At 63.6% G+C, this 82,336-nt stretch carries 74 protein-coding genes; 42 read left to right on the forward strand and 32 right to left on the reverse strand.

All coding sequences use genetic code 11. The annotated features are described in order from the left end of the window. The 11 genes from Q0Y42_RS02350 to Q0Y42_RS02400 all read right to left on the reverse strand — a co-directional run. Positions 1-974: MFS transporter (locus Q0Y42_RS02350; protein WP_297799749.1), on the reverse strand; the 974-nt coding region annotated here is incomplete at its 3' end. Between the two features lie 35 nt (positions 975-1,009). Then, positions 1,010-2,560 carry a response regulator gene (locus Q0Y42_RS02355; protein WP_297799751.1) on the reverse strand — a complete coding sequence of 517 codons (1,551 nt, stop codon included), beginning with the start codon at positions 2,558-2,560 and terminating at the stop codon, positions 1,010-1,012. 67 nt (positions 2,561-2,627) lie between these two features. Continuing rightward, the gene (locus Q0Y42_RS02360; protein ID WP_297799753.1) at positions 2,628-4,178 is read right to left on the reverse strand and encodes a YifB family Mg chelatase-like AAA ATPase; all 1,551 of its coding nucleotides are present in this window, start codon (positions 4,176-4,178) and stop codon (positions 2,628-2,630) included. Between the two features lie 78 nt (positions 4,179-4,256). Next, positions 4,257-4,889: a hypothetical protein gene (locus Q0Y42_RS02365; protein WP_297799756.1), complete on the reverse strand. Its 633-nt coding sequence runs from the start codon at positions 4,887-4,889 to the stop codon at positions 4,257-4,259. A gap of 80 nt (positions 4,890-4,969) precedes the next feature. Then, positions 4,970-5,920 carry a glutathione synthase gene (gene gshB / locus Q0Y42_RS02370; RefSeq protein ID WP_297799758.1) on the reverse strand — a complete coding sequence of 317 codons (951 nt, stop codon included), beginning with the start codon at positions 5,918-5,920 and terminating at the stop codon, positions 4,970-4,972. Between the two features lie 76 nt (positions 5,921-5,996). Then, on the reverse strand, positions 5,997-6,812 hold the full coding sequence (locus Q0Y42_RS02375; RefSeq protein ID WP_297799759.1) for a transglutaminase family protein: 816 nt from the start codon (positions 6,810-6,812) through the stop codon (positions 5,997-5,999). Further along, positions 6,809-7,207, reverse strand: coding sequence for a YraN family protein (locus Q0Y42_RS02380; RefSeq protein WP_297799762.1), 399 nt, complete (start codon positions 7,205-7,207; stop codon positions 6,809-6,811). Before Q0Y42_RS02380 ends, Q0Y42_RS02375 begins: the two co-directional genes overlap by 4 nt. Before the next feature lie 25 nt (positions 7,208-7,232). Continuing rightward, positions 7,233-8,105 (reverse strand): 16S rRNA (cytidine(1402)-2'-O)-methyltransferase, encoded by an 873-nt coding sequence (rsmI, locus tag Q0Y42_RS02385; RefSeq protein WP_297799764.1) that lies wholly within the window; start codon positions 8,103-8,105, stop codon positions 7,233-7,235. Between the two features lie 102 nt (positions 8,106-8,207). Then, positions 8,208-8,384 carry a DUF1328 domain-containing protein gene (locus Q0Y42_RS02390; RefSeq protein ID WP_297799766.1) on the reverse strand — a complete coding sequence of 59 codons (177 nt, stop codon included), beginning with the start codon at positions 8,382-8,384 and terminating at the stop codon, positions 8,208-8,210. Positions 8,385-8,586: 202 nt separating this feature from the next. Continuing rightward, the gene (locus tag Q0Y42_RS02395; RefSeq protein ID WP_297799768.1) at positions 8,587-9,021 is read right to left on the reverse strand and encodes a hypothetical protein; all 435 of its coding nucleotides are present in this window, start codon (positions 9,019-9,021) and stop codon (positions 8,587-8,589) included. After that, positions 9,021-9,386, reverse strand: coding sequence for a DUF883 C-terminal domain-containing protein (locus Q0Y42_RS02400; RefSeq protein WP_297799770.1), 366 nt, complete (start codon positions 9,384-9,386; stop codon positions 9,021-9,023). Before Q0Y42_RS02400 ends, Q0Y42_RS02395 begins: the two co-directional genes overlap by 1 nt. Positions 9,387-9,566: 180 nt before the next feature. Between Q0Y42_RS02400 and Q0Y42_RS02405 the strand changes: the two genes are divergently transcribed. The 6 genes from Q0Y42_RS02405 (at position 9,567) to murJ (ending at position 18,996) form a co-directional block, all read left to right on the forward strand. Next, positions 9,567-10,223, forward strand: a complete 657-nt coding sequence (locus Q0Y42_RS02405; protein WP_297799772.1) for a fumarylacetoacetate hydrolase family protein — start codon at positions 9,567-9,569, stop codon at positions 10,221-10,223. Continuing rightward, on the forward strand, positions 10,220-10,852 hold the full coding sequence (gene maiA, locus Q0Y42_RS02410) for a maleylacetoacetate isomerase (RefSeq protein ID WP_297799774.1): 633 nt from the start codon (positions 10,220-10,222) through the stop codon (positions 10,850-10,852). Before Q0Y42_RS02405 ends, maiA begins: the two co-directional genes overlap by 4 nt. Positions 10,853-10,943: 91 nt before the next feature. Beyond that, the gene (locus Q0Y42_RS02415) at positions 10,944-11,837 is read left to right on the forward strand and encodes an aldo/keto reductase (RefSeq protein ID WP_297799776.1); all 894 of its coding nucleotides are present in this window, start codon (positions 10,944-10,946) and stop codon (positions 11,835-11,837) included. 83 nt (positions 11,838-11,920) lie between these two features. Beyond that, a complete protein-coding gene (mutS, locus tag Q0Y42_RS02420; protein WP_297799899.1) occupies positions 11,921-14,626 on the forward strand; it encodes a DNA mismatch repair protein MutS in 2,706 nt (901 codons plus the stop codon). Further along, on the forward strand, positions 14,626-17,292 hold the full coding sequence (gene glnD / locus Q0Y42_RS02425; protein ID WP_297799778.1) for a [protein-PII] uridylyltransferase: 2,667 nt from the start codon (positions 14,626-14,628) through the stop codon (positions 17,290-17,292). The genes mutS and glnD overlap by 1 nt, the downstream gene beginning before the upstream one ends. 24 nt (positions 17,293-17,316) lie before the next feature. Next, the gene (gene murJ, locus Q0Y42_RS02430) at positions 17,317-18,996 is read left to right on the forward strand and encodes a murein biosynthesis integral membrane protein MurJ (protein ID WP_297799780.1); all 1,680 of its coding nucleotides are present in this window, start codon (positions 17,317-17,319) and stop codon (positions 18,994-18,996) included. On the opposite strand, the gene Q0Y42_RS02435 is transcribed toward murJ, so the two are convergent. After that, complete coding sequence (locus Q0Y42_RS02435; RefSeq protein WP_297799782.1) at positions 18,979-19,500, reverse strand: hypothetical protein; 522 nt, start codon at positions 19,498-19,500, stop codon at positions 18,979-18,981. The genes murJ and Q0Y42_RS02435 overlap by 18 nt on opposite strands. A gap of 257 nt (positions 19,501-19,757) precedes the next feature. Between Q0Y42_RS02435 and trpS the strand changes: the two genes are divergently transcribed. Both trpS and Q0Y42_RS02445 read left to right on the forward strand, forming a co-directional pair. Next, a complete protein-coding gene (gene trpS, locus Q0Y42_RS02440; protein WP_297799785.1) occupies positions 19,758-20,795 on the forward strand; it encodes a tryptophan--tRNA ligase in 1,038 nt (345 codons plus the stop codon). Positions 20,796-20,815: 20 nt separating this feature from the next. Beyond that, a complete protein-coding gene (locus Q0Y42_RS02445) occupies positions 20,816-21,496 on the forward strand; it encodes a GNAT family N-acetyltransferase (RefSeq protein ID WP_297799786.1) in 681 nt (226 codons plus the stop codon). Here Q0Y42_RS02445 and Q0Y42_RS02450 read toward each other — a convergent pair. After that, positions 21,493-22,281 carry a dienelactone hydrolase family protein gene (locus tag Q0Y42_RS02450; RefSeq protein ID WP_297799788.1) on the reverse strand — a complete coding sequence of 263 codons (789 nt, stop codon included), beginning with the start codon at positions 22,279-22,281 and terminating at the stop codon, positions 21,493-21,495. The two genes, Q0Y42_RS02445 and Q0Y42_RS02450, sit on opposite strands and share 4 nt — an antisense overlap. A gap of 157 nt (positions 22,282-22,438) precedes the next feature. On the opposite strand from Q0Y42_RS02450, the gene Q0Y42_RS02455 reads away from it, so the two are divergent. Then, positions 22,439-22,948, forward strand: a complete 510-nt coding sequence (locus Q0Y42_RS02455; protein ID WP_297799790.1) for a PadR family transcriptional regulator — start codon at positions 22,439-22,441, stop codon at positions 22,946-22,948. A gap of 167 nt (positions 22,949-23,115) precedes the next feature. Here the strand turns inward: Q0Y42_RS02455 and purH are convergent, their stop codons facing one another. The 3 genes from purH to rpe all read right to left on the reverse strand — a co-directional run bounded on the left by purH (position 23,116) and on the right by rpe (position 27,411). Further along, positions 23,116-24,720 carry a bifunctional phosphoribosylaminoimidazolecarboxamide formyltransferase/IMP cyclohydrolase gene (gene purH, locus Q0Y42_RS02460; protein WP_297799792.1) on the reverse strand — a complete coding sequence of 535 codons (1,605 nt, stop codon included), beginning with the start codon at positions 24,718-24,720 and terminating at the stop codon, positions 23,116-23,118. 226 nt (positions 24,721-24,946) lie between these two features. Beyond that, entirely contained in the window at positions 24,947-26,746 is a 1,800-nt protein-coding gene (locus tag Q0Y42_RS02465) for a heparinase II/III family protein (RefSeq protein WP_297799794.1), read from the reverse strand. Further along, positions 26,743-27,411: a ribulose-phosphate 3-epimerase gene (rpe, locus tag Q0Y42_RS02470; protein ID WP_297799796.1), complete on the reverse strand. Its 669-nt coding sequence runs from the start codon at positions 27,409-27,411 to the stop codon at positions 26,743-26,745. Before rpe ends, Q0Y42_RS02465 begins: the two co-directional genes overlap by 4 nt. A 212-nt stretch (positions 27,412-27,623) precedes the next feature. Here rpe and Q0Y42_RS02475 point away from each other — a divergent pair, with 212 nt between their 5' ends. Together Q0Y42_RS02475 and Q0Y42_RS02480 are read left to right on the forward strand one after the other, a co-directional pair. Next, the gene (locus tag Q0Y42_RS02475; protein ID WP_297799798.1) at positions 27,624-28,046 is read left to right on the forward strand and encodes a DUF2141 domain-containing protein; all 423 of its coding nucleotides are present in this window, start codon (positions 27,624-27,626) and stop codon (positions 28,044-28,046) included. Positions 28,047-28,060: 14 nt separating this feature from the next. After that, positions 28,061-29,524, forward strand: coding sequence for a carotenoid oxygenase family protein (locus Q0Y42_RS02480; protein WP_297799800.1), 1,464 nt, complete (start codon positions 28,061-28,063; stop codon positions 29,522-29,524). Here Q0Y42_RS02480 and Q0Y42_RS02485 read toward each other — a convergent pair whose 3' ends face one another. Both Q0Y42_RS02485 and Q0Y42_RS02490 read right to left on the reverse strand, forming a co-directional pair. After that, entirely contained in the window at positions 29,525-30,277 is a 753-nt protein-coding gene (locus tag Q0Y42_RS02485; protein ID WP_297799802.1) for a LytTR family DNA-binding domain-containing protein, read from the reverse strand. A 15-nt stretch (positions 30,278-30,292) separates the two neighbouring features. Then, positions 30,293-31,024 (reverse strand): TetR/AcrR family transcriptional regulator, encoded by a 732-nt coding sequence (locus tag Q0Y42_RS02490; RefSeq protein ID WP_297799804.1) that lies wholly within the window; start codon positions 31,022-31,024, stop codon positions 30,293-30,295. Positions 31,025-31,228: 204 nt separating this feature from the next. On the opposite strand from Q0Y42_RS02490, the gene Q0Y42_RS02495 reads away from it, so the two are divergent. The 6 genes from Q0Y42_RS02495 to odhB all read left to right on the forward strand — a co-directional run bounded on the left by Q0Y42_RS02495 (position 31,229) and on the right by odhB (position 42,357). Beyond that, positions 31,229-33,496, forward strand: coding sequence for a TonB-dependent receptor (locus tag Q0Y42_RS02495; RefSeq protein ID WP_297799807.1), 2,268 nt, complete (start codon positions 31,229-31,231; stop codon positions 33,494-33,496). 125 nt (positions 33,497-33,621) lie between these two features. Next, on the forward strand, positions 33,622-35,163 hold the full coding sequence (locus Q0Y42_RS02500; RefSeq protein WP_297799809.1) for an MFS transporter: 1,542 nt from the start codon (positions 33,622-33,624) through the stop codon (positions 35,161-35,163). 177 nt (positions 35,164-35,340) lie between these two features. Next, the gene (sucC, locus tag Q0Y42_RS02505) at positions 35,341-36,531 is read left to right on the forward strand and encodes an ADP-forming succinate--CoA ligase subunit beta (RefSeq protein WP_297799810.1); all 1,191 of its coding nucleotides are present in this window, start codon (positions 35,341-35,343) and stop codon (positions 36,529-36,531) included. Between the two features lie 32 nt (positions 36,532-36,563). Beyond that, a complete protein-coding gene (gene sucD / locus Q0Y42_RS02510) occupies positions 36,564-37,466 on the forward strand; it encodes a succinate--CoA ligase subunit alpha (protein ID WP_292050511.1) in 903 nt (300 codons plus the stop codon). 333 nt (positions 37,467-37,799) lie between these two features. Next, positions 37,800-40,811 carry a 2-oxoglutarate dehydrogenase E1 component gene (locus Q0Y42_RS02515; RefSeq protein WP_297799812.1) on the forward strand — a complete coding sequence of 1,004 codons (3,012 nt, stop codon included), beginning with the start codon at positions 37,800-37,802 and terminating at the stop codon, positions 40,809-40,811. A 58-nt stretch (positions 40,812-40,869) separates the two neighbouring features. Further along, entirely contained in the window at positions 40,870-42,357 is a 1,488-nt protein-coding gene (gene odhB, locus Q0Y42_RS02520; protein ID WP_297799814.1) for a 2-oxoglutarate dehydrogenase complex dihydrolipoyllysine-residue succinyltransferase, read from the forward strand. A 68-nt stretch (positions 42,358-42,425) separates the two neighbouring features. Here odhB and Q0Y42_RS02525 read toward each other — a convergent pair whose 3' ends face one another. Further along, complete coding sequence (locus Q0Y42_RS02525; protein WP_297799816.1) at positions 42,426-43,286, reverse strand: hypothetical protein; 861 nt, start codon at positions 43,284-43,286, stop codon at positions 42,426-42,428. Between the two features lie 152 nt (positions 43,287-43,438). Further along, a complete protein-coding gene (locus Q0Y42_RS02530; RefSeq protein WP_297799817.1) occupies positions 43,439-43,705 on the reverse strand; it encodes a DUF6356 family protein in 267 nt (88 codons plus the stop codon). A gap of 148 nt (positions 43,706-43,853) precedes the next feature. Between Q0Y42_RS02530 and Q0Y42_RS02535 the strand changes: the two genes are divergently transcribed. From Q0Y42_RS02535 to Q0Y42_RS02545, 3 genes are all read left to right on the forward strand, one after another. Beyond that, entirely contained in the window at positions 43,854-45,035 is a 1,182-nt protein-coding gene (locus Q0Y42_RS02535) for an acyl-CoA dehydrogenase (protein WP_297799820.1), read from the forward strand. Between the two features lie 84 nt (positions 45,036-45,119). After that, positions 45,120-46,220, forward strand: a complete 1,101-nt coding sequence (locus tag Q0Y42_RS02540) for a serine hydrolase domain-containing protein (RefSeq protein ID WP_297799823.1) — start codon at positions 45,120-45,122, stop codon at positions 46,218-46,220. Between the two features lie 151 nt (positions 46,221-46,371). Then, entirely contained in the window at positions 46,372-47,688 is a 1,317-nt protein-coding gene (locus tag Q0Y42_RS02545; protein WP_297799826.1) for a trypsin-like peptidase domain-containing protein, read from the forward strand. Positions 47,689-47,963: 275 nt separating this feature from the next. Here Q0Y42_RS02545 and fabB read toward each other — a convergent pair whose 3' ends face one another. From fabB to Q0Y42_RS02560, 3 genes are all read right to left on the reverse strand, one after another. Next, a complete protein-coding gene (gene fabB, locus Q0Y42_RS02550) occupies positions 47,964-49,193 on the reverse strand; it encodes a beta-ketoacyl-ACP synthase I (RefSeq protein WP_297799828.1) in 1,230 nt (409 codons plus the stop codon). 23 nt (positions 49,194-49,216) lie between these two features. Beyond that, positions 49,217-49,750 (reverse strand): 3-hydroxyacyl-[acyl-carrier-protein] dehydratase FabA, encoded by a 534-nt coding sequence (gene fabA / locus Q0Y42_RS02555; RefSeq protein ID WP_297799831.1) that lies wholly within the window; start codon positions 49,748-49,750, stop codon positions 49,217-49,219. Positions 49,751-49,885: 135 nt separating this feature from the next. Then, positions 49,886-50,461 (reverse strand): SH3 domain-containing protein, encoded by a 576-nt coding sequence (locus tag Q0Y42_RS02560; RefSeq protein WP_297799833.1) that lies wholly within the window; start codon positions 50,459-50,461, stop codon positions 49,886-49,888. 55 nt (positions 50,462-50,516) lie between these two features. Here Q0Y42_RS02560 and Q0Y42_RS02565 point away from each other — a divergent pair, with 55 nt between their 5' ends. Further along, positions 50,517-51,503: a D-glycerate dehydrogenase gene (locus tag Q0Y42_RS02565; protein ID WP_297799835.1), complete on the forward strand. Its 987-nt coding sequence runs from the start codon at positions 50,517-50,519 to the stop codon at positions 51,501-51,503. Positions 51,504-51,602: 99 nt separating this feature from the next. Beyond that, a complete protein-coding gene (locus Q0Y42_RS02570; RefSeq protein ID WP_297799837.1) occupies positions 51,603-53,579 on the forward strand; it encodes an alpha/beta fold hydrolase in 1,977 nt (658 codons plus the stop codon). Here the strand turns inward: Q0Y42_RS02570 and Q0Y42_RS02575 are convergent. Next, positions 53,576-54,310 (reverse strand): HesA/MoeB/ThiF family protein, encoded by a 735-nt coding sequence (locus Q0Y42_RS02575; RefSeq protein ID WP_297799901.1) that lies wholly within the window; start codon positions 54,308-54,310, stop codon positions 53,576-53,578. The two genes, Q0Y42_RS02570 and Q0Y42_RS02575, sit on opposite strands and share 4 nt — an antisense overlap. 87 nt (positions 54,311-54,397) lie before the next feature. Between Q0Y42_RS02575 and hslV the strand changes: the two genes are divergently transcribed. Further along, on the forward strand, positions 54,398-54,958 hold the full coding sequence (gene hslV, locus Q0Y42_RS02580; RefSeq protein WP_297799839.1) for an ATP-dependent protease subunit HslV: 561 nt from the start codon (positions 54,398-54,400) through the stop codon (positions 54,956-54,958). A gap of 83 nt (positions 54,959-55,041) precedes the next feature. Next, positions 55,042-56,340: an ATP-dependent protease ATPase subunit HslU gene (hslU, locus tag Q0Y42_RS02585; RefSeq protein WP_297799840.1), complete on the forward strand. Its 1,299-nt coding sequence runs from the start codon at positions 55,042-55,044 to the stop codon at positions 56,338-56,340. A 39-nt stretch (positions 56,341-56,379) separates the two neighbouring features. Here hslU and Q0Y42_RS02590 read toward each other — a convergent pair whose 3' ends face one another. Continuing rightward, complete coding sequence (locus tag Q0Y42_RS02590; protein ID WP_297799844.1) at positions 56,380-57,132, reverse strand: alpha/beta hydrolase; 753 nt, start codon at positions 57,130-57,132, stop codon at positions 56,380-56,382. Between the two features lie 70 nt (positions 57,133-57,202). Between Q0Y42_RS02590 and Q0Y42_RS02595 the strand changes: the two genes are divergently transcribed. The 10 genes from Q0Y42_RS02595 (at position 57,203) to Q0Y42_RS02640 (ending at position 66,046) form a co-directional block, all read left to right on the forward strand. Next, on the forward strand, positions 57,203-58,177 hold the full coding sequence (locus Q0Y42_RS02595; RefSeq protein ID WP_297799847.1) for a glycosyltransferase family 9 protein: 975 nt from the start codon (positions 57,203-57,205) through the stop codon (positions 58,175-58,177). Then, positions 58,174-59,130, forward strand: coding sequence for a glycosyltransferase family 9 protein (locus Q0Y42_RS02600; RefSeq protein ID WP_297799849.1), 957 nt, complete (start codon positions 58,174-58,176; stop codon positions 59,128-59,130). Before Q0Y42_RS02595 ends, Q0Y42_RS02600 begins: the two co-directional genes overlap by 4 nt. 110 nt (positions 59,131-59,240) lie before the next feature. Then, a complete protein-coding gene (gene infC / locus Q0Y42_RS02605) occupies positions 59,241-59,762 on the forward strand; it encodes a translation initiation factor IF-3 (protein ID WP_297799851.1) in 522 nt (173 codons plus the stop codon). 241 nt (positions 59,763-60,003) lie between these two features. Beyond that, entirely contained in the window at positions 60,004-60,201 is a 198-nt protein-coding gene (gene rpmI, locus Q0Y42_RS02610) for a 50S ribosomal protein L35 (RefSeq protein WP_123286286.1), read from the forward strand. Positions 60,202-60,307: 106 nt separating this feature from the next. Next, positions 60,308-60,661, forward strand: a complete 354-nt coding sequence (gene rplT / locus Q0Y42_RS02615) for a 50S ribosomal protein L20 (RefSeq protein ID WP_292050890.1) — start codon at positions 60,308-60,310, stop codon at positions 60,659-60,661. Between the two features lie 140 nt (positions 60,662-60,801). Next, positions 60,802-61,878 carry a phenylalanine--tRNA ligase subunit alpha gene (gene pheS / locus Q0Y42_RS02620; RefSeq protein ID WP_297799859.1) on the forward strand — a complete coding sequence of 359 codons (1,077 nt, stop codon included), beginning with the start codon at positions 60,802-60,804 and terminating at the stop codon, positions 61,876-61,878. A gap of 11 nt (positions 61,879-61,889) precedes the next feature. Beyond that, on the forward strand, positions 61,890-62,279 hold the full coding sequence (locus Q0Y42_RS02625; protein WP_297799861.1) for a hypothetical protein: 390 nt from the start codon (positions 61,890-61,892) through the stop codon (positions 62,277-62,279). Next, positions 62,279-64,669 (forward strand): phenylalanine--tRNA ligase subunit beta, encoded by a 2,391-nt coding sequence (gene pheT / locus Q0Y42_RS02630; RefSeq protein ID WP_297799863.1) that lies wholly within the window; start codon positions 62,279-62,281, stop codon positions 64,667-64,669. The genes Q0Y42_RS02625 and pheT overlap by 1 nt, the downstream gene beginning before the upstream one ends. Before the next feature lie 6 nt (positions 64,670-64,675). Further along, a complete protein-coding gene (locus Q0Y42_RS02635; protein ID WP_297799865.1) occupies positions 64,676-65,227 on the forward strand; it encodes a TIGR00645 family protein in 552 nt (183 codons plus the stop codon). A 195-nt stretch (positions 65,228-65,422) separates the two neighbouring features. Continuing rightward, positions 65,423-66,046 carry an EipA family protein gene (locus Q0Y42_RS02640; RefSeq protein ID WP_297799867.1) on the forward strand — a complete coding sequence of 208 codons (624 nt, stop codon included), beginning with the start codon at positions 65,423-65,425 and terminating at the stop codon, positions 66,044-66,046. A 52-nt stretch (positions 66,047-66,098) separates the two neighbouring features. Here Q0Y42_RS02640 and Q0Y42_RS02645 read toward each other — a convergent pair whose 3' ends face one another. The 4 genes from Q0Y42_RS02645 to glmS form a co-directional block, all read right to left on the reverse strand. After that, positions 66,099-66,977, reverse strand: a complete 879-nt coding sequence (locus tag Q0Y42_RS02645; RefSeq protein WP_297799869.1) for an SDR family oxidoreductase — start codon at positions 66,975-66,977, stop codon at positions 66,099-66,101. A 36-nt stretch (positions 66,978-67,013) separates the two neighbouring features. Then, positions 67,014-68,204 carry an NAD-dependent epimerase/dehydratase family protein gene (locus Q0Y42_RS02650; protein ID WP_297799871.1) on the reverse strand — a complete coding sequence of 397 codons (1,191 nt, stop codon included), beginning with the start codon at positions 68,202-68,204 and terminating at the stop codon, positions 67,014-67,016. Positions 68,205-68,236: 32 nt separating this feature from the next. After that, positions 68,237-69,115, reverse strand: coding sequence for a UTP--glucose-1-phosphate uridylyltransferase GalU (gene galU / locus Q0Y42_RS02655; RefSeq protein ID WP_297799873.1), 879 nt, complete (start codon positions 69,113-69,115; stop codon positions 68,237-68,239). A gap of 103 nt (positions 69,116-69,218) precedes the next feature. Next, positions 69,219-71,033 (reverse strand): glutamine--fructose-6-phosphate transaminase (isomerizing), encoded by a 1,815-nt coding sequence (gene glmS / locus Q0Y42_RS02660; RefSeq protein WP_297799874.1) that lies wholly within the window; start codon positions 71,031-71,033, stop codon positions 69,219-69,221. 173 nt (positions 71,034-71,206) lie between these two features. Between glmS and glmM the strand changes: the two genes are divergently transcribed. Continuing rightward, on the forward strand, positions 71,207-72,553 hold the full coding sequence (gene glmM / locus Q0Y42_RS02665; RefSeq protein ID WP_297799876.1) for a phosphoglucosamine mutase: 1,347 nt from the start codon (positions 71,207-71,209) through the stop codon (positions 72,551-72,553). 47 nt (positions 72,554-72,600) lie between these two features. Here the strand turns inward: glmM and Q0Y42_RS02670 are convergent, their stop codons facing one another. Both Q0Y42_RS02670 and Q0Y42_RS02675 read right to left on the reverse strand, forming a co-directional pair. After that, positions 72,601-73,908 carry an FAD/NAD(P)-binding protein gene (locus Q0Y42_RS02670; protein ID WP_297799878.1) on the reverse strand — a complete coding sequence of 436 codons (1,308 nt, stop codon included), beginning with the start codon at positions 73,906-73,908 and terminating at the stop codon, positions 72,601-72,603. A gap of 12 nt (positions 73,909-73,920) precedes the next feature. Beyond that, positions 73,921-75,420, reverse strand: a complete 1,500-nt coding sequence (locus Q0Y42_RS02675) for a phosphomannomutase/phosphoglucomutase (RefSeq protein ID WP_297799881.1) — start codon at positions 75,418-75,420, stop codon at positions 73,921-73,923. 203 nt (positions 75,421-75,623) lie between these two features. On the opposite strand from Q0Y42_RS02675, the gene gpmA reads away from it, so the two are divergent. The 3 genes from gpmA to Q0Y42_RS02690 are packed head-to-tail and all read left to right on the forward strand — an operon-like array spanning position 75,624 to position 78,300. Next, entirely contained in the window at positions 75,624-76,337 is a 714-nt protein-coding gene (gene gpmA, locus Q0Y42_RS02680; RefSeq protein WP_297799883.1) for a 2,3-diphosphoglycerate-dependent phosphoglycerate mutase, read from the forward strand. 1 nt (position 76,338) lies between these two features. Next, the gene (gene ribD, locus Q0Y42_RS02685; protein ID WP_297799885.1) at positions 76,339-76,974 is read left to right on the forward strand and encodes a bifunctional diaminohydroxyphosphoribosylaminopyrimidine deaminase/5-amino-6-(5-phosphoribosylamino)uracil reductase RibD; all 636 of its coding nucleotides are present in this window, start codon (positions 76,339-76,341) and stop codon (positions 76,972-76,974) included. Positions 76,975-77,019: 45 nt separating this feature from the next. After that, on the forward strand, positions 77,020-78,300 hold the full coding sequence (locus Q0Y42_RS02690) for a pentapeptide repeat-containing protein (protein ID WP_297799888.1): 1,281 nt from the start codon (positions 77,020-77,022) through the stop codon (positions 78,298-78,300). A gap of 66 nt (positions 78,301-78,366) precedes the next feature. On the opposite strand, the gene Q0Y42_RS02695 is transcribed toward Q0Y42_RS02690, so the two are convergent. Further along, a complete protein-coding gene (locus Q0Y42_RS02695) occupies positions 78,367-78,837 on the reverse strand; it encodes an Hsp20 family protein (protein WP_297799890.1) in 471 nt (156 codons plus the stop codon). 252 nt (positions 78,838-79,089) lie between these two features. Between Q0Y42_RS02695 and Q0Y42_RS02700 the strand changes: the two genes are divergently transcribed. From Q0Y42_RS02700 to Q0Y42_RS02715, 4 genes are all read left to right on the forward strand, one after another. Continuing rightward, positions 79,090-79,896, forward strand: a complete 807-nt coding sequence (locus tag Q0Y42_RS02700) for a methyltransferase (RefSeq protein ID WP_297799892.1) — start codon at positions 79,090-79,092, stop codon at positions 79,894-79,896. An 85-nt stretch (positions 79,897-79,981) separates the two neighbouring features. Next, on the forward strand, positions 79,982-80,887 hold the full coding sequence (locus Q0Y42_RS02705; protein ID WP_297799893.1) for a methyltransferase: 906 nt from the start codon (positions 79,982-79,984) through the stop codon (positions 80,885-80,887). Further along, positions 80,884-81,873 carry an alpha/beta hydrolase gene (locus tag Q0Y42_RS02710; RefSeq protein WP_297799895.1) on the forward strand — a complete coding sequence of 330 codons (990 nt, stop codon included), beginning with the start codon at positions 80,884-80,886 and terminating at the stop codon, positions 81,871-81,873. Before Q0Y42_RS02705 ends, Q0Y42_RS02710 begins: the two co-directional genes overlap by 4 nt. A 214-nt stretch (positions 81,874-82,087) precedes the next feature. Next, a complete protein-coding gene (locus Q0Y42_RS02715; protein WP_297799897.1) occupies positions 82,088-82,297 on the forward strand; it encodes a cold-shock protein in 210 nt (69 codons plus the stop codon). Positions 82,298-82,336: the final 39 nt, after the last annotated feature.

Raw genomic sequence — 82,336 nt, forward strand, 5'->3', positions numbered from 1 at the left:
GCCCCTGGACGGGTGCGGTAGCCGGGGATGGGCGAGCAGGAGGCGAACAACAGGCCAAAACCGACGATGATCCACACGAACTGGATCAGGACGCCGATGCCGCCACCGACTTCCAAGCCTGCGCCAAGGGCCTGCATCCCCCCTTCGGGCAGCAGCCAGCCCAGAGCCCATTCAAACGCCGAGAGTTTGTCGGTCAGGCCCGTGCCGATCAGGATGGCCGACAGGAAGATCAGCAGGACCCGCACCACCCACTCGGCCTTTTCGGCCAGCGGATGCGAGGGGATATCGGCCACCGGAATGGGGCGGATGACGTGAGCCTTTTCGCGCGGGGCCAGCAGGACACCCGTGACGCCGATGGCCATCAGGGCGGCCATGACGGCATAGGACAGGTTCCAGTTATAGAACTCGGCCAGGGCCAGCGGCACGAAGCCGGCCACGATCTGGGCTACGCGGTAGCCGAGTTGGTAGGCGGCGGCCATGGCGCCTTGGCGGCTGTCATCGACGGCCTCGATCCGCCATGCGTCGATGGCGATATCCTGGGTGGCCCCGAAGAAGCCGACCATGACGGCAAAGGCCGCGACAAGGCCGAGGTTCTCATTGGGGTTCTGGCCCGAAATCATCCAGAGGCCAAAGATGATGACGCCCTGTGTCGCCAGCATCCACGAGCGGCGGTGGCCCAGCCATTTGGACAAAAACGGAATATTGGTCCGGTCCAGAAGCGGGGCCCAGACGAATTTCAGCGCATAGGTCAGGGTGGCCAGCGCAAAGAAGCCGATCATTTCCAGCGAGACACCCGAATGGCGAAGCCACGCCGAAAGGGTGTCGTAGATCAGCAGGAACGGCAGGCCCGCCGAAAAGCCCAGCAACAGCATCGCAAAGGGGCGACGCTCCAGATAGACGGCCAAGCCCGCGAAACGCTTTGCCTTCTGGGGCGCGGCTTCGCTTGCGGCGGGCGTCTGATCGGTCTGGGCCATGCTCTACTCCGGCGATGGGCCGGACAGGACCGACCTCAGTTTGTTGCCGCCAACTTGGCGCGGTTGGTCCCGTTCGTCCAGCGGGCGAGCGCCATCCGCAGAGCATCATTTTCCAATGGCTTGGTCAGATGGTCGTCCATACCGGCCTCAAGACAGGCGGCGCGGTCCTCGGCATAGGCATTGGCCGTCAGGGCGACGACGGGCGTGGTGTCGCCGCGCGCCCGCAGCTCGCGCACCGCGCTGACCCCGTCCAGACGGGGCATGCGCATGTCCATGAAGATGATGTCAAACAGGTTCCGGCGGGCCGCTTCGAGGGCCTCGTGGCCATCCGATGCGGTCTGCACAAGACAGCCTTCGCGACGCAACAGGGTCTTGGCCAGCAGTTGCCCGACAGGGTTGTCTTCCACCAGCAGGACCCGCACGCCCTTGAAATTACCGACGGCGAGGCGGTCATCTTCCAGATGGCGGATGCTGATCGGGGTGGCATCGGCGAGGTGGCTGGCCATGCGGATTCGCTCGGCCAGGGATTCTCGGCGCAAGGGCTTGATCAGGTAGCCGTGATAGCCCGCCCGCTTATAGTCATTGATCAGTTCGCGCTCTGACGGCTTGAGCAGGATGATGGCACGGCGGCCCTCTGGAGACGGTACCCGTTCGCCTGCCTCGGCCAAGGCGTGATCGATCAGGGCGACTTCCCCGCCATTGGCGACCTTGCCGCCGCTGGCCACGATCTGGCGGGTGATGGATTCCAGCAGCATAGGGTCGGGCGTGGCGACCTCTACCGAACAGCCGTCCAGCGTGCGCAGGCGAGGGGCTGTTTCGGCGCGTTTGAAGGTGGCTTCGAAACGGAAGCGCGCGCCTTGGCCAGCGGGGCGATCCTCGACCGTGATGGTGCCGTTCATGGCCTGGGCCAGTTTGCGCACGACGGCCAGTCCAAGGCCTGCCCCGTCGTGACGGGCGGCGTCGGATTGGTCGACGTGGCCGAATTCCTCGAAAATACGGGTGCGGGCATCGGCAGGAACGCCGGGGCCGGTATCGTCGATGATGAAGGCGATGCAGGAGGCCTTGTCACTGCCACCACAGCGCTCGACCATGATGTGGACGCCGCCGTGGTCGGTGAATTTCACGGCATTGCCCGCCAGATTGAACAGGATCTGACGCAGCCGCCCTTCGTCGGCGATGATGTCGGGAGCATCTTCTGTGACCGACCACATGATCTCCAGACCCCGCTCATGGGCGCGGGGGCTCAGGAGCTCGGCGACACTGCGGGTCAACCCCTCCAGATCGACAGGGGCTTCATCGAACTCCAGCGCACCGGCTTCGAGGCGGGCGTAGTCCAGTAGATCGTTGACCAAACCCAGCAGATGCTCGGCCGACTTCTGTGCGGCCTCGGCATAGGCACGCTGCGCCCCGTCCAGACGGGTGCGCGACAGTAGGCTGAGCATGCCGATCACGCCGTTTAGCGGGGTGCGCATTTCATGGCTCATCAGGCGCAGGAACTGTTGTTCCGGTGCCGACTGAGACAGGTCCGCCAGAGCGCCTTTCTGGCGTTTGGAACGGGTCGCTTTCGACGGGTCTTTGCTGGTCATGAAGCGAGCTTGGCCGCTGAATGTAAAAATCTGGCGAATGGCGATATCTGAATTCCTGTGCCCTCGGTCACGCCGTCATCGCGGAAAAGGTCTGTTCGGCCCGATGGGTCGTGCGCCGGTACATCAGCGCCTCGGCGATATGGCGTCGCAGGATTTTCGGACTGTGTTCCAGATCGGCGATGGTGCGGGCCAACCGGAGGGTGCGGGTCCAACCGCGCGCGCTCATGGCTGTGGCCTCGGCGGCCTTGGTCAAAAGGGCCTTGCCGTCCGCATCGGGGGCCGCAAAGCTTTCGAGCGCCTCACCGGACAAGCGGGCGTTCAGCGCGTCCTGCGCGGCAAGCCCCAAGGCCGCACCACGCTCGGTCTGTAGGGCACGGGCGCGGTGGACGCGGGCCGCGACCTCGGCAGTGCCTTCGGCGGGCGGAGGCAGGGCCATGTCGGCTGCCGTGACGGGCGGGGTGTCGATGGTCAGGTCGATCCGGTCAAACAGGGGGCCGGACACGCGGTTCTGGTAATCGCGCTGGCAACGCGGAGCCTTTCCGCACGCCCCCTTGCCCGCACCGCCCATACCGCAGCGGCACGGGTTCATGGCCGCGACCAGCTGGAAACGCGCCGGATAGCGGATGTGGGCATTGGCGCGGGCCACCATGATCTCGCCCGTCTCCAGCGGTTGGCGCAGGGAGTCCAAAGCCTGCGGCGAATATTCGGGCAGTTCGTCAAGGAACAGCACGCCATTGTGGGCTAGCGAGGCCTCGCCCGGCTTGGCGCGGTGCCCGCCGCCCGTGAGAGCCGCCATGGAGGCAGAATGGTGTGGGGCGCGGAAGGGCCGCTCGCGCGTCAATGCCCCGCGCTCGATCAGGCCCGCGACGGACCAGACCATGGAGGTCTCCAGCAGTTCCTGCGGGGTCAGTGGTGGCAAAAGGCCCGGCAACCGCTGGGCCAGCATGGACTTGCCTGATCCGGGCTGGCCGATGAACAAGAGGTTGTGCCCGCCAGCCGCGGCGATCTCCAGCGCCCGCTTGGCGCCTTCCTGCCCTTTGACATCGCGAAGGTCAGGTGATCCCTTACCCTCGCTCATGTCGCCGGGCTTGGGGGCGGTCAGGATTTGCTGACCCTTGAAGTGGTTGATCAGCGAGATCAGTGAGCGCGGGGCCAGAAGGCGGACATCTCCCGCCCATGCTGCTTCGGGTCCATTGGTTTCGGGACAGATCAAGCCCAGTCCCATCGACGCGGCCGAGACCGCCGCCGGAAGAGCTCCGCCGACACCGGCAATCTGTCCATCCAGTCCCAGTTCTCCAATGGCGGCCCAGCCATCCAGGGCATCGGGCCCGATCACGCCCATCGACGCTAAAAGCGCCAGCGCAATGGGTAGATCAAAATGGCTGCCTTCCTTGGGAAGATCCGCAGGTGCCAGATTGGCGATGATCTTTTTAGGAGGCAGAGACAGGCCGATACCGGCAAAGGCACCGCGCACACGTTCGCGGCTCTCTGCGACAGCCTTGTCTGGTAGGCCGACAATGGAAAACGCCCCTTGCGGTGTGGCGACCAGCTGGACCTCGACATCGACACGGCGTGCATCGACGCCATCAAAAGCCAGTGTGACTACACGCGCGACCATGACCGTTCCCCACCCCGTAGAATAAGGAACAAATCACGAACCAACCAACTTCGCAATAACGTTGGTACTTGTGAGGTGTTAGTCAGCTTCAGGCGTGATGCTGTGAATGACTTCGCCTTCCGCATTGAGGAACTGGATCGAGCCAAAGCCCTCTTCGGTCACCGTCATACGAATGCGTGGCTTGTCATTCTTGTCGGACAAAGAGACGGCAGGGGTGCCGTCAGCAGCGACCGTAAGCTGCAACCGCGTTGCGGTAGAGACGCCCGGTACCAGTGCATTGTCGAGGGCGGGTTCACGCAGCAGGGGTGGAGCCTGATTAATGGAAAAGGCGACCGAGCCGTCCGGAGACACGCGCCAGCCAATGGCATCCATTGCGGGGTGATCAAGGGCGAGGACGGCCATGCCGCCTTCAACGTCGGCGGTGCCAAATCCGCCGCGTTCGCTGCCTTTGTCATCATAGAGGATAAGGCCCGCCACGTTGAAGGCGCGCTTGTATTGAATGCCATCAATGATCGGAGCCGGCGTTTCCCCTGAAAGCGTCATACGGATGGTGCCGTCGGCATCGACAATGTCGATGCGGCGGGCGCTGATCCGCTCATGGTCAGGGTCTTCGATGCGGGTTTGGGGGGCGCGGTCCTGAATGATGCGGTTCAGAACTTCCAGAGACGGGCGCTTGGGTTCGGCATCCTGCGCAAATGCAGGCGCAGTCAAGATTGTAGCGAGCGCCGAAAGCGCCGCCATTCTAAAGGTCGTCATCATGGATTGGTCCCCCCTTGAAGACCGCGGCAGGATTACTGTTGCGCTTGCCGCTTCTGTTCGATGACTTCCCACATCTTTGCCGTAGCGTCGATACCGGAGAAGTTGAGCAGTTGCTGGGCACCGGTCGGCGAGGTGACGTTGATTTCGGTGAGATAGTCGCCGATCACGTCGATGCCGACGAAGATGAGGCCGCGCTCTTTCAGGAAGCCGCCGATGGTGGCGCAGATTTCCTTGTCGCGCTCGGTCAGTTCGACCGGAGCGGCGGTGCCGCCGACGCGCAGGTTGGAGCGGACTTGATCCTTGGCGGGGATGCGGTTGATGGCGCCGACAGGCTCGCCGTCCACAAGGATGATGCGCTTGTCGCCCGCCGACACGGCCGGAATGAATTTCTGGATCACCAGCGGATCGCGCGAGGCGGCGGCATGGATCTCGATCAGGGCTTCCAGATTGGGATCGTCGGCCTTCAGGCGCACCACGCCCGAACCGGCGGCACCATGCAGGGGCTTGAGCACCACATCGCCGTGGCGCTTGTGGAAGTCGATCAGGGCGACCGGATCGGAGGTCACCAGCGTCGGCGGCTGAAGCTGCGGGAACAGGGTGGCGATCAGCTTTTCGGGGGCCGAGCGGACCTCTGCCGGATCATTGACCACCAGCGTCTTGGGATGGATGCGCTCCAGCAGATAGGTGGCGGTGACATAGGCCATGTCGAACGGCGGGTCCTGACGCATCAGGACGACGTCGATGTCGTTTTCCATGTCCAGCTTCACCTCGGGGCCGAACTCGACGTGCTGGCCCTGAACCTTTTTCACGCTGACCGGACGGGCGCGGCAGTAGAGGCGGCCTTCGTCCAGGGCGAGGGTGCGGAAGTCATAGACCCACAGCTTGTGCCCGCGCGCCTGTGCGGAAAGAGCCATCAGGAAGGTCGTGTCGGACTCGACGTTGACGTTCTCGATCGGGTCCATCTGGATGGCGACCTTGAGCATGGCATTTCCTTTAAGCTGACGCGTGCGGTTCTTGTTTGGCGACGCACAGGGGCGTTCGCAAGGACCGGCGGGCGTTTTAGTTCAGTTGAAGCCGCAGTTTCTGCAGGCTGTACTCTGATGAAGCGGCGACCGCGTCCCCAAGGGCGCGGGCATGGTCGATGGCGTCCATGGCCCCTTGAAGCGCGCCTTGACGCTCGCGGGCGGCGGCGACATCCAGCCAGGGGCGGTGGTCGCCGGGGTCCAGCATGGCGCGGCGCAGGGCCGAACGCTCGGCCAGATCAAAGGCGCCGTTCTGCATGGCTCCGGCAAAGATGATGTTCTGCAGACGCAGCACGGCCTGACGGTCGCTGATCGGGGCCATCAGCAGATCCAGACGGTCGGCGACGTGCAGGGTCAGACCGGCGTGGAGCGCACGGCGCGTCAGCTCGCTCGGCAGGATCAGGCGCCCCTGACTAAAGGGATCAAGCGCCACAGGACCGTCCGGCGTCTCTACGCGCAAAAGGACGTGGCCGGGGAAGTCGACGGCAGCGGCTTCCAGTCCCGCACGGCGGGCTGCCTCGATATAGAAGATCACCAACAGGGCCGAGTTTCCGCGACGGGTGCGGGTCACCTCGATGATATCGGCCCCGTTTGTGGCATCGGGATCGAGCAGGTCGCCGTTCAGGCGGAAATCGCCCGCAAGGGTTTCGGCCAGTGCATCATCGGGCGACTCCTTCTCGACACGCTCGCGCAGACGGCGCGCGGCATCGTCCGCCAGACGGCGCACATTCGAGGCATCGCGGAACGGGATGTCGTGCAGGGCGCAGGCGATGGTCGCCTCCAGCGTCGGGAAGGCACTGTCATCAGCCAGTCCGGCTTCTTCAAGTGTGGCTAAGGCTTCTTCCCGGGTCACGAGTGGTCGCGTCCATAAATGACAAGGCCCTTAATATGCTTCGGCAAGCGTCCCGGCGAAAGGGTCAGAAGGTCGAGCCGAGGCTCCAGCTTTCGGAAAGATGGGCGGGTGCGACACAGTCGGGTGACGGCATCGGACAGTCGGATCTGTTGGTCCGGCAAGAGGGAATAGTCCGCGATTTCAGTCGATTGCCGCGACTTCACCTCGACAGCCACCAGATGTTTTCCCTGTCGGGCGAGGATATCGATCTCCGCACGTGGCGTTTTCAAGCGAAAGCCCAAGATCTGATAGCCCTTGGCCATCAGATACAGCGCTGCCCACCACTCATTGCGGTGGCCACGCTGCCACGAACGCTGACCGCGCCGACGTCGGTCGATGGTGGGAAAGCTGTCCATAATGCCCGTACAGCTTGCCTTTGCTCTATTGGCCCTTGAGTTCCAGAGCTCTCTTATACAGCGGTTTGCGAGGCAGGTTTAGAGAATGTGACACTTCGGACGCCGCTTCGCCCAGTGGCAGGCGCTGCATCGCCTCGCGCAGGGCCGCGTCGATATCGTCCTGACTGGAGGCTTCGGCCTTTCCGGGGCCAACCACGATGACGATTTCGCCCTTGGGCGCATCGCAGCGTGGATCAACGGCCAGTTCGGCCAGTGTGCCGCGCACACATTCCTCATAGAGCTTGGTCAGCTCGCGGGCGACGGCAGCGTCGCGTTGGCCCAGAACCTCGGCCATGTCGGTCAGGCAGTCCTTCAGACGCGGACCGCTCTCGAAGAAGATCAGGGTCTGGTTCTCGGTGCGCAGCCCTTCCAGCGCGGTTTTGCGCGCCGCCGACTTGGGCGGCAGGAAGCCTGCAAAGGTGAACCGGTCCGACGGCAGCCCTGCAATGCAAAGGGCCGCTAGCGCGCTCGAGGCACCGGGGACGGGGTGGACCGGAAGGCCCTCGGCAATGGCCGCGCGCGCGACGACAAAGCCGGGGTCCGACACCATGGGGCTGCCCGCATCGGACACGAGGGCGACGACGGCACCGTCTTTCAGATGTTCGATAGCCACCTGTGCGGCGCGGGCCGAGGCGTGATCGTCGCAGCGTTCCAGCTTGGCCTTCAGCCCATAGGCGGTCATCAGCTTGGCCGTAACCCGTGTATCCTCGGCCAGCACCAGATCGGCCGCCGCCAGCACATCGAGCGCCCGCAGGGTGATGTCGCGCAGGTTCCCGATCGGCGTCGCCACCAGATAGAGCCCGCCGGAGACGGGGCGGGATGGCGGAGCGGTCGGGGGGAAAAGCACGGGATCGGACATGGCGCGGACCCTGCCAGCCCAAAGGCCCTCGCTCAATGCCCTACAAAAGAAAACAGGCCGCCCGAAGGGGCGACCTGTCGACTTTCATCCGATTAAGCTCGGTCAGACCCGAGGACCGCGCCCACGCAGTCCGCCGAAGATCAGCGACACGACAAACAGGATGATGGCGATGATGGCGATAAATTTGGCGATTTCCATCGACGTGCCAGCAACACCGCCAAAGCCGAGGAAACCGGCAATCAGGGCGATGACGAAGAAGATAATGGCCCAACGTAGCATTATGCGCCTCCTGAGGTGGGGGAATGGCAGACGTGACATCTGCCGTTAAAGATGATCGGCAAATCAACGTTCTGCTAAGCATGTCCGTTCCATTGGGTGGGCGCTTTGTCGATTTTTGCACCTTAAATAGCAAAACAGCACAGCCGCCGGGCGACTGTGCTGTTTCATAAAGACTATCGGCAAAGACTTTGGCGAATAAGCCTTAGCGGCGACGGCGGCTCTTGTGGCTGCGTCCGCGGCTGCGGGAGCTCTTGCTGTCGTGGTCGTTGAAGGCCGACAGGGCCAGTGCGGCCAGACCGGGCTTCTTGAACAGGATAGCGCCGGCAGCAAGTGCGGCCACTACGCCGACAACCGGACGCTGCTGCACCATGTGCAGGAGGCGCCCCGGAATGCCTTCGGGCTCTTCGTCGTCATCGTGATCGTCCTCGCGCTCGCCCGCCGCCTTATTGGCAAAGACGAGGTAGGCGACGACCGCGATGAGGGCGAACACGCCTGCGGTAATGGCCGATGCGCCCAAGGGCGTGACGACCAGACACAGCGCATAGAAGAGGGTCGCACCCAGAGCCACCACCGCCACGAGGGCTGCGCCAGCGGCTACCGATCCTGCAACGAGGCGATTGACGAGCTTTTTAATCATCAGTTGCGGCGACCTGCCAGAAGAAGGCCGATCACGACACCGACGCCCAGAGCAATGGCGGTGGATTGAAGCGGACGCTCTTGAACACGTTCGGAGACATAGCGCTGGGCATCGTCGATGCGGTCTTGCGCTTCACCATAATACTCGCGGCCGCGCTCGCGGGCGGTGCCGTAATATTCGCGGGCCTTGGCACCCAGCTCTTCAGCCTTGGCGCTGGCATAGGCCTTGGCTTCCTCGGCCTTGGCTTTCAGCTTGGCGGCTTCCTCGCGCGCACCCGATTTCACGTCGTCCTTGAGGGTCACTGCATCTTCCTTCAGCGTTTTAAGGTCGTCTTTGATGGTCTCACGAGCCTTGGATGTCGCCATAGTACATCGTCTCCGCAATAGCTTAGCTATACATTTAAGGTGCTGTGAAGGGAACGCCATTGGCAAGGCCGCAGTTCCGCCACCTGGCTTTAACCGACAGAGCAGAAAGAAAACTCGCCATTCGGGATCATGCAGGTATCCGGCTGGCGCGGGCTTGCGGCCTCACATATTGTCAGGCGCATGACTGATTGGCTGATCCCACCCGCTTCGACCCCGTCCCTGCCCGTTCAGGGCGATGAGCGCCGCTTTGCGGTGCGCCGCATTCTCTGCGTTGGCCAGAATTACGCGGCCCATGCGCGCGAAATGGGGGCCAAGTCGGACAAGCCCGATCCCTTCTTCTTCTCCAAGCCTGCCGATGCGGTGGTGGTCGATGGTGCCGATCCGGCCTATCCGTACAAGACCGAGAACCTGATCTATGAGGTCGAGCTGGTCGTCGCGCTGGGCGAAGGGGCCAAGCCGGTCGGCTATGCGGTGGGCGTCGACCTGACCCGCCGCGACATTCAGGCCGCCGCCAAGGCCGCGGGCCGTCCGTGGGATGCGGCCAAGGGTTTTGACCAATCGGCCCCGTGCGGCGCACTCAGCCTCACCGCGCCCAAGCCCGACGCCGCCATTACCCTGAAGGTGAACGGCGAGGTCCGCCAGAACGGCACCTTGGCCGACATGCTGTGGGATGTGGACGGCATCATCGGCAAGGCTTCAGAGCTGTGGTCGCTGCAACCGGGCGACATGATCTTTACCGGCACCCCCGAAGGCGTCGGCCCGCTCAAGGTTGGCGACAAGGTCGAGGCCGCGATCGAGGGTCTGCCGCCGCTCAGCTTCACCATGGTTGCGGCATGAAACTGATCGGTTACTGGCGCTCTGGCACCAGCTATCGCACCCGTATTGCCTTGAATCTCAAGGGGCTGACCTATGAGCAGGACACATTGGACCTGCGTACAGGCCAGCAGAAGGGGGCGGACTATCTGGCGCTGAACCCGCAAGGGCTGGTTCCGGCGCTGGTGACCGATGACGGCGATGTGCTGACGCAATCGCCGGCCATTATTGAGTGGCTAGAAGAAACGTATCCTGAGCCGTTTCTTCTGCCTTCCGATGCCCTTGGTCGTGCGCGGGTGCGGGCCATGGCGGCGGTGATCGGCTGTGACATCCACCCGCTGAACAATCTCCGCGTCCTCAAGGCCATCAAGGGTCTGGGCGCGGACGGGGCGGTGACGAATGAATGGGCCGCTCAATGGATCGCACAGGGCTTTGCCGCGCTGGAGGCCATGGTCGCGCAGTGGGGCGGCGACTGGAGCTATGGCGACACGCCGGGATTGGTCGACTGCTATCTGATCCCGCAAATCTATTCGGCCGTGCGGTTTAACTACGACATGTCGGCCCACCCGAGGCTGGCGGCGATTGGCGAGCGGGCGCAAACCCATCCCGCCTTTGTGGCGGCCCACCCTGACAATCAGCCGGACGCGGACTGAAGCCACTGAAAAGATGTGGTGAACGGCGGTTCACCCTCTTTGTCGACCGGCGGTCAATCTCGCGTAAACCTTCATGCCGTAAACCGGCGTTGTGAAATTCGCTGACCCACATAATCCGGTCGAACGCCTCGCGCTGGCTCTGTCTACAGAGGCGGATCGACATCGCTCGCTGTCTCTGCGCCAACGCGAAGAGGCGACCCGACTGATCCTGCAAACGGCGGCGGACGCCGGTGTGGGCATGGTGGTGACAAAGCCGGATGGTGATGGCGAGCGTCTGCTGGGACAGTCGTGGCCCTTCCCGTCGCCCTTTGGTGTGTCGGTGCGCACGGTCGCCCTGTCGGAAGGTCTGGACCGTGCCGAGGCCCGCGCCCGCCGTTCGCTCGAACACATGGGGCTGCCACGCGGCGAGGCCGTGATGGTGCAAAGCGCCGCCGACCTCGCGGGTGCAGAGGGCCGGATGCTGTGGGCCCGCCTTCAGGGGCTGAAGGATCGCGGCCTGTTCCGTAAGATCGGCTTTATTGCCGGTATCGAGGATAGCCCCGCCGCACTGGCGCGCCGCTTCCAGCCCGACATCGTTCAACTGCCCTGCAATCTTTTGGACCAGCGCGCGGTGCGCAACGGCACGATTGAATCCCTCGCCGAAATGGGCACCGAGGTTCACCTGTCGTCGGTGTTCGCCAAGGGCCTTCTGTTCACCACCTCGGACCGCCTTCCGGAAAGCTATGGGGCCTTTGGTCCTGCCCTGTCGCGGGTGCGCCGCCGCATGGCCGAGGCCCGCGTCGATCCGATGCAGGCGGCCTTGAATTTCGCGGTCAATCTTCAGGGCGTCAGCCGTGCGATTGTGACGGTGAACTCACCGGCCCAGCTGCGTGCCATTCTGGCGGCGACCTATGCGCCCTGCGGCGATATGGACTGGTCCAGCATGGCTCTGGAAGACAGTTCGGCAGCCATGACCACCCGTCTGGGCGTGGGCCGCGCCGCATAAGTCGGCATTAGCCCATCGTTTTGGGGATCAAGTTCACGCCTGCCCTTGAGGCGGAGGGCGTGATCCGCCACCTTGTGCCCCATATGAACGCGCCGATTTCCCACCCGCCCAAGGTCGACCTGACGCCAGATGCCGGTACCACCCCGGTCATGGCGCAATTTCTCGCGGCCAAGGCCAACCATCCGGATTCTCTCCTGTTCTTCCGAATGGGCGATTTCTACGAACTGTTCTTCAGTGATGCAGAACAGGCGGCGGCGGCGCTGGGCATCACTCTGACCAAGCGCGGCAAGCACAAGGGCGAGGACATTCCCATGGCGGGCGTGCCGGTCCACGCCATGGACGGCTATCTGGCCCGTCTGATCCGTCAGGGGTTCAAGGTCGCGGTCTGCGAACAGCTGGAAGACCCTTCGGAAGCCAAGAAGCGCGGCTCCAAGGCCGTGGTTCACCGCGATGTGGTGCGCGTTGTGACGCCCGGCACCCTGACTGAGGACAATCTGCTGGACGCACGCGGCGCCAACCGTCTGGCGGCGGTGGCTGTGCGCAAGGGGCGCGCGGCGGTGGCCGTGGTTGAACTGTCGGCGGGGGCTGTGGATTCGGTGGCGTGCGACACCCACGATCTTGGCGCGGTGCTGGCGGCCTTCCGCCCTTCGGAAGTTCTGGTGCCGGACCGTTTGTTCGGCGATGAGGATCTGAAACCCGCGCTCGACGGCTCGGGCGGCGTGGTTCAGGCTATCCCGTCCGCGCTGGGGGAAGTGGCGGGCGCGCGTGATCGCGTGCAGCGGCTTTATGGCGTCGCGGCGCTGGACGGTTTTGGCAGTTTCGAGGATGCCGAGATTTCGGCTCTGGGCCTGATCGCGGCCTATCTGGAAACCACACAGGCGGGCCGTATTCCGGCGCTGGCCCCGCCCAAGCGCAGCGGCGATGTGGGCCATCTGGCCATCGATCCATCCACCCGCCACAGTCTCGAGATCGACCGTACCCAGCGCGGCGAGCGCGAAGGCTCGCTGCTGCACGCCATCGACCGCACTGTCACTGCAGGCGGTGCACGGGCCTTGGCCGAACGTATCGCCCGCCCGCTGTGCGACCCCGCTATCATCAATGCCAATCTGGATGCCGTGGCGTGGATGGTCGAACAGCGCCCGCTGCGCCGTGACCTGCGCGATGTCCTGCGAGCCTCGGCGGATGTAGCCCGTGCCACCTCGCGTCTGGCGCTGGGCCGCGGCGGCCCGCGCGACCTTGCGGCCATCCGTTCGGGTGTGATGTCGGCCCAGACCGTGGGCGGGCTGTTTGCCGCCATCTGTGCGGACCCTATCGCCCGTCCGGCGGACAAGATTCTGTCGGCGCTGGATGATCTGACACCGGATACGGACCTGTCCCAACTTCTGGCCGAACTTCAGGACGGGCTGGTGGACGAGCCGGGGCATCTGGCGCGCGATGGCGGTTTTGTCTCGCCCGGATACCGCGCCGAACTGGATGCGGCCCGCGCCCTGCGCGACGACAGCCGCCGCGTCATTGCCGAACTGGAAGCCCGCGCTATCGAGGAAAGCGGCGTGGCCTTCAAGGTCCGCCACAATGCCGTGCTGGGCTATTTCCTAGAGGCGACGGCCAAGGCCGCCGAACCTCTGATGCGTGCAGGGCCGGACAGCCCCTTCATCCACCGCCAGACCCTCGCCAATCAGGTGCGTTTCACCACGGTCGAGCTGTCCGAACTGGATGCCAAGATCAGTCAGGCCGGACACCGCGCACTGGCCATCGAGACCGAAACCTTCGAGGCATGGCGTCGTGAAGTTGCCCGGCTGGCCCCGCGCCTTCAGCAACTGGCGGCGGCGCTGGCGGAACTGGATGCCCATGCGGGTCTGGCCGAATGGGCCGAGGAGGTCGGTGCCGTTCGCCCCACGGTCGATGACAGCCTGACCTATGTGGTGAAGAGCGGTCGCCACCCTGTCGTAGAGGCTGCGGTCAAGGCGCAGGGCCTGCCCTATACGCCCAATGACTGCACGCTGTCGGGCGACGGCGGTGTCGGTGCGCGTCTGTCGATTGTCACCGGTCCCAACATGGCCGGTAAGTCGACCTTCCTGCGCCAGAACGCCTTGCTGGTTATCCTGGCTCAGGCCGGTGCCTTTGTTCCGGCGCAGGCCATGCATCTGGGCGTGGTGGATCGTCTCTTCAGCCGTGTGGGCGCGGGCGATGATCTGGCACGCGGGCGTTCGACCTTCATGATGGAAATGGTCGAGACTGCCGCCATCCTGACACAGGCTACGCCGCGCAGCTTCGTGGTGCTGGACGAGATCGGTCGCGGGACCGCGACCTATGACGGTCTGGCCATTGCATGGGCGACCGCCGAAGCTCTGCACGAGACCAACCGCACGCGGACCCTGTTCGCCACCCACTATCACGAGCTGGCCCGTCTGGAGGACAGGCTGGACCATGTGTCCAACCTGTCGATGGCGGCCAAGGAATGGAATGGCGATCTGGTCTTCCTGCACGAGGCGGTGGTCGGTGCGGCTGACCGCTCCTATGGTGTTCAGGTCGCCCGTCTGGCCGGTGTTCCGGCCAAGGTGGTCGCCCGCGCCAAGTCTGTTCTGGAGAAGCTGGAAAAGGACAAGTCGTCGGGCGCGGGGCTTGAGGAATTGCCGCTGTTCGCCGCCGTCCAGCCCGAGCCGGAACCGGCGGGGCCGTCGCCGGTCGATCTGGCGCTTCAGGACATCGATCCCGACAACCTCAGCCCGCGCGAGGCGCTGGAGGCCCTCTATCGCCTGAAGGGTCTGAGCAAGAGCTCCGGCGGCTGATGACGCTTGATCCCCGCTTGCTGGAGGCGGCATCCGGCGCGGACGTCCGCGCAGGCGTGACGGCCGTTCTGCGAGAGGGGTTCGACGCCGGACGTGACAGGGCACGGCGCCGTCTGGAAGGCGGGGGCGATGGGGCCGAGGTGGCGCGTCTCTATGCCGAGGCGGCAGACAGGCTGCTGACCGACCTCTGGGCCGTGGCGACCGAAGTCCTCTATCCGGCCAAGGATGATCGGCTGAGCCTGATCGCCGTCGGCGGTTATGGGCGTGGCGTGCTGGCCCCCTATTCCGATCTGGATTTCCTGATCCTGCGCCGCTCGCGCGAGCCGTCCGATCGCGCGGTACAGGTTAGCGAGTTCGTCCATTATGTGCTGTGGGATCTGGGGCTGAAGGTCGGCTCATCCTTCCGCTCGCTTCATGAGTGCCTCGACCTCGCAGGGCGGGACATGACCGTCCGCACCACCCTGTTGGAAGCGCGCCCCATTGCGGGGGACCGTGCATTGGGCGAGACCCTGTTGCGGATTTTCCGCCGTATCGTGCGCGAGGCTGACCCCAAGCCCTTCATCGCCGCCAAGATGGCCGAGCGCGATGTGCGTATCCAGAAGGCGGGCGGAGTCCGCAACCGCGTCGAGCCGAACGTCAAGGATGGCAAGGGCGGTTTGCGGGACCTGAACACCCTGTTCTGGATCGCGCTTTCGGTTGACCCCGACGGGGCGCGTGGCAAGGCGGCCCTGCAGGGACTTCTTCGCCCCGGCGAAATGCGCAGCTTCCGCGAGGCGATTGGCTTCCTGTGGAAGGTGCGTATCCATCTGCACCTTGTGGCGGGGCGCGCCGAGGAAAAACTGACTTTTGACTTCCAGCCGGAAATCGCCCGCCGCATGGGATGGCGCGGGCGCGGTGACGAACTGGCGGTCGAGCGTTTCATGCGCCGCTATTTTCTGGTGTCGCGTCAGGTCGGGGCCCTGACACGGGCGGTGTCCGCCCAGTTGGAAGCGCGCCAGCAGAAAAAGGCCGAGGGCCTGTCGCGCGGCCTGTCGCGGTTGCTGCGACGCGGGCGCGGCGAGTTGGCGTTCGATGGTCTGATCATCGAACAGGGGCGGCTTTCCGTCACCCACGCCAATGTTTTTGCCCGTGACCCTGTGCGGCTCTTGACCCTGTTCGTCGAAGCCGACCGTCTGGATATCGACCTGCACCCCGATGCCATTACGGCGGTGATCCGCTCGCTGTCGCTGGTGACCCCTGCCACGCGCCGTGATCCGCGCGCGTCGGAGGCGATCCTGCATCTGCTGGCGGGCAGCCGCCGCCCCTATCGTGTGCTGTCACTGGTGAACGAGACGGGCCTGCTGGGACGGTTCCTGCCGGAATGGAGCCGGATCGTCGGCCAGACCCAGTTCAACATGTACCATGCCTATACGGTCGACGAGCACACGCTTCAGGCCATCGGCATCATCGACGACATCAAAAAGGGCAAGCTGGAAGAAGACCATCCGGCGGCCTCGCGCATCATCCACCGGATTGTGGACCACGAGGCCCTGATGCTGGCCATGCTGCTGCATGATGTGGGCAAGGGGGGTGACCGCGGGCAGTTGGAGGACGGTGCCATTGCCGCCCGCCGCGCCTGCGAGCGTCTGCGGATCGACCCGCGCCGCATTGAACAGGTGGTCTGGCTGGTACGGAACCACCTGCTGATGAGCGACTATGCCCAGAAGCGCGATGTGTCCGACCCCGCCACCGTGCGGGCCTTTGCCGAGGCGGTCAGCGATCTGGAGCGGCTGCGGATGCTGATGGTGCTGACCGTGGCCGATATCCGCGCCGTGGGGCCGGGGGTGTGGAACGGCTGGAAGGGCCAGCTGATGCGGACCCTCTTCGATCGCACCGAGGCCCTGTTCCGAGGCGATACGGTCGAGGGCGAACCGACCGTTGAGGAATATCAGGACCTGATCGAGCGGGCGCGGTTTGGCGGCGTGGCTGTAGAGACGGCCTTGCCGCAGGCGGCGCTGGAATCCACATCGCGCATTGCGGTGGCGACGGCGGACCGCAGCGGTCTGTTTGCCGATCTGACAGCGACACTGGCCTTGGCGGGGGCCGATGTCGTGGGGGCGCGCCTGACCACCCTGTCCGATGGCACGGCGCTGGAAATCTTCGAGATTCAGGACGGTGTGGGCGAACCCTATGGCCAACGGGAGCCGCGCCGCCTCAGCCTGCTGGCGCGGGCGATGGAGCGGGCGGCCCTGAAAGGGGCGCGGACCTCCGCCATCGGACACCACAGGGTCAGCGCCCGCCGCGCCATTTTCGATGTCCGTCCCGTGGTGCGTATGGACCGGGAATTTGTGCCCCATGCGGTAGTGGTCGAGGTGTCGGGGGCCGACAGGCCCGGCCTCCTGTCCGATCTGGCACGTATCATCTCGGACCGCGGCTTTTCGGTGCAGTCGGCCCACGTTGCCTGTTTCGGCGAGCGGGCGGTCGATGCCTTCTACGTCACCGGCCACGACGGACAGAAGCCTACGGATACGGCCCAGCTCGATCTGCTGCAGGCCGCCTTGCTCGAAGCCCTCGATATGCGGTTGGAGGGACCGGAGGGGCGCCGCATCACCCCTGTTCGCGCCAGTACCCGCGATGTGTCGGTAATCGGCACCGACCCCGTATCCAAGACGCCCGTGTCGCGCTAAGCGGTCGGGGACGAGGAGCCGTTCGTGAACGACAAAAGCAAAATCCCCCAAGACCAATTGTCTTCCGAAGCCGTAGTCGCCGCTGCGGGCGAGGTCGCGAGCGACACGCCGCCGGCATCGACAGGCGTTGCCAAATCATCGGCCATTTTCGGCGGCATGACCCTGCTCAGCCGTCTGGCGGGCTTTGCGCGCGATGTGGTGGTGACGGCGGCGCTGGGCGCGTCGGCCGGTCCGGCGGCGGACGCCTATTATACGGCGCTGAACTTCCCCAATCTTTTCCGTCGCATCTTTGCCGAGGGGGCCTTTGCCGCCGCCTTCGTGCCCGCCTATTCGCGCCGCCTGAAGGCCGAAGGGCCGGACGCTGCCGATCAGGTGGCGACCGATGCGCTGGCTGTGCTGGCCACGATTACCGTGGCTCTGACCATTGTCGCCCAGTTGGCGATGCCGTGGCTGATGGCCGCCATCAACATCGGCTTTCTGGATGATCCGCAGCGCTACAAGCTGGCGGTCATGCTGACCCAGATCACCATGCCCTATCTGCCCTGTATGGCGATTGCGGCATTGCTGTCGGGTGTTCTGAATGCGCGGGGCCGTTTTCTGGTGTCGGGTGCCTATCCGATCCTGCTGAACGTCATCATGCTGGCCGCGATCTGGCCGGTGAAGGGTGATCCGATCGCGACCTCGACCTTTGCCAGCTGGTCGGTCGTGGTGGCCGGTATCGCGCAGGCAGGCCTGTGCTGGTGGGCTGTACGCAAGGCGGGGGCCAATGTCCGCATCCGCCTGCCGCGCCTGACGCCAGCGGTGAAGGCCATCATCATCACCGCCATTCCAGCCGCCATCGGCAACAGCGCGACCCAGATCAACGTCTTTATCTCGGGCAACCTGTCCAGTCTGGTGAACGGGGGCCGGACGTGGCTGGCTACGGCGGATCGCCTGTATCAACTGCCCTTGGGTCTGGTGGGTGTGGCCATCGGTATCGCCCTGTTGCCCCGCCTGTCATCGGCGGTCGCCACGGCCAACAAGGGCGAGCAGCAGTCCTCGATGGACGAGGCCATGATCCTTTCCATGGCGCTGACCCTTCCGGCGGCCACGGCCCTGATGAGCATGCCGCTGTTGTTGGTCGAGGGGTTGTTCCTGCGGGACGCCTTCCTCGCCTATGACGCGCAAAATACGGCTGCGGCCCTGCTGCAGTTCGGCTGGGGTGTTCCGGCCTTTGTGCTGATCCGTGTTCTGGCACCCGCCTTTTATGCCCGTTCGGACAGCAAGACGCCGATGCGCTATGCGCTGGTGTCGGTTGTGGTCAATGCGGTGCTGGCTGTGGCGCTGTTCTTTGGCGGTATGGGCGTTTCGGGCATTGCTGCAGCCGTCAGTGCGGCGGCATGGGCCAATGCGCTTCTGCTGGCGGCCAAGCTGTGGCGTCACGACTATTACCGCCCCAGCAAGCACGCGATCGACCGCCTGGTCCGTATCTTGGTTTCCAGCATCGGCATGGGCGTGATTGTCGCTGGGTGCAGCCTGTTCCGTCCGTCGATCGAGGCCCCTATTGCCGATGTTCTGGCCATGGTGGGGACCGATCATGGCGTGAAGGAACTGGCCATGCTGCTGGTCGTGGCGCTGGGCGGCCTGTCCTATGTGGTTCTGGCCTTTGCGACCCGTGCGATCACGCCTCGCGATATCCGTCGCCTGCTACGCCGAGGTGCCTGAGTTCAGCAGGATCAGGGCTTCAATGCCCTGTTTGAATTCCAGTGGATTTGACGGACCGTTGGTGGCGGCGATAGCCGCCGCCAGCGGTCCATCCATAACCTTGAACAGGCTGAGCAGGGCGCGGCGATAGAGGGGCCAGCCGCGACGGATGGCACGCCCGCGATAGGGATGGACGCTGTTGGCCGAATAGAGCGCCGTCTTGATCGCCATCATCTTGAAGCGCAGCACCGCCGGATCGATCACCTTGGCCGCGCTGCTGGACAGCGAGAAGTCCACCAGTTGCAACTGGCGGATCAGTTCCTTGGTGTCGTCGCGGGCCACGCGCAGGCCTGCCACAAAGGCTTCGTCCAGATGGTAGTCCAATACATCGGGACCATCGCTCAATATCAGGTCGCGCCGATATTCCTGAACCTCGTCGAACAGGACCAGCAGCAGACGCAGCATGCGCTCGAATGCGACGGTTGCGCTGAAACCTTCTGCGGGGGTGACGTCGAATTCGTCCAAGGCAGTCTCCGATCGCGGCTAAGCTATATTCGTATAACGTAGATATCCTAACCTGAAGCTTTGTTCCCTTCATCTGGTGACCAAGCAGCGGTTGCTCTTGGCGGCACGAAGGGATAAGCCACAGCCCATGCTCCGTGGATTGCCCCGTATGACAGGACGATGGCGCGGCTGATTGATTTCAGCTGGCCCTGTGCCTGTTGCTGCCTGATGGGCAGCGCCCACGCCTTTCCGATCGCCTTTCGTCCAGAGCTTTCCCTATGACTGACCAAACTCCGGCCCCTTACACTGGCCCGCGCCGCGTCCTGTCCGGCATTCAGGCTTCCGGTGCGCTGCACCTCGGTAACTACCTCGGCGCGCTGAAGCGTTTCGTCGAGATGCAGGACGCCGGTGCGCCCTGCTACCTGTTCGTGGCCGACATGCACGCCATCACCGTGTGGCAGGATCCGGACAAGCTGACCGCCCAGACGCGCGAGATCGCCGCGGCCTATCTGGCGGCGGGCCTCGATCCGGACAAGTCGGTCATCTTCCCGCAATCGGCTGTGCCCGAGCACGCCGAACTGGCCTGGATTTTCAACTGCGTCGCCCGCCTCGGCTGGCTGGACCGCATGACCCAGTTCAAGGAAAAGTCGGGCAAGCACAAGGAACGCTCCTCGGTCGGCCTCTACACCTATCCGGTGCTGCAGGCCGCCGACATCCTCCTGTACAAGGCGACCGAGGTTCCGGTCGGCGAGGACCAGAAGCAGCACCTCGAGCTGACCCGCGACATCGCCCAGAAGTTCAACAACGACTTCGGCGTGCCGAACTTCTTCCCGCAGCCGGAGCCGATGATCCAGGGTCCGGCCACGCGCGTCATGTCCCTGCGTGACGGCTCGGCCAAGATGTCCAAGTCCGACCCGTCGGACCTGTCGCGCATCAACCTGACCGACGACGCCGACACCATCGCCAACAAGATCAAGAAGGCCAAGTCGGACATGGACGTGCTTCCGTCCGAGGTCGAAGGTCTGGACGGTCGCCCCGAGGCCAAGAACCTTGTGGCCATCTACGCCGCGCTGTCGGGCACCAGCCGCGAGGCTGTTCTGGCCGAGTTCGGCGGTCAGGGCTTTGGTGCCTTTAAGCCCAAGCTGTCGGAACTGGCTGTGACCTCGCTGTCGCCGGTGACGTCGGAAATGCGCCGTCTGCTGAACGAGACGGCCGAGATCGACCGCGTTCTGGCCAAAGGCGCTGCCCAAGCCCGCGAAGTCGCCGCTCCGGTGGTGGCCGAGGTCAAGAAGATCGTCGGCTTCTGGCAGGGCTGATCCCCGGGGCACATTCCGGAATGAACGGTCATCCTCTTGATCGTGTGGTGCACAGCGCCCTGACGTCTTCGCGCCAGTCGCATCTGGCTGTGCGCGAGGGCGGGGCGCTGCGCATGGCTGCGGGCTATGGCGTGTTCGTGGCGGTCGATGATCCGGCCCGTACCGATGACGTGCGCCGCCTGCCGGTGCCGGAAGGCAAGCTGGTGTCGGTCGAGGCACTGGCCCAGCCCCTGCCGGAAGGCTTCCGTCTGGAGAAGGAAGCCGTGCTTTTGCAGATGACGCTGACGGCGCTGAAGTCCGGCAAGGTGCGCGATATCCGCATTGAAAAGCTGGGCGATGCCGATGCGGAACAGATGTTGGCCTTGGCCATACTGACCGAGCCTGGCCCCTTCTTTGCCAACACCCACCGTCTCGGCGACTTCTACGGCGTGAAGGAAGAGGGCCGCCTGCTGGCCATGGCGGGCGAGCGGATGAAGCCCGACGGCTTTACCGAGGTGTCCGGCGTCTGTGTCCATCCCGATGCCCAAGGGCGGGGTCTGGCGGCGGCTGTGATGCGGCAGGTGATCGAGGCCATCGTCGCGCGGGGCGAGACGGTCTTCCTGCATTCCTATGACCACAACGATCGCGCCATCGCCCTTTATGAAGGGCTGGGTTTCAGCGTGCGCGCGCCGATGAAGATGCGGACGCTGGTGCCGCTCTAGGCGATCCGGTTCAGGAAGCCCTCGAAACGCGCCAGCATTTCCAAAGTGCTTTCGGGATTGTGCTTCATCGGGCCGTTGCTGGTCGGCTCGTCAAAGGCATGGGTGCCTTCGCCGATCCAGCTTTCGACCGTACTGCCATTGGCGCGGATGGCGTCGTTGACCCTTTCCGCATTGCGCACGGTGGTCAGGTGGTCGCGGCTACAGGTCACCGCATAGACATCCGTCTTCATCCGCCACGGCTTCATCCGGTTGCGGGCCAGAAAGCCGACATAGGCATAGGCCAGCCAGACACCGGCGGGGGCGGGCAAGCGGTGCTGACCCGCATCCTTCAGCCCAAGGGTGCCATCCTCAAGCTCGCTGGCCATCAGCTCCATGATCGACCAGCCGCCGTGGGACCAGCCGCCAAGAACGATCTTGCAGGCATCGACATCGGGCCGTGCCGCTACGCCATGCCACGCGGCCAAAAGGTCGCCCGCACGGTCCAGACCATTGAACATCACATTGGTGCAGACCGTGAGCAGGGTGCGAAGCCGCGTCCACCCGCGCGGGCCATAGCTGTCGACGATAAAGGCGCGCCAGCCCGCCGCTTTTGCCACCTCGGCATAGCGCGGCAGGTGGCTGCGCAAACCACCACAGCCATGGAACAGAAGCACAGCCGGACGCGGCAGATCGTCGTCAGGTCCGACAACGATCACATGCGGTTCAAGGGCGGCCCAACGGCTGGCAAGCGTATCCATGAGGATCACATAGGCGGAACGCACCCCGATAAAAAGGGACTTGCGCAATGTTAGTTTCGATATATCTATATGCACGATGAGATATATCGAAATGGAAATGAAAAGAATGAGACACCAACATCGCGGTTGGAAGAATGAAGACGCAATGGGCTGCGAAGGTCGCGGCCATCACGGGCACGGCCCTCGCGGCCATGGCGACCGGAGCATGCGCGGCAAACCCCATGGACCGGACGATGGCCGTATGCGCCGCGGACCGGGGGGCGGCGGTCGCCTGTTCGAACACGGTGCCATGCGCTGGCTCCTGCTGTCGCTGATCGCGCAAAAGCCGTCGCACGGCTATGAACTGATCAAGGCGATCGAGACCCGTATGGCAGGCGTCTATGCGCCGAGCCCGGGTGTGATCTATCCCAGCCTGTCGCTGCTGGAAGATATGGGTGCGGTCAGCATCTCCATCGAAGGCGGCAAGAAGCTTTACGCCATCACCGAAGAGGGCCAGCGCCTGCTGGAAGAAAACGCCGAGGTGCTGGGCCGTATCGATGCACGGATGGAGGCCATGAAGGGCCACGGCGGCCGACCGCCCGAAATCCGCGAGGCGGTGGACGGTTTCAAACACGCCCTTCGTCAAAGGCTGGGCACCGAACCGCTGGAAACGGAAGAGATGGAGCGGCTCGTCGCCATCATCCGCGAAGCCACGGACAAGATTTCCGGAGCCTAAGCAAGGCAAAAGGAAAGGCGCTGTGATCCCTCACAGCGCCTTTTTAGTTTTGTTGCTAACGCTCGCCCCGCGGGGGCTCGCTGCTTGAGCAACGGTTTGCACCGCCACCCATCAACAGGCCGCGCGGGTCGAAAAGGCGGAGCCTTTTGACCGCGGCCCACTAAAAATTAGTGTCGGAAGACACGCGTGCCTGTGAAGACCATGGCGATGCCCTTTTCGTCGGCAGCCTTGATGACTTCGTCGTCGCGGATGGAGCCACCCGGCTGGATGACGCAGGTCGCGCCCGCGGCGATGGCTTCCAAGAGGCCGTCGGCGAACGGGAAGAAGGCTTCCGAAGCACAGGCCGAACCTTCGGCCAGCGAAACGTTGAGGCCCTTGGCCTCACCGGCTTCCTTGGCGCGGATGGCGGCGATGCGGGCGCTGTCGCGGCGGTTCATCTGGCCTGCGCCGATGCCGGCGGTCTGGCCGTCCTTGGCATAGACGATGGCGTTGGACTTTACGTGCTTGGCGACGGTGAAGGCGAACAGCATGTCCTCGATTTCCTTCTCGGTCGGCTGACGCTTGGTCACGACCTTCAGGTCCGAAGGCTTGAGGTTCGACTGGTCGCGCGACTGCACGAGGAAGCCACCGGCAACCGAGCGGAAGACGTTGCCTTCGGCGTGCGGGTCCGGCAGGCCGTCCGTGATCAGCAGGCGCAGGTTCTTCTTGGCGGCAAACACGGCCTTGGCCGCATCGTCGGCACCCGGGGCGATGACCACTTCGGTGAAGATTTCGGTGATGGCCTTGGCGGCCTCTTCGGTCAGCGGACGGTTGACGGCGATCACGCCACCGAAGGCCGAGACGGCATCGCACTCCAGAGCGCGGGCATAGGCTTCGGCAAGGTCCTTGCCGACGGCCACGCCGCACGGGTTGGCGTGCTTGACGATGACGCAGGCGGGTTCCTTGAACTCGGCCACCAGCTCATAGGCGGCATCGGCGTCGGCGATGTTGTTGTAGCCCAGTTCCTTGCCCTGGATTTGCTCGGCATAGGCCACGCCCGGGCGCTTCTCGCCGGTGCGGTAGAAGCTGCCGGTCTGGTGCGGGTTTTCACCGTAACGCAGGGTCTGGGCCAGTTCGCCGGCGATCGACTTGCGCGCAGGGGCGGCGTCTTCCAGCTGACCTGCGAACCACGATGACACAGCGGCGTCATAGGCGGCGGTGCGGGCAAAGGCGCGGGCGGCGAGCTTCTTGCGCAGGTCCAGCGAGGTCGAGCCGTCGGCTTTGAGGGCCTCGACGATCATGTTGATGCTCTCGGCATCGACAGCGACCGCGACGTGGCCGTGGTTCTTGGAGCCCGAACGGATCATGGCCGGACCGCCGATGTCGATGTTCTCGATGGCGGCTTCAAATCCACCGCCGGATTCAACGGTCTTCTCAAACGGATAGAGGTCGATCCAGACGATATCGATGGCACCGATGTTGTGCTCGGCCATGGCTACGGCGTGGGTCGGGGCGTTGCGCACGCCCAGCAGGCCACCGTGCACGATCGGGTGCAGGGTCTTGACGCGGCCGTCCATCATTTCCGGGAAACCGGTCAGGTCCGCCACATCCTTCACCGGCAGGCCAAAGCTCGCGATGGCGGCCTTGGTGCCGCCGGTCGAAACCAGTTCGACGCCGAGATCGTGCAGGGTGCGGGCCACCTCTTCCAGTCCGGTCTTGTCGGACAGGGAGATCAGGGCGCGCGCAGGGGCGACCGCGTTAGGGGCGGGTGGAAAATCGGGAGCGGCGGGCATGGCGACGTCCGTAACAGCTAGGAGCAGAGGAGATGGCGCGGCCTCTAGCACCGGTATGTGATGCCGTCACCCCTTGGGCGGCCAGGAAGGCGGCGGGGGCCATGCCTGTCGATGCAAGCCGCGCAGAAGAAAGGCCGCAAACCCTTGTGTGGCGGGCATTGCGGCCTTTTCAGTCTCGGCGGCTGTCATGGAAAATTCATCCGGAGACGGATGGCCCGACGCCCGATCACTCCTCGGCGGCGGGGGCCAGTTTCCAGCGGATCTTGGTTTCCGCATCGGTACGGGCCGAGCCACGCACCACGATTTGCAGCGAGCGGCGGGTCAGGCCGTCATCGATATGGACGGCGGTTTCGATGGCGATATCGGGACCGTCGCTACGGAACCACCAGCCCTTGCCCGAAGGGCCGCGCAACAGGATGGAGCGGCGGTCGCGGGCGAGGCTTGCCTGAACCTCGGGGTCCAGCTGGAAGCGCAGGGCATAGGGGGCCGCGATCCGTCCGACTTCCTGATCCCCTTCGCCGGGGCGCAGGCATTCCTCGGCGCGGATTTCGTCGCAGGTCTGGTCGATATAGATGCGGCGCATGTGCTTGAGCCCATACAGCGGCATCCACCCGTCATGCTCGACTTCCAGCCAGATGGCGGTGTCCGTCTGCTGATGGTCGCGCGTGATGGTCATCGGCTCGGAGATCAGCCGCGGGCCCAGAAGCTCGGCCTTCCAGCCGGACAGCGGCTCGCCGATCGGGCGTTCGCCCAGCGTCAGGGTCGAGGCCCCAGCCGAGAGGCGAAGGGCGTGGCGATCCGACGAGCGCGGCGTCCAGCCTGCCGAGGTGAACAGGCGATCCTTGCCGCCCACGACCTCGATAGCAGCCGGTTGACCGCAGGCAGTGGTGGCCCACGGGCCCGCCGCCGGACCTTCGACGTCCAGCATCAGTGTCAGTTGGGGCGATGACACACGCACAATGCCGCCGACCACGCTGGCGGGCGGGGGCGCAGGCTCGTCATCATGGGCGCGCGCCGCCTGAACCCGCTCGCGGGTCGAGGGGCCGCCGCCTTGGAAGATGGCCAGACGCTTGTCGGGCAGGACCTGACTGCGAAGCGCGATGGTCAGGCGCGAAATGGCCTCGGCCACGGCGGGCGGCGTGGGCACGGAAATCTGCGCCAGCGCATCGTCCAGCGTCAGCAGGTCGAGCAGCAGTTCCATACCCAGTTCCGGTGCGCGCGAGGCATGGGCTCCGTCCTCGCGGATGGACTGGTCCAGAGCCTGAGGCAGCTTTTTGAGCGCCTTGTTCCTGAGCTTTTCACCGATAGGGCCGGTGAGGGTGCAGCCCGCGATCGCGGCAGCGACCAGACGCTCGGCCCTTCCTCGCGCCCCGAAAGGTGGGCGCAGCAGCTGGCGGGTCTGGCGGGCCAGGGTATCGGCCAGCTTCTGGGCGTCGGGTGCGTCTGCTGCCGCGGCCAGCCGCTTGGCGGCACAGGCCAGATTATAGACGCGGCGGGACAGGACTTCGGGCGACCACGAAAAGGGCGACCACTGTGAAAACGTGTTCAGCCAGCCCATGACCATGGCCAGAGCGTCGCGGGTGCCGCGCTCGCCCTGTTCGAGCATGATCGGGAGCCAGTTGAAGCTGTGCAGTTCAACGGCAAAGGCGCGGGTCGGCGTGGGCTGTTCCCACATCTGGCGCGGGTCGTCGGACTCGAGCGTCAGCCCCAGAAGCGTCAGCTTGCCGCCCAGCAGCGGGCGCGCCGTTTCTTTGGGAACGGGGCGGAAATCCTTGGGCGTGATGGCAAAGGTCTGGCCATTGGCACCGCCCAGCGTCAGGCCGTAACCCGGCAGGCCATAGAGTTCGACCCACAGCTGACGCGACAGCAGCGCCTTGGCGATGGCCCCCATCAGGGCCGGAGAGGTGCGCTGGCTACCGTGTGTGGGCAGGGGCGTGCGGACGGGCGCACCCTTCAGACCGGGGATGTGGCCTTCGGAGAGGGGGGTCTCGCTATCGCGCGGGGCGAAGGGGCCGATAGGCTTCATGCCGTTTTCAGTGCCTGAATGTTGGTGGCGTAGGCGTCAGGCCCACCCTTGAATACAAACGAACCCGCGACAAGGGCATCGGCACCGGCGGCAACGCAGGCACCGGCATTGGCCGCGACCACACCGCCATCGACCTGCAGGTGGGCGTGTGAGCCCGCCGCATCCAGAATGGCGCGGGCGCGCTCGATCTTGCGCAGTGAGCTGTCGATGAATTTCTGACCGCCAAAGCCCGGATTGACCGACATGATCAGCACCAGATCGACCATCTCCACGCACTCTTCCAGTACGCTCAGCGGCGTGGCGGGGTTGAAGACCAGTCCGGCCTTGGCCCCCAGCTGGCGGATCTGGCCCAGGGTGCGGTGGACGTGCGGGCCGCTTTCGGGGTGCACGCTCATGATGTCCGCGCCCGCCGCGCGATAGGCTTCCAGCCAGTTATCGACGGGTGCCACCATCAGGTGCACGTCGAACGGCAGCGTCGTGTGCGGGCGCAGCGCCTTTACCACATCCGGGCCGATGGTGATGTTCGGCACGAAATGGCCGTCCATGACATCGACGTGGATCCAGTCCGCCCCCGCAGCTTCCAGCGAGCGGATTTCCTCGCCCAGTTTGGAGAAGTCACTGGCGAGGATGGACGGGCAGATCAGGGGAGCGGTGCGCTGGGTCATGACAGCAGGACTTACGGCCCCAGCCCGTGATCGGCAAGGCTCTGCGGTTGCGACAGGTTTTCGGGCGCGTTCACTCGCGCTTCGTGAACGAGCAGGGGTGTTCACTGGCGAAACCCGCAAGGGCAAGGGCGCAACAGCGATGGCGGGCATCGGCGGGGCCGAGCAGGAAGGGGACATCAACACGTCGCCGCCCGAACCGAAGAGGCCCCGCTATGAAATCTGTTTTCACCATCCTGAGCCTGGCACTTGCCCTGACTGCCGCTGCAAACGCCCATGCTGAAGAAGCACGTCTGACCTTGAAGGTGGATGTCGGCACGCCGTCCGGCACGGTACAGGTCGCGGTCTATGACAGCGAGGATGCCTATGAGCACGGCAACCCCGTGCGCGTGGCCAATATCGATGTCGCCCATGGCCAGTCCGAGGTCGTGTTCGAAGGGCTGACGTCGGGTGACTATGGCATCAAGGCCTTTCACGATGTGAACGGTAATGGCCGGATGGACACCAACCCCTTCGGCCTGCCGGTCGAACCCTATGCCTTTTCCAATAATGCGGTTGGCAATATGGGACCAGCCAAATGGGACCGCGCCCAGTTTGCGGTGTCGGGCCAAACCGACCACCAGCTGACTCTGCGTTGAGAAGGATAAGGACGATGGATTTCTCGCGACGCTCATTCCTTGGCGCATCGGCAGCGATGGCGGCGGCTTCGGTCTTGACGCCGGACCGCAGCTTTGCGCGGGCCGCTCTGGATCAGGCTCACAACTGGGAGCTGGCAACAGCGGATGTGGCGGGCGATGTCGCGCCGCGCATGCTGGAACTGGTGCATGGCCGTGTGCCTGCCGGACTGAAGGGCACGCTTTACCGAAATGGTCCCGCACAGTTCCGCCGCCCCGGGGGCTCGGCCCAGCACTGGTTCGATGGCGACGGCATGGTCCGGCGCTGGCACATCGAAGACGGTCAGGTGCAACTGACGGCCCGTTTCGCCGACACGCGCAAACGCCGTCAGGAAGAAGAAGCCGGTGCCATGTTGATGCCCGGCTTTGGCACCCTGCCTGATCCGCGTGCGCGGATTGGCTCATCCGATGACGTCAATCCGGCCAACACTTCGGTGCACAAGGTCGGTGACAAGCTCTGGGCCCTGTGGGAGGCAGGTTCTCCGGTCGTACTCGATCCCGTGACGCTGGAGACGCAGGACTATATGACCTTCCGGCCCGATCTGAAGGCCATGCCGTTTCTGGCCCACCCCCGGATCGAGCCGGATGGCACCATCTGGAATCTGGGTCTGAATGGTCGGAACGCCATTGTCTGGCATCTGTCACCGGAGGGCAGTCTGCGGGCCGCGGAGATGATCGAGCTGCCGATGGCCAGCTATGTGCACGACTTCTCGGCGACGGCGCGGCATCTGGTGATCCTGCTGCAGCCGTGGGTGCATACGCGGAACATCATGCCGCTTTCGGCCGCCTATGAGTGGAAGCCGGAGCTTGGGTCCAAGGTTCTGGTCATCGACAAGGATGACCTGAGCCAGCGCCGGATTTTCGATCTTCCGCCGATGGGCTTCTTCCATGTGGGCGATGCGTGGGAAGAGGCCGACGGTACCATCCGTTTCGATGTGGCCGCCCATCCCGACATGGCGTTTGCCGCACGCGGAGCCAGCGATATTCTGAACGGCGTGCCGCTGGATCATCAACCCGCCCATCTGGGTCTGGTGGTGTTGGGCACGGACGGGCGCGGGCGGTTGGAAAGCACGGGCGTTATCGCCGAGTTCCCGCGCAGTGACCCGCGCCGTGCCGGCTTGGCGCGCCGTTTCTGCATCCACACCACGGGATCGCGCGACGGTACGCCCTTGGCCTCGGCCATCGGTGTGACGGATTGGGCTTCGGGCCGGACCCGCAGCTTCAGCTTCGGGGCCGACCATATCGTTGACGAGATGGTCTATGTGCCCAAAACCGGCGCAACGGCAGAAGAGGACGCCTGGCTGATCGGTCCCAGCGTCAATCTGAAGGCCGGTGTCAGCGAGCTTCACCTGCTGGATTTGGCCCGTGTCGAGGATGGTCCGGTCTGCACATGGCGTGCGGATGTGGCGCTGCCCGCGGCCTTCCACGGCAACTGGGTCTAATCACCACCATCCGGCTTCGCGCAGGGTGCGGGCGTAGCGGCGGCTGACGGGGACGCGGGTGTCGTCCGGAAGTGTCAGGGTCGCACGCCCGTCACCGCGCGCCACGTCGCATACGGCCTCGCGCGCCACCCACCAGCTGCGGTGGGTCTGGCCTCCCTCAAGTCCGTCCAGTTCAGCCAGCGCATCCGACAACCGCATCAGGATCAGGTCCGAGCCCCGATCGGTGTGCAGGCGCAGATAGTGGTCCTCGGCCTGCACGGCCCACAGTGCGGCCCCTTTGAGTTTCATCGGCAGGCGCTCGAGGAAGCGTGCGGGCGGCTGGCCTGCCACCTTATGGGTTTCCACCGTCGCCGACTTGTCCACCAGCACATTGATCGCGGACAGAACCACGGTGATGAGCAGGACAGGCAGGAAGAAGTGGGGCAGGTGGTGAAGTGACGGGCCTTCATTCCAGAACAGCAGCGCTGTCGTCAGCCACACGGTCAGTGTGATCGGCACCGACATCATCAGCGACAGCAGTACTACCTCCAGCCATGGGCGGTCATCGGTATCAACCAGACGGCGCAGTAGAGGCGAGCAGAGCGTGCTCCACAGACCGCCCCCGACAATGAGCGGTACCCAGTAGATCAGCCGCTCCCATAGTGGGGCCGAAGCCGATCCAAAGGCACCGCTAAAGGCCAGAAAGCCTCCCGCCAGACAGCCAATGAGAACGCCGCGAAGCTTCGGGCGGTGTTTGAGTACGGACAGGGACATGTGTCAGTTCTGGGGTCAGTTCTGGCAAACGGCGCGGAAGCCCGCAGCGGCGAATTTGACCATGTGGTCGCAGGCGGCACCCAGATCGCCCGACTTGCAAAGGCCGCCGGACAGGCGGTCGATACGGCCCGTCTCGCCAAGGGTCAGCGTCAGGGCACCCGACAAATTGTGCCACGCCCAATAGAGCTGGGTATCGGTGGCCTCTGGCAGGATTTCGCGCACCAGCTCCAACAGACGACGAATGGCAGGGTCGAAATAGCGGGCCATGGTCTCGCCGCCAAATGCGGGGTTGGCATTGGTCTGGGCGACCAGTGCCGCATAGTGTTTCCAGCCCGGACCACCTGTCAGGGACCATTGGAACGGCGGGCGTAGAAAGGCTTCGAACAGCCCTTCCAGTGTCATCCCCTCGCCATCCTGGGCGCAGGTCTCGTGATAGCGGTTGATGGCCGCCACACGCTCGGCATTCCACACCTCGGCGCGCCGGATAAAGACCGCATCGAACAGCTCCTTCTTGGAGCCGAAATAATAGTGGACCAGCGCCGTATCGACGCCGGCCTCGCGGGCCACCTCGCGGATGGTCACACCATAAAAGCCGTGCTGCGAGAAAAGCCCCTCGGCGGCATTCAGGATGGAATCGCGGGTGTCGGACCCGCTGTCATCCTTGACCTTCTTCGGGCGGCCGCGACGGGCGGGCTTGGGCTCGACAACAGCCGTGGCCGTGGGCTTCGGCGATGTGTCGTCGGGCATGGGGGGAGCGCTGCGGCTGGAGGTCATGCGGCTAGGCTAGCAACCTTGTGTCCCCCTGTGCAACGGCGCCACAGCCACGGTGGACCTGTGTTCCACGGACGATGTTGTCGTTGACAGCCCGCCTATTAGCCGTCACACCTCAAGAAAATCATTGAACGCTGAATAAAAAGCGTCTGCAGGTAGGAAACAGAGGGGACTTTCAAAATGAACCGTATGGTGAAGTGCGCCTTGATGGCAGGCGCTGCCCTGAGCGCAATTGGCACGGCTGCCTATGCTCAGGACGGTAGCGGCATCGCCGCGACCTCGGTCGAAGACATTATCGTCACCGCCCGCCGCACCGAAGAATCCGCCCAAAAGACGCCGCTGGCGCTGACGGCCTTCTCGGGTGAATCGCTGGAGCGTACCGGCGCGCAACAGGTCACCGACCTGCAAGGCGCTGTGCCGAACCTGAACCTCGTTCAGGGCCGCGGCTCGTCGAACTCGACCAACATCTATATCCGCGGCGTCGGCCAGCCGGACAGCCTGCAAACCTTCGACCCTGCCGTCGGCGTCTATGTCGACGACGTCTATTATTCGCGTATTCGCGGCACCCAGTTCGACCTGCTCGACCTCGAGCGCGTTGAAATCCTGCGCGGTCCGCAAGGCACCCTGTATGGCAAGAACACCATCGGTGGTGCCATGAAGCTGGTGTCGCGCCGTCCGGGTCAGGAATTCCGCGCCCGTGGCTCGGTGGCCTATGGCGAATACGACCTGATGGAAGTCCAGGGCGCTGTGTCGGGTCCGGTGTCGGACAATCTGGCGCTGGGCCTGTCGGTCCTGCATTCCGAGCGTGGTGGTTATGTCACCGATCCGGTGACGGGCGCTGAATACAACGACAAACACTCCCAAGCCGTGCGCGGTAGCCTGGCATGGGATCCGACGTCGAACTTCCGCATCGACTTCAACGCCGACTATTCGAAGGATGACGCTGGTCTGACCGTGGGTCAGGCCCAGAACACCCTGACCAACCTGCTGGGTGTTCCGGCCTATCTGGTTCCGGCACAAACGCCGGAGTTCAACTTCAAGACCCGCACCACGCCGGGCCTGCCGAACGAAACCCGTCTGGAAACCTGGGGCACGGCCCTGCGTATGACGTGGGACCTGTCGGACAAGCTGAGCCTGAAGTCGATCACCAGCTATCGCGAGCTGAACACCGACGACTATATCGACTTCGATGCGACCGAACTGGAAATCGCCGACGCCCTGGTGGCCGTTGACCAGAACCAGTTCAGCCAGGAGTTCCAGCTGACCTACACCGGCGACCGCGTGAACGCCGTGGCTGGCCTGTACTACCTGAAAGAAGAGGTCTCCTCGCATCAGGAAAGCTACAACGACGACCTGACCAAGGGTCTGGTCTTCCCGCCGCTGTGGAACGGTGACTACACCTTCACCCGTTTCATCGACGACGATCTTGAAACCACGTCCAAGGCCATCTTCGGTAACATCAGCTATGACGTGACCGACGCCCTGCGTATCTCTGCCGGTGTCCGCTACACCGAAGAGGAAAAGCTGTACGACCGCTTCACCTATGTGGCCTCGGACTCGCCGTTCCTCGTGTCGCAGTACGGTTTCGCTCCGCCCAAGGGTACGTGGGACGACACCTCGCTGATGATCTCGGCTGACTATCAGCTGTCGCCGGATGCCATGGTCTATGCCCGCTATTCGCAGGGCTTCAAGTCGGGCGGCTTCAACGGCCGCGCCAACTCGGGCACCGAGGCAACCGCCTATGATCCGGAAACCGCAGACACCATCGAAGCCGGTGCCAAGACCACCTTCTTCGACCGCCGTCTGCGCCTGAACTTGGCGACCTTCTTCACCAAGTACAAAGACTTCCAGGCCCGCGTGTCGGGTGTCGAGAACGACCCGATCACTGGCGTGCCGGTCGGCGTTCTGTCGGTCATCAACGCCGGCGCACTGGAAATCTTCGGCTTTGAAGTCGAAGCCGTGGCCCGCCCGACCGCCGGCCTGACTCTGGACGCCCAGATCGGCTTCCTCGATGCCGACTACAAGGAGTTCAACGACGCCCGCTTCCTGAACTTCGACGGCTCGCGCGCCTTCCAGGATCCGGCCTTCTCGCCGAAGTGGACCCTGCGTTTCGGTGGCCAGCACGAGTGGTCGCTGGGCAATGGCTCGTCGCTGACCGTCGGCGCTGCGGCCAAGTACCGCTCGCGCATGGCTCTGGCCGTGGACAACACCCTAGCTGACTCCACCATCCCGCTGGAGAGCATGTATCAGGACAGCTACTGGCTGTACGACGCCCGCGTCGTCTGGTCGGACGCTTCGGATCGCTATTCGATCGGCCTGTACGGCCAGAACCTGACCGACGAAGTCTATAAGACCGACGCGCAGGAGTTCTCCTCGATCGGTAACATCCGCACGGCCTACTTCGGTGCGCCGCGCACCTGGATGATCAAGTTCTCGGCCAAATACTAAGCCGTGGCGGATCACCGCTGAGTGATGAAGAGGGGCGGCGGTCTACACCGTCGCCCTTTTTCTTTTGCATAAGGCCCGCGCCCCGTTACCGTCGGGCCTTGGGAGTTTACGGAAGGGGAAGTGGCATGAGCCATGAAAAGGCTGCAGGCCTAGCTGCCGGTGTCGCGGGAAGCGAGCCGCAGGCACCGTCGCCAGCTTACCGCTATTACGTGCTGGCCATTCTCGTCTTTGTGTACATGCTGAACTTTGTGGATCGCCAGATCATCGGCATCCTCGCGGCCCCGCTGAAGGCCGAGTTCAACATGAGCGACAGCCAGTTCGGCCTGCTGGGCGGCATCGCCTTTGCGTCGGTCTATTCGACGCTGGCCATCCCGCTGGCATGGCTGGCCGACCGCTCCAGCCGCGTCTGGATCATGACCGGTGCCCTGACCGTCTGGTCGGGCTTTACCGCCCTGTGCGGCGTGGCCGGATCTTTTGGCCAGCTCTTCCTGTTCCGCATGGGTGTGGGCGTGGGCGAGGCGGGCGGCGTGGCTCCGGCCTATTCGCTGATCGCCGACTATTTCCCCCCGAACCAGCGTGCGCGCGCCATGGCGGCCTTTGCCTTCGGTATTCCGTTGGGGACGGCGGGTGGCACCCTCGTCGGGGGTCTGCTGGCGGCTGAGTACGGCTGGCGCACGGCCTTTGTCGTGGTGGGCATTATCGGTGTGATCATCGCGCCCATCCTTCGTCTGACGGTCCGTGATCCCAAGCGCGGCGGTACCGATGCCGCTGCGGCTGCCGCCGTGGCGACTCCGCAGCCGGCCCCCGTCGCCGCTGCACCGAACGATACCGGTCTTGGCAAGAAGGTCGCGCTGGCCTGTTTCGGCATCGCGGGTATTTTCGCCGGTCTGGGTGTGCTCAGCCTGATGGGCGTGGGCATGGACAATCCGGTGGTGCCCTTCTTCGGCGCGGGTCTGATGTCGGTCATCGGCATTTCGCTTTGGCTGGCCAAGGCGACGGGCTCGGTCATCATGAGCAAGAAGAGTTTCTGGTTGCTGTCGCTGGGGGCCGCATCGTCTTCGGTCTGTGGCTATGGCGTCGCGGGCTGGCTGCCGTTGTTCTTTATGCGTAGCTTCAACCTGACCCTGTCACAGGTCAGCTGGTACTATGCCGGTATCGCCCTGATCGGTGGTCTGTTGGGCATCTGGATGGGTGGCGCGGTCGCCGACAAACTGGCCAAGCGGTCCAAGGCTGCCTATCCGCTGGTTCCGGCGGTGGCCTTCATCATCTCGGCACCGTGTTTCATTCTGGCGATGAACTCTCCGGCCATCATCGGCATGCTGCCCGGTGGCGGCAGCCCCGCGCTCGCCCTGACCATCGCCTTCCTGATCTTCCTGATCCCCACGGGTCTGAATCTGGCGTGGCTGGGTCCGATCACCGCCGCGGTCCAGCATCTGGCCCCCGCGCCGATGCGCTCGACCGCCTCGGCCATCTTCCTGCTCATCAACAACCTGCTCGGGTTGGCGGTCGGATTTTTCTACTTCGGGTGGATGAGCGATCTTCTTCGCCCTGCCTTCGGTGAGGAAAGTTTGCGTTGGGCAATCTATACGGGAATGGGCTTTTATCTTCTCGCCTCGGTGCTGCACTTCAGTGCATCGCGCACTTTGCCGAAAGACTGGACCGATTAAGTTTCCCTAGCGGAGCCTTATAACCTCTTGAGGGCCGTACGTTTCCAGCGTGCGGCCCTTTTGCATTGTAACTCTTCTTGTGAGGCATAATGCGACTGACTGTTGCACTGCAGAACCCGCAGTGCCTATAAGCGCGACCAAAGTTTCCCCAAACCTCTCCAATGGCGCGGATCTAATATGAACATTCACGAATATCAGGCCAAACAGGTCCTCAAGGCCTACGGCGCACCGGTCGCTGACGGCGTCGCAATCACCTCGGCAGATCAAGCCGAAGCTGCTGCCAAGCAACTGCCTGGCCCGCTCTACGTCGTGAAATCGCAAATCCACGCCGGTGGCCGTGGTAAGGGCAAGTTCAAGGAACTGCCGGCTGACGCCAAGGGCGGTGTCCGTCTGGCCTTCTCGATCGAGGAAGCCGTGGCCCACGCCAAGGAAATGCTGGGCAACACGCTCGTTACCGCCCAGACCGGCGAAGCTGGCAAGCAGGTGAACCGTTTGTACATCGAAGACGGTGCCGACATCGCCCGCGAACTCTACTGCTCGCTGCTGGTTGACCGCTCGGTCGGCCAAGTCGCTTTCGTCGTCTCGACCGAAGGCGGCATGGACATTGAAGCCGTTGCCCACGACACCCCGGAAAAGATCCACACCATCGCGATCAATCCGGAAGCCGGCGTCACCGACGAGAACGTCGCTGCCATCTCGGCCGCTCTGGAACTGACCGGCCAAGCCGCTGAAGACGCCAAGTCGCTGTTCCCGATCCTGTACAAGGCCTTCGTCGAGAAGGACATGGACCTGCTCGAGATCAACCCGCTGATCGTTATGGAAAACGGTCACCTGCGCGTTCTGGACGCCAAGGTCTCGTTCGACGGCAACGCCCTGTACCGCCACGAAGACATCCGCGCCCTGCGCGATGAGACCGAAGAAGACGCCAAGGAAATCGAGGCCTCGAAGTGGGACCTCGCTTACGTGGCCCTCGACGGCAACATCGGCTGCATGGTGAACGGCGCTGGTCTGGCCATGGCGACCATGGACATCATCAAGCTGTACGGCAAAGAGCCGGCCAACTTCTGCGACGTCGGTGGCGGCGCCGGTAAGGAAAAGGTCGCTGCGGCCTTCAAGATCATCACCGCTGACCCGAAGGTGGAGGGCATCCTCGTCAACATCTTCGGCGGCATTATGAAGTGCGACGTCATCGCTGAAGGCGTTGTCGCCGCTGTGCAGGAAGTCGGTCTGAAGGTTCCGCTGGTCGTCCGTCTGGAAGGCACCAATGTCGAACTGGGCAAGAAGATCCTGAACGAGTCGGGTCTGGCCATCACCGCTGCTGACGATCTGGACGACGCCGCCCAGAAGATCGTCGCCGCTGTCGCCTAAGCCCTGCACACCAGAATTCAGAGAACAGACACATGTCCATCCTCGTCAATAAAGACACCAAGATCATCGTGCAGGGCCTGACCGGCAAGACCGGCGGCTTCCACACCGAACAGGCTCTGGCCTACCACGGCACCCAAATGGTTGCCGGCGTGCACCCGACCAAGGGCGGCACCAACTGGACCGGTTCGCACGGCGAAACCCTGCCGATCTACGCTTCGGTTGCCGAAGCCAAGGACGCCACCGGCGCGACCGCCTCGGTCATCTACGTCCCGCCGGCAGGTGCTGCTGACGCCATCATCGAAGCCATCGAAGCCGAGATCCCGTTCATCACCTGCATCACCGAAGGCATTCCGGTGCAGGACATGGTCCGCGTCAAGGCTCGCCTCGACCGCTCGAACTCGCGCCTGCTGGGCCCGAACTGCCCGGGCATCATGACCCCGGACGAGTGCAAGATCGGCATCATGCCGGGCTCGATCTTCAAGAAGGGCAACGTGGGCATCGTCTCGCGTTCGGGCACCCTGACCTATGAAGCCGTGTTCCAAACCACCAACGAAGGCCTGGGCCAAACCACGGCTGTCGGCATCGGTGGTGACCCGGTCAAGGGCACCGAGTTCATCGACGTGCTGGAAATGTTCCTGGCCGACGAAGAAACCCAATCGATCATCATGATCGGCGAAATCGGCGGCTCGGCCGAAGAAGACGCCGCTCAATTCCTGATCGACGAAGCCAAGAAGGGCCGCAAGAAGCCGATGGCTGGCTTTATCGCCGGTCGTACCGCGCCGAAGGGCCGCACCATGGGCCACGCCGGTGCAGTCGTTTCGGGCGGCAAGGGCGATGCAGAGTCGAAGATCGCAGCCATGGAAGCCGCTGGCATCCGTGTCTCGCCGTCGCCGGCACGTCTGGGCAAGACCCTGGTCGAAGTCCTCAAGGGCTAAGACCTGTCCGATCCAAGGATCGGATAAACCGAAAAAAGAAGGGCGGCGGAGTTCATCTCCGTCGCCTTTTTTCATGCGTTAAGAGTTGGTGAAGTCACGCGGGCCTAACAGGATGATGCGAGCCTTTCCGCGGCGATAAGGAACGATTTTCGCCGTTGGCAAGGCTTTACAGTGGTCTGGAACTCGCAAAGGGGCGTTTTTTATGCCGCTTTCGACGAATTTCCTCCCGTTTGGCCATTCTAGGGCCATGACCGCGGAGGAAAGAGGGCCTATATGGGCTTCGCTCGTGGGCGCTTTTCATGCGTCCGCGGTGGAATAGGATGTGTGAGAAAAATGGCGGACGATGCAGGTCGGCTGAATCAGGTCTTTGCCGAGACCTCTTTCCTTTACGGTGCGAACGCGGCCTTCATTGAAGACCTGCACGAGAAATGGGCCAATGACCCGTCCTCGGTGTCTGGCGAATGGCGCTCTTTCTTCGATCAGCTGAAAGACAATGCCGATCTGGTCAAGCAATCGGCGGGTGCCGGTTCGTGGGGCCGCAACCGTGGCGAAGAGCCGACGGAAGAAACGGCTGTGTTCGATGGCCGCTGGCCGGCTCCGAAGGCTGACCCCAAGGCGGGCAAGCCGGGCGCACGCCCTGCCGCTCCGGCTCCGGCCGCTGACGGTTCGCTGACCGCAGACCACGTTCGTGCCGCCGCGCACGACTCCATCCGCGCCCTGATGCTGATCCGCGCCTATCGCGTGAACGGCCACCTGGCTGCGAACCTCGACCCGCTGGGTATCGAGAAGCCGGTCGTCCATCCGGAACTGACCCCCGAATTCTACGGCTTCACCGCTGCCGACATGGATCGCAAGATCTTCCTCGACGGCGTGCTGGGCCTTCAAACCGCCTCGCTCAACGAGGTGATGGAAATCCTCAAGCGCACCTACTCGGGCACCATCGGTGTCCAGTACATGCACATCTCCGAGCCGGAAGAAAAAGCCTGGCTGCAGGAGCGCATCGAAGGTGCCGACAAGTTCGAGAAGAACGCCTTCACCAAGGAAGGCAAGCTGGCCATCCTGAACAAGCTGATCGAGGCCGAAGGCTTCGAACGCTTCCTGCACAAGCGCTTCCCGGGCACCAAGCGTTTCGGCCTGGACGGCGGTGAAGCCATGGTCCCGGCCATGGAACAGATCATCAAGCGCGGTGGCTCGCTGGGCGTTGATGAAATGGTCTTCGGCATGGCCCACCGTGGCCGTCTGAACATGCTGGCTGCCGTCATGGGCAAGCCGTACAAGGCCATCTTCCACGAGTTCCAAGGCGGTTCGACCGTTCCGTCGGACATCGAGGGTTCGGGCGACGTGAAGTACCACATGGGTGCTTCGTCCGACCGCGAGTTCGACAACAACAAGGTCCACCTGTCGCTGACGGCCAACCCGTCGCACCTTGAAATCGTCAACCCGGTCGTTCTGGGCAAGTCGCGCGCCAAGCAGGCCTTCGACATCCGCGAGGCCAACGCTGGCAAGCCGGAAGCCGAATGGGCTCTGGACCGCTCCAAGGTGATGCCGGTCCTCATCCACGGTGACGCCGCCTTCGCCGGTCAGGGTGTTGTGGCTGAATGCTTCGCCCTGATGGGTCTGAAGGGCTATCGTACCGGCGGTACGATGCACTTCGTCATCAACAACCAGATCGGCTTCACGACGGCACCGCGCAACTCGCGCTCTACCCCGTATCCGTCGGACGTGGCCCTTATGGTTCAGGCTCCGATCTTCCACGTGAACGGTGACGATCCGGAAGCTGTGGTGTTCGCCGCCAAGGTCGCGACCGAATACCGTCAGAAGTTCCACAAGGACGTTGTGGTGGACATGTTCTGCTACCGTCGCTTCGGTCACAACGAAGGCGACGATCCGACGTTCACCCAGCCGCTGATGTACGCCAAGATCAAGAACCAGCCGTCGACGCGCGAAATGTACTCGCAGCGTCTGGTGGCCGAGGGCGTGATCACCCAGGCCGAAGTTGACGCACAGGTCGCTAAGTTCGAAGCCTTCCTCGACGCCGAGTTCGAAGCGGGCAAGACCTTCAAGGCCGACAAGGCCGACTGGCTGGACGGCAACTGGAAGGGTCTGGAAGCCGAGAAGGCCGAGGACGCTGCATGGCGCGGCTCGACCGCCGTTCCGGCTGAAAAGCTCAAGGACTATGGCGCTCGCCTGACCTCGATCCCGAACAGTGTTGACGTCCACAAGACCCTGAAGCGCGTTATCGACGCCCGCCGCGAAACCGTCGCTGCTGGCGAGAACATCGACTGGGCGACCGCTGAAAGCCTCGCTTTCGCTTCGCTGGTCGACGAAGGCTACAACATCCGCCTGTCCGGTCAGGACTCGGTGCGCGGTACCTTCTCGCAACGTCACTCGGGCATCACCGACCAGACCACCGAAGAGCGCTACTTCCCGCTGAACAACCTGCGTGAAGGCCAAGGCCACTTCGAAGTCATCGACTCGGCCCTGTCGGAAGAAGCCGTCCTAGGCTTCGAATACGGCTACTCGCTGGCCGATCCGAACACCCTGACCCTGTGGGAAGGCCAGTTCGGCGACTTCGTGAACGGTGCACAGGTCGTGATCGACCAGTTCATCTCATCGGGCGAGCGCAAGTGGCTGCGTATGTCCGGCCTGACCATGCTTCTGCCGCACGGCTATGAAGGCCAAGGCCCCGAGCACTCCTCGGCCCGCCTCGAGCGCTTCCTGCAGCAGTGCGCCGAGAACAACATGCAGGTCGCCAACTGCACCACCCCGGCCAACTACTTCCACATCCTGCGCCGTCAGCTGCACCGCGAGTTCCGCAAGCCGCTGATCCTGATGACGCCGAAATCGCTGCTGCGTCACAAGAAGGCCGTCTCGTCGCTGGCCGACATGGCCGAGGGTTCGTCCTTCCACCGCGTGCTGCGCGACGACGCCGAGCTGCGTCCGACCGTCGCCGGTGTCTCGCTGAAGTCCGACAAGGACATCCGCAAGGTCATCGTCTGCTCGGGCAAGGTTTACTACGACCTGCTCGACGCCCGCGAAAAGGCTGGCATCAACGACATCTACATCCTGCGTCTGGAACAGTTCTATCCGTGGCCGATCAAGTCGATCTCGGCTGAACTGGCCCGCTTCCCGAACGCCGAACTGGTGTGGTGTCAGGAAGAGCCCAAGAACATGGGTGGCTGGACCTTCGTTGATCCGTGGATCGAGCTGACCCTCGAGAAGCTGGACGTGAAGGCCAAGCGTGCACGCTATGTGGGACGTCCGGCTTCGGCCTCGACCGCTGCGGGCCTGATGAGCCGCCACCTGAAGGAACTCGAAACCTTCCTCGCCGAGGCCATGGCTTAATCGCCGTTGTCGCACTAGAACGTATTTAACGACCCGTTACGAAAAAGAGCCCCCTGAAATGGCTGATATTCTGACCCCTGCTCTCGGTGAATCCGTGACCGAAGCCACCATCGCCAAGTGGACCAAGAAGGTCGGCGAAGCGGTGAAGAAGGACGAGATCCTCGTCGAGCTGGAAACCGACAAGGTTTCGCTGGAAGTCGTCGCGCCTGCCGACGGCGTTCTGGCCGCCATCAACGCTGGCGAAGGCGACACCGTGGTTCCGGGTACGGTTCTGGGTCAAGTTTCGGAAGGCGGCGCTGCGGCTGCCTCGGCTCCGGTTGCTGAAGCGCCTGCCGCTGCGGCTGCTCCGGCTGCCGCTGCCGGTGGCGCGTCGGTCGACGTCGCCGTCCCGACCATGGGCGAGAGTGTCGCCGAGGGTTCGGTTGGCAACTGGCTGAAGAAGTCGGGCGACACCGTCGCCAAGGACGAGCTGCTGGTCGAAATCGAAACCGACAAGGTCGCCGTCGAAGTTTCGGCTCCGGAAGCTGGCGTTCTGACCATCAACGTGGAAGCCGGCGCTGCCGTCACCCCGGGTCAGGTCATTGCCACCATCTCGGCCTCGGGCGCTGCCGCTCCGGCCGCTCCGAAGGCTGCCGCTCCGGCTCCGGCTGCTGCTCCGGCTGCCGCTGGCGCGCACCTGTCGCCGTCGGTCCAGCGCGTGGTTTCGGAAAACAACCTGAACCCGGCCTCGATCGCCGCTTCGGGTCCGAAGGGCAACATCACCAAGGCTGACGCCATCGCCGCCATCGGCGCTGCTGCTGTGGCTCCGGCTGCGGCTGCTGCACCGTCGGCTCCGCGTGAACTGGCTCCGCGCGAAGAGCGTGTGAAGATGACGCGCCTGCGTCAGACCATCGCCCGTCGCCTGAAGGAGTCGCAAAACACTGCGGCCCAGCTGACCACCTTCAACGAAGTCGACATGACCAATGTCATGGCCCTTCGCGCTCAATACAAAGAGCAGTTCGAGAAGGCCCACGGCGTGAAGCTGGGCTTCATGTCCTTCTTCACTAAGGCTGTTGTCGCCGCACTGAAGGAAATCCCGGCCATCAACGCCGAGATCGACGGCACCGACATCATCTACAAGAACCACTACGACATCGGCATCGCCGTCGGCACCGACAAGGGCCTGGTCGTTCCGGTTCTGCGTAACGCCGAAGACCTGTCGCTGGCCGGTATCGAAAAGGGTATCGCCAACCTCGGTAAGGCTGCCCGTGACGGCACCCTGAAGATGGAAGACATGCAAGGTGGTACCTTCACCATCACCAACGGCGGCACCTACGGCTCGCTGATGTCGACCCCGATCCTCAACGCTCCGCAATCGGGCATCCTGGGCATGCACAACATCGTGCAGCGTCCGATGGCCGTGAACGGCGAAGTGAAGATCCGTCCGATGATGTATCTGGCCCTCAGCTACGATCACCGCATCGTCGACGGTAAGGAAGCCGTGACCTTCCTGGTCCGCATCAAGCAGCTGCTGGAAGACCCGCAGCGCGCTCTGCTGGACCTGTAAGAATAGGCATCCGATCTACGGAAAATAGAGACGGCGGCATCTTCGGGTGCCGCCGATTTTATTAGGGTCTAAATTTCTTTAATAAAATCAACGATATCGATTTTTACTAGCTCTCCAGAGCGATAACCTTTGCGTGCTAGAACAACTATTTCAGCACGACGTAATGCTGCAGCAGTATATGAGTTCTCGGATTGCTCGAACTGCGGGTCTGATACCTTGGCCATAAGGTAACCTTCACGCTCGGGATTATGGATATATAAGCCGCTGGTGTGGAAGCGAAAACCATCAGTCTTGAGCTGAAGTTCCTCAAGCTTGCTCCATGTGAGGGAGGCGAGCTCCCTTATTGTATCAGCCTCATCACTATTCACAGTTATGGCTGCGGAATGCCCTGTTGTGATTCTGGCACTTGTAGAAGATCGACCAACAGGAGCAATAAACTGTTCTAGAGATTTTTGCTGCATACTAAGAGTTTCGCGCAGTAAGCCGATATAGGCCATGCGTTCCTCATGAGCGCGTTCTTCACTGGAATTACGAGCTGTGAGGTGGTCACGATTCATGTCGGCTAAAGCTTGCAAGGATTTCTCCGCGATATCTGGGCGACCGCTAAACTTTGCTATGACGGCCTTCCACCATTCGCTCAAAAACTCGCCAATTACATGTTGAGCAATGGGCAATCCTAAAGAGAGTGTCCAGAAAGAATCTTGGAGTAATCCGGGTATATCATAAGAGCCAGCGAGTGGTTCTTTTACCTTAACTATAATGTTTGGGCGTTCTCCGCGCTTTGGCGGGCGTTGTAAGCAAAGTATTATAAGTCCATCGGACGTTATTTTGTCTGCGCCCTGAAGAGAAATACCTAGCAATCTCATATCGAGAGAGTGTGCGTCGGCATCTCCTCCTTCATATGTTATTCGAAATAATGGATCTTCCATTACAGCCCCTGTCAGTCCCCATAACGAGGTTATGGTGGCCAACAGTTAAAAGACCATTGTTATTAGTTTAAGCTAAGCAGCTGGACTGATCAGCAAGAATTCCGAGACGTGGTTTCACAAAGACCGTTGATGAGCGTGCCTCTACCCAATAATCACAGCCCGACGTCCCAGACGCCCGCGTTTCGCATACGCTCTTCGCGGGCTTCATTGGCGCGGCGGGTCATGCCCGGTTCCATCTCGCGCACAGCGTCCGAGACGGTCGACTTGTGCAGGCCCGGTATGACCGCATGGATGAAGGCACAGCCCGCCAGCTTCAGCAGTTTGCCGCAAAAGCCCAGCGACGCCCCCATGTGCTCGAAGTAGGTCTCACCCACTTCCTGAGGATGTTCTTTGAACAGGCGGTGGAAACGCGAAGACATGATAAAGCCGGAATTTGCGTCGGATCTTGCTCTACCCGACGGGACTATTTTGTCCTAAACCGCTCCGGATAACAGGGGTTCCGTTGTCACGTCGCAATGAATTCGATGTGAACTTGCGCTTGGAGCCGGAAATTTAAGAGGAAATGCCATGGCTGATGCGTCCGCTCAAACCTTCCGCTGGGATGACCCGTTCGATCTGACCGGCCGTCTGACCGACGAAGAGAAGATGGTGCAGGACGCCGCCCGCTCCTATGCCCGCGAAGCCCTGCTGCCGCGCGTGGTGGCTGCGTTCCGTGACGAGACGTTCGACCGCTCCATCATGACCGAGATGGGCGAGATGGGCTTCCTCGGTGCCATGCTGCCGGAACAGTACGGCGGCTCCGAAGCCAGCCACGTCGCCTATGGCCTGATCGCCCGCGAGATCGAAGCCGTGGACAGCGGCTACCGCTCGGCCATGTCGGTGCAGTCCTCGTTGGCCATGTATCCGATCTATGCCTTCGGCTCCGAAGAGCAGAAGATGAAATACCTGCCCAAGATGGCGGCGGGTGAACTGGTCGGCTGCTTCGGCCTGACCGAGGCCGACGGCGGCTCCGACCCCGCCTCGATGAAGACGACCGCTGTGGCCGTGGACGGTGGCTATCGTCTGAACGGCGGCAAATACTGGATCACCAACTCGCCCATCAGCGACCTCGCCGTCGTCTGGGCCAAGCTGGACGGCAAGATCCGTGGCTTCATCGTCGAGCGCGATTTCGAGGGTTTCACCACGGGGAAGATCGGCGACAAGCTCAGCCTGCGCGCCTCGGTCACCGGCGACATCGGCCTGAACGATGTGTTTGTGCCCGAAGCCAACATCCTGCCGGGCGTACAAGGCCTGCGCGGCCCGTTCTCCTGCTTGAACAAGGCCCGCTATGGCATCGCATGGGGCGCTATGGGCGCCGCCGAGTTCTGCCTGCACGCCACGCGCGACTATGTCGCCGAGCGCGTCCTGTTTGGCCGCCCGCTGTCGGCGCGCCAACTGGTGCAGAAGAAGCTGGCCGATATGCAGACCGAAATCTTCCTTGGTTTCGAGGGAGCCTATGCCCTTGGCCGTCTGCTCGACACAGGCGCATGGGTGCCGGAAGCCATCAGCCTGATGAAGCGCAACAACTGCGGCAAGGCCCTGGCCATCGCGCGTGAGGCCCGCGACATGCACGGCGGTGCCGGTATCACGGGCGAACTGCACGTCATGCGCCATGCCATGAACCTCGAGACCGTGAACACCTATGAGGGTGCGCACGACGTCCACGCCCTTATTCTGGGCCGTGCCATCACGGGTGAGGCCGCGTTCTAAGGGTTTGAAACCCTACGACGATTTAATCTGTTGAACGCTGATTTGCCGCAACGGCAGAGTTATAGACAGGGCGGAGGATTTCTCATGCCCAATCTCAAGCTCCTGTCGTTTGCGGCACTGGCCACTGCCCTTCTGCCGTCGGCGGCTCTGGCACAAACCGATATCTCGGCCCAGCTGCAGCCGCTGATCGCGAGAACGGATGTGCCGGCGGTTACGGCCCTGACCATCCGCAACGGCGTGGTCACCGCCGAGGGCAGCGCAGGGGTGCGCGACACGCGCTCTGGCGCGCCTGTGGCAAACGGCGACGCGTGGCACATCGGGTCGGACAGCAAGGCCATCACCGCCACCATGATTGCCCGTCTGGTCGAACAGGGCGTCCTGTCATGGGATGCGACACTGGCCGAGATGATGCCGACGCTGGTCGAGGGCATGAACCCCGCTTTTGCCTCGGTACGTCTGGAGGACCTGCTGCCCCACCGTGCGGGCCTCGTGGACATCATCGGTCTGGATGAAACCCTGGCCTATTTCAACGACAGCCGCCCCCTGCCGGAACAGCGTCTGGAATATGTGACGCGGGCGCTGGCCATGGATCCTGTGGCACCGGCGGGAACCACCTCCAACTACAGCAACAGCGGCTATGTTCTGGCGGCGGTGATCGCAGAGACCAAGACGGGCCGTCCCGTCGAGGACCTGATCCGCGAACTGGTGCTCCAGCCTCTGGGTATGGCCTCGGCAGACTTCGGTGCGACCGTCGAGGGCGAGCCCTTGGGCCACGAGGGCGGACAGCCACTGACGGGTGTCATGGCCGACAATCCGGCGGTGCTGGCTCCGGCGGGCGAACTTCACATGAGCCTTGGTGACTGGGCGAAATTCGTCATCGACCAGATGCGTGGCGAAAAGGGCGAGGGCCAGCTGCTGAGCGCCGAAAACTATGCCCGCCTGCACAGGCCGCAGGGCGAGACCAATACGGCGCTGGGCTGGGGCGTCATACCGGTATTTCGCGGTATCGAAGGCCCGCTTCTCTCGCATGTCGGCTCCAACGGCTATTGGCGGGCAATGGTTGTGGCGCGACCGGCCAATGACAGCGCCCTGCTGACGGTTGTGAACTGCGGCGACGGTTGCGATGCCGCCGCTGTCAATCGCGCGACCCTCGACGCGCTGGCGGTCGAGACGCTGAAAGATTGAGCCGCTGAGACATTGAACCGCGGTGATGGGAACGGCGGGCCCTGTTTGCCATTGATATGAAGCATGCAGGGTTCTGCCATTCGCCGGTGTCGGCTTGGTGCCATAGGCCTTTGCGTTATAGTGCTATGCCAAACCTATCCGGAGGAACCCCATGTCCCACATCCGCGCGGCCCTGACGGCCACCGCACTTGGCCTGACCGTAATGGTGGCCAACGGCCTGTCGCCGGATGTTGCGCGTGCGCAGAACCAGCGGATCGGCGTTGATCCGGCACGCGGCGTCTATTCGTTTGCGCCCAATCTGGAACATGCGCTTCCGGCGGTTGTGAAGGTGATGGCGCTGGGCCGTCCGTCCGCGACCTCGGATGACGGTCCCAAGCCCATTCAGGGCGGATCGGGTGTGATCATCGATGCCGCCAACGGCATCATCGTCACCAACCATCACGTGATCGACGGTGGCCGCAGCTTTACGGTCGATCTGCCCGATGGCCGTTTCTTTGATGCCGAGCTTCTGGGCGGTGACGAAGACACCGACATCGCGGTCCTCAAGGTCAAGGCCACGGGCCTCACCCAGGTGGCACTGGTCGATTCCGACAATCTGCGTACGGGCGATATGGCTTTTGCCGTCGGCTATCCGCTGGGGTTGGACCAGACCCTGACCATGGGTGTGATCTCGGGCCTGAACCGCACGGGACGCGGCGACACCATTGAAGACTATATCCAGACCGATGCGGCGGTGAACTCGGGCAACTCGGGTGGTCCGCTGCTGGACAGCCGTGGCCGTCTGATCGGCATCAACACCTCCATTCTTTCGGGCGGTCTGGGGGGCGGTAATGACGGTATCGCCTTTGCTGTCCCGACCCGCATCATGCGTTTTGTGGTCGACCAAATCCTGAGCCACGGCGAGGTCCGTCGCGGTGAGGTCGGCGTGGTGGTCGGCTCCCTGACGGCGCAGCGCGCGCGCGAACTGGGTCTGACCTTTGTCCGTGGTGCCATTGTCTATGACGTGGCTCCGGGCTCGCCTGCCGAGCAGGCTGGGCTGCGTCGCGGTGATGTCCTGACCAGTCTGGATGGCCGTCCGATGAGCAATGGCGGTTCGGTTCAGGCGGCAGTGGGGATCTCGACGGCGGGCCAGCGCCTGCCGGTCGTCTATATGCGCGATGGCGTGGAGCGTAGCGGCGTCATGACCGTCGCCGAACCTGTAAAGGATCAGGTGCTGGTCGGCCAGACCGAAGCCATCGGCCGCGGCCTGACGGTGCGTGCGGTCACCAACGGCCTTCAGGTCCGCGTGGTCGAGGCGGGCACCATCGCTGCCTCGGTCGGCGTGAAGGCGGGCGATGTGATTACCGCCATCAATGGCCGCACCGTCCGTTCGCTGGCCGATTTCAAACAGGGTCTGGAGGGCGCGGACAAGCTGAGCCTGACAGCCCGGCGCGAGGACGAGGAGTTGACCTTCGACCTGATCCGCTAGGCTCCGCGATCAGCGCAAGAAAAAAGCCCGTCGACGTGAAGTCGGCGGGCCTTTTCTTTGTCTGGAGGTGTCGGTTCACCAATACCTATTTACGCGGGTCCGCCCAGGGGGCTGGGGGGGCTGTTCAGGGTCCGGGCCAACCCGATACCGATGAACCGACATAGGGATCATTGATATCCAAGCGGGTAAGTTCTGGACCGAACCGTGTCCGTTTGAAGGTATTTGCAGCGGGACGAAGCAATGTTTGCTGTCCCGCCGCAGTCATTTTCGACCAATCAGATCTTCGACATGATCAGGGTGGCATTGGTGCCACCGAAGCCGAAGCTGTTGGACATGACGTGCTTCAGCTCGCCGTCGTGGCGCTTCTGAAGGATCGGCATGCCCTCGAACTCGGGGTCGAGGTTCTCGATGTGGGCGCTCTCGGCGGCAAAGCCGTGCTTCATCATCAAGAGGCAGTAGATGGCTTCCTGAGCGCCGGCGGCACCTAGCGAGTGGCCCGTCAGCGACTTGGTCGAGGAAATCATCGGCATGGCCTCGCCAAAGACGTTGCGGACCGCGTTCATTTCCTTGGCATCACCCACCGGCGTCGAGGTGCCGTGCGGGTTCAGGTAGTCGATCTTCGGATTGCCCGCCATTTCGAGGGCGATCTTCATGCAGCGTTCGGCACCTTCGCCCGAGGGGGCGACCATGTCGTAACCGTCGGCATTGGCACCATAGCCGGTGATTTCGGCATAGATGGTGGCCCCACGGGCGACGGCGCGCTCGTATTCTTCCAGAACGACAATGCCCGCACCGCCAGCGATGACGAAGCCGTCGCGGTCCTTGTCATAGGCGCGCGAGGCGACCGAGGGCGTGTCGTTATAGTTGGACGACATGGCACCCATGGCGTCGAACATGTTCGACATCGACCAGTCGATGTCCTCGCAGCCACCGGCGAACACCACGTCCTGCTTGCCCCATGCGATCTGCTCGGCAGCGGCACCGATGCAGTGGGCCGAGGTCGCGCAGGCCGACGAGATCGAATAGTTCACGCCGCGGGTCTGGAACCAGGTCGACAGCACAGCCGACGGGCCTGAAGCCATGGCCTTGGGCACAGCGAACGGGCCGACACGCTTGGGCGAGCCCTTTTCAGCGGTAATCTGGGCCGACTGCAGGATGACCTGGGTGGACGGGCCACCTTCGCCGACGATCACGCCGGTGCGGTCATTCTTGATGTCCTCGGCGTCGATGCCGGAATCCTTGAGGGCTTCCTCAAAGGCGATGTGCGCCCATGCGGTGCCGTTGGCGAGGAAGCGGGCCGCGCGACGGTCGACGCGCGGGGTCCAGTCTTCGGCGGTCGCGCCGAGGGCGGGCGGTGCCCACACCTGCGAGCGGAAGCCGTATTTGGCGTGGTCCGGAGCATGCTGGATGCCCGAGCGGGCTTCCTTCAGCGAGGCAACAACCTCGTCCTGACCGGTGCCGATGGAAGAGACGATACCGATACCGGTGACAACGACGCGACGCATGTGCGTATCCTTCGGCTTTGTCTTTACGCTTCGGTCGTTTCGGCGGTCGCGCCGAACAGACCCACCCGCATGTCATTGCAGGTATAGATAACTTCGCCGTCGGCCTCGAGCACGCCATCGGCGATACCCATGACCAGCTTGCGGTTGATTACGCGCTTCAGGTGGACCTTATAGACCACCTTCTTGATGTCAGGCGTGACCTGACCGGTGAACTTCACCTCGCCGACGCCCAGGGCGCGGCCGCGGCCCGGACCGCCTTGCCAGCCGAGGTAGAAGCCGACCATCTGCCACATGGCGTCCAGGCCCAGGCAGCCCGGCATCACCGGGTCATTGATGAAGTGGCACTGGAAGAACCACAGGTCAGGGCGGATATCGAGCTCGGCCTCGACATAGCCTTTGCCATAGTTGCCGCCATCGGAGTTGATCTCGACGATACGGTCGAACATCAGCATGGGCGGGGCCGGCAGTTGGGCATTGCCCGGGCCGAAAAGCTCGCCACGGCCGGAGGCCAGCAGGCCTTCAAGATCAAACGACGACGGGTATTGGGACTGGCTCAAAGTCTATGGGCTCCGAAAGGACAGGATATCGGGTTACACGACACGGCGTATCGGCTCAACTCCGCTAAGGTAGAGTCGGCGTAAATACAGCCGCGCTAGAAGGGCTGATAGCGGGCGACAGCCCTTATATAGGGATCAGTTCGGCTCGCGCCCGGGGCCTGCCGGCCGCGAGGCGTTGCACAGGGCGCGTTCTTGCGTCCCGAACACCGAGCGGGCGTTGATCCAGCCACGGATCTTGCGGGCGCGAACGCGGCACCATCCATCCTCGCACTCGTCCAGCGCCACCAGCGAACGGGGCGATAATGTCGCACGCACCGCGGCGCTGTCAGAGCGGCCCGTGCGTATGGGAAGGGGCTCGTTGGTGCGGTTGAAGACGCTGCGACGGCCCGAGGCGACGGTGCGATGGATCCAGGCCACCGAGCCGTCGGGGTCACAAATCTTGCGCCACTCGCGGGTCTCGGCGATCACCTGTACCGGCAGTCCCGCGGTGCGGTATTCCCACATGATGGGGTAATCCAGCCCCGGACCCTGACGGGCGCGGACACGATTGGACTTGAGGGACACCCAGCGCGGGACCTCCAATCCGGTCGGTGTGGGGCGACCCGAGGGCATAACCGTGCTACCGCCAGCGAGAACCGCTGTCGCAATGACTGCCGCCACTACTCCCGAGCGACGGAAACTTTTGATCCTGGCCGCAGCTTTGATAGACACATCCAAACTCTAAGATCGGCGGGTGAAATCCCCGCAGGAAACCCCAGGGCCCCTTATGTCCGTCCGCAAGCTTAAGGTCGTGTTAACCAGACGACTGCCTGACGCCATCGAAACCCGAATGCGTGAGTTGTTCGACGCCGAACTGAACCTCACCGACAAGCCGATGGATCAAGAAATGCTGGCCGCTGCCCTACAGCGCGCTGACGTTCTGGTGCCGACGATCACAGACCGCATTGATGCCGAACTTATCAATGGGGCGGGCGATCAACTGAAAATGATTGCAAATTTCGGGGCCGGTGTGGACCACATCGACGTCGAGGCCGCTGTCGCCCGCCGGATCATTGTCTCCAATACGCCGGGCGTTCTGACCGAGGATACGGCGGACATCTGTATGTCGCTAATCCTGTCGGTCAGCCGTCGCATCGTCGAAGGGGCCAATGTCGTCACCGAGGGCCAGTTCAAGGGCTGGACCCCGACGTGGATGTGCGGGCGCAAGCTGTATGGCAAGCGTCTGGGCATTGTGGGTATGGGCCGCATCGGTCAGGCGCTGGCGCGCCGGGCCAAGGCCTTTGGCATGCAGGTCCACTATCACAACCGCAAGCCGGTGCCGGACATGGTGGCCGAGGAGCTGGGCGCGACCTATTGGGATGATCTGGACCAGATGCTGGCCCGTATGGATGTGATCAGCCTGAACTGTCCGGCGACCAAGGACACCCACCACCTGTTGTCGGCCGAGCGTCTGGCCCTGCTGCAGCCGCACGCCATCCTGATCAACACCGCCCGTGGCGAGCTGATCGATGAAGAGGCACTGGCCGAGGCGGTGAAGAACCGCGCCATCTTCGGCGTCGGTCTGGACGTGTTCGAGCATGAACCGGCTGTGCATCCGGGTCTGGTGGGGCACCCGAACGTGGTGCTGCTGCCCCACCTTGGCTCGGCCACCATCGAAGCGCGTCAGGACATGGGCGAGCGCGTTATCGCCAACATCATGACCTTCCAGAACGGCCACCGCCCGCCCGATCGCGTAATTCCTGCGATGCTCTGACCAAATCCGGAATTTCATGTTACGCCTGCACTTGGGGTAACGGGGAAATTCCAAATGAAAGTGAAAAAGCGCGCGTCCGGCGTCTCGCGGCGCCAGGCTATGCTCATGGCTGCCGCGGGTAGTGCCGCCTTCTGGGCATCGCAGACAGGGCTGGCCAAGGCATTTACGGCGCAACCGCACCAGATGGCCGACTTCTTCCACCTTCGGGGCGTGAAGGGCGCAGCCATGTCACCGTCGGGCGAGCGCTTGGCCGTGCTGGAACAGTTGGGCACGGACGAAGAGCCGCGGGGCCGTATTACCGTCCGTTCGGCCTCCAATCCCGAACAGGCGGGTCGCCAGATCGATCTGGGGGCGCTGAACGTCCGCTGGGTTCACTGGGTGGACGAAAAGCGGATGCTGATCAGCATCTACACCAAGAACCCCGAGCGCCGCACGCGCACTATGGCCTCGCGTCAGGTGCAAAGGTTCAAGGATCACGCCACACACCGCGTTGTCAGCATCGACATCGAGTCCGGCAATATGGTGGTGATGTTCCAGCACGAGCGCGAGCGTCTTCGCTATTCGCCCTATCTCGGCACGGTCACCGATTTTCTGCACGATGATCCGGACCACATCCTGATGCCTGCGGGCGAGTTCGATGGCTCGCTGGCCCTGTTCAAGGTCAATATCAACACCGGCGTGGCCGTGAAATTCGAGTCCGGCTCGACCATCACCGTCGGTTGGCAGACCCATAACGGGGTGCCGGTTCTGAGACGTGACGTGAACAGCCGCCGTACGATGGAGTCGTGGTACGGCCGTGCACCGGGCGAGACCGAGTGGCGCTTCCTGCGACGCACCCGTCTGCGCGACGCGCCAGAGTTCAGCTATGTCGGACAGGGGGCCACGCCTGACACCGTGCGTATCCTGAACCGTGCCGAGGGCGAGGATCTGGCGCGGGTCAGGGACGTCAATCTGGCGGACTTCTCGGCGGGTGAGCCGATCCTGCCCAAGGAGGGCTATGAGGCTGTCGATGGCCTTTATGACAAGCGCGACAAATGGCTGGGCGTCGCCTATTACACCGACAAGCTGGAGTATCGGTTCGAGGACCCCAGCCTGACCGCCCACCATCAGGCGCTGGTGCAGTTCTTTGGCAATGAGTGTGACGTGATGATCGTCGACCTCAGCGCCGACCACAACCGCTTCATTGCTCAGGCCATTGGCCCGAATGATCCGGGCACCTTCATCTTCTATGATCGCCAGACCCGTAATGCGGTCCCGCTGGGTGCGCGTACCACCCTCGATATCGAGCGGCTGGGCAAGGGGCACCGGATCGAGGTCGATACCCGCGATGGCTCGCGTATCGAGGCCTATCTGACGGCGGCAGTGGGTGGGGCCCCCGGACCGCTGGTCGTCCTGCCGCACGGTGGTCCTGAGGTGCGTGACTATCACCGCTTTGACCGTCAGGCCCAGATTTTCGCGTCCATGGGCTGGTGGGTGCTGCAACCGAATTTCCGTGGCTCGGGCGGCTATGGGAAAGCCTTTGCCGAGGCCGGATGGCGGCGCTGGCACGACCGGATGCAGGAAGATGTCGAGGATGCGGTGGCCAAGGTCATTGCCGATTTCAACCTCGACAAGGATCGCGTGGCCATCGTCGGCACCAGCTATGGCGGCTATGCCGCTCTGATGGGAGCCGTGCGCCGTCCCGAACTCTACAAGGCGGCGATTGCCATCTGCGGCGTCAGCGACCTGATCGAAATGCTGCAGTGGGAAAAACGCACGGACGATACGCCGGACAAACTCATCTTCGAGTTCTGGACCAAGCGTATTGGCAATCTGGACACCGACAGGGCCATTCTGGAGGCGGGCTCGCCGCGCCTGCGGGTATCGGAAATCCAGTGTCCGGTGCTTCTGGTCCACGGTACCGAAGACCGCATCGTCCCTGTGCAGCAGTCACAGATTATGGAGCGCGCCCTGCGTCGTGCGGGCAAGAGGGTCGAATATATCGACGTCGAGGGCGGCCACGCTGACTGGGACGACGATCAAGAGCAGGAACTGATGATGAAATACGTCGACCTGCTGAAATCGGCCTTCGCCTAGGCGCAGACGGGGCATTCCGGATCGGCAGCCAGCTTCACCACGCGGGTGGCTGCCGACAGCCCGTCATAGATCAATAGGCGGCTTTCCAGCGGCTGGCCCGCGCCTGTGATGACCTTGATGGTCTCCAGCGCCGCCATGGTGCCGATCACCCCTGCCAGCGCCCCGATCACGCCCACGCGGGCGCAGGTCTCGGCCTCGGGCGGGGTCTCGGGTACGAGGCATTCATAGCAGGGCTGTCCTGTAAAGACGCCCACCTGTCCCGACCAGCGACCCAGTGCGCCCGATACCAAAGGCTTGCCTGTCGCAACACAGGCGGCGCTCACCGCAAAGCGCGTGTCGAAGTCATCGGTGCCGTCCAGCACCACATCGAAGCGGCTCACCAGATCTGCGGCGTTTTCCGGCGTGATGCGCTGGTTGAAAAGTTCTATTTCTGTGTGCGGGTTCAGGGCCCTCAGACGGTCGCGCGCCACCTCGATCTTGGGTTTGCCGATATCGTCGGTGGTGAAGGCCACCTGACGCTGCAGGTTCGACAGAGACACCACATCATCGTCGATCAGGCCCAGTGTCCCGACACCCGCCGCCGCCAGATAAAGCGCCGCCGGATTGCCGATGCCGCCCATGCCGACCACCAGAACGCGGGCGCGTTTCAGCGCCTGCTGCCCCGGTCCGCCCACTTCGGACAGGATCAGGTGGCGGGCGTAGCGCTCCACCTCTTCATCGGAAAATCGCACGGGTGACTGGTTCATTTGGTCGCTATTAGCACCTTCTGCATGGCTTGGCGCTTGCGGGGAAGCGCGACGCTCGCCACATCCCCGATCATGACGCAAGCATCCTCATTCCCCGACTGGCACGGCACGACCATTCTGGCGGTTCGCAAGGACGGCAAGACCATCATCGCCGGTGACGGTCAGGTCTCCATGGGTAACACCATCGTCAAGGGCTCGGCCCGCAAGGTCCGCAAACTGGCCGGTGGCAAGGTGATCGCCGGATTTGCCGGTGCGACTGCCGACGCCCTGACCCTGATCGAGCGGCTGGAAGCCAAGCTGGAACAGTATCCGGATCAGCTGGCCCGCGCCTGTGTGGATCTGGCCAAGGACTGGCGCACGGACCGCTACCTTCGCAAGCTGGAGGCCATGCTGCTGGTGGCTGACAGGAACACCATCCTGACTGTGACCGGCGTGGGTGATGTGCTGGAGCCGGAACAGGGCTGCGCCGCCGTCGGTTCGGGCGGCAACTATGCGCTGGCCGCCGCCCTGGCCCTCATCGATGAGGATACCGCGCTGGATGCCGAGGGCATTGCCCGCAAGGCGATGAAGATCGCCGCCAGCATCGATGTCTACACCAACGGCAACCTCACCATTGAGAGCCTCGACGGTTGAGCCTTGCCGCCCCCGATGGGGCGCTCAGGTAGAGAGCCGCCGCGCGGCGAACGATAGTGCCCCTGAGGGCAAATGAGACAAAAATGACTGATCTCTCTCCACGCGAAATCGTATCGGAACTGGACCGCTATATTGTGGGTCAGCAGGACGCCAAGCGTGCCGTCGCGGTGGCGCTTCGCAACCGCTGGCGCCGCAAGCGCGTGCCGGAAGACCTGCGTGATGAGGTCACGCCCAAGAACATCCTGATGATCGGCCCGACGGGCGTGGGCAAGACCGAGATCGCGCGCCGCCTCGCCAAGCTGGCCGGTTCGCCCTTCCTCAAGGTCGAGGCCACCAAATTCACCGAAGTCGGCTATGTCGGTCGCGACGTGGACCAGATCATGCGCGATCTGGTGGAAAGCGCCATCGCCATGGTGCGCGACAAACGCCGCGTCGAGGTTCAGGCCAAGGCCGAAGCTGCCGCCGAAGAACGCCTTTTGGACGCGCTCGTCGGCCCGACGTCCCAGCCCGCCACCCGCGATGCCTTCCGCAAGAAGTTGCGCGCCGGCGAGCTGGACGACAAGGAGGTCGAGATCTCGCTGGCCGATAATGCCTCGCCCCTCCAAGGCATGGATATTCCGGGCAGCAATGTCGGCATCCTCAACCTGTCTGATATGCTGGGCAAGCTGGGCGGTGGCCGCACCAAGACCGTGCGCATGACGGTGAAGGACGCGACCCAGCCCCTGATCACCGAAGAGGCCGACAAGCTGCTGGATCAGGACAGCCTGACCCGCGAGGCGGTGAAACTAGCCGAGAACGAGGGCATCGTCTTCCTCGACGAGATCGACAAGGTCGCCGCCCGTCAGGAAAAGGGCGGGGCCGATGTCTCGCGCGAGGGTGTGCAGCGCGACCTGCTGCCGCTGATCGAAGGCACGACGGTTTCGACCAAATACGGTCCTGTGAAGACCGACCATGTGCTGTTCATCGCGTCCGGTGCCTTCCATGTCGCCAAGCCGTCGGACCTGCTGCCGGAGCTTCAGGGCCGTCTGCCGATCCGTGTCGAGTTGAAGGCCCTGACGCGCGATGACTTCAAACGCATCCTGACCGAGCCGGAAGCCAATCTGATCCGCCAGAACCAGGCCCTGCTGGCGACCGAGGACGTGACCGTCACCTTCACCGACGAAGCCATCGAGGCGCTGGCCGACGCGGCGGTGACCGCCAACTCGACCATCGAGAATATCGGGGCGCGCCGCCTGCAGACCGTGCTGGAGCATGTGCTGGAAGAGACCAGCTATCGCGCTTCGGACATGGCGGGCGAGACGATCGAGTTTACCGGCACGGTGGTGCGCGAGAAACTGGGCGAACTGACCGGAAACGTGGACCTCAGCCGCTATATCCTGTGACATAGCGGCCAAGGCCGGACGTTATGGACCGTCGGGGCTTTAGGCTCCGGCGGTCTTTCTCATTTCGGAGACGGCCTGAACGAGGCGTTCCAGCTCGTGCGGCTTGGACAGGCGGTGGTCGCCGTCCTTGATGATGTCGAGGCGCACATCGCCGCCTTCATGCTTCTCCAACAGGGCCAGCTGCATGCGCCACGGCACGCTCTCGTCCAGCTTGCCCTGCAGGATGTGGATCGGGGCGGGGATCAGGATCGGGTCGTCGAGCAGCAGCCAATCGCGGGCCTCGTCGAACATGTGCTTGGTCAGCTGATAGCTGCCGAGACCCGGATCGCTGATGGTGGCAATGCCGTCGCGCAGGATTTCCTGACGGATATGATCGGGCAGGTCCGGCCACATGAGGCGCTCGGTAAAGTCCTGTGCCGGATTCACCAGAACCATCCCCACCACGGCTTGCGGACGCGCCACTGCCGCCAGCAGCGACACCCAGCCGCCCATCGAAGAGCCGACCAGGATCACCGGACGGGACAGTTCGTCGATCAGGGCGATGCAGTCCTCGCGCCAGCGACCGATGCTGGCTTTCGTCCAGTCACCCGATGAAACGCCATGGGCGAAATGGTCATAGCGGACATAGTTCCAGCCCTCGGCGCGGGCGGCCTCGTCCAGTGCCAGCGCCTTGGTGCCTTCCATATCCGAGCGGAAGCCGCCGACACAGATCACGACCGGACCCGAACCCTCGACCTGTTTATAGGCGATGGTTTCGCCATCGGGACGGGCAAAGGACTTGATCTGATCCATGGTCTTCCTCTCGCGCTTGGGACCGAAAACGGGTAGCCATCCTCCAATAGCAAAGTGAAGGCCGATCCGCGTGTCCCAATCGCCCTCCCGCGCAAATCCGCGCGTCCTGTTCATTAGTCCGAACCGTATCGGCGACAGTGTCATCGCCATGGGCATCGTGCGCGAAATCGGGCGCCAGTGGCCGGGGGCGGATATCACGGTGGTGACGTCCGGCATGGCGTCGTCCTTCTATCGGGCCGCGCCGCAGGTGGTGAAGATCATCCCGATCAACAAGGAAAAGCGCGGCGGCCACTGGATCAAGCTGTGGAAGGCTGTGCGCGGCCAAAGCTGGGATGCGGTCATCGACACGCGCGGCTCGCTGACGGCCTATCTGCTGAAAGCCAAGAAGCGCATCGTCTATACGCGCAAGCTGGAAACCGGAGAGCCGAAGGTTGCGGTCATCACCCGCCTGATGTCGGCCCCGCACAGCCTCGAGCCGGAACTGTTCATCGACGAGCGCGCCCGTGCCGAGGCTGCTGCCGTCATCGACCCGCAACTGCATTCGGGCGCGGGTGAGGGACCGATCCTGGCCCTTGCCCCCATCGCCCACCAGAAGGGCAAGAGCTGGCCCGCCGACCGCTGGGCCGCTCTGGTCGCCAAGCTGAAGGCCGAGCCGCGCTTTGACGGCTGGCGCTTCATGCCCGTCGGTGGTCCGGGGGACCATCCGCCTGCCGCGCCCGCACTGGCCGAGGCCGGAGATCGCGGCATCGACTGCGTTGGCAAGACCGACATCATCGCCTCTGCCGCCGCCATCGACCGTGCGGCGCTTTTCGTCGGTAACGACAGCGGCCTGATGCACGTCTCGGCGGCCACCGGAACGCCGACGCTGGGCCTGTTCGGCCCGACCGAGTGGTGGCTGTACGGACCGCGCGGGCCAAAGACCGCGACGGTGGCGTCCAACAATACGCGCGGCCAGTTCGCACCGATCGAAGACCTGAGCGTCGAGGCCGTATTCGACGCCACGATCAAACTCTACGACACCTATTACGCCGGAGCTGCCAAGTGACAGAGCGCCCGCAGGTCCTGTTCATCAGCGCCGACCGCATCGGTGATGCCATCATGTCCATCGGCGCGATCCGGGAGATCGGACGCCAGATACCGGGTGCCGAGATTACGGTGGCGGTCGGCCCGACGGCGGCGGCTCTGTTCCGTGCCGCGCCCGGCGTGGTCAAGGTGATCCCGTGGAAGAAGCAGAAGCTCTCGGGCCACTGGCGCACGCTATGGCGTCAGACGGTTGGCACGAAATGGGCGATGGTCGCCGATGTGCGCGGATCGGCCATGAGCCTGTTCCTGCGTGCCAAGGAGCGCCGCCTTTACAGCCGCGCGCTGGAAAAGGGTGAGATGAAGGTCGTCACCTTCTCCAACATGATGAAGGCCAAACAGGTCGCCGAGCCAGAAATCTTTCTGGATGACACGGCCCGCGCCCGCGCCGATGGGATCATCGGCAGCAATCCGGCACCGATCATCGCCTTTGCCCCCATTTCCACCGCCGAAGACCGCAGCTGGCCCAAGGACCGCTGGGCAGGCCTGATCAAAAAACTGATGGTCGAGCCGCGCTTTGACGGCTGGCGTTTCATGGTGGTCGGTGGTCCGGGCGATCACGATGCTGCCGCGCCGTCGCTGGCCGTGGCGGGTGATCGGGGCATCGACTTTGTCGGCAAGGGCGACATTCTGGCCTCGGCAGCCGCCCTTTCGCGCGCCAGCCTTTTTGTCGGCAATGACAGCGGACTGATGCACGTCTCGGCGGCGGCGGGCACGCCGACACTGGGCCTTTTCGGTCCCAGCGAGTGGTGGCACAAGGCGCCGTGGGGACCCAAGGGCCGCGTGCTGGCAGCGGCGCCGGTGCGGGGCGAGTTCGCATCCATTCTGAACCTGAGCGTCGATCAGGTGTGTGATGAAGTCCTCAAACTGCATGAAAGCTTTGCAGGAGCGGCCAAGGTCGCAACGACGGCGCCTTGAATTTCCGGCCTTACATCGCCATATTCCCGCCGCTGGATGCCGTCGGGAAAGCGTGGCGGTGTCCAATACAGTTTTGACCACATAAGGAAACGACGCCCATTCGCCGTCCAATGCAAGCGCCGCCCGTAAAGGACGGCCCGCCGATGAACCAAGATATCCGTGCACCGCGCGTTCTGCTGATTGACCAGAACGGCGAAAAGCAGGGTATCATGCCGCTGTCCGCCGCACTCGAAGCGGCTGAAGAGGCTGGCCTCGATCTCGTTCAGATCGTGAACAATCCGGATGCGCCGGTTTGCAAAATCCTGGACTACGGCAAGCATCGTTTCCAAGAGCAGAAGAAGAAGGCCGAGGCCCGCAAGCGCCAGAAGGTCGTCGAGCTCAAAGAAATCAAGCTGCGTCCGAACATCGACACCCACGACTATGAAGTGAAGGCCAAGTCCATGCGCCGCTTCTTCGAAGAGGGCGACAAGGTGAAGGTCACCCTGCGCTTCCGCGGTCGTGAAATGGCACACCCGGACCTCGGCATGAAGCTGATGCATAAGGTGCAGGCCGACTTTGACGAAATCGCCAAGGTCGAGTTCGCACCGAAGATGGAAGGCCGTCAGATGATCATGATCCTGGCCCCGCGCTAAGGATATCGATCATCCGGACTTTCCGACCGGAATACCGACGCCCCGTGACCTTGGTCGCGGGGCGTTTGTGTATCTTGGGGGCGGCCAAGCCCTTGCTTTTTGGGCGCGGGCGGCTTAGAACCCGCGCCTTCGTATCTACGGATCGCCGGGCGAATAGGCATTGCCTGGGCGGTTCTGAAACGGACGCTACTGGATTTCTTTCGGGAATGACGGGGCGGACACTCAATCAGAGAGAGTTAAAATGCCGAAGCTGAAGACGAAGTCGGGCGCCAAGAAGCGCTTCAAATTCACTGCATCGGGCAAGGTCAAGGCCGGCGTTGCTGGCAAGCGCCACCGCCTGATCAGCCACAACTCGAAGTACATCCGCCAAAACCGCGGCACTTCGGTCATGGCTGACGCCGACGCCAAGAAGATCAAGTCCTACATGCCGTACGCCTAAGGCGCGGCTGACTTAATCTCCCCAAGCACTGAATTTGAATTTGTGTCCCTCAAGCAGTTTGTCGCCGCGCGACAAACGATAGGGCCCCCCCAAAAGGGAAAACAACATGGCTCGCGTTACCCGGGGCGTTACGTCCCACGCCAAGCACAAGAAGGTCCTGAAGCAAGCCAAGGGCTTCTACGGCCGCCGCAAGAATACCATCCGCGCCGCCAAGGCTGCTGTTGACCGTGCCGGTCAGTACGCCTACCGCGACCGCCGCAACAAGAAGCGCAACTTCCGCGCCCTGTGGATCCAGCGCATCAACGCTGCTGCCCGCGCTGAAGGCTTCACCTACTCGCAGTTCATCCACGGCCTCGACAAGGCTGGCATCGTTCTGGACCGTAAGGTTCTGGCTGCCATCGCCGCTGACGAAGCTGGCTTCAAGGCAATCGCCGAGAAGGTCCGCGCTGCTCTGGCCTAAGTCTTTGGCCTAAGAGAAAGCACGATCTGCTTAAAAAGCGCCCGCTCCGGTCAACGGGGCGGGCGTTTTTGCATTCTGGCCCCTGCACCGTCTGCTAAGAGGGTGACGAACGGGCCACGGCCCGATAAAGCACAGCGCAAATGACTGATCTCGTCCAACTCGAAACCGAAATCACCCAAGCCATCGGCGCGGCAGAGACTGTCGCGGCCCTTGAAGAGGTGCGCGTTGGCGCCCTCGGCAAGTCCGGCTCGATCTCCCTCCTGCTGAAAGGCATGGGCCAGCTGAGCCCCGACGAGCGCCGCGAGCGCGGTCCGGTGCTGAACGGCCTCCGCGACCGTGTGACCACGGCGCTGAATGCCAAGAAGGCCGAACTGGAAGCGGCGGAACTGAACGCCCGCCTGCTGGCCGAGCGCGTCGATCTGACCCTGCCTTCGCGTCCGCGTCGCAAGGGCGGCGTCCACCCGACCATGCAGGTCATGGACGAGATGATCGCCATCTTCGCCGAGATGGGCTTTGCCGTCGCCGAAGGTCCCGACATTGAGGACGACTTCCACAACTTCACCGCGCTGAACTTCCCGCCGAAGCACCCCGCGCGTGAGATGCACGACACCTTCTTCCTGAAGCCGGACGCCGAGACGGGCGAGCGCAAGGTTCTGCGTACCCACACCTCGCCGGTTCAGGTGCGTACGATGATGTCGCAAAAGCCGCCGATCCGTATCATCGCGCCGGGCCGCACCTTCCGTAAGGACTCCGATGCGACCCACACCCCGATGTTCCACCAGATCGAAGGTCTGGTGATCGACCGCGACATCAACATGGGCCACCTCAAGACCACGCTTGAGACCTTCATGGCCCGCTTCTTCGAGCTGGACGACGTGCAGGCCCGCTTCCGCCCGCACCACTTCCCGTTCACCGAGCCGTCGGCTGAAATGGACATCCGCTGCGACCGTTCGGGTGGCAAGCTGGTGCTGAACACCGGCGAGGACTGGCTGGAAATTCTGGGCTGCGGCATGGTTCACCCGAACGTGCTGACCGCCTGCGGCCTCGATCCGAACGAGTATCAGGGCTTTGCCTTCGGTATGGGCGTGGACCGTCTGGCCATGCTGAAATACGGCGTGCCGGACCTGCGTCCGATGTTCGAAGCGGATACCCGCTGGCTGGCCCACTACGGCTTCTCGGCCTTCCAGGCCCCCAACCCGGCCTCGGGCCTGAGCTGAGGCACACAGTTATGACTGACAATACAGACATCACCATCCCCGCCGTCGGCGAGGGCCCCGAGTACGAAAAGATCAATATCTGGCTGCCGGCTCTGGCGCTGGAAGCGGCCCGTCGCGGCACCGCTGTGATCGAGGGCAAGACCTTCCGCAACTGCCTGATCGAAGGTCCGGCTGTGCTGCTGCCTATCGGTGCGTGCAATTTTGACGGCTGCAACATGGGTGACGCCCAGGGCGACATCCGCAACCTGCTGCTGCAACCGCTCGGCCCGCAGAAGGTGACCGGCACCGTGGCCTTCAAGGACTGCCAGTTCATCAACTGCCAATTCCTGCGCGTCGGTTTCACCGGCTCGCCCGACTTCCTCGAGCAGATCCAGCAGGTCCTGACCGGAGGGGCCCAGTAATGAAATTCACCCTTTCGTGGCTCAAGGACCACCTCGACACCACGGCGGATGTGAACGCCGTGTCCGAGGCCATGACCATGGCCGGTCTGGAAGTCGAAGAGGTCGCTGATCCGGTCTCGAAACTGGCTCCGTTTAGCGTGGCCAAGATCGTCTCGGCCGAGCGTCACCCCAACGCCGACCGCCTTCAGGTCTGTCAGGTCGACACCGTCGATGGCCGCAAGGAAATCGTCTGCGGTGCGCCGAACGCCCGTCCGGGCCTGACCACCATCTATGCGCCGATCGGGGCCTATGTGCCGGGTCTGGACGTGACGCTGGTTGAAAAGCCGGTGCGCGGCATCGTCTCCAACGGCATGCTCTGCTCGGGCGGCGAACTGGAACTGCCGGACCAGAATGACGGTATTCTGGAGCTGTCGGACGATCTGGCTGTCGGTACTTCCGCGGCCGAGGTGTTCGGCCTCGAGCCGGTCATCGACTTTGAAGTTACCCCGAACCGCCCCGACTGGTTGGGTGTCGCTGGCATCGCCCGCGATCTAGCTGCTGCCGGTGTCGGCACGCTCAAGACGCCCGCCATCGAGCCTGTGGCAGGCAAGGGTGCGCCTAGCATCAGCGTGCGTATCGATGCGCCGGAACTGTGCCCGACCTTTGCCGGTCGTGTGATCCGTGGCGTGAAGAACGGCCCGTCGCCGAAGTGGCTTCAGGATCGCCTGACCGCCATCGGCCTGCGCCCGATCAATGCGCTGGTGGATATCACCAACCTGATCTCCTACGACCGTGCGCGCCCGCTGCACGTCTACGACATCTCCAAGCTGGAAGGCGCGGAAATCGTCGTGCGCGGCGGCCAAGAGGGCGACAGCCTGCTGGCGCTGGACGGCAAGGAATACGCCCCGCAAGCCGCTGACTGCGTGATCGCCGACAACGGCGGCGCGCGCGCCATCGGCCTTGGCGGCGTGATGGGCGGCGAGAGCACCGGCTGCTCGGACGAGACGGTCGATGTCTTCGTCGAAAGCGCATGGTTCGAGCCGATCGTGATCGCCCAGACGGGCCGTTCTCTGGGCATCAGCTCCGACGCCCAATACCGTTTCGCGCGCGGCGTCGACACCCACTCGGTCGTTCCGGGTCTGGAACTGGCGACCAAGCTGATCCTCGACCTGTGCGGCGGCGAGCCGTCGGACATCGTGGTGGCGGGTGAGGCTCCGGCCGCACCGCAGGGCTTTGCCTTTGATCCGGCCTTTGTGAAGCGCCTGTCGGGCATGGATCTGAGCGAGGACCGCATTGCAGAAATCCTGACCGCTCTCGACTTCAAGGTCGAGCGTGGCAGCCCGTGGATCGTCACCCCGCCGACCGCGCGCCGTGACGCTCATGGTCCGGCCGATCTGGTGGAAGAGGTTGCCCGCATCGAAGGCTTTGCCTCGCTGCCGTCGATCCCGCTGCCGTTTGTGGCACCGCCTGCCGGTGGCATCCTCAGCGCCCGTCAGGCCCGCGTCCGCACCGCCCGTCGCGCCCTGGCGTCGATGGGCTATGCCGAGGCTGTGACCTGGTCCTTCACCAAACAGTCGATCGCCACCCTGTTCGGCGGCGGTGACGACAAGCTGGTGCTGGAAAACCCGATTGCGTCGGACCTCGACTGCATGCGCCCGTCGGCCCTGCCGAACCTCATTCAGGCCGCCGCCCGCAACGCCGCCCGTGGTCACGCGGACGCCGCCCTGTTCGAAATCGGCCCGATCTATCTCGGCGATGGTCCCAAGGACCAGCGCACGGTTATCGCCGGTCTGGTCGCCCCGCACGCCGACCGTCACTGGCAGGGTGCGGGCGATGATGCGCTGTTCACTCTCAAGGGTGACCTGATCGAGCTGCTGGAACTGATCGGTGCGCCGGTCGGCTCCCTGCAACTGGTTCAGGGTCAGAACCGTGAGTGGTGGCATCCGGGTCGTTCGGCCCGTCTGCAACTGGGTCCCAAGAACATCATCGTCGAGTTCGGTGCCCTGCACCCGTCGGTGCTGAAGACGCTGGATGCCGATGGTCCGATGCTGGCCTTCGAAATCATCCTCGACAACGTGCCGGAGCCCAAGGGCAAGGGCGGCAAGGCCCGTGGTGCGGCCAATCTGTCGAACCTGATGCCGCTGACCCGCGACTTCGCCTTTGTGGTGGACGAGGACAAGGCGGTCGGCGATCTGGTCCGCGCGGTATCGGGTGCCGACAAGGCGCTGATCACCGATGTGCGCGTGTTCGACGTCTATCGCGGCAAGGGCGTGCCGGAAGGCCAGAAGTCAATCGCACTGGAGGTCGAACTCCAGCCGCGTGAAGCCACTCTGACCGACGCGGAGATCGAGGCTGTCATGTCCAAGATCGTCGCCGCCGCCACCAAGGCCGGCGCGGTCCTGCGGAGCTGATAACGGATGGCTGAGAAGAAACCGTGGGCGGAGACGGCGTTTGAGCGGAACCTGTTCCGTGCGCGCTGGTTGATGGCCCCCTTCTATCTGGGTCTGGTTCTGGCCCTGCTGATGCTGCTGTCGGTCTTTGTGCAGGAAGTGGTCCACTTCCTGCCGCAGGCCTTTGTCTTTGGCGAAGGCCATATGACGGCGGACACGGCGATCCTCGCCATCCTCAGCCTTGTTGACCTGTCGCTGGCGGGCAATCTGCTGCTGATCGTCATCTATTCCGGCTACGAGAACTTCGTCTCCAAGCTGGATCTGGACGAGAACCACGTGGACCGCCCACCGTGGATGGGCACGGTGGACTTCTCGGGCCTGAAGATGAAGCTGATCGCCTCCATCGTGGCGATCTCGGCCATCTCCCTGCTCAAGGCTTTCATGAACCTCGGCAAGCCGGGCTATGACATCGATCAGGCCTCGCTGATGTGGGGCGTGATCATCCACCTGACGTTCGTGACGTCCGGTGTGCTGCTGGCGCTGATGGACTGGGTCGCGTCCAAGACCGACAAACACTGATCCATCAGGACAGCAAAAAAGTTCAAGGGCGCAGGGCTTCGGCTTTGCGCCCTTTTTCTTGGGTTTGAGGGGTCGAAAACTGCGATTGCAATGATTGGTTAACCCTAAAGCCCCAAGTCTGCCGCAAAAGGCCGTGACGGTAGTCGCTAGCCCGAAATGTCGGGCGACCGTTATGCCCGATGGAGTTTTGACGACATGCACCGCCGCCAATTGATCCGTACCAGCGTGGGTCTTGCTGCTGCCAGTGCCCTGCCCGTAGGCCTTGGTGCCTGCGCTACGCGTGGTGAGGCTGCCAATCCGAACTATCCGATTGCTTCGGACCAGACGGCCAAGGCCTATACCTTCGACGAACTGGTCGCGGCAGGTTCGCGTGAACTGGGCATTGCCTCCGAAGCCATCGGCGGCGCCATCGAGCGCATCTTCGCCGATCAGGGCGACGCCCCGACCGCCTATATCGCGGGCGAGGAAGCCGCCGGTGCCGTGGTGGCCGGTCTGCGCTATGGCCGTGGTGCCCTGCACATGAAGGACATGTCGGCCTCGCGCGAAGTCTTCTGGCAAGGCGCGTCGATCGGTTGGGACTGGGGTGGCAACGCCAGCCGCGTCTTCACCCTCGTCTACGGCCTCTATCACCCCGACATGCTTTACCGCCGCTATCCGGGCGTTGAAGGCTCGGCCTATGCCGTGGCCGGTCTGGGCGTGAACTACCAGCGCGCCGACGGCATTGTGCTGGCTCCGGTCCGTACCGGCGTCGGCCTGCGTCTGGGGGCCAATGTCGGCACCATGAGCTACAGCCGCCAGCGCAACATCCTGCCGTTCTAAGCAGGGCGTTCAGCCAAAGATCAAAGGCCGGAGCAGTTGCTCCGGCCTTTTTCTATTCCAGCGTGGGGATCAGGCTCTCCAGTCCCTCGCGGTAGGACGGATAGAGCGGTCGCCAGCCGAGTTCCGCCTTGGCGCGGGCGTTGGAGACGCGTTTGGAGTCCAGATAGAAACGGCGCATGCCGTCACTGACGCTGGGGTCGTCCAGATCAACTTCCGGCGGCTGCGGCAGGCCCAGTCGGCGGGCGGCCCATTCGGTCACCACATCGGCGGGCGAAGGCTCGTCGTCGGTCAGGTTGTAGATGCCGCCCGGACGCGGACGCTCCATCGAGGCGAACAGCCCCGAGACAATGTCGTCGATATGGATGCGGTTGAATACCTGACCGGGCTTGCGGACCAGCTTGGCGCGACCGTCCTTCAGCCGCTCCAGTATATTGCTGCCCGCGCCATAGAAGCCGGGGAGGCGGAAAATCTGTACCGTCAGGCCCATGCCCCGCCCGCTGTCCAGCCAGTCGCGCTCGGCGCGGACGCGGCGCGCTCCTTCTAGGGTTGCGGCATTCAGGGCGTCGTCCTCGGTCACCCACCCGCCGCGCCGGTCGCCATAGACGCTGGTCGAGGAAATATAGCCGATCCAGTCGGGCCAGGCCTCGGCGGCCCTCAGATGGGACAGGGCGGCCAGCGCAGGGCATCCCTGACTGTCCGGCGGTGCCGTGACAAGGATGTGGCTGGCCTTGCTCGCGGCGCGGGCCAAGGCCTCTTCATCGGCGGGATCGACGGCCTGAATACCATCCGCTGTCAGTGCCTGCCGATGCGCCTCGCGGCGCGAGGTGGCATGGACGTCCCAGCCACGGGCCTTGGCCTCTTTCGCTACGGCGGTGCCGAGAGAACCTGCGCCAAAGATCAGCAGCGTCGGCGTAGCAGGGGAAAGGCTCATATTGGTGGGGACCCTTGGACGGTTGAAGTCGGTAGCTTAGCGGTCTTGTTCCAGTGCTTTTGCCCGCGCTTCGTTCCATGCGGAGACGCAAGGAATCTTGCTGCGGTCGCAGCGGTCGGCATAGCGGCGGGCCACTTCGGTCACATCGTTCATGAGCCCCTGTTCCAGCGTGATCGGATCAAGGCCCAGCGCCTTGAACCCATCATTGGCCACGACCAGCTCGTTCTCGTCGGCTTCGTGTCGCGGATTGGGCAGGTTGGCGATGGTGGCTCCGGTCATGTCGGCCACCATCTGTGCCAGATCGCGCACGCGGCGGCTTTCGGTCATCTGGTTCAGGATTTTGACGCGTTCGCCGCGCGCGGGCGGATTGTTCAGTGCCAGCTCCACACAGCGCACCGTGTCCTGAATATGGATGAAGGCCCGCGTCTGGCCGCCCGATCCGTGGACCGTCAGCGGATAGCCGACCGCCGCCTGCATCAAAAAGCGGTTCAGCACGGTGCCATAGTCGCCGTCATAGTCGAAACGGTTGATCAGTCGCTCGTCTATGCGGGTCTGTTCGGTCTGCGCGCCCCAGACGATGCCCTGATGCAGGTCGGTGATCCGAAGCTGGTCGTTCTTGGCGTAGAACTGGAACAGCAGGGCGTCCTGCGTCTTGGTCATGTGATAGATGCTGCCGGGGTTAGGCGGGAACAGGATTTCCTGTTCGGTGGGCCCAAAGTCGGTATCGACCGTCACCTTGAGATAGCCCTCGGGGATTTTCAGCCCCGCGGTCGTATAGCCATAGACCCCCATGGTGCCGAGGTGCGCCAGATGGATGTCCAGCCCACTGTCCACCATGGCCGCCAGCAGATGGTTGGTGGCGTTCAGGTTGTTGTCGACGGTGTAGAGCTTGTGCCGCGCCGACTTCATCGAATAGGGGGCGGCGCGCTGCTCGGCGAAGTGGACGATGCTGTCCGGCTTCCACGATTTCAGCAGGCCCAGCAGGCGCTCAAAGTCCTTGCCGACCGTCAGGTTCTCATAGGCGACGGTCCGGCCCGACACCTCTTTCCATGCCCTGATGCGGTCGTGGATGGAGGTGATGGGCGTCAGGGACTGGACGCCCAGCTCGTTGTCGATGTTCCGGCGGCTGAGGTTGTCGACGATCAGCACGTCCCAGCCGTTGTCCGACAGGTGAAGCGCCGTGGGCCAGCCGCAGAAGCCGTCTCCGCCAAGGATCATCACGCGCATCGACAACACTCCGTCTCGGGGGAAGAGGGATTTTACAGCAGGGCCTCAATGGCTTCGCGTGCAGCCGGCCCCAGATCGGGGCGCTTCAGGGCCAGCGCCACATTGGCGCGCAGAAGGCCGATCTTGTCGCCGCAGTCGTGGGTCACGCCTTCATACTCATAGGCGGTGAATTTCTGGCTGCCCATCAGGCGGGCCATAGCGTCGGTTAGTTGGATCTCGCCGCCCGCACCGGCTTCCTGCGTCGCCAGAAGGTCGAAGATTTCCGGCTGCAGGATATATCGGCCCGAGATCGATAGGTTCGACGGGGCGGTGCCCTTGGCGGGCTTTTCCACCATGCCCTTCATGGTGATGGAGCGGCCATCACGGCCCGCCGGATCGACGATGCCGTATTTGTGGGTCTGCTCGTCCGGCACCTGCTCGACGCCGATGACATTGCCGCCGACCTTGGCATAGACGTCGGCCAGCTGTTTGAGGGCACCCGGCTGGCTGTCGACGATGACGTCGGGAAGGATGACCGCGAACGGCTCGTGCCCGATGATGTCGCGCGCACACCAGATGGCGTGGCCGAGGCCCTTGGGCTTCATCTGGCGGGTGAAGCTCATCTCGCCCGCGCGGGCGAGTTCGGCATTCATGACATCGAGGATGTCGGTCTTGCCCTTGGCCTCAAGCTGGGCTTCCAGTTCGACCTGATGGTCGAAATAGTCCTCGATGGCCTGTTTGGCGCGGCCGGTGACGAAGACGATATGCTCGATCCCTGCCTCGCGCGCCTCTTCGACGATGTAGGACAGGATGGGCCTGTCCACGACGTTCAGCAGCTCCTTCGGGGTGGTCTTGGTGCCGGGAAGGACGCGCGTCCCCAGACCGGCAACGGGCAAAACCGCCTTGCGAAGGCGGGCGTGTGAACTCGACATGGACAATCCAGATCAGCCTATGATGGTGCCAGTCATAGGGGCATTCTGGCCTCCGTCAAACGGCAGTTAGCTAAACTGCCGTTTGCACGGGAGGTTCACGGCCTTATTCGACCGTGACGGATTTCGCCAGATTGCGCGGCTGGTCGACATCCGTGCCCTTCTGCACGGCGGTGAAATAGGACAGCAGCTGCATCGGCACGGCATAGACCAGCGGCGCGGCGATCGGATGCACGGCAGGCGCAGCGATACGCTCGATGCCCTCGCCATGCAGTTCCGGTGCGTTGGCGGGCGCGATCATGATCACCGGACCACCACGGGCGGCCACTTCCTGAAGGTTGGAGGCGGTCTTTTCGTAAAGCTCGTCCAGCGGGGCCAGGGCGATGGTCGGGGTATATTCGTCGATCAGCGCGATCGGGCCGTGCTTCAACTCGCCGGCGGCATAGCCTTCGGCGTGGATGTAGCTGATTTCCTTCAGCTTCAGCGCGCCTTCCATGGCCAGCGGATACATGGCCCCGCGACCCAGGAACAGTACGTCACGCGCCTTGGCCAGTTCCTGCACCAGCACGCGGATCGGCTTGTCCATATAGAGGGCTTCGGAGATCAGGCGCGGGGCTTCGAACAGGGCGCGGACCAGTTCGGCTTCCTCAGCCTCGGTGATCTTGCCGCGGGCGACCCCGGCGGCAATCGCCAGAGACAGGAGCGCAGCGACCTGTGCGGTAAAGGCCTTGGTCGAGGCGACGCCGATTTCGGGACCGGCGTGGGTCGGCCACAGGATTTCGGCCTCGCGAGCCATGGACGAGGTGTGGACGTTGACGACAGCGGCGGTCTTGAGCCCCTGTGCCTTGCACCACGTCAGGCCGGCCAGGGTGTCCGCCGTCTCGCCCGACTGGCTCACGGCAACGGACAGCGTGCCCTTGGCGAGGGCCGGATCGCGGTAACGGAACTCGGACGCGATTTCGACATCGCACGGCAGGCCGGCGTATTTCTCGAACGCATAGCGGCCGATCTGGCCTGCGTAAAAGGCGGTACCGCAGGCGATGATCTGGATACGGTCGATATTGGCAAAGTCCACGGCGGCGGGCTTGGCCTTGGCCGTCACCAGATCGAGGTATTCCGACAGGGTGTGCTGGACGCTGTCCGGCTGTTCATGGATTTCCTTTTCCATGAAGTGGCGGAAGCTGCCCTTTTCCACGAGGGCGCTGGAGGCGGCGACCTTGACGACCGGACGGTTGGCGGGCTGGCCATCGGCACTGAAGATTTGCGCGTCGGTGCGGGTCATGGCGACATAGTCGCCTTCTTCCAGATAGGATATCTGTTGGGTGAACGGGCCAACAGCCAGCGCGTCAGAGCCGAGATACATCTCGCCCTCGCCCCAGCCGACGACCAGCGGGCTGCCACGGCGGGCGCCGAGGATCAGTTCCTTCTCGCCCTCGATCAGGACGGCGAGGGCATAGGCCCCCGTCAGGCGGTCGAGCGTAGCCTTGAAGGCATCCAGCGGGGCCATGCCCGCATCGATGTTGTGGTCGAGAAGGTGGGCGACGACCTCGGTGTCGGTCTGGCTTTCGAACACGCGGCCTTCGGCTTCCAACTCGGCCTTCAGTTCGGCGAAGTTTTCGATGATGCCGTTGTGGACCAGACAGACGCGGCCCGCCTTGTGCGGGTGGGCGTTGGCCTGGGTCGGCGCGCCGTGGGTGGCCCAGCGGGTGTGGCCGATGCCGACCGAACCCTGAATGGGGTCTTCGGCCAGAACGGCTTCGAGGTTGCGGATCTTGCCCTTGGCGCGGCGGCGGCGGATGCCGCTGTCGTCCTGCACGGCGATACCGGCGGAGTCATAGCCTCGGTACTCCAGACGTTTCAGGCTGTCGATCAGACGGGGAACAACAGGACCCGTTCCGGTCACGCCAATAATGCCGCACATGGTTGTACTCCGACAAAAGTGGGTCCGGTTTTGCGTCGGGGGCCCAGTTTGAGGTAAGCGAGAAGGTTCAGCTTTCGCCTTTGAGCTTGGCACATAAGCATTGTGCGCTCATCCGGCATCAAAAAATGGGTTTCGGAAGGTTTCCGTAATCCCGCCAGTGAAGGAATGCGCCTTTGGGCGAGAGAAAATATTTCGGTACCGACGGCATCCGTGGCCGCGCCAATACCTATCCGATGACCGCCGAGGTCGCCCTGCGCGTGGGTCTGGCGGCTGGCCGCCTGTTCAGCACCGGCGATGACCGCCGCCATCTGGTGGTGATCGGCAAGGACACCCGCCTGTCCGGCTATATGCTGGAGCCTGCGCTGGTGGCGGGTCTGGCGTCTGTGGGGATGGACGTGCGCACCTTTGGGCCGCTGCCGACGCCGGGCGTGGCGATGATGACCCGCTCCATGCGCGCCGATCTTGGCATCATGATCTCGGCCTCGCACAACGACTATGCCGACAACGGCATTAAGCTGTTCGGGCCGGACGGCTACAAGCTGTCGGACGAGATCGAGCTGAGGATCGAGGCCATGATGGACGAGGCGCTGAGCGAGAACCTCGCGCCGTCGAACAAGCTGGGCCGCGTCAAGCGGATCGATGACGCTCCGCCGCGCTATATCGAAATCGCCAAACAGGCCTTCCCGAAACGCCTCAGCCTCAAGGGTCTGCGCGTCGCCATCGACTGCGCCAACGGCGCGGGTTACCGCGTGGCTCCGACAACCCTCTATGAGCTGGGCGCCGAGGTATTCCCCGTCGGTGTCGAGCCGAACGGCCTGAACATCAACGCCGAGTGCGGCTCCACCCATCCCGAAACCGTGTCCGAGGCGGTCAAACGCTATCGCTGCGACATCGGCATCGCACTGGACGGTGATGCCGACCGCGTCATCATCTGTGATGAAAAGGGCCATGTGGTCGACGGTGATCAGATCATGGCCCTGATCGGTCTGGACTGGGCCAAGCGCGGCCGCCTGAACGGCAATGGCGTGGTGGCGACGGTTATGTCCAACCTTGGACTGGAGCGCCGCCTGAAGGCCGAGGGTCTGACGCTGGAGCGCACCAAGGTGGGCGACCGCTATGTGATGGAGCGCATGCGTCAGGGCGGCTTCAACATCGGCGGCGAGCAGTCGGGACACATCATCCTGCGCGACCACGCCACGACGGGTGATGGCTTGATGGCCGCGCTTCAGGTTCTGGCCGTGCTGGTGGAAGCCGGTGTGCCGATGAGCGAGCTGGCCCGCCAGTTCGAGCCGGTGCCCCAACTGCTCAAGAATGTCCGCTATACCTCGGAGGCTCCGCTGGAGACCGATCTGGTCAAACAGGCCATGGCCGAGGCCGAGGCGTCGCTGAACGGTTCGGGCCGCCTTCTGGTCCGCAAATCGGGCACGGAAAAGCTGATCCGCGTCATGGCCGAGGGCGACGACGAGGCCCTCGTCAAACGGGTAGTCAACGACGTGGCTGAGGCCGTCGAAAAGGCCTGATAACAGGACGGAAAAGGGCGGCCTTGGCGGACCGCCCTTTTTTGTTTTCAGTGTCCGAGGCGATCCGACTGATCCTCGATCCTCTGCCTCAGATCGGGGACGGCGATCGTCTCCCAGAAGGCCCCGCGCGCAGGCGGCCCAAGGACGTGGATGACGGGATCGGCAGAGCCATCCCTGCCGACCGCCTGTCCGGACGGAGCCACGCGAAGCCCAAGACCCAAGGTATCAACCGACAGACGGCCCGAAGCGATTAGAGGCGCGGTCAGCGGATCGCGGGCCGGATCATGGCCAGGCCCCGTACAGTCGATCAGCCATTGGACGCTGGCCCCGCGCGGGGTTTGTCCGCCGCGCGGTGTCCATTCGACATCCAGTCCGCCGTCGCGGTCGCTGATCCTGCCGAGGCGGCCCGCCGTGATTTCCAGACGTCCGGCCTTTTCAAGGCGAGAGATGACCTCGGCCACGTCCGGTGCAATGCGGTGGCGGTGAACGTCCCACCAGGGACGCAGGTGACGCAGGAAGCGCCCGCGCTCGTCTTCCGAGGCCTCTTCCCACAGGCGGGCGGTGATCGGGCGGTAACCGTCCATCACGTCGCGCCAGTCATGTTCACGGGCAAGGTCGCGGGCGGCGCGCAGGCGGCGCGACAGCGGACCTTTCAGCGCGGCGTCGGGCAGGGACGCGGCGCGGTGGTGGCCATAGATGTGGGCACGCGGAGCAAGGCCGCGGCGTGACACGGCCAAGGCACGGCCCTGCCATCCGGCGGCATCGAGACTGAGAAAAACATCCACCATGGTCAGGCCCGTGCCCAGCACCATGATGTTGTCGTCGGGCGCTATTCTATTCAGCGCACCGGCTGCCCAGGGATCGGCAAGGCGGCGCGGGCTGTCGCTGTCGCGGCCCGTGCGCGGGGGCGGGTTGCCGCTGGCCAGAACGATAGCGCGGCCAGCCAGCGAACGCCCGTCGGAGAGGTGGACCGTGGTGCCGTCGATCCCGACCGCTTCGCCCTCGATCCAGCGGATCAGATCGGGATGCTGTTTCTCCACGCCTGACAGGCGGTTCTGCACATAGGCCCCGTAGAGGCGGCGTGGGGCAAAGCCTTCCGGGTCGGCGTGGGCCGGATGATGCCGTTCCAGCCAGCGGGCGAAATCGCCCACATCGTGTGCCAGCGCGCCCATGGTGGCGGTTCGCACATTAAGGCGGTGGACATCCTCAACGGTAGAATAGGCGACGCCGAGGCCCCGCTTGCCCGACCGGTCGATGACCACGCTGGCCTGACCCTTTTCGGCAAGGCGGGCCGCCAGCATGGCACCGGAAAAGCCACCGCCGATGATCAGGACGGGAAGGTCGGGCGTCGTCATCAAAAAATCCGCTTAGATTTCCTGATTGAATGCCCCGATTTCAGGATGGTTGGCCAGACGCGGCTTCACCTCTTCACGGAAGAGTGCGCGCATGTCATCGGCCGATTGCATGCTCTCGACCACCACGACCAGTTCCGGCTTGTTGGAGGAGGCGCGCACCAGAACCCACGAACCATCCTCGAGGTGGACGCGCACGCCGTTGACGGTGATGACCTCGACGATCTTGCGGCCCAGGATCGAGCCTCCCGCAGCGAACAGGTCCTCGTATTCCTTCACGATGCGGGCCAGCACGTCGTACTTCAGCTCGTCATCGCAGTGGGGCGACATGGTCAGGCTGGTATAGGCGGGCGGCAGAGCGGCCTTCAGCTCCGACAGTTTCTTGTCGGGGTTGCGGTCCAGCATGGCGAGGATCGCGGCGGCAGCCACCAGACCGTCGTCATAGCCGTGGCCCAGATCACCGGCCATGAAGAAGTGGCCCGACTTTTCAAAGCCCGCCAGCGCGCCAATCTCTGCGGTCTTGCGCTTGATGTAGGAGTGGCCGGTCTTCCAGTAGACGGTGGTCGCGCCATTGGCTTTGAGGACCTCGTCGGTCTTGTACAGGCCCGTGGACTTCACATCGACCACGAAGGTCGAGCCCGGATAGACCGCCGACAGGTCACGCGCCAGCATCAGGCCGATCTTGTCGGCGAAGATTTCCTCGCCCGTATCGTCCACCACGCCACAGCGGTCGCCGTCACCGTCAAAGCCGAGTGCGAGGTCGGCACCGGTTTCCTTCACCTTGGCCGCCATCTGTACCAGCATGGCGTGGTCTTCGGGGTTCGGGTTGTATTTGGGGAAGGTGTAGTCGAGCTCGGTATCCATCTCGATCACCTCCACACCCATGCGGCGCAGGGCCTCGGGCGCGAAAGCACCGGCGGTACCATTGCCGCAGGCCGCAACCACCTTCAGCGGGCGCTTGATCTGCGCCTTGGTGGCAACGTCGGCGATGTATTGCTGGGCAAAGTTTTCGATGCGGGTCAGGGTGCCACCCGCACGTTCCACGCCCAGACCGCCAAGGACGATTTCCTTCAGGCGGGTCATCTCGTCGGGGCCGAAGGTCAGGGGCTTGTTCGCGCCCATCTTCACGCCGGTCCAACCGTTTTCGTTGTGGCTGGCGGTGACCATGGCTACGCACGGGGCGTCGAGTGCGAACTGGGCGTAATAGGCGGTCGGCGACAGGGCGAGGCCGATGTCCAGAACTTCCATCCCGCCTTGCAGCAGGCCGATCGTTAGGGCCTGTTTGACCGACAGGGAATAGCCGCGGAAATCGTGGCCGATGACGATCTTGGGCATGATGCCCTGTTCATGGACATAGGTCGCCAGACCCAGACCCAGCGCCTGTATGCCCAGCAGGTTGATCTCTTTTTCCAGGATCCAGCGGGCATCGTATTCGCGGAAGCCCGTCGGCTTGACCAGCGCCTCGGTCTCGAACGCGGCCGTGTTGGGCTTCAGGTCCTGACGGGGTTTCAGCATTTGGGTATCCGTAGCCTTTGGATCGGGCTGGATCATCGGAGTGATCGCGCCGTGATGAGGGGGCCTCTTAGACCATCGGCAGCGACAGTCTGGCAACCGTTAGAAGCGCTCACCGGGGGTGACGGTTCTCCTATGTCGTCAATACAGCCTTGACCGATGGAGCCTCGGCCCATAGCCATGCCCATGAGATAACGGAGTGCTCAATGTCGCGTCTGATCCTGCTGCGCCACGGTCAAAGCCAGTGGAACCTTGAAAACCGCTTCACCGGCTGGGTTGATGTCAACCTGACCGAAGAGGGCGAAGCCCAGGCCCGCAAGGGCGGCGAATTGATCGCCGAGGCCGGTTTCAAGCCGAGCGTGCTTTTCACCTCGGTCCTGACGCGCGCGAAGCGCACGGGCGCGATCGCGCTGGAAACCGCTGGCCTGAAGGACGTCGAGGTCATCGAGGACTGGCGTCTGAACGAGCGCCACTATGGCGGCCTGACCGGTCTGGACAAGGCCGAGACCGCTGCCAAGCACGGCGACGAGCAGGTCAAGATCTGGCGTCGTTCCTATGACGTGCCGCCGCCGCCGCTGGCCGCCGACAGCGAGTACAGCTTCGCCAATGACGAACGCTATGCGGGCAAGGCCATTCCGGACACCGAAAGCCTGAAAACCACGCTTGACCGCGTGCAGCCCTATTGGGATGCCGCGATCGCGCCGCGTCTGAAGGCCGGCGAGGATGTGATGATTGCCGCTCACGGCAACTCGCTGCGCGCCATCGTCAAACTGCTGTTCAACGTCGCCGACGACAAGATTGTCGAAGTCGAAATCCCCACCAGCAACCCGCTCGACATCGAACTGGATGCCGAACTCAAGCCGGTCTCGGCCCGTTATCTGGACCAGACCCGCGCCACTGCACTGCCGGAAATCGCCTGATATGACCACGACCGGATTGGAACAGGACCAAACCTTCATGGCGCGCGCCATCGAACTGGCGCGCCAGAACATGGGGCGGACCTGGCCCAATCCGGCTGTCGGCTGTGTGATCGTCAAGGACGGCCAGATCGTCGCCGAGGCGGCCACCGCACATGGCGGCCGTCCCCACGCCGAGGAACAGGCCGTTCCGGCGGCGGGCGAAGCCGCCAAGGGGGCCACCGCCTATGTCACGCTAGAGCCGTGTGGCGCGCGCTCCTCGGGCCGCAAGTCCTGCGCCCATTTCCTGACCGAGGCGGGTATCGCCCGCGTGGTCATCGGGGCCTTTGACCCCTCGCCCTTCGCCTCGGGCCGCGGGGTCGAACGTCTGCGTTCCGAAGGTCTGCAAGTGGATGCCGGTGTGCTGGAAGCCGAGTGTCTGGCCCTTTGCGAAGGCTTCCTGCACCGTCTGGAAACGGGCCGTCCCATGGTGCGCGTCTCGACCGATGGTGTCGGTTTTGATGCCCGTTTTGCAGCCTCGCCCAAGGCTGATCTCAAGGGCGAACTGAAGCGTCTGGGCGAGGCGGGCTATACGCGCGTCTGGACGACAGAAGGCCCTCTGGCCGAGGCTCTGCGCGCCGAAGGCCTGTTAACCGAATAAGTCACTGCAAAGCTTCTTTAATCTCCGTTCGGTCATAAGGACGGTATGAGCGAAGCCGACATCCCCGTTCGCAAACGACCGACGCAGGCCGAGGTCGATCTGATCTGCGCCAAGCACGACCGGTTGTGGCAAGCACGCCCCGGCGGCGCGCGGGCGGTCTTCGCCTGGATGGATCTGAGCGGCCTTGATCTGCGCGGGCGCAATCTTGCCGATGCCGATTTCACTGCGGCCTGTCTGATCGGGACCCAGCTGTCCTCGGCCAAGCTGGATAATGCCACCTTTTTCGGCGCGGATATGCAGGACGTCGACCTGACCAATGCCAGCTTGCGCCGTGCGGACCTTCGCGGGGCCTGCCTGCGCGGGGCCGACCTGTCGGGCGCCGATATGTTCGAGGCCGATCTGCGCGAAGGGGCTATCGCCGCCTCTGACGCCAAGCTGGGCTATCGCGTTCTGGAAGCCCGCAAACGTGCCGATACCGAGGCCCAAGGGGCCAATCTGTCGGGGGCCAATCTTCAACGCTCGCGCCTAACGGGTGTGATCGCCATCGCGGCGGACTTTACCGATGCGGTGATGAAGGACTGCAAACTGGTGCGGGCCAATCTGAAACAGGCCAGCTTCAAGGGGGCCGATCTGGCAGGGGCGGACTTGTCGGGCGCGGACCTGTCGGGCGCGGACCTATCAGGTGCTGTCCTTGTCGGCGTAAAGGCGACCATGTGGCGCACGGACGGGGCCAATATGGAAGGCACCCTGACCGACACCGGATCGTCGGCCGAACCCATGGCGTCGCTGCCGGCGGCGGATATGCTGCGCGTTCATGCCCAGTGGTGCGAGACGGGGGGCCGCGAAGGCCAGCCCTCGGTGTTCGACGGTGTTGACCTGCGGCCTCTGGATTCCATCGCCGGGCTGAACCTGACGGCCCTGTCGGCCAAGGGCGCGGTCTTCTATGGCCTCGATATGGAGGGCGTGCAGCTTCAGGGCGCGCAGTTGGAAGGGGCGGACCTTCGGTCGGTCAATCTGCGCCGTGCCGACTTGCGCGGGGCGCGCCTTGCCGGTGCGCGTCTGAACGGTTCGGACCTTCGCGATGCCCAGTTGGGGCCGTTGCTGTTGACGGCGGACAGGCTGCTTCCGGCGGACCTGTCGGGCGCGACCCTGCGCGGGGCGGACCTGACGGGGGCAGACATGCGCCGTGCCAATCTTTCGCAGGCGGATTTGGGGCGCGCGCGACTGGTGGACGTCCAGCTTCGCGGTGCCGATGTCACGGGTACCCGTCTGAACAACCTTCGGGGCATGAGCGCCGAACAGGTCCTCAGCCTCGCCGAAGGCTGAAAAAAGAAAGGCGGCCCCCGTGTGGGGACCGCCAGTCATGTCGGCAGGGGAGAAGAGGGTTAGAGCTTAGGCAGCCTTTTTGGTGTCGGCCTTGCTCTCGATCAATTTGGAGCCGTCAGCGATCTCGATGCGGCGCGGCTTCAACGATTCCGGCAGCTCACGTTGCAGTTCGATGCTGAGCAGGCCGTGGCTCAGGCTGGCGTTCTTCACCACCACATAGTCGGCCAGCTGGAAGCGGCGTTCGAAGTCGCGCTCGGCCAGACCGCGATGCAGGAAGGTGCGCTGGACCGTCTCGTCCTGTGCTGGCTTCTTGCCCGTGATGGTCAGAAGGTTTTCCTTCGCCTCGATGTTCAGTTCTTCAGGCGCAAAGCCCGCGACAGCCAGTTCAATGCGATAGCTGTCTTCGCCGGTGCTCTCGATATTGTAGGGCGGCCAACCGGTTTCCTGGCTGGTACGAGCAGCGGTTTCGATCTGGCGGGCGAGGCGGTCAAAGCCTACGGCCGTACGGAACAGCGGGGTCAGGTCATAGTTACGCATTTGCATCCTCCTGAAAGGTCAGCAAGGTTGAGCGATCCGGCGATTTGCCCCGGACCACATTGGGGTTCAGTCCCGACGGCCCGTGCTCGGCCCCGACAAGACTGGAAGGCCCGTCAGCGGCACCTTCGGAATAGAAGTTAGGAAGCGATTTTGAGGGTGCAAGGGGTGAAAATCACCGATCTGTACCTTGCTCCAGCCGCGAAGCACCTTAACAATCAGCCAAGCCTCAAAAACCGACGACACGGAGAACTCATGAAACCGCTCGTCCTTGGCACGTTGGCTGCCGCTCTTCTCATGTCCGGCAGCGCTGTCGCCCAGTCAGTGCCCACCGAGTTTCCGGCCCAACTGCCCCACCGTCAGGGCCTGGCGATGGAAATGCCGTCCGTCGGTGAAGATGAAGCTCTGGTCGCGGCGATCGCTTCGCCCACCCGTCCCGCAGAGGACAAGGCGCGCGACGTCTATCGCCATCCGATGGAGACCCTGACCTTCTGGGGGCTTCAGCCGGGCATGACGGTGGTGGAGATCGAACCGGGCCGTGCCGGTTGGTGGCGCAATATTCTGGAGCCCTACACCACGGCCTCGGGCGGCACCTATGTGCCGGTGAACCGTCCGCTGGAAGGCATGGGCGTAGGAGATGACACGGCGGACCTGATCGTTGTGGCGCGGGCCTTCCACAACTGGCATCGCGCCGGTGTGGTCGAAGGCTATCTGCAAGCCTTTTTCAAAGCCCTAAAGCCGGGCGGTATTCTGGCCGTCGAACAGCATCGCAGCGTCGAAGGCGTGGCGGTCGAAGATGTGGCCGGTACCGGCTATGTGCCGGAAAGCTGGATCATCCGTATGGCGCGCGAGGCAGGTTTCGAGCTGGATAACCGCAGCGAGATCAACGCCAATGCCGCCGATACCAAGAACCATCCGTTTGGTGTCTGGTCCTTGCCGCCCGTGCGCCGCAGCGAACAGAACGGTCGCACCCTGACGGCAGAGGAGCGCGCGGCGCTGGATGCTATTGGCGAAAGCGATCGAATGACCCTGCGTTTCCGTAAACCCCTGACGGCCCAATGATGGTCAAATCGCTGTGCCATTACCCCGGTCTGGTGATGGCGATTGCGATCACGGTCCAGTATCCCGCTTCGGACGGAGCCAGCAGATGACCCTTCTTTCCTCGCGCCGCGCGTTCCTCGGCAGCGTTGCCGCCGCCGGCCTGATCGGCGTTTCGGCGTGTAACCGCAAGAAAAAGGAAGAGGCTCAGCCCGCCGCCGCGCCGGTCGTCGATGGCCCGCCCGAAGGCAGTCTGGAATGGGCGGTCGCAGGCGCTTGGCGCTCGCCGGAAGAAAAGGCCCGCGACAAGTGGCGCCATCCGATGGAGACCCTGCGCTTCTTTGGTCTGCAGCCGTCGATGAAGGTGGTCGAGTTCTGGCCGGGTGGTGGCTGGTACACCGACATCCTTGCCCCCTATCTGGCGCGTGGCCGCGGCCAGCTCTATGTCGCGGGCTTTGTCGAGGGTGAGGGTGCCGATCCGGCTCAGGTCGCGGTCAATAATGCGCTGAAGGCCCGTCTGGAGTCCGACAAGAAGCTGTACGGCAAGGTCGAGTTCACCAGCTTTGGTCTGGGTTCCGGCCCGATCCTCGAGCCGCCGGGTACCGCCGACATGGTCCTGTTCATGCGCTATATCCACGTGTGGATGGCGGCAGGTATTGCGGAAAAGGCCTTTGTCGACGCCTTCGCGGCCCTTCGCCCCGGCGGCATTCTCGGCATCGAACAACACCGCCTGCAATCCGACGAGGATCAGGATCCGGCCGCGGCCAATGGCTATGTGCAGGAAGCCTTCGTGCGCCAGCTGGCCGAAGAGGCAGGGTTCGAGTTCGTCGAGTCATCCGACATCAACGCCAATCCGTTGGACACCAAGGACCACCCGTTCGGGGTAGAGACCTTGCCGCCGACGCGCCGTTCCTCGGCCCCCGGCGATCCGCCGAACCTCGAGTTCGACCACAGCAAGTACGACGCGATCGGTGAATCCGACCGCATGACCCTCAAATTCAGGAAACCCGAGTGACCCGCCAGCAGCCTCTGTCATCCCAAGCGCCTTTGATGGGTGTGCCCGGTGCGGTTCCGCCGCCCGGCGGCGAGGCCGACTGGTTCAGGGGCGCAGGAGGGCTGCGTCTTCGCGCCGCCCTGTGGCGTCCTTCGGTGCTTCAGGCTGAAAAGCCGCGCGGGACGGTGATCATCAGTCCGGGGCGGACCGAGCCGATCGAGAAATACTATGAGCTGGCGGGCAATCTGTTGGCGCGCGGCTTTTGCGTCCTGCTGCACGACTGGCGCGGACAGGGGCTGTCGGCGCGGCTGTTGCCAGACCGTTTGAAGGGCCATGCCCGCGCGGTCGAAGAGTTTCTGGACGACTATTCGCGCCTGATCGACGCCTATTCCCAGCAACTGCCCAAGCCGTGGCTGATGATCGGCCATTCCATGGGCGCGACCCTCAATCTGCTGACCCTGCAAAGCGGCGATGACCGTTTTGCCGGTGCCCTGCTCAGCAGCCCCATGTTCCGCATCCGCACGGGCAAGCGTTCGATGTGGTCGGTCAAGCTGGCCGTGCGCTGGGCGCTGCGTAACGGCAAGGGCGGCGACTATGTCCTCGACAATGTCGATGATCCGTTCAGCCACACCTTCGAGAACGACGCCCTGACGAGCGATGCGGCGCGTTATAGCCTGTGGCAGCAGCAGCTGTTCGCCTGCCCGCATCTGGCCATCGGTGGCCCGACGTGGGGCTGGCTGGGCTTTGCGCTGGATGCCGGTGAGCGGGTGTTGAAGGCGCGAGCGCTCAAGTCGGTTAAGGTGCCGGTCTGTGTCGTTCAGGGCGGCGAGGACACTGTGGTCTGGAAACAGACGGCCCGCTGGGCGGCTCGACGCCTGGGGCGCGGCCGCTATGTCGAGGTGCCGGATGCCCGCCATGAGATCATCATGGAAGCGGACGCCCTGCGCTCGGTCTTCCTGCAGGAATTCGACGAACTGGCGGCCTATCTGGCTCCGGCAAAGGGCTAAGGATCAAGGGGCGCAGAGCGGATGCCTGCGCCTCAAAAGACATTGGTGGTAGCACTGACCCCTTGATCAGCGGCGTCAAACGGATCAAAAGGGGGCGTCGATATCTCTGCGTAACGCCCTTTTCTTCTTTGCGACGCATTGAGATCTGCCGTTTCCCTAGACCCGACGGGCCCGAAGAATAGGTCTTCGCGCTCAACCCACTGGAGGTCATAAAATGGCTAACGGCACCGTAAAATGGTTTAACTCCACCAAGGGCTACGGCTTCATCGCTCCCGACGCTGGTGGCAGCGACGTGTTCGTGCACATCTCGGCAGTTGAAGCTGCTGGCCTGCGCGGCCTGAACGACGGCCAAGCTGTCTCGTACGAGCTGGAAACCGACCGCCACAGCGGCAAGGTTTCGGCCGGTCAACTGCAAGTTCTCTAACTCGCACTGACGCCAAACGATCAAGGGCCGTTCCGGGAA

The organism is uncultured Brevundimonas sp., assembly GCF_947305955.1.
GTDB lineage: Bacteria > Pseudomonadota > Alphaproteobacteria > Caulobacterales > Caulobacteraceae > Brevundimonas.

What these genes read in the sequence shown, in the direction of transcription:
- Q0Y42_RS02395 (WP_297799768.1), bottom strand. Translation starts at nt 9,021, where the DNA reads ATGATTAAAAAGCTCGTCAATCGCCTCGTTGCAGGATCGGTAGCCGCT.
- purH (WP_297799792.1), bottom strand. Translation starts at nt 24,720, where the DNA reads ATGCCCGCCGCTCCCGATTTTCCACCCGCCCCTAACGCGGTCGCCCCT.
- odhB (WP_297799814.1), top strand. Translation starts at nt 40,870, where the DNA reads ATGGCTGATATTCTGACCCCTGCTCTCGGTGAATCCGTGACCGAAGCC.
- Q0Y42_RS02495 (WP_297799807.1), top strand. Translation starts at nt 31,229, where the DNA reads ATGAACCGTATGGTGAAGTGCGCCTTGATGGCAGGCGCTGCCCTGAGC.
- Q0Y42_RS02490 (WP_297799804.1), bottom strand. Translation starts at nt 31,024, where the DNA reads ATGCCCGACGACACATCGCCGAAGCCCACGGCCACGGCTGTTGTCGAG.
- glmS (WP_297799874.1), bottom strand. Translation starts at nt 71,033, where the DNA reads ATGTGCGGCATTATTGGCGTGACCGGAACGGGTCCTGTTGTTCCCCGT.
- Q0Y42_RS02695 (WP_297799890.1), bottom strand. Translation starts at nt 78,837, where the DNA reads ATGCGTAACTATGACCTGACCCCGCTGTTCCGTACGGCCGTAGGCTTT.
- Q0Y42_RS02670 (WP_297799878.1), bottom strand. Translation starts at nt 73,908, where the DNA reads ATGACGACGCCCGACCTTCCCGTCCTGATCATCGGCGGTGGCTTTTCC.
- Q0Y42_RS02465 (WP_297799794.1), bottom strand. Translation starts at nt 26,746, where the DNA reads ATGAAGCCTATCGGCCCCTTCGCCCCGCGCGATAGCGAGACCCCCCTC.
- Q0Y42_RS02715 (WP_297799897.1), top strand. Translation starts at nt 82,088, where the DNA reads ATGGCTAACGGCACCGTAAAATGGTTTAACTCCACCAAGGGCTACGGC.
- Q0Y42_RS02625 (WP_297799861.1), top strand. Translation starts at nt 61,890, where the DNA reads ATGACTGACAATACAGACATCACCATCCCCGCCGTCGGCGAGGGCCCC.
- Q0Y42_RS02590 (WP_297799844.1), bottom strand. Translation starts at nt 57,132, where the DNA reads ATGGATCAGATCAAGTCCTTTGCCCGTCCCGATGGCGAAACCATCGCC.
- Q0Y42_RS02400 (WP_297799770.1), bottom strand. Translation starts at nt 9,386, where the DNA reads ATGGCGACATCCAAGGCTCGTGAGACCATCAAAGACGACCTTAAAACG.
- Q0Y42_RS02360 (WP_297799753.1), bottom strand. Translation starts at nt 4,178, where the DNA reads ATGGTCGCGCGTGTAGTCACACTGGCTTTTGATGGCGTCGATGCACGC.
- galU (WP_297799873.1), bottom strand. Translation starts at nt 69,115, where the DNA reads ATGTCGAGTTCACACGCCCGCCTTCGCAAGGCGGTTTTGCCCGTTGCC.
- Q0Y42_RS02635 (WP_297799865.1), top strand. Translation starts at nt 64,676, where the DNA reads ATGGCTGAGAAGAAACCGTGGGCGGAGACGGCGTTTGAGCGGAACCTG.
- Q0Y42_RS02645 (WP_297799869.1), bottom strand. Translation starts at nt 66,977, where the DNA reads ATGAGCCTTTCCCCTGCTACGCCGACGCTGCTGATCTTTGGCGCAGGT.
- Q0Y42_RS02525 (WP_297799816.1), bottom strand. Translation starts at nt 43,286, where the DNA reads ATGGAAGATCCATTATTTCGAATAACATATGAAGGAGGAGATGCCGAC.
- rsmI (WP_297799764.1), bottom strand. Translation starts at nt 8,105, where the DNA reads ATGTCCGATCCCGTGCTTTTCCCCCCGACCGCTCCGCCATCCCGCCCC.
- infC (WP_297799851.1), top strand. Translation starts at nt 59,241, where the DNA reads ATGCAAGCGCCGCCCGTAAAGGACGGCCCGCCGATGAACCAAGATATC.
- rpmI (WP_123286286.1), top strand. Translation starts at nt 60,004, where the DNA reads ATGCCGAAGCTGAAGACGAAGTCGGGCGCCAAGAAGCGCTTCAAATTC.
- Q0Y42_RS02485 (WP_297799802.1), bottom strand. Translation starts at nt 30,277, where the DNA reads ATGTCCCTGTCCGTACTCAAACACCGCCCGAAGCTTCGCGGCGTTCTC.
- Q0Y42_RS02530 (WP_297799817.1), bottom strand. Translation starts at nt 43,705, where the DNA reads ATGTCTTCGCGTTTCCACCGCCTGTTCAAAGAACATCCTCAGGAAGTG.
- Q0Y42_RS02455 (WP_297799790.1), top strand. Translation starts at nt 22,439, where the DNA reads ATGCGCGGCAAACCCCATGGACCGGACGATGGCCGTATGCGCCGCGGA.
- Q0Y42_RS02700 (WP_297799892.1), top strand. Translation starts at nt 79,090, where the DNA reads ATGAAACCGCTCGTCCTTGGCACGTTGGCTGCCGCTCTTCTCATGTCC.
- sucD (WP_292050511.1), top strand. Translation starts at nt 36,564, where the DNA reads ATGTCCATCCTCGTCAATAAAGACACCAAGATCATCGTGCAGGGCCTG.
- Q0Y42_RS02540 (WP_297799823.1), top strand. Translation starts at nt 45,120, where the DNA reads ATGCCCAATCTCAAGCTCCTGTCGTTTGCGGCACTGGCCACTGCCCTT.
- glnD (WP_297799778.1), top strand. Translation starts at nt 14,626, where the DNA reads ATGACGCTTGATCCCCGCTTGCTGGAGGCGGCATCCGGCGCGGACGTC.
- Q0Y42_RS02500 (WP_297799809.1), top strand. Translation starts at nt 33,622, where the DNA reads ATGAGCCATGAAAAGGCTGCAGGCCTAGCTGCCGGTGTCGCGGGAAGC.
- pheT (WP_297799863.1), top strand. Translation starts at nt 62,279, where the DNA reads ATGAAATTCACCCTTTCGTGGCTCAAGGACCACCTCGACACCACGGCG.
- ribD (WP_297799885.1), top strand. Translation starts at nt 76,339, where the DNA reads ATGACCACGACCGGATTGGAACAGGACCAAACCTTCATGGCGCGCGCC.
- Q0Y42_RS02445 (WP_297799786.1), top strand. Translation starts at nt 20,816, where the DNA reads ATGAACGGTCATCCTCTTGATCGTGTGGTGCACAGCGCCCTGACGTCT.
- Q0Y42_RS02515 (WP_297799812.1), top strand. Translation starts at nt 37,800, where the DNA reads ATGGCGGACGATGCAGGTCGGCTGAATCAGGTCTTTGCCGAGACCTCT.
- Q0Y42_RS02390 (WP_297799766.1), bottom strand. Translation starts at nt 8,384, where the DNA reads ATGCTACGTTGGGCCATTATCTTCTTCGTCATCGCCCTGATTGCCGGT.
- Q0Y42_RS02480 (WP_297799800.1), top strand. Translation starts at nt 28,061, where the DNA reads ATGGATTTCTCGCGACGCTCATTCCTTGGCGCATCGGCAGCGATGGCG.
- hslV (WP_297799839.1), top strand. Translation starts at nt 54,398, where the DNA reads ATGACGCAAGCATCCTCATTCCCCGACTGGCACGGCACGACCATTCTG.
- Q0Y42_RS02565 (WP_297799835.1), top strand. Translation starts at nt 50,517, where the DNA reads ATGTCCGTCCGCAAGCTTAAGGTCGTGTTAACCAGACGACTGCCTGAC.
- mutS (WP_297799899.1), top strand. Translation starts at nt 11,921, where the DNA reads ATGAACGCGCCGATTTCCCACCCGCCCAAGGTCGACCTGACGCCAGAT.
- Q0Y42_RS02570 (WP_297799837.1), top strand. Translation starts at nt 51,603, where the DNA reads ATGCTCATGGCTGCCGCGGGTAGTGCCGCCTTCTGGGCATCGCAGACA.
- Q0Y42_RS02405 (WP_297799772.1), top strand. Translation starts at nt 9,567, where the DNA reads ATGACTGATTGGCTGATCCCACCCGCTTCGACCCCGTCCCTGCCCGTT.
- fabB (WP_297799828.1), bottom strand. Translation starts at nt 49,193, where the DNA reads ATGCGTCGCGTCGTTGTCACCGGTATCGGTATCGTCTCTTCCATCGGC.
- Q0Y42_RS02355 (WP_297799751.1), bottom strand. Translation starts at nt 2,560, where the DNA reads ATGACCAGCAAAGACCCGTCGAAAGCGACCCGTTCCAAACGCCAGAAA.
- rpe (WP_297799796.1), bottom strand. Translation starts at nt 27,411, where the DNA reads ATGACCCAGCGCACCGCTCCCCTGATCTGCCCGTCCATCCTCGCCAGT.
- gshB (WP_297799758.1), bottom strand. Translation starts at nt 5,920, where the DNA reads ATGCTCAAGGTCGCCATCCAGATGGACCCGATCGAGAACGTCAACGTC.
- Q0Y42_RS02475 (WP_297799798.1), top strand. Translation starts at nt 27,624, where the DNA reads ATGAAATCTGTTTTCACCATCCTGAGCCTGGCACTTGCCCTGACTGCC.
- Q0Y42_RS02705 (WP_297799893.1), top strand. Translation starts at nt 79,982, where the DNA reads ATGACCCTTCTTTCCTCGCGCCGCGCGTTCCTCGGCAGCGTTGCCGCC.
- trpS (WP_297799785.1), top strand. Translation starts at nt 19,758, where the DNA reads ATGACTGACCAAACTCCGGCCCCTTACACTGGCCCGCGCCGCGTCCTG.
- sucC (WP_297799810.1), top strand. Translation starts at nt 35,341, where the DNA reads ATGAACATTCACGAATATCAGGCCAAACAGGTCCTCAAGGCCTACGGC.
- hslU (WP_297799840.1), top strand. Translation starts at nt 55,042, where the DNA reads ATGACTGATCTCTCTCCACGCGAAATCGTATCGGAACTGGACCGCTAT.
- gpmA (WP_297799883.1), top strand. Translation starts at nt 75,624, where the DNA reads ATGTCGCGTCTGATCCTGCTGCGCCACGGTCAAAGCCAGTGGAACCTT.
- Q0Y42_RS02690 (WP_297799888.1), top strand. Translation starts at nt 77,020, where the DNA reads ATGAGCGAAGCCGACATCCCCGTTCGCAAACGACCGACGCAGGCCGAG.
- Q0Y42_RS02675 (WP_297799881.1), bottom strand. Translation starts at nt 75,420, where the DNA reads ATGCTGAAACCCCGTCAGGACCTGAAGCCCAACACGGCCGCGTTCGAG.
- Q0Y42_RS02380 (WP_297799762.1), bottom strand. Translation starts at nt 7,207, where the DNA reads ATGGACAGCTTTCCCACCATCGACCGACGTCGGCGCGGTCAGCGTTCG.
- rplT (WP_292050890.1), top strand. Translation starts at nt 60,308, where the DNA reads ATGGCTCGCGTTACCCGGGGCGTTACGTCCCACGCCAAGCACAAGAAG.
- Q0Y42_RS02640 (WP_297799867.1), top strand. Translation starts at nt 65,423, where the DNA reads ATGCACCGCCGCCAATTGATCCGTACCAGCGTGGGTCTTGCTGCTGCC.
- Q0Y42_RS02650 (WP_297799871.1), bottom strand. Translation starts at nt 68,204, where the DNA reads ATGCGCGTGATGATCCTTGGCGGAGACGGCTTCTGCGGCTGGCCCACG.
- maiA (WP_297799774.1), top strand. Translation starts at nt 10,220, where the DNA reads ATGAAACTGATCGGTTACTGGCGCTCTGGCACCAGCTATCGCACCCGT.
- Q0Y42_RS02545 (WP_297799826.1), top strand. Translation starts at nt 46,372, where the DNA reads ATGTCCCACATCCGCGCGGCCCTGACGGCCACCGCACTTGGCCTGACC.
- pheS (WP_297799859.1), top strand. Translation starts at nt 60,802, where the DNA reads ATGACTGATCTCGTCCAACTCGAAACCGAAATCACCCAAGCCATCGGC.
- Q0Y42_RS02535 (WP_297799820.1), top strand. Translation starts at nt 43,854, where the DNA reads ATGGCTGATGCGTCCGCTCAAACCTTCCGCTGGGATGACCCGTTCGAT.